The organism is Streptomyces dangxiongensis (genome assembly GCF_003675325.1).
In the GTDB taxonomy this organism is placed as follows: domain Bacteria; phylum Actinomycetota; class Actinomycetes; order Streptomycetales; family Streptomycetaceae; genus Streptomyces; species Streptomyces dangxiongensis.
This window is the reverse complement of the sequence record NZ_CP033073.1, coordinates 1,203,707-1,319,049: the sequence shown is the minus strand read 5'-3', so window position 1 is coordinate 1,319,049 and position 115,343 is coordinate 1,203,707. Positions and strand designations below refer to the sequence as shown.

91 protein-coding genes, 1 tRNA gene and 15 pseudogenes (2 of these 107 running past the window's edge) are annotated in these 115,343 nt (G+C 71.8%); 56 read left to right on the top strand and 51 right to left on the bottom strand.

The genetic code is table 11. The features are described from left to right. The 3 genes from D9753_RS05755 to D9753_RS05745 all read left to right on the top strand — a co-directional run. Positions 1-49, top strand: partial view of a cellulose binding domain-containing protein gene (locus tag D9753_RS05755; RefSeq protein ID WP_121786016.1) — the 3' end only. It extends 1,442 nt beyond the left edge of the window; only the last 49 of its 1,491 coding nucleotides appear in the window; its start codon lies beyond the left edge, outside the window; the stop codon is at positions 47-49. A gap of 34 nt (positions 50-83) precedes the next feature. Then, complete coding sequence (locus D9753_RS05750) at positions 84-1,868, top strand: glycoside hydrolase family 6 protein (protein ID WP_121786015.1); 1,785 nt, start codon at positions 84-86, stop codon at positions 1,866-1,868. A 198-nt stretch (positions 1,869-2,066) separates the two neighbouring features. Beyond that, on the top strand, positions 2,067-2,984 hold the full coding sequence (locus D9753_RS05745) for a class I SAM-dependent methyltransferase (protein WP_121786014.1): 918 nt from the start codon (positions 2,067-2,069) through the stop codon (positions 2,982-2,984). Positions 2,985-3,006: 22 nt separating this feature from the next. On the opposite strand, the gene D9753_RS05740 is transcribed toward D9753_RS05745, so the two are convergent. After that, positions 3,007-3,702 carry a glycoside hydrolase family 75 protein gene (locus D9753_RS05740; RefSeq protein ID WP_121786013.1) on the bottom strand — a complete coding sequence of 232 codons (696 nt, stop codon included), beginning with the start codon at positions 3,700-3,702 and terminating at the stop codon, positions 3,007-3,009. Positions 3,703-3,908: 206 nt separating this feature from the next. Here D9753_RS05740 and D9753_RS05735 point away from each other — a divergent pair, with 206 nt between their 5' ends. After that, the gene (locus D9753_RS05735; RefSeq protein ID WP_121786012.1) at positions 3,909-4,520 is read left to right on the top strand and encodes a hypothetical protein; all 612 of its coding nucleotides are present in this window, start codon (positions 3,909-3,911) and stop codon (positions 4,518-4,520) included. Positions 4,521-4,646: 126 nt separating this feature from the next. On the opposite strand, the gene D9753_RS05730 is transcribed toward D9753_RS05735, so the two are convergent. The 3 genes and pseudogenes from D9753_RS05730 to D9753_RS05720 all read right to left on the bottom strand — a co-directional run bounded on the left by D9753_RS05730 (position 4,647) and on the right by D9753_RS05720 (position 8,762). Then, positions 4,647-5,483 carry an aldo/keto reductase gene (locus D9753_RS05730; protein ID WP_121786011.1) on the bottom strand — a complete coding sequence of 279 codons (837 nt, stop codon included), beginning with the start codon at positions 5,481-5,483 and terminating at the stop codon, positions 4,647-4,649. A gap of 125 nt (positions 5,484-5,608) precedes the next feature. After that, positions 5,609-7,437 (bottom strand): annotated as a pseudogene (locus tag D9753_RS05725) (AMP-dependent synthetase/ligase). A 455-nt stretch (positions 7,438-7,892) separates the two neighbouring features. Then, positions 7,893-8,762 (bottom strand): LysR substrate-binding domain-containing protein, encoded by an 870-nt coding sequence (locus D9753_RS05720; RefSeq protein WP_121786010.1) that lies wholly within the window; start codon positions 8,760-8,762, stop codon positions 7,893-7,895. 147 nt (positions 8,763-8,909) lie between these two features. Here D9753_RS05720 and D9753_RS05715 point away from each other — a divergent pair, with 147 nt between their 5' ends. Continuing rightward, on the top strand, positions 8,910-9,950 hold the full coding sequence (locus D9753_RS05715) for a bile acid:sodium symporter family protein (protein ID WP_121786009.1): 1,041 nt from the start codon (positions 8,910-8,912) through the stop codon (positions 9,948-9,950). On the opposite strand, the gene D9753_RS05710 is transcribed toward D9753_RS05715, so the two are convergent. The 4 genes and pseudogenes from D9753_RS05710 to D9753_RS37655 all read right to left on the bottom strand — a co-directional run. Further along, on the bottom strand, positions 9,900-11,777 hold the full coding sequence (locus tag D9753_RS05710) for a sialidase family protein (RefSeq protein ID WP_121786008.1): 1,878 nt from the start codon (positions 11,775-11,777) through the stop codon (positions 9,900-9,902). The genes D9753_RS05715 and D9753_RS05710 overlap by 51 nt on opposite strands. Before the next feature lie 116 nt (positions 11,778-11,893). Beyond that, a pseudogene (locus tag D9753_RS05705) lies at positions 11,894-12,218 on the bottom strand (zinc-binding dehydrogenase); the annotation flags it as partial. 86 nt (positions 12,219-12,304) lie between these two features. Beyond that, positions 12,305-13,162: a formate dehydrogenase accessory sulfurtransferase FdhD gene (gene fdhD, locus D9753_RS05700; RefSeq protein WP_121786007.1), complete on the bottom strand. Its 858-nt coding sequence runs from the start codon at positions 13,160-13,162 to the stop codon at positions 12,305-12,307. A gap of 17 nt (positions 13,163-13,179) precedes the next feature. Beyond that, positions 13,180-13,281 (bottom strand): annotated as a pseudogene (locus D9753_RS37655) (2Fe-2S iron-sulfur cluster-binding protein); the annotation flags it as partial. A 181-nt stretch (positions 13,282-13,462) separates the two neighbouring features. On the opposite strand from D9753_RS37655, the gene D9753_RS05690 reads away from it, so the two are divergent. Together D9753_RS05690 and D9753_RS05685 are read left to right on the top strand one after the other, a co-directional pair. After that, entirely contained in the window at positions 13,463-14,410 is a 948-nt protein-coding gene (locus D9753_RS05690; protein ID WP_121786006.1) for a beta-ketoacyl-ACP synthase III, read from the top strand. A gap of 190 nt (positions 14,411-14,600) precedes the next feature. Beyond that, positions 14,601-14,688 (top strand) — tRNA-Leu (locus D9753_RS05685). Positions 14,689-15,000: 312 nt separating this feature from the next. Here D9753_RS05685 and D9753_RS05680 read toward each other — a convergent pair. Both D9753_RS05680 and D9753_RS05675 read right to left on the bottom strand, forming a co-directional pair. Next, positions 15,001-16,737: a hypothetical protein gene (locus D9753_RS05680; RefSeq protein WP_121786005.1), complete on the bottom strand. Its 1,737-nt coding sequence runs from the start codon at positions 16,735-16,737 to the stop codon at positions 15,001-15,003. A gap of 95 nt (positions 16,738-16,832) precedes the next feature. Next, positions 16,833-17,204, bottom strand: a complete 372-nt coding sequence (locus tag D9753_RS05675) for a hypothetical protein (protein WP_163010630.1) — start codon at positions 17,202-17,204, stop codon at positions 16,833-16,835. Positions 17,205-17,381: 177 nt separating this feature from the next. Here D9753_RS05675 and D9753_RS37650 point away from each other — a divergent pair. The 6 genes and pseudogenes from D9753_RS37650 to D9753_RS05650 form a co-directional block, all read left to right on the top strand. Beyond that, positions 17,382-17,570: pseudogene (locus D9753_RS37650) on the top strand (ABC transporter ATP-binding protein); the annotation flags it as partial. Between the two features lie 18 nt (positions 17,571-17,588). Beyond that, positions 17,589-17,876: a hypothetical protein gene (locus tag D9753_RS37645; RefSeq protein WP_240468527.1), complete on the top strand. Its 288-nt coding sequence runs from the start codon at positions 17,589-17,591 to the stop codon at positions 17,874-17,876. Positions 17,877-17,886: 10 nt separating this feature from the next. Further along, positions 17,887-18,864 carry an LLM class flavin-dependent oxidoreductase gene (locus D9753_RS05665; RefSeq protein WP_121786002.1) on the top strand — a complete coding sequence of 326 codons (978 nt, stop codon included), beginning with the start codon at positions 17,887-17,889 and terminating at the stop codon, positions 18,862-18,864. Positions 18,865-18,909: 45 nt separating this feature from the next. Next, on the top strand, positions 18,910-20,160 hold the full coding sequence (locus D9753_RS05660) for an erythromycin esterase family protein (RefSeq protein WP_121790920.1): 1,251 nt from the start codon (positions 18,910-18,912) through the stop codon (positions 20,158-20,160). 415 nt (positions 20,161-20,575) lie between these two features. After that, positions 20,576-20,782, top strand: a pseudogene (locus D9753_RS05655) (hypothetical protein); the annotation flags it as partial. Between the two features lie 478 nt (positions 20,783-21,260). Next, positions 21,261-21,551 carry a helix-turn-helix domain-containing protein gene (locus D9753_RS05650; RefSeq protein WP_121786001.1) on the top strand — a complete coding sequence of 97 codons (291 nt, stop codon included), beginning with the start codon at positions 21,261-21,263 and terminating at the stop codon, positions 21,549-21,551. Between the two features lie 31 nt (positions 21,552-21,582). Here D9753_RS05650 and D9753_RS05645 read toward each other — a convergent pair whose 3' ends face one another. The 6 genes and pseudogenes from D9753_RS05645 to D9753_RS05620 form a co-directional block, all read right to left on the bottom strand. Then, positions 21,583-22,437 carry a hypothetical protein gene (locus D9753_RS05645; protein ID WP_121786000.1) on the bottom strand — a complete coding sequence of 285 codons (855 nt, stop codon included), beginning with the start codon at positions 22,435-22,437 and terminating at the stop codon, positions 21,583-21,585. Beyond that, positions 22,418-23,290, bottom strand: a complete 873-nt coding sequence (locus tag D9753_RS05640) for an aldo/keto reductase (protein ID WP_338057962.1) — start codon at positions 23,288-23,290, stop codon at positions 22,418-22,420. Before D9753_RS05640 ends, D9753_RS05645 begins: the two co-directional genes overlap by 20 nt. A gap of 29 nt (positions 23,291-23,319) precedes the next feature. Next, positions 23,320-24,506 (bottom strand): annotated as a pseudogene (locus tag D9753_RS05635) (cupin domain-containing protein). A gap of 14 nt (positions 24,507-24,520) precedes the next feature. After that, positions 24,521-24,655 carry a hypothetical protein gene (locus D9753_RS38640; protein WP_276209419.1) on the bottom strand — a complete coding sequence of 45 codons (135 nt, stop codon included), beginning with the start codon at positions 24,653-24,655 and terminating at the stop codon, positions 24,521-24,523. A 519-nt stretch (positions 24,656-25,174) separates the two neighbouring features. Continuing rightward, positions 25,175-25,983 (bottom strand): IS5 family transposase gene (locus tag D9753_RS05625; protein WP_240468051.1). Its coding sequence is split into 2 segments (ribosomal slippage): positions 25,175-25,663 and positions 25,666-25,983, totalling 807 coding nucleotides; the frame shifts between segments, so codons are not numbered across the junction. A gap of 185 nt (positions 25,984-26,168) precedes the next feature. Continuing rightward, positions 26,169-26,603, bottom strand: coding sequence for an Rrf2 family transcriptional regulator (locus D9753_RS05620; RefSeq protein WP_121785998.1), 435 nt, complete (start codon positions 26,601-26,603; stop codon positions 26,169-26,171). Positions 26,604-26,732: 129 nt separating this feature from the next. Between D9753_RS05620 and D9753_RS05615 the strand changes: the two genes are divergently transcribed. After that, a complete protein-coding gene (locus tag D9753_RS05615; protein WP_121785997.1) occupies positions 26,733-27,482 on the top strand; it encodes an SDR family NAD(P)-dependent oxidoreductase in 750 nt (249 codons plus the stop codon). A 182-nt stretch (positions 27,483-27,664) separates the two neighbouring features. Here the strand turns inward: D9753_RS05615 and D9753_RS05610 are convergent, their stop codons facing one another. Both D9753_RS05610 and D9753_RS05605 read right to left on the bottom strand, forming a co-directional pair. After that, positions 27,665-28,498 (bottom strand): helix-turn-helix domain-containing protein, encoded by an 834-nt coding sequence (locus D9753_RS05610; RefSeq protein ID WP_121785996.1) that lies wholly within the window; start codon positions 28,496-28,498, stop codon positions 27,665-27,667. Beyond that, positions 28,495-28,887 (bottom strand): annotated as a pseudogene (locus D9753_RS05605) (DUF6879 family protein); the annotation flags it as partial. The pseudogene D9753_RS05605 and the gene D9753_RS05610, both read right to left, overlap by 4 nt. Positions 28,888-29,481: 594 nt before the next feature. Here D9753_RS05605 and fusA point away from each other — a divergent pair. Further along, on the top strand, positions 29,482-31,542 hold the full coding sequence (gene fusA / locus D9753_RS05595) for an elongation factor G (protein WP_121785994.1): 2,061 nt from the start codon (positions 29,482-29,484) through the stop codon (positions 31,540-31,542). Between the two features lie 390 nt (positions 31,543-31,932). Here fusA and D9753_RS05590 read toward each other — a convergent pair. Continuing rightward, positions 31,933-33,223, bottom strand: a pseudogene (locus D9753_RS05590) (ROK family protein). Positions 33,224-33,416: 193 nt separating this feature from the next. Here D9753_RS05590 and D9753_RS05585 point away from each other — a divergent pair. The 5 genes from D9753_RS05585 (at position 33,417) to D9753_RS38635 (ending at position 38,441) form a co-directional block, all read left to right on the top strand. Then, a complete protein-coding gene (locus D9753_RS05585) occupies positions 33,417-34,733 on the top strand; it encodes an ABC transporter substrate-binding protein (RefSeq protein WP_121785993.1) in 1,317 nt (438 codons plus the stop codon). A 5-nt stretch (positions 34,734-34,738) separates the two neighbouring features. Further along, the gene (locus D9753_RS05580) at positions 34,739-35,728 is read left to right on the top strand and encodes a carbohydrate ABC transporter permease (protein ID WP_121785992.1); all 990 of its coding nucleotides are present in this window, start codon (positions 34,739-34,741) and stop codon (positions 35,726-35,728) included. 13 nt (positions 35,729-35,741) lie between these two features. Continuing rightward, a complete protein-coding gene (locus tag D9753_RS05575) occupies positions 35,742-36,581 on the top strand; it encodes a carbohydrate ABC transporter permease (RefSeq protein WP_121785991.1) in 840 nt (279 codons plus the stop codon). A 29-nt stretch (positions 36,582-36,610) separates the two neighbouring features. Next, positions 36,611-37,975: a GH1 family beta-glucosidase gene (locus D9753_RS05570; protein ID WP_121785990.1), complete on the top strand. Its 1,365-nt coding sequence runs from the start codon at positions 36,611-36,613 to the stop codon at positions 37,973-37,975. A 343-nt stretch (positions 37,976-38,318) separates the two neighbouring features. Next, positions 38,319-38,441, top strand: a complete 123-nt coding sequence (locus D9753_RS38635) for a hypothetical protein (protein ID WP_276209418.1) — start codon at positions 38,319-38,321, stop codon at positions 38,439-38,441. A 162-nt stretch (positions 38,442-38,603) separates the two neighbouring features. On the opposite strand, the gene D9753_RS05560 is transcribed toward D9753_RS38635, so the two are convergent. Continuing rightward, positions 38,604-39,383 (bottom strand): CDP-alcohol phosphatidyltransferase family protein, encoded by a 780-nt coding sequence (locus D9753_RS05560; RefSeq protein ID WP_121785989.1) that lies wholly within the window; start codon positions 39,381-39,383, stop codon positions 38,604-38,606. Positions 39,384-39,490: 107 nt separating this feature from the next. On the opposite strand from D9753_RS05560, the gene D9753_RS05555 reads away from it, so the two are divergent. The 5 genes and pseudogenes from D9753_RS05555 to D9753_RS05535 all read left to right on the top strand — a co-directional run. Beyond that, positions 39,491-40,480 carry a zinc-dependent alcohol dehydrogenase gene (locus D9753_RS05555; RefSeq protein WP_121785988.1) on the top strand — a complete coding sequence of 330 codons (990 nt, stop codon included), beginning with the start codon at positions 39,491-39,493 and terminating at the stop codon, positions 40,478-40,480. A 109-nt stretch (positions 40,481-40,589) separates the two neighbouring features. Next, positions 40,590-40,988: a 6-pyruvoyl trahydropterin synthase family protein gene (locus D9753_RS05550; protein ID WP_121785987.1), complete on the top strand. Its 399-nt coding sequence runs from the start codon at positions 40,590-40,592 to the stop codon at positions 40,986-40,988. Next, a complete protein-coding gene (locus D9753_RS05545) occupies positions 40,985-42,169 on the top strand; it encodes a glycosyltransferase family 4 protein (RefSeq protein ID WP_121785986.1) in 1,185 nt (394 codons plus the stop codon). The genes D9753_RS05550 and D9753_RS05545 overlap by 4 nt, the downstream gene beginning before the upstream one ends. Next, a complete protein-coding gene (locus tag D9753_RS05540; RefSeq protein ID WP_240468050.1) occupies positions 42,166-43,230 on the top strand; it encodes a class I SAM-dependent methyltransferase in 1,065 nt (354 codons plus the stop codon). The genes D9753_RS05545 and D9753_RS05540 overlap by 4 nt, the downstream gene beginning before the upstream one ends. Next, positions 43,227-44,315 (top strand): annotated as a pseudogene (locus D9753_RS05535) (lysylphosphatidylglycerol synthase transmembrane domain-containing protein); the annotation flags it as partial. The gene D9753_RS05540 and the pseudogene D9753_RS05535, both read left to right, overlap by 4 nt. A 71-nt stretch (positions 44,316-44,386) precedes the next feature. Here D9753_RS05535 and D9753_RS05530 read toward each other — a convergent pair. Next, on the bottom strand, positions 44,387-45,163 hold the full coding sequence (locus D9753_RS05530; protein ID WP_121785985.1) for a creatininase family protein: 777 nt from the start codon (positions 45,161-45,163) through the stop codon (positions 44,387-44,389). A gap of 39 nt (positions 45,164-45,202) precedes the next feature. On the opposite strand from D9753_RS05530, the pseudogene ribA reads away from it, so the two are divergent. After that, positions 45,203-45,881, top strand: a pseudogene (gene ribA / locus D9753_RS05525) (GTP cyclohydrolase II). Positions 45,882-45,940: 59 nt separating this feature from the next. Here ribA and D9753_RS05520 read toward each other — a convergent pair. Further along, positions 45,941-47,164: a serine hydrolase domain-containing protein gene (locus tag D9753_RS05520; protein ID WP_121785984.1), complete on the bottom strand. Its 1,224-nt coding sequence runs from the start codon at positions 47,162-47,164 to the stop codon at positions 45,941-45,943. Between the two features lie 281 nt (positions 47,165-47,445). Between D9753_RS05520 and D9753_RS05515 the strand changes: the two genes are divergently transcribed. Next, complete coding sequence (locus tag D9753_RS05515; protein ID WP_121785983.1) at positions 47,446-47,883, top strand: PPOX class F420-dependent oxidoreductase; 438 nt, start codon at positions 47,446-47,448, stop codon at positions 47,881-47,883. Between the two features lie 22 nt (positions 47,884-47,905). Here the strand turns inward: D9753_RS05515 and D9753_RS05510 are convergent, their stop codons facing one another. Further along, positions 47,906-48,784, bottom strand: coding sequence for an NAD(P)-dependent oxidoreductase (locus D9753_RS05510; protein WP_121785982.1), 879 nt, complete (start codon positions 48,782-48,784; stop codon positions 47,906-47,908). Between the two features lie 99 nt (positions 48,785-48,883). Between D9753_RS05510 and D9753_RS05505 the strand changes: the two genes are divergently transcribed. Next, positions 48,884-49,480 (top strand): TetR/AcrR family transcriptional regulator, encoded by a 597-nt coding sequence (locus D9753_RS05505; RefSeq protein WP_121790917.1) that lies wholly within the window; start codon positions 48,884-48,886, stop codon positions 49,478-49,480. 113 nt (positions 49,481-49,593) lie between these two features. On the opposite strand, the gene D9753_RS05500 is transcribed toward D9753_RS05505, so the two are convergent. The 9 genes and pseudogenes from D9753_RS05500 to tkt form a co-directional block, all read right to left on the bottom strand. Then, positions 49,594-50,259, bottom strand: a complete 666-nt coding sequence (locus tag D9753_RS05500; RefSeq protein ID WP_121785981.1) for a TetR/AcrR family transcriptional regulator — start codon at positions 50,257-50,259, stop codon at positions 49,594-49,596. Between the two features lie 104 nt (positions 50,260-50,363). Then, a pseudogene (locus D9753_RS05495) lies at positions 50,364-51,828 on the bottom strand (membrane-associated oxidoreductase). 118 nt (positions 51,829-51,946) lie between these two features. Further along, positions 51,947-52,540 (bottom strand): histidine phosphatase family protein, encoded by a 594-nt coding sequence (locus D9753_RS05490; protein WP_121785980.1) that lies wholly within the window; start codon positions 52,538-52,540, stop codon positions 51,947-51,949. A 6-nt stretch (positions 52,541-52,546) separates the two neighbouring features. Next, positions 52,547-53,425 carry a phosphogluconate dehydrogenase (NAD(+)-dependent, decarboxylating) gene (gene gnd, locus D9753_RS05485; RefSeq protein WP_121790916.1) on the bottom strand — a complete coding sequence of 293 codons (879 nt, stop codon included), beginning with the start codon at positions 53,423-53,425 and terminating at the stop codon, positions 52,547-52,549. Positions 53,426-53,440: 15 nt separating this feature from the next. Beyond that, positions 53,441-55,077: pseudogene (pgi, locus tag D9753_RS05480) on the bottom strand (glucose-6-phosphate isomerase). Between the two features lies 1 nt (position 55,078). Then, a complete protein-coding gene (opcA, locus tag D9753_RS05475) occupies positions 55,079-56,005 on the bottom strand; it encodes a glucose-6-phosphate dehydrogenase assembly protein OpcA (RefSeq protein WP_121785979.1) in 927 nt (308 codons plus the stop codon). Continuing rightward, the gene (zwf, locus tag D9753_RS05470; RefSeq protein WP_121785978.1) at positions 56,002-57,588 is read right to left on the bottom strand and encodes a glucose-6-phosphate dehydrogenase; all 1,587 of its coding nucleotides are present in this window, start codon (positions 57,586-57,588) and stop codon (positions 56,002-56,004) included. The genes opcA and zwf overlap by 4 nt, the downstream gene beginning before the upstream one ends. Next, entirely contained in the window at positions 57,588-58,730 is a 1,143-nt protein-coding gene (gene tal / locus D9753_RS05465; RefSeq protein ID WP_121785977.1) for a transaldolase, read from the bottom strand. Before tal ends, zwf begins: the two co-directional genes overlap by 1 nt. Positions 58,731-58,748: 18 nt before the next feature. Continuing rightward, positions 58,749-60,824, bottom strand: a complete 2,076-nt coding sequence (tkt, locus tag D9753_RS05460; RefSeq protein ID WP_121785976.1) for a transketolase — start codon at positions 60,822-60,824, stop codon at positions 58,749-58,751. Between the two features lie 145 nt (positions 60,825-60,969). Between tkt and D9753_RS05455 the strand changes: the two genes are divergently transcribed. Further along, positions 60,970-61,905: a helix-turn-helix domain-containing protein gene (locus D9753_RS05455; RefSeq protein WP_121785975.1), complete on the top strand. Its 936-nt coding sequence runs from the start codon at positions 60,970-60,972 to the stop codon at positions 61,903-61,905. 120 nt (positions 61,906-62,025) lie between these two features. On the opposite strand, the gene D9753_RS05450 is transcribed toward D9753_RS05455, so the two are convergent. Beyond that, complete coding sequence (locus D9753_RS05450; protein WP_121785974.1) at positions 62,026-63,471, bottom strand: glycoside hydrolase family 16 protein; 1,446 nt, start codon at positions 63,469-63,471, stop codon at positions 62,026-62,028. Positions 63,472-63,774: 303 nt separating this feature from the next. On the opposite strand from D9753_RS05450, the gene D9753_RS05445 reads away from it, so the two are divergent. Beyond that, positions 63,775-64,113, top strand: a complete 339-nt coding sequence (locus D9753_RS05445; RefSeq protein ID WP_121785973.1) for a nuclear transport factor 2 family protein — start codon at positions 63,775-63,777, stop codon at positions 64,111-64,113. A 144-nt stretch (positions 64,114-64,257) separates the two neighbouring features. Further along, positions 64,258-65,595, top strand: coding sequence for a 6-phospho-beta-glucosidase (locus tag D9753_RS05440; protein ID WP_121785972.1), 1,338 nt, complete (start codon positions 64,258-64,260; stop codon positions 65,593-65,595). A gap of 10 nt (positions 65,596-65,605) precedes the next feature. On the opposite strand, the gene D9753_RS05435 is transcribed toward D9753_RS05440, so the two are convergent. Then, positions 65,606-66,727 carry an ATP-grasp domain-containing protein gene (locus D9753_RS05435; protein WP_121785971.1) on the bottom strand — a complete coding sequence of 374 codons (1,122 nt, stop codon included), beginning with the start codon at positions 66,725-66,727 and terminating at the stop codon, positions 65,606-65,608. 276 nt (positions 66,728-67,003) lie between these two features. Between D9753_RS05435 and D9753_RS05430 the strand changes: the two genes are divergently transcribed. After that, the gene (locus tag D9753_RS05430; RefSeq protein WP_121785970.1) at positions 67,004-67,909 is read left to right on the top strand and encodes a metallophosphoesterase family protein; all 906 of its coding nucleotides are present in this window, start codon (positions 67,004-67,006) and stop codon (positions 67,907-67,909) included. Continuing rightward, positions 67,857-68,537, top strand: coding sequence for a 4'-phosphopantetheinyl transferase family protein (locus D9753_RS05425; RefSeq protein WP_163010629.1), 681 nt, complete (start codon positions 67,857-67,859; stop codon positions 68,535-68,537). Before D9753_RS05430 ends, D9753_RS05425 begins: the two co-directional genes overlap by 53 nt. 275 nt (positions 68,538-68,812) lie before the next feature. Here D9753_RS05425 and D9753_RS05420 read toward each other — a convergent pair whose 3' ends face one another. From D9753_RS05420 to D9753_RS05410, 3 genes are all read right to left on the bottom strand, one after another. Continuing rightward, complete coding sequence (locus tag D9753_RS05420; protein ID WP_121785969.1) at positions 68,813-69,040, bottom strand: hypothetical protein; 228 nt, start codon at positions 69,038-69,040, stop codon at positions 68,813-68,815. Between the two features lie 191 nt (positions 69,041-69,231). Then, a complete protein-coding gene (locus D9753_RS05415; RefSeq protein WP_121785968.1) occupies positions 69,232-69,789 on the bottom strand; it encodes a toxin-antitoxin system, toxin component in 558 nt (185 codons plus the stop codon). A gap of 13 nt (positions 69,790-69,802) precedes the next feature. Beyond that, entirely contained in the window at positions 69,803-70,459 is a 657-nt protein-coding gene (locus tag D9753_RS05410; protein ID WP_121785967.1) for a helix-turn-helix domain-containing protein, read from the bottom strand. Between the two features lie 240 nt (positions 70,460-70,699). On the opposite strand from D9753_RS05410, the gene D9753_RS05405 reads away from it, so the two are divergent. From D9753_RS05405 to D9753_RS05365, 9 genes and pseudogenes are all read left to right on the top strand, one after another. Then, entirely contained in the window at positions 70,700-71,371 is a 672-nt protein-coding gene (locus D9753_RS05405; protein WP_121785966.1) for an MmyB family transcriptional regulator, read from the top strand. Positions 71,372-71,606: 235 nt separating this feature from the next. Continuing rightward, a complete protein-coding gene (locus D9753_RS05400) occupies positions 71,607-72,605 on the top strand; it encodes a LacI family DNA-binding transcriptional regulator (RefSeq protein WP_205614062.1) in 999 nt (332 codons plus the stop codon). 128 nt (positions 72,606-72,733) lie between these two features. Continuing rightward, complete coding sequence (locus D9753_RS05395) at positions 72,734-74,086, top strand: ABC transporter substrate-binding protein (RefSeq protein WP_121785964.1); 1,353 nt, start codon at positions 72,734-72,736, stop codon at positions 74,084-74,086. A 5-nt stretch (positions 74,087-74,091) separates the two neighbouring features. Then, on the top strand, positions 74,092-75,045 hold the full coding sequence (locus D9753_RS05390) for a carbohydrate ABC transporter permease (protein ID WP_121785963.1): 954 nt from the start codon (positions 74,092-74,094) through the stop codon (positions 75,043-75,045). Further along, on the top strand, positions 75,042-75,923 hold the full coding sequence (locus D9753_RS05385; protein WP_121785962.1) for a carbohydrate ABC transporter permease: 882 nt from the start codon (positions 75,042-75,044) through the stop codon (positions 75,921-75,923). The genes D9753_RS05390 and D9753_RS05385 overlap by 4 nt, the downstream gene beginning before the upstream one ends. A gap of 72 nt (positions 75,924-75,995) precedes the next feature. Continuing rightward, positions 75,996-77,605: pseudogene (locus D9753_RS05380) on the top strand (glycoside hydrolase family 13 protein). Positions 77,606-77,695: 90 nt separating this feature from the next. Next, the gene (locus D9753_RS05375) at positions 77,696-79,873 is read left to right on the top strand and encodes a discoidin domain-containing protein (RefSeq protein ID WP_121785961.1); all 2,178 of its coding nucleotides are present in this window, start codon (positions 77,696-77,698) and stop codon (positions 79,871-79,873) included. Positions 79,874-80,211: 338 nt separating this feature from the next. Continuing rightward, a complete protein-coding gene (locus D9753_RS05370) occupies positions 80,212-82,260 on the top strand; it encodes a phosphocholine-specific phospholipase C (protein ID WP_121785960.1) in 2,049 nt (682 codons plus the stop codon). Between the two features lie 66 nt (positions 82,261-82,326). Next, positions 82,327-83,175, top strand: coding sequence for a phospholipid scramblase-related protein (locus D9753_RS05365; RefSeq protein WP_121785959.1), 849 nt, complete (start codon positions 82,327-82,329; stop codon positions 83,173-83,175). Between the two features lie 85 nt (positions 83,176-83,260). Here the strand turns inward: D9753_RS05365 and D9753_RS05360 are convergent, their stop codons facing one another. Together D9753_RS05360 and D9753_RS05355 are read right to left on the bottom strand one after the other, a co-directional pair. After that, the gene (locus tag D9753_RS05360) at positions 83,261-84,262 is read right to left on the bottom strand and encodes a DMT family protein (RefSeq protein WP_121785958.1); all 1,002 of its coding nucleotides are present in this window, start codon (positions 84,260-84,262) and stop codon (positions 83,261-83,263) included. Beyond that, the gene (locus D9753_RS05355; protein ID WP_121785957.1) at positions 84,259-85,059 is read right to left on the bottom strand and encodes a phosphatase PAP2 family protein; all 801 of its coding nucleotides are present in this window, start codon (positions 85,057-85,059) and stop codon (positions 84,259-84,261) included. Before D9753_RS05355 ends, D9753_RS05360 begins: the two co-directional genes overlap by 4 nt. A gap of 246 nt (positions 85,060-85,305) precedes the next feature. On the opposite strand from D9753_RS05355, the gene D9753_RS05350 reads away from it, so the two are divergent. Beyond that, complete coding sequence (locus D9753_RS05350) at positions 85,306-85,920, top strand: TetR/AcrR family transcriptional regulator (protein ID WP_121785956.1); 615 nt, start codon at positions 85,306-85,308, stop codon at positions 85,918-85,920. Positions 85,921-86,055: 135 nt separating this feature from the next. Here D9753_RS05350 and D9753_RS05345 read toward each other — a convergent pair whose 3' ends face one another. Next, positions 86,056-87,189, bottom strand: a complete 1,134-nt coding sequence (locus D9753_RS05345; protein WP_121785955.1) for a DUF2510 domain-containing protein — start codon at positions 87,187-87,189, stop codon at positions 86,056-86,058. 313 nt (positions 87,190-87,502) lie between these two features. Between D9753_RS05345 and D9753_RS05340 the strand changes: the two genes are divergently transcribed. After that, positions 87,503-90,184, top strand: coding sequence for an ATP-binding protein (locus D9753_RS05340; RefSeq protein WP_121785954.1), 2,682 nt, complete (start codon positions 87,503-87,505; stop codon positions 90,182-90,184). Between the two features lie 137 nt (positions 90,185-90,321). On the opposite strand, the pseudogene D9753_RS05335 reads toward D9753_RS05340, so the two are convergent. Then, positions 90,322-90,582: pseudogene (locus D9753_RS05335) on the bottom strand (DUF3048 domain-containing protein); the annotation flags it as partial. Positions 90,583-90,755: 173 nt separating this feature from the next. Here D9753_RS05335 and D9753_RS05330 point away from each other — a divergent pair. After that, positions 90,756-91,946, top strand: a complete 1,191-nt coding sequence (locus D9753_RS05330) for a zinc-dependent alcohol dehydrogenase (protein ID WP_121785953.1) — start codon at positions 90,756-90,758, stop codon at positions 91,944-91,946. 6 nt (positions 91,947-91,952) lie between these two features. Here D9753_RS05330 and D9753_RS05325 read toward each other — a convergent pair whose 3' ends face one another. Next, positions 91,953-93,029 (bottom strand): ATP-dependent DNA ligase, encoded by a 1,077-nt coding sequence (locus D9753_RS05325; RefSeq protein WP_121785952.1) that lies wholly within the window; start codon positions 93,027-93,029, stop codon positions 91,953-91,955. A 73-nt stretch (positions 93,030-93,102) separates the two neighbouring features. On the opposite strand from D9753_RS05325, the gene ligD reads away from it, so the two are divergent. Both ligD and D9753_RS05315 read left to right on the top strand, forming a co-directional pair. Continuing rightward, positions 93,103-94,122 carry a non-homologous end-joining DNA ligase gene (gene ligD, locus D9753_RS05320; protein ID WP_205614061.1) on the top strand — a complete coding sequence of 340 codons (1,020 nt, stop codon included), beginning with the start codon at positions 93,103-93,105 and terminating at the stop codon, positions 94,120-94,122. A gap of 100 nt (positions 94,123-94,222) precedes the next feature. After that, positions 94,223-95,317, top strand: coding sequence for a LacI family DNA-binding transcriptional regulator (locus D9753_RS05315; RefSeq protein WP_121785951.1), 1,095 nt, complete (start codon positions 94,223-94,225; stop codon positions 95,315-95,317). Between the two features lie 60 nt (positions 95,318-95,377). Here the strand turns inward: D9753_RS05315 and D9753_RS05310 are convergent, their stop codons facing one another. Further along, entirely contained in the window at positions 95,378-96,169 is a 792-nt protein-coding gene (locus D9753_RS05310; protein WP_121785950.1) for a VOC family protein, read from the bottom strand. Positions 96,170-96,477: 308 nt separating this feature from the next. On the opposite strand from D9753_RS05310, the gene D9753_RS05305 reads away from it, so the two are divergent. Continuing rightward, positions 96,478-96,723 (top strand): WhiB family transcriptional regulator, encoded by a 246-nt coding sequence (locus tag D9753_RS05305; protein WP_121790913.1) that lies wholly within the window; start codon positions 96,478-96,480, stop codon positions 96,721-96,723. Between the two features lie 44 nt (positions 96,724-96,767). Here the strand turns inward: D9753_RS05305 and D9753_RS05300 are convergent, their stop codons facing one another. The 4 genes from D9753_RS05300 to D9753_RS05285 all read right to left on the bottom strand — a co-directional run bounded on the left by D9753_RS05300 (position 96,768) and on the right by D9753_RS05285 (position 101,245). Then, entirely contained in the window at positions 96,768-97,742 is a 975-nt protein-coding gene (locus D9753_RS05300) for an acyl-ACP desaturase (RefSeq protein WP_121785949.1), read from the bottom strand. Positions 97,743-97,965: 223 nt separating this feature from the next. Next, a complete protein-coding gene (gene ddaH / locus D9753_RS05295) occupies positions 97,966-98,742 on the bottom strand; it encodes a dimethylargininase (protein ID WP_121785948.1) in 777 nt (258 codons plus the stop codon). A gap of 149 nt (positions 98,743-98,891) precedes the next feature. Then, a complete protein-coding gene (locus tag D9753_RS05290; protein ID WP_121785947.1) occupies positions 98,892-100,517 on the bottom strand; it encodes an ABC-F family ATP-binding cassette domain-containing protein in 1,626 nt (541 codons plus the stop codon). Positions 100,518-100,828: 311 nt separating this feature from the next. Further along, on the bottom strand, positions 100,829-101,245 hold the full coding sequence (locus tag D9753_RS05285; RefSeq protein WP_121785946.1) for a spore wall synthesis regulator SsgD: 417 nt from the start codon (positions 101,243-101,245) through the stop codon (positions 100,829-100,831). A gap of 241 nt (positions 101,246-101,486) precedes the next feature. Between D9753_RS05285 and D9753_RS05280 the strand changes: the two genes are divergently transcribed. Both D9753_RS05280 and D9753_RS05275 read left to right on the top strand, forming a co-directional pair. After that, positions 101,487-102,644 carry a WD40/YVTN/BNR-like repeat-containing protein gene (locus tag D9753_RS05280; protein ID WP_205614060.1) on the top strand — a complete coding sequence of 386 codons (1,158 nt, stop codon included), beginning with the start codon at positions 101,487-101,489 and terminating at the stop codon, positions 102,642-102,644. Between the two features lie 55 nt (positions 102,645-102,699). Beyond that, on the top strand, positions 102,700-103,038 hold the full coding sequence (locus D9753_RS05275; protein WP_121785945.1) for a plasmid stabilization protein: 339 nt from the start codon (positions 102,700-102,702) through the stop codon (positions 103,036-103,038). A 10-nt stretch (positions 103,039-103,048) separates the two neighbouring features. Here the strand turns inward: D9753_RS05275 and D9753_RS05270 are convergent, their stop codons facing one another. Further along, positions 103,049-103,345 carry a YciI family protein gene (locus D9753_RS05270; protein WP_121785944.1) on the bottom strand — a complete coding sequence of 99 codons (297 nt, stop codon included), beginning with the start codon at positions 103,343-103,345 and terminating at the stop codon, positions 103,049-103,051. Between the two features lie 60 nt (positions 103,346-103,405). On the opposite strand from D9753_RS05270, the gene D9753_RS05265 reads away from it, so the two are divergent. After that, positions 103,406-104,155, top strand: a complete 750-nt coding sequence (locus tag D9753_RS05265; protein WP_121785943.1) for an endonuclease V — start codon at positions 103,406-103,408, stop codon at positions 104,153-104,155. Here the strand turns inward: D9753_RS05265 and D9753_RS05260 are convergent. Beyond that, positions 104,152-105,330, bottom strand: a complete 1,179-nt coding sequence (locus D9753_RS05260) for a saccharopine dehydrogenase family protein (protein WP_121785942.1) — start codon at positions 105,328-105,330, stop codon at positions 104,152-104,154. The genes D9753_RS05265 and D9753_RS05260 overlap by 4 nt on opposite strands. Before the next feature lie 407 nt (positions 105,331-105,737). Here D9753_RS05260 and D9753_RS05255 point away from each other — a divergent pair, with 407 nt between their 5' ends. From D9753_RS05255 to D9753_RS05245, 3 genes are read left to right on the top strand one after another with little or no spacing between them, the layout of a single operon-like run. Beyond that, positions 105,738-106,895, top strand: a complete 1,158-nt coding sequence (locus tag D9753_RS05255) for a CaiB/BaiF CoA transferase family protein (RefSeq protein WP_121785941.1) — start codon at positions 105,738-105,740, stop codon at positions 106,893-106,895. Positions 106,896-106,938: 43 nt separating this feature from the next. Further along, a complete protein-coding gene (locus D9753_RS05250; protein WP_121785940.1) occupies positions 106,939-108,153 on the top strand; it encodes an acetyl-CoA C-acetyltransferase in 1,215 nt (404 codons plus the stop codon). A gap of 41 nt (positions 108,154-108,194) precedes the next feature. Further along, the gene (locus tag D9753_RS05245; protein WP_121785939.1) at positions 108,195-110,372 is read left to right on the top strand and encodes a 3-hydroxyacyl-CoA dehydrogenase NAD-binding domain-containing protein; all 2,178 of its coding nucleotides are present in this window, start codon (positions 108,195-108,197) and stop codon (positions 110,370-110,372) included. A gap of 150 nt (positions 110,373-110,522) precedes the next feature. Here the strand turns inward: D9753_RS05245 and D9753_RS05240 are convergent, their stop codons facing one another. Beyond that, a complete protein-coding gene (locus D9753_RS05240) occupies positions 110,523-111,305 on the bottom strand; it encodes a MerR family transcriptional regulator (RefSeq protein ID WP_121785938.1) in 783 nt (260 codons plus the stop codon). A 252-nt stretch (positions 111,306-111,557) separates the two neighbouring features. Here D9753_RS05240 and D9753_RS05235 point away from each other — a divergent pair. After that, positions 111,558-113,034 (top strand): annotated as a pseudogene (locus D9753_RS05235) (amino acid permease). Positions 113,035-113,319: 285 nt separating this feature from the next. On the opposite strand, the gene D9753_RS05230 reads toward D9753_RS05235, so the two are convergent. Next, on the bottom strand, positions 113,320-114,807 hold the full coding sequence (locus D9753_RS05230; RefSeq protein ID WP_121785937.1) for a M1 family metallopeptidase: 1,488 nt from the start codon (positions 114,805-114,807) through the stop codon (positions 113,320-113,322). 176 nt (positions 114,808-114,983) lie between these two features. Between D9753_RS05230 and D9753_RS05225 the strand changes: the two genes are divergently transcribed. Continuing rightward, positions 114,984-115,343, top strand: the 5' end (the start) of a protein-coding gene (locus tag D9753_RS05225) for a Xaa-Pro dipeptidyl-peptidase (RefSeq protein WP_121785936.1). 1,590 nt of this gene lie beyond the right edge of the window; 360 of the gene's 1,950 nt are visible here — the first part of the coding sequence; it begins with the start codon at positions 114,984-114,986; the stop codon falls past the right edge of the window.

Genomic DNA, 115,343 nt, shown 5'->3' with positions numbered 1-115,343 from the left:
CGCGTACGGCGCCGGGCTGCGTGACCATCTGCGCGCCCTCAACCCGTAAGCCCCGCACCCACCGAATAAGGAAACCCGCACCCATGAGTCGTACCCGAACAACACTGCTGGTGGCCCTCGGCCTGCTCGCCGGAGCCTCCGGGACGGCGTTCGCGGCCCTGCCGGCCGGTTCCGCCGACGCCGTCGCCGCCGCCATACCCTGCACCGTCGACTACAAGATCCAGAGCCAGTGGGACACCGGCTTCACCGCCGCCGTGACCGTCACCAACAACGCCGCGGCCAAGTCCGGTTGGGCGGTGAAGTGGTCGTACGGCGGCACCCAGAAAGTCACCAGCGGCTGGAACGCCAAGCTCACCCAGAGCGGCACCGCGGTCACCGCCGCCAACGAGAGCTACAACGGCAGCCTCGCGACCGGCGGTTCGGTCAGCTTCGGCTTCAACGGCACCTACAGCGGCACCAACTCCGTCCCCGCCACCTTCACGCTCGACGGCGTCACCTGCAACGTCGACGGTGGCGGCGGCACGGGCGGCGGTACCGGCGGCGGTACCGGTGGCGGTACCGGCGGGGACACCGGCGGCGGCACGGGCGGCGGAGGCGGCGGCGGTGACACCGGCAGCCGCGCCGACAACCCCTACACCGGCGCCAAGGTCTACGTGAACCCGGAGTGGTCCGCCAAGGCCGCCGCGGAACCGGGCGGCAGCCGCGTCGCCAACCAGCCCACCGCGGTCTGGCTCGACCGGATCGCCACCATCAACGGGGCCGGCGGCAGCATGGGCCTGCGCGCCCACCTGGACGAGGCCCTGAAGCAGAAGGGCTCCGGCAACCTCGTCGTCCAGCTCGTCATCTACGACCTCCCCGGCCGCGACTGCGCCGCCCTCGCCTCCAACGGCGAACTCGGCCCGAACGACATCGACAAGTACAAGTCGCAGTACATCGACCCGATCGCGTCCATCCTGGCCGACGCCAAGTACGCGGGCCTGCGCATCGCCACCGTCATCGAACCCGACTCGCTGCCCAACCTCATCACCAACGCCGGTGGCACCGCCGGCAGCACCGACGCCTGCGCGACCATGAAGTCCAACGGCAACTACGAGAAGGGCGTCAGCTACGCCCTGGACAAGCTGGGCGCCATCCCGAACGTCTACAACTACATCGACGCCGGCCACCACGGCTGGCTCGGCTGGGACACCAACCTCGGCCCCGCCGTCCAGGAGTTCTACAAGGTCGCCACGACCAACGGCGCCGGCGTGAACGACGTGACCGGCTTCATCGTCAACACCGCCAACTACAGCCCCACCAAGGAGCCGTACTTCAAGGTCACCGACAGCGTGAACGGGCAGACCGTGCGCCAGTCGAAGTGGGTGGACTGGAACCAGTACGTGGACGAGCAGTCCTTCGCCCAGGCGATGCGGGACAAGCTCGTCTCGGCCGGCTTCAACTCCGGTCTCGGCATGCTGATCGACACCTCCCGCAACGGCTGGGGCGGCGCCGCCCGGCCCACCAAGTCCGGCCCGCTGACCTCCGTCGACGACTACGTCAACGGCAGCCGGACCGACCGGCGCATCCACGTCGGCAACTGGTGCAACCAGAGCGGCGCGGGCCTCGGCGAACGGCCGATCGCGGCCCCCGCGGCCGGGATCGACGCCTACGTGTGGGTGAAGCCCCCGGGGGAGTCGGACGGAGCCAGCTCCGCCATCAACAACGACGAGGGCAAGGGCTTCGACCGGATGTGCGACCCCACCTACGGCGGCAACGGTCGCAACGGCAACAGCCCCACGGGCGCGCTGCCCAACTCGCCGCTGGCCGGGCACTGGTTCTCCGCCCAGTTCCAGCAGCTTATGCAGAACGCGTACCCGGCGCTTCCCTAGCCGGGTGAGGATCCGCCGGGGCCGGACCCCACCGGCCGGGCCCCGGCGGACCACGCCCCGAACCCCGTGTGCCGTCCCGGGGGCCATGGGTCTGGCCCTGCCGGGGCGCGCCCGGATTTTGCCGTACCGGCAACGCGGGTGGCCCTCGTCCGGTGTGCCGTCGCACGCTGACCGCATCCGGAAGAGAGGCTGACCACCATGGCGCACGACCACCACGACCACCACGACCACCCCGGCACCGCACACCAGCACAGCCACGGCCACGGGCACGGCACGGACATCGACTGGAACGAGCTGGGTTCGCTGCTGGAGACGCAGGCGGAACTGTTCACCCCCGTCTACGAGCAGGCCATGGCGTGGCTCGCCCAGGAAGTGACCGGGCCGGGCCTGATCGTGGACGCGGGCAGCGGCCCCGGGGTCGTCTCCTGTCTGTTCGCCGAGGCGTTCCCCGGCGCCCGCGTCGTCGCCGTCGACGGCACCGCGCCGCTGCTGGAGCGCGCCCGGGCCCGGGCCGACCGCCAGGGCGTCGCCGACCGCTTCGGCACCCTCGCCGGTGAACTGCCCGGCGTGCTCGCCGAGCTGGAGGGGCCGGCCGGCCTGCTGTGGGCCAGCCGCACCCTGCATCACCTCGGCGACCAGCGCGCCGGGCTCGCGGCGTTCGCCGGGCGGCTCGCCCCCGGCGGCACGCTGGCACTGCTCGAAGGCGGTCTGCCTTCCCGCTTCCTGCCCCGGGACATCGGCATCGGCCGTCCCGGGCTCGAGGCGCGGCTGGACGCGCTGGAGGCGGAGTGGTTCGCGCGGATGCGGGCCGACCTGCCCGGTTCGACCGCCGAGACCGAGGACTGGCCCGCCCTGCTGAGGGCCGCCGGTCTCGGCCGCACCCGCACCCGCACCTTCCTGCTCGACCTGCCCGCCCCCGCCGCCGGCCGGACCCGCGCCTACGCCGCCGCGCACCTGTCCCGGCTGCGTGAAGGCGTCGGCGACGCCCTCGACGCCGGGGACCGGGCCACCCTCGACCGGCTGCTCGACCCGTCCGACCCGGCGAGCGTGCACCTGCGGCCGGACCTGTTCGTCCTCGGCGCCTACACGGTGCACGTCGCGGTACGGCCGGCCTGACGGCTCGCCACCGGGGACGGTGTCAGTTGTTCGCGAGGAACTGCTGGGCGAGCTGGTTTCCCAGGGTGACCGCGGCGCTGTGGCTTTCGATGGGGGAGACCTTGGAGTTCTTGAACAGGATGTAGGTCACGCCCGATTCGGCGCCGCCGGTGGCCGGGTCGGGGTCGATGCCGAGCGCCTTGGCGGTGGCGTACGACGCCTCACCGATGATCTTCGTGGGGCCGGTGTCGCCGACTACGGCGTACTCGACCTTGTTGTTGTAGATGACGGCGACCACGCCGCCACCCTTGATGCCGGCGTTGGAGTAGTTCCAGATGCTGCTGGTGCTGGGCACGACGACGTACGGCAGCGTCTCCGCCTTCAGCGGCTTGCCGTCGGACTGGTGGAAGGCGGTGTCGTCCTGGTACCAGGGGTCGCGGTCCTCGTTGCAGTTGGCGGTGCGCTGGCCGTCGCAGTCGATGTCCAGGTCGGCCTTCCAGAACACCGCGCCGTTCTTGCCGCACACGGGGACCGTGGCCGACGTCTCCTCGTCGGTGCGATACTTGCCGTTGGAGACCTGCGAACAGGACGTCACCTTCGAGAGCAGGTCGGCGGCGCTGACCGTGCCCTCCTGAGCCGACCTGGGCGTGGGGGTGGCGGAGGCGTGCGCGGGCAGGAGTCCGGCGGCGAGCAGGGCGGTGCCGGAGGCCGCGGCGAGGGACAGGGTGCGTAGGCGCATGGGAGGGACCTTTCTGTTAGGAAAGTTTCCTTACCAGATGTCCTCCACCGTGCCCCGCCGCCATGCTCGCGTCAAGCTGCGGGGTGCGAACGGCTGAATCGTGCGCGTATTGCGGGGCTCTGCCACGCCCGTGAGACTGGAGAGGTCGGATGTGCCGTACCTGTCCGGCGGTGCCGGGCGGTCACAGTGTCCGGGAGGCGAGGCTCATGTTCGTGCGCACGGTGTACGCGACCGGCGATCCGGCACTGCTCGACTCGGCCGTACGGTCCCTGAACAGCCAGGGGCGGGACCTGCTGGAGGAACGCCCCGGGTACCGCGGCGCGAGCGTCTTCACGGACCGGGACCTCGGCAAGATCCTCACGGCGAGCTGGTGGGAGACCGAGGAGGCGCGCCGCAACAGCGACGAGGTGATGCGCGAGCGGCGGGCGGGACTCCTGGAGCCCTTCGCGGGGACGGTGGCGGTCGCCGGCTACGAGGCGGCGGTGGTCCACCACCTCGCACACCCCCTCCAGGGCGGCGGACTGCGTGTCACCCGGCTGGAGTTCGACCCCCCGGACGGGGACCTGGTCATCGACACCTTCCGGGCGACGGTGGTGCCGCGGGCCGAATCCCTGCCGGGGCTGGCCAGGATCACCCTGCTGATCGACCGCCTGAGGGGCCGCGGGATCGCCGGCGCCCTGTTCACCGACCGCGGCTGCCTGGCCGCCTCGCGCGCGGCCATGGCGAGCGCGCGCCACGCCGCGACGGCTAAGGCGCACGCGGACGTGGTCGGCCTGGAGGAGTTCGAGGTGACGTACGCGGACGTGCGCCTCGACTGAGCGCCCGAGCCGCCCGCCGTGCGGAACGGTGCTGCGCAGACGGCCGTGCGCCCCGCTGCTGCGCGGGGCGCACGGCCGCTGTGTGATCCGGTCCGGCGCCGGACCGGTCCGTTCGGATCCGGGGGATCAGGCCACGTCGAAGGCGGCCGGGTCGGGGCCCAGACGCCGGTCCTCGTCGAGGGCGCTGATCGCCGCGAGGTCCTCGTCGTCCAGCTCGAAGTCGAACACCTCGATGTTCTCCTTGATCCGGGACGGCGTCACCGACTTCGGGATGACGACGTTGCCGAGCTGCACGTGCCAGCGCAGCACGACCTGGGCCGGGGTGCGCTCGTGCTTGCGCGCGATGGCGACCACCGCCGGCACCTCCAGCAGGCCCTTGCCCTGGCCGAGCGGCGACCACGCCTCGGTGGCGATGCCGTGCTCCGCGTGGAACCCGCGGGCGGCCTCCTGCTGGAGGTGCGGGTGCAGCTCGATCTGGTTGACCGCCGGGACGACGGAGGTCTCGGAGATCAGCCGGCGCAGGTGCTCGGGCAGGAAGTTGGAGACGCCGATGGCGCGGACACGGCCGTCCGCGTGCAGCTTCTCGAACGCCTTGTACGTGTCGGTGTACTTGTCCCGGGAGGGCAGCGGCCAGTGGATCAGGTACAGGTCGACGTAGTCGAGACCCAGCTTCTCCAGCGACGCGTCGAAGGCGCGCAGCGTGGAGTCGTACCCCTGGTCGCTGTTCCAGAGCTTGGTGGTGACGAAGACGTCCTCACGGGGAAGGCCGGAGGCGGCGATGGCCTTGCCGGTGCCCTCTTCGTTGCCGTAGATCGCCGCGGTGTCGATACTGCGGTACCCGGCTTCGAGCGCCGTGGCGACGGCCCGCTCGGCCTCGTCGTCCGGCACCTGCCAGACGCCGAAGCCGAGCTGGGGCATCTCGACGCCGTTGTTGAGGATGATCGGGGGGACCTTGCTGCTCACGAGCCTCTTGATCCTTCGTTTGTCGACAGGTGGTACCGACATGCTCAACGATCACGGGCCGCCGTGCATTCCTGACCACGCGATCCGATCCGATCCATGTCACGCGTCACACCGCGAACGGCGCCTCACGACTGGTACAGCGCCTCGACCTCGCGTGCGTACGCCTTCTCGATCGCCTTGCGCTTCAACTTCAGCGACGGCGTCAGCAGGCCGTGCTCCTCGGTGAACGGCTGGGCCAGGATGCGGAAGGTGCGGATCGACTCGGCCTGGGAGACGAGCGTGTTCGCGGCGACCACCGCCCGCCGCACCTCGGCCTCCAGGTCCGGGTCGCGCACCAGCTCGGCCGGGACCGGTCTCGGCTTGTTGCGCATCTGGAGCCAGTGGGCGACCGCCTCCTGGTCGAGTGTGACCAGGGCGGCGATGTACGGGCGGTCGTTGCCGACGACGATGCACTGGCTGACCAGCGGATGGTCGCGGACCCGTTCCTCCAGCGCGCCCGGGGAGACGCTCTTGCCGCCGGAGGTCACCAGGATCTCCTTCTTGCGGCCGGTGATGGTCAGATAGCCGTCCCCGTCCAGGGCACCGATGTCCCCGGGTGGCCAGCCAGCCGTCGTGCAGGCTCTCGTCGGTGGCCTTCTGGTTGTTGAGGTAGCCCTGGAAGACGTTGCCGCCGTGCAGCCAGATCTCCCCGTCGTCGGCGATGTGCACGGTGACGCCCGGGACGGCCTGCCCGACGGTGCCGTAGCGGGTGCGCCCGGGCGGGTTGGCGGTCGCCGCGGCCGTCGACTCGGTCAGGCCGTAACCCTCGTAGATCTGCACGCCCGCGCCCGCGAAGAACAGTCCCAGCCGGCGGTCCATCGCCGATCCGCCGGACATCGCGTTGCGCAGCCGGCCGCCCATCGCGGCGCGGATCTTCGCGTACACCAGCTTGTCGTAGAGCTGGTGCTGCATCCGCAGCCCCGCCGACGGGCCGGGCCCGGTGCCCCAGGCCTTGGCCTCGACGGCCTCGGCGTAGTTCACGGCGATGTCGACGGCCTTCTCGAACGCCCCGGCCCGGCCGTCCTTCTCGGCCTTGCGGCGAGCCGCGCCGAACACCTTCTCGAAGATGTAGGGGGACCGCGAGGATGAACGTCGGGCGGAACGCGGCCAGGTCGGGCAGCAGGGCGGCGGCGTTCAACTGCGGCTGGTGCCCGAAGCGGACCCGGCCGCGGATCGCGGCGACCTCCACCATCCGCCCGAAGACGTGCGCCAGCGGCAGGAACAGCAGGGTCGACGCCTCGTCGCCCTTCTTCGAGTGGAACACCGGCTCCCACCGCCGGATGACGGTGTCCGCCTCGAACATGAAGTTGCCGTGCGAGAGGACACAGCCCTTGGGCCGGCCGGTGGTGCCCGAGGTGTAGATGACCGTGGCGACCGAGTCCGGGGTGACGGCCTGCCGGTGCCGGTGCACGACCTCGTCCTCCAGGTGCGCCCCGGCGTCGTACAGCTCCTGCACGCAGCCGGCGTCCAGTTGCCACAGCTCGCGCAGCCGGGGCAGCCGGCCGATGACCGTGGCGATGGTCATGGCGTGGTCCTCGTGCTCGACGACCGCCGCGGAGACCTCGGCGTCGTGCAGCATCCAGAAGCACTGCTCGGCCGAGGACGTCGGATAGACGGGCACGACCTGGGCGCCGATCGTCCACAGCGCGAAGTCGAACAGGGTCCACTCGTAGCGGGTGGGGGACATGATCGCGACGCGGTCGCCGAAGCGGACGCCACGGGCGAGGAGGCCCTTGGCGAGCGCCATGACCTCGTCGCGGAACCCGGCCGCGGTCACGTCCCGCCACTGCCCGGAGGCGTCCTTGCGGCCGAGGGCGATGTGCAGCGGGTCGGTCTCGGCATGCTCGAAGACGACGTCCGCCAGACCACCGGCCGGCACCGGCGACTCCAGCGGCGGGTTGGTGAACTCGCGCAACCTCGCTCCCCTGCGTCTCGCGCCTCAGTGGCGTTGGCCGGCACACCGCCGTCAGGCCGTGAAAGCTACCCCACCCGGCCGGTGTGCGGGAGGGGTACGGAAACGTAGCAAACCTCACGTTCTTCCCGGCCCGGGTTCGTGAAATGCCCGCACATGGGTAAGGGCCGGACACAATACTGACGGGTCAGTAAGTTTCGGTACCGTAATCTCCACCGAATCTGTACCGGCCGATTACGGCCCTGCGCGCGCCCGCGCGGCCCCGGGCCGGAGTCCGGGCATCCGGGAGCCCGGGCCTGGGCGGTCCGGAATCCCGTGCCCCTGTCCGCCGCGTCATGCAGTTGACGTACCCCCGGCCCCGCTGGCACCGACTCCCGCCGTCAGCCCTGTCGGCGCCGTCGGCCACGCCGCCGCGGAAGCCGGCCGCCACTCGGCTCCTCCACCCGCCCCCCGCCCCGTCACCCGCCCCGCCGCCGGAGTCGTTCTCCGCCTGCCAGGACCGCTGCCGCCAGGGCGTCGGCGGCGCCCTCGGTGGCGCCCCGGTGGCGGCCGTGGGCGAGGACGAAGTCGACCTTTCCCAGTTCGGGCAGGCCGGAGCGCTCGGGCAGCCGGAACAGGCCGGGCGGGATCAGCCGGCGGGAGTGGGCCATCACGCCGAGCCCGGCCCGGGCCGCGGCGATGAGCCCGTTGAGGCTGCCGCTGGTGCACACGATCCGCCACTGCCGGCCCTGCCGCTCCAGCACCTCCAGCGCTCGGGCCCGGGTGAGGCCGGGCGGCGGGTACACGATCAGCGGCACCGGCCGGTCGGGGTCCAGGCGCAGCCGCTCGGCGCCGATCCACACCAGGTCGTCGCGCCAGACCAGCGTGCCGCGGGAATCCTCCGGCCGCCGCTTGGCCAGCACCAGGTCCAGCTTCCCGGCGGCCAGCCGCTCGTGCAGGGTGCCGGACAGCTCCACCGTCAGCTCCAGGTCGACCTCCGGGTGGTCGTACCGGAAGGCCTCCAGGATCTCCGGAAGCCGGGTCAGCACGAAGTCCTCCGAGGCACCGAAACGCAGCCGGCCACGCACGCGCGTCCCGGTGAAGAACGCCGTCGCCTGCTCGTGCACCGCCAGGATCCGGCGGGCGAACCCCAGCATCGCCTCGCCGTCCCCGGTCAGCTCCACCGCGTGGGTGTCCCGCGAGAACAGCAGCCGGCCGGCCGCGTCCTCCAGCCGGCGCACATGCTGGCTGACCGTGGACTGGCGCAGCCCGAGCCGCCGGGCCGCCTGCGTGAAGCTCAACGTCTGGGCGACCGCCAGGAAGGTGCGCAACTGCGTCGGTTCGTACACACCCCCAGCCTAGGCCCGGTCATCGCGAATCATGATGACTGTCAGAGTGGTGTGCGGGTTTCCCGATCGTCCGCCGGAGAGGCACGATGGATGAGGGGCCCCGCGGGCCCGGGACCGGACGACACACGCACAGCACATCGGAGCACCGTGAAACGCCTGCGCTGGCCGACCTGGATGCCGATCGACCCGTACATCGTGCTGCTGCTCGGGACGGTGGGCCTCGCCGCGCTGCTCCCGGCCCGCGGCACCGGCGCGGACGTCGCCTCGGGCGCCTCCACGGCCGCGATCGCCTTCCTGTTCTTCCTCTACGGCGCCCGGCTGTCCACCCGGGAGGCGCTGGCCGGACTCACCCACTGGCGGTTCCACCTCACCGTCCTGGCCTGCACCTTCATCGTCTTCCCGGTGTTCGGGCTCGCCGCGCGCGGGCTCGTGCCGGCCGTGCTGACCCAGCCGCTCTACCAGGGCCTGCTGTTCCTGACGCTGGTGCCGTCCACGATCCAGTCGTCGATCGCGTTCACCTCCATGGCCCGCGGCAACGTGCCCGCGGCGATCTGCGCCGGCTCCTTCTCCTCCCTCGCCGGCATCGTCCTGACCCCGCTGCTCGTGGCCGGACTGCTCGGCGGCGAGGCCGGTTTCTCCGCCGACTCCCTGGTGAAGATCGTGGGCCAGTTGCTGGTGCCGTTCCTCGCCGGGCAACTGCTGCGGCGCTGGGTGGGGGACTTCATCGCCCGGCACAGGAGGGTCCTCGGACTCGTCGACCGCGGCTCCATCCTGCTGGTCGTGTACACCGCGTTCAGCGAGGGCGTGAACCAGGGCGTCTGGCACCAGGTCAGCGCCGTACGGCTGGCCGGCCTGCTCGCCGTGGAGGCCGTCCTGCTGGCCGTGATGCTGGCCCTGACCTGGTACGGCGGCCGGGCGCTCGGTTTCGGCCGCGAGGACCGGATCGCCCTCCAGTTCGCCGGGTCGAAGAAGTCCCTCGCCTCCGGGCTGCCCATGGCGAGCGTCCTGTTCGGCGCCCACGCCTCGCTGGCCGTCCTGCCGCTGATGCTGTTCCACCAGATGCAGCTAATGGTGTGCGCCGTCGTCGCCAAGCGCCGGGCCCGCGATCCGGAGGTGGGCGCGGACCCGGCCGGTCAGTCAGCCGTCCACGGCGTCCAGGGGCAGCCACACGACGGTGTCCTGCGCTGACCGGAGCACCCGCGGATCGGACAGTTCCGTGTCGGTGAGTGCCCGGTCCCAGACGCGCACCTCGTCCAGCGCGCCGGTGAAGAAGGCGCGGCCGTCCATGCGCTGACCGACGTGGACGCCGAAGGGCGAGTTGCGGCTGACGGAACCCGGTGGGCCGGTGACGTCCGACCGGGCGCCGTCGACGGACAGCGACAGCCGGCCGGCTCCCCGGCGGAGTACGGCGTGGTGCCACTGGCCGTCGTTGTACGCGGTGTCCGTGCGCACGTACGCGGTCTGCGGCGCACCGGACCCGTCCCGCACGGTGATCAGCCCCTGGAGGCGGTGGTTCGCCGGTTCCCCGCGCAGCCACACCTGCGGCTGGCCGGTGCCGATGCCGCCCATCCACAGCATCGGCTGCTCCCCGGTCGTCGCCGCGTACCGGAACCACAGCGACGCCGTGAAGTCCCTCCCGCCCAGCGGCAGTTCCGGGCGGTACGGCAGGCGTACGGCGTCGTCGGTGCCGTCGAACTCCAGTGCGTCCCCGGACACCCCGTCCGTCTCCTCCGCGTCGCCGAGCACCGCGGCCGGGCGGGCGTGCCGGGCGCGGTCGGCGGTGACCGGATCGGGACCGCGGCGCGGCGTGAGCCAGTCCTCGGTGAAGCGGGCGAAACGGATCTCGTCCCGCGCGTCCACCGCGCCGCCCTCGTACAGCAGACCGACCGTCCCGGGATCGACGCGCACCAGGTCGGAGTAGCCGGACCAGTCCGTGGTGACCACCGTGCCGCGGTCCACGGCGTCCCAGGTCCGGCCGCCGTCGTAGGAGGAGCGGATCATCATCGTGCGGCGCCGGTCGGGATCGGCGGGGCAGGCGAGCAGCAGGCGGTCGCCCAGGCGCAGCAGCGAGCCCTGCACCTGCGGGGTGTACAGGCCGGGCAGGGGGCGGAAGGGCGCGGTGAAGCCGCCGCCGCCGTCGCGGCTGACGGCCTGCGTACGGTGGCCGAGGTCGGTGCCGTCCTGTTCCCGGCCGCTGACCAGGATCGAACCGTCCCCGCGCTCCGCCAGGGTGAGTTCGGAGGGCTTCTGCCGGAAGGTGCCGTCGGCGGCGACGGGCCAGGTGTCGGTGGCGCCGATCCGCCAGTGCCCCCCGTGGTCGTCGCTCACGATCAGTGCCGCGTGGTTGGCGCTCACCCCGCTGCCGTCCCACGTCTCGGTGTTGACCCCGAACACCAGGCGCCCCGCGTACCGGCCGTGGGTGAGCTGGATGCCGTGCACGGGCCCGGTGGCGTACCAGGAGTTCCAGTCGGCGGGCAGGATCTCCGGGCTCAGGTCGCGCGGCGGCGACCAGGTACCGCCGTTGTCGTCGCTGTACCGCAGATGGGGGGTGCGATCGCACGGCACCGAGCAACTGGCGCTGTCCGTACGGCCCGTGTTGTACGTCTCCGCCAGCCAGACACGGCCGGTCGAGCGGTCCACGACCGGCGCGGGGTTGCCGTGGGTGTCGCCGGCGCCTTCGTCGACCACCTGCAACTGGCCCCAGGTGCGCCCGCCGTCGGTGGACCGCTTGAGCACGATGTCGATGTCGGCCGCGTCCCCGCAGTTGAGGACCCGGCCCTCGGCGAACGCCAGCAGTGTGCCGTCGGCCGCCCGCACGACCGCCGGGATACGGAAGCAGGCGTACCCGGGGTCCTGGGAGGCCCGGAACAGCACTTGCTGCTCGAACTGTGGAGCGCCGCCGGCCGGTCGCGCCTGCGCCGGATGGGCCGGGAGGAGTGGGGTCAGCAGCGCGCCCGTGGTGAGGACGGCGGTGGCCAGTGCGGATCTGAGACGGGTGCGAAGACCTGACGGCACGGAGCGACCTGCCCTTCGTCGGCCGGACAACCGGACGTCCGGACATCCTACGTCCGATGTCCGTTCCTCCGACGGTAGTTGGGGGGTGCGGCGCCTCACAAGAAGCGTGCGGGCACTTACGGGCGCAGGACGACCTCGCCGAGGCTGGCCCGGGTGGTGATCACCTCGTGCGCCTTCGCCGCGTCCGCCCGGGCGAGCTCCCCGTGCACGGCGGGCCGCACGGCGCCCTCCGCGTACAGCCGCCACAGCTCCCACCGCCACCGTTCGTACACCTCGGGCCGGCCTCGGGCGATCAGCGCCATCTGGAAGCCGATCACCGACTTGGCCCCGACCAGCAGGTCGTACGCCCGGACGATACCGCCGCCCGAGCTGTACGCGACCAGGCGGCCGTGGGGGGGCAAGTGCGGCGAGGGCGGGGGTGAGCAGGTCACCGCCCACGGAAGGCACCGGTGCACCGGACCGGTACCGGGGCAGCGGCTCAGGCACTGGCATCGGCACCTGGGCACCGGGCCGGGGTCGGCGCGCGATCAGCCTTGGGGGGCGGTCTCGGTCTCCCCTAGCACGATGCGGTCCTCGCCCGCGTACACGTTCATCGAGCTGCCCCGCAGGAAGCCGACCAGCGTCAGGCCGGTCTCCGCCGCCAGGTCCACCGCCAGCGAGGACGGCGCCGACACGGCCGCCAGCACCGGAATGCCCGCCATCACCGCCTTCTGCGCCAGCTCGAACGAGGCCCGGCCCGACACCATGAGGATCGTCCGGGACAGCGGCAGACCACCGTGCTGGAGCGCCCGGCCGACCAGCTTGTCGACCGCGTTGTGCCGGCCCACGTCCTCCCGGGTGTCCAGCAGCTCCCCGTCCTCGCCGAACAGGGCCGCCGCGTGCAGGCCGCCGGTCCGGTCGAACACGCGCTGGGCCGTGCGCAGCCGGTCGGGAAGGCCGGCCAGCAGCTCGGGCGTGACGCGCAGCGGGGGAGTGTCGGCGATCGGCCAGCGCGTGGTCGTACGGACCGCGTCCAGGCCGGCCTTGCCGCACAGTCCGCACGAGGACGAGGTGTAGACGTTCCGCTCCAGACGGAAGTCCGGGAGGGTGACGTCCGGCGCGGTCCTCACGTCGACCACGTTGTAGGTGTTCGCGCCACCGTCTCCGGTGGCCCCCGCGCAGTAGACGATGTTCTGGAGGTCGGCCGCCGTGGCCAGGACGCCCTCGCTCACCAGGAACCCCGCCGCCAGCGCGAAGTCGTCACCCGGGGTGCGCATGGTGATGGCGAGGGGCTTGCCGTTCAGCCGGATCTCCAGGGGCTCCTCGGCGACGAGCGTGTCCGGCCGGGCGGACACCTCCCCGTCCCGGATGCGGAGGACCCTGCGTCGTTCCGTGACTCGTCCCATGTTCTGATCAGCCCCGGGTTCGGTACGTGGTGGCCGGAACGGCCCTTGATGCAGCCGTGGGTCACCGGGCCGTCGTACGGCGAGGCGACCTGCACCGTCTCATTGTCCTGCACGGGGAGGGCGGGCGTGCGGCCCGCTCCCGGGACCGGGAAGTGAGGCGGCGCTCGCCCGCACGTCCGACGGTCTGACCGGAGCCGACAATCCCGGCGCGCGATTCCTGTGACTTCACCTGCCGTCGTACCCGTGAGTCACTGCTCAGACTGGAGGATCCCGCTACCCGGCAACGAGGGGATCCCCTGCATGAACGGCTCGCGCATCGCCGCCATCGGTCACTACCAGCCCGCCAAGGTGCTCACCAACGACGATCTGGCAGGCATGGTCGACACCGGTGACGAGTGGATCCGCAGCCGGGTCGGCATCCGCACCCGGCACATCGCCGGCCCCGACGAACCCGTCGACGAACTCGCCGCGCACGCCGCCGCCAAGGCGCTCGCCGCGGCCGGCCTGGCGCCCCACGACATCGACCTGGTCCTCGTCGCCACCTCCACCGCGATCGACCGCTCCCCGAACACCGCCGCCCGCGTCGCGGCCCGGCTCGGCATCCCGCGGCCCGCCGCGATGGACGTGAACGTGGTGTGCGCCGGGTTCACCCACGCGCTGGCCACCGCCGACCACACCGTGCGGGCCGGCGCGGCCACCCGCGCCCTGGTCGTCGGCGCCGACAAGATGTCCGACGTCACCGACTGGACCGACCGCAGCACCTGCGTCCTCGTCGGCGACGGCGCGGGGGCCGCCGTGGTCGAGGCCTGCCGGCCGGGGGAGGAGCCGGGGATCGGGCCCGTGCTGTGGGGGTCGGTGCCGGAGATGGGCCACGCCGTACGGATCGAGGGCACGCCGCCGCGGTTCGCCCAGGAGGGGCAGAGCGTCTACCGGTGGGCCACCACCCGCCTGCCGGCCATCGCCCGCCAGGCCTGCGAGAAGGCCGGGATGGCACCCGAGGATCTGGCCGGGGTCGTCCTGCACCAGGCCAACCTGCGGATCATCGAGCCGCTGGCCCGGAAGATCGGCGCCGTCAACGCGGTGGTCGCCCGCGATGTCACCGAGTCCGGGAACACGTCGGCCGCCAGCATCCCGCTCGCCTTCTCCAAACTGGCCGAACAGGGAGCGCTCCGCACGGGCGACCCGGTGCTGCTGTTCGGCTTCGGCGGCAATCTGTCGTACGCCGGCCAGGTCGTACGCTGCCCGTAAGCCCCCGGCTCGCGCCGTCACCCTCACGTGCCGTGCACGCGATCTCGCGCGCCGTGCACCGTCGCCGATCCACCGCCACCCGGGCCTCCGCACACCGCCCGGCGTGCGGATACGCAGGTGAAACGCACTCCGAAACCTTGGTATTGTTGTCCATGTCGCCGCGGGGAACACACGTGGCGGCAAACACCTGGTCCGGGTGGCGGAATGGCAGACGCGCTAGCTTGAGGTGCTAGTGCCCTTTATCGGGCGTGGGGGTTCAAGTCCCCCCTCGGACACCAGCACAGGGACGTTCACGAGATCGTCCTGAAGCGTTCACGAATTACCGGTCGAGTCATGTGACTCACCGGTTTTTCGTCGTTCCTGCGGCCTTCGAGCCTCGTGATCGGCTCGGTGAGGGGGTGGGGCGGTGGCGGTCCAGGTACTGCGCCTCTCACCCGCGGAAACAGGACATGCCTGCGCGACGGCTGGTAGCCGTGGCGCAGGCATGTGGGGTTTTCAGGGGGTGGAGCGCAGCGGGGGTGTGTCACTCGCGTGGCGGAAGCTCGACCTGCTCGGTCGAAAGCGGTCGCGCCCGGCGTGGATCGGAGGGCTCACTGAGTGGGGTTGCGGCGCTCTGCGTGCTGGCTCTGCGGGGCTGGATGCCCTGGTCGCGGAGGAACCGTCGGATGGCTCTGAGGTTCGCCACGAAGATGATGACGGCATTGAGCAGGGTCTGCGCGACGCGTCCGTGCGGCAGGCGGAGCTGGGGATTGTCGATGCTGTCGAGGGCGGACTTCTTGAGGTTGCCGTTGCCGCCCTCGTTCTGACTGCGCAGTCCGGACCAGGCTTCCTGCCACAGAGGGGTGAACAGGGGGTATTTCTGCCGCCACTTGGCCAACACGGTGCCCGGGACGGTGATGCTCTTCCCCCCTGCAGATGTCGGGGTAGACGGGGGTGTCCCGCTTGGGCCTGGGGATGGTGGGCAGGGCTGCCGCGGTGCGCACGGTGGGGGCGTCGAGGTCGACGACGGTGGACGGGCGTGGCTGGGGCCGGCGGTAGCAGGTGACCGTGGCGTGGGACCCGAGGGCGGGGCACTGTCGACGCTGGTCCCCTGCGGGCCCGTACTCCTTGATCCTGGCCTGGTAGTCCTTCCGGGACTGGATCAGGTTGAGTGCGTGGGCGCGGTCCTCGTCCGTGCGGCTGTCGATGTATGTGGCCCCCGCGGTGACGAGCGGGGTGGGCATCAGCGGGCAGTAGAACTCGCCGCCGACCAGCTGCATGCCGCGGAACTCTCCCTGCCGGTCGACCTTGTCGTCGTTGTAGTGCTTCACCGCGTTGAGACCGAGTTTCAGCAGCTGCAGATGCAGGTTGTGAGGCTTGGCCTGGGTGATGCCCCGGTCGGCGCAGAACAGGTCTTTGACCAGGCCTCGTTCGAACGCCGGCTGGATGGCGCGCAGGGCGGCCGGGCCGGGTTCGGTGCCCGGGGTGTGAAGGATCATGCCGAGGCAGACCGCCGGGTAGGCGCCAGCGAGGTCGCCATGGCCATGGCCCGGGAACGCGGCCATCATGGCGTAGCGGAACTCTCTCTTCTCCTGCGCCTTGGCCTTCTTCTCCTGTGCCGACTTGGTCTTGCGAGTCGCTGGCTTGTTCGCCGTGCCGCGCCGGGTGCCAGTGTTCGTGGAGGCCGCAGCTTTGCCGCTGGGCCCCGACTTCTTCTGCGTTCCTCCCTTCACGTACATCCCGGCGGTGATCTCAAGCGAGGCCCGGTCCTGGTGGTAGTCCGGCTCTTTGCCCCAGACCGGAACCGGAGTGTCGTCGACCGCGATGTGGCCAGGCCACCGAGCGAAGTCGCCGCGCCGGTAGGAAGCCATCACCGGAGCGAGAATCAGATCCTGGGGGATGGCCTCCAGGTTACGCACGGTGTCCTGGTTGTCGCGGGCATTCCACTTCCGTCGGATCTTCTTGGCCTCGCTGAGAGACAGCCGCTTGCGGCGGTCGTGCGGTGCAGGGTCGAGGCGCCGGGTCATCGAGGACCAGGACCGGTAGACGCGCTTCGACGTCGCGTACTGGTGGTGCGCGACGCGGTCGATTTCTTCTCGGGTTGCGCCCTCGCGGATGTGCAGGTCGACGTTGGGGACGTCAAGGAGGGCTTTGGACCCTGGAGACAAGGCGAAGAAGAGCGTCTCCCATGCGTCGTTGATGTTCGTGCTCTTGCCCATGTACTGCGACAAGATCAGGCCGATCAGCACTGTGCGGAGCGGGAAGCCCTTCGGGCCCGGCCGGTGCTCGTTGGAGGGAAGGCGTTCCAGTACTCCGCTGTGGCGCACGAGGTCGAAGACCTGCCTCACAACTCGGTCGCTGAGGGTACGGCCGGGGGCCTGCGGTGCAGGGCGTAAAGCGAGGCCGGTACGCCGGCAAGGTTTGTCTTCCGGGTTCTTCCTGCTCATGCCGACCCCCGCAACAGCTCGGATGCCTCCGCTTCGGGCACGTCGTGGAGGAAGACGAGGTAGCGCGAGAGGCTGTGCAGGGTCCCGAGTCCCGACGCTTTGAGGATCACCTTCAGCGGAATACCTGCATTCGGCAGTTCGACGAGCCAGGTCGTACGCAGCCGCTGGGTCTGCAGCACTGCACCGTCACAACGGCCGATGATCCGCGGGTACCTGGCCAGCCAGTCCGATGCGATGTGCTTGCTGGTGCGGTCCTGCCAGTCCGGCCGGAAGGCGTACGCGTCTGCCGGGATGTGGGCGGCTTCCGCCAGCAGCAGTTCCTCGTAGGCGTACCGGCATACGACAGTGTGCGGACGGCGCCCGTGCACCTTGACCAGTGCCCGGCCGGTGGGGCCCGCGAGGATATCCCGCCCCTGAACGTACACAAGATCCTCAACGGCGAGCCCGCAGCCGGCGCCGAGACAGAACAGCAGGCAGGCGTTGCGCCGTTGGGCCAGTGTGGGCAGGCTCTGCGCCCAGATCAGCCAGTAGGCGATTTCCCCGAGATGTCCGTCCGCGACAACAGCGGCTTCGGTCGCATCGAGGCGATGGACGACGACGAGCGCATCCGGGCCGCAGCCATGGCCGGAGGGGTCGACACCGTGGTGTCCGACCTTCCGGACCGGTACGACACCATGCTCGGCCGGCACTTCGAGGAGGGCCGGCAACTGTCGGGCGGTCAATGGCAGAAGGTGGCTCTGAGTCGGGCCTTCATGCGTAGGGCTCCGGTGGTGGTGCTCGACGAACCGACGTCGGCCATCGACGCCGAGGCCGAGTCCGAGATCTTCGGCCGACTTCGTGACATCGCGGCGGAGGCCACCTCGCTCATCATCGCGCACCGGTTCGCCACGGTGCGCATCGCCGACCGGATCGTGGTCCTCGATCAGGGCAGGGTGGTCGAGGAAGGGAGTCACGAGGACCTGCTGAGCGCCGACGGAATGTACGCCCATCTGTTCAACCTGCAGGCAGCGGGATATCTCGGCGAACCCGCCTCTCAGTGAAGGCCAGTTCATGGAAACATCGCTCATCGTTCCGGTCATGCCCACGGACCCCTCCGACGCGGTTCCCTTCGCGGAACTCGTTAGGAGCGAGGACATGCCGCGGTTGTGGCAGGGCCAGTCCGTCACCATCGAAACCCATCAGATGTTCGCCTACCTCGCGGGCATGGGATTCCGAATCCTGTTCGGCACGGCCGTCACCTTGATGCCTTTGCGTCACCCCATGGAAGCAGCGGCGCACGCCCGGTCCCTGGCCCGTCTGACCGGCAGGCGGGTGACGCTGGGATTGGGCCCGGGATCCCCCGACTTCGTGGCGAGTCTGTGCGGAAAGCCGTACGACAGCCCGAAAGCCGCGTGTGCCGACTATCTCCGACAGGTGCGCGACTTTCTCACCGAGCAGCGGCACGAAGCGCCCGAGGCCGGTTGGCCGGCATCGGACCTGCCGGATCTCGGTCATGCCGGTGTGGATATCGGCCTCGGAGTCCTCCGCCCTGCACTCGCCCGTCTCGCGGGCGAGACGGCCGATGTGGCGATCACCTGGATGACGCCGCCAGGGTACCTGGCGCGTGATGTGGTGCCGGCTCTCCGGCGCGGCGCCCAGGCGGCGGGCCGCCACGTCCCGCGCCTGGTCACCGTCGTACATGTCGCCGTCGACCGCCACGGGCGCGATCCCCGCCAACTCGCCTACGCAGCCGCCCACACACACCTGGGCGCCCCGCACTACACGGACATGCTCAGGCGCGCGGGGCTGCGGGTGCACCCGTCACAGCCCTATCTCAACGCATGTGCCTTGGTCGACTCGGGAACCTTCGCGTACGGCACCCCGCGGGAAGTGGCCGGCGCACTGGCCGAATACGCCCGAGTGGGCGTGGACGAAGTGGTCCTCAACTGCGCAGGTGTAGGTCTCGCGCATGGCTGGAATGCGGCCCTGGAGGACCTGGCGGAACTCTCGGCCGAAATGCGTGCGGTCCGTTCGGGCGTGATCGCATAGAGGCTAGGCTCACCGTGTCGAGAGGTGACGCGAAAGGAAATGGCGATGACCAAGGAAGTGCAACGCTGGCTGAAAGAGAACGCCTTGCCATTGAAAGGCCTGCACCCCGAGGCCTCGGACCCGGGCTACGGTGACCTAGAGCCACTGCGCAAGGTTCTGCGCGACGTACGTGTTCTGGGGATGGGGGAAGCGACGCACGGGACAGCCGAGTTCTTCCGCCTCAAACACCTGTTACTGCGCTTCCTCGTCGAGGAGATGGGGTTCACCGCTCTGGCCATGGAGGCCAGCGCCTCCGCTGCCCAGGCGGTCGACGACTACGTGCTGCACGGAACCGGTGATGCCGTCGACGCAGTGGCCGGCCTCGGCTTCTGGACGTGGCGGACCCGGGAAATGCTCGACGTCGTCGAGTGGATGCGCGACCACAACCGAACGGTTCCCCAGGACCGGGCCGTGCGTTTCGTTGGCATCGACCCCCAGCGATGCGGCCCCTCCCTGGCGGCGCTGGGCGCCGTGCTGCGCACGCTGGCTCCAGAACGGGCGGACATCACCGGCGGCGTGCTCGGCGCACTGGCGGAGGCCAGGACGGGATCACTGGTGGCCCAGCGCCCACAGCTCCTTGCCGAGGCACGTGACCTGGAGCGATTCCTCCAGGAAGAGCGTCCGCGGCTTGCCTCGCACATCGGGGACACGGCCGTCGATCAGGCACTCAGGCATGCGCGCCTGATCGTGGCCGCGGCCGACGTGGCCTCCCGGCCGCCGCGCGGAGACGGCGAGGAGACGGGCGCGCTGGCCGCCCGGGACCGCCACATGGCCCAGGCAGTGGTCTCCCTGGAGGAGGGGACTGCCGGCAAGGTGGCCGTCTGGGCTCACAACGGCCATGTCTGCACCGACCGTTACGCGCGAGACATCCCCGCCATGGGCCATCACCTCAGGGATCACTACGGTGAGAGGTACTACGCCCTGGGCCTGCTGTTCGGCGAGGGCGCCTTCCGCGCCCGTCCCGGAAACTCCGCGACACGACCGCCCAGGAAGCACACCATCAGCGCGGCGGGTCCGCGCTCCGTCGAGGCCCAGCTGGCCTCGGTCACCTCCGAGGACCACCTGATCGATCTCCGCGCCGGCCGGACCGAGCCCGCCGTTGCCGAGTGGCTGGAGAGCCAGCAGTTCATGAGGTCCTTCGGCGCTGGCGTGCCACGCGTGACGTACCGCTTCTCGATGACTCAGACGGTGCTCATGCGTGAGTACGACGGATTGGCGTACGTGGCCCGCTCGACGCCCTCGGTGCTACTGAGCTGAGACCCAACACAGCTGTCCGGACCGCAGCCCACATTGATAGCCCTGACCGGGCACAGCAACTCCTACGTGACGGTCTTGCCACGAGGCAGGGAACAGCCGTTGATGCCGGGCCGAAGTGTGCTGGTACGTCGGTGTCGCAGTGGGTCGACGGTGGATCGCGTTGTTCGGCTGGACCTCGCGCTTGTAGTCCGGAATCGCGGTAGGAGTGCCAGACGTACTCGTGGACGGTCATCGGCGTGGCCGCGGCGGGGCACCGCCCTCATGGGCCTATCTACGCAGAAGGACAGTTTGCACCCTGCATGTAACCATCCTGTCTGGCGTGGCAACTCGCTTGCCGCCGAAGCAGTCACATGAATAGCATCCCGTTCACTATCGCGAACTTAATGTTGCTTCGGCACATCGGGGGCCTGGCGTGGTCCTGGAACGCTTGTCGGCGCTGGAACTGGCAGGTCCGCAAGGTCTGCGGCCCGTCTTTGAAGTCGATTGCCTGATGCGCGCGGCAAACCGGATTCGCAAGCTGGGCGACGGCGTCATGGTCAACAGCCGCACGATAGCCGTGGCGATTGAGATTGCCTGCAACAAGGACGACTCCGTGGTCGTGGTCCCTGCGCTGTCCCCGTAAGCGTAGGCGCGCTCGCACTCACGTGGTGCCTGGTGCGGGTTGCCCGAAACCTCGAACGCGATGATGGCCTACGGCCACGCGGTCGACGTAACTGAGGGTGATGCCGGCCTTTGCGATCGGCCTAGCTTGGTCCACAGTGCAATCGCGCATGGGACTCTCCAGCTCATGCTGCCTGTGCGAGCTGTGAGACGCAGAGAGTGCCTGCATGGCATATGCTCGGGGGATGATCTTGGGACTCGCGGGAACCTCAACATCAATTAGCCCTATCGGGGCTGGTCAAGGATCTCGTGAACGTCCCACCAGCAGAGACCCCAGTTCACCTGGGGTCTTTCTGTTTCTCCGGCTGTGGCGTGACCAACCACGTGACCAACAGCCAAGCGAACTTCCTGGTCAGACCAGGGATGACAGGCCGAGTCGGCTGGCGCTCGAAGCGGCCAGCTTCTTCGCTCCCTCAGCGCGGCGCCTGCCGTACCGCGCCATGGCCATCTCCGGCCCCTTGCAGGGGGTGTACGACCCGAACGGGGCGGGCGCCATCGTGTTCGCCGTCCTGGCCGTGGCCGCCGAGGTGGAGCGGGAAGGCGTCCGGGAGAAGACGTTGGAAGGGCTGGACACTGCGGCCCGCAAGGGCAACCAGGGTGGACGCCCCTCCGTTGTGGACGACGACAAGCTAGCCGTAGCCCGTGCCAGGCACGCCAAGGGAGAGAGCGTAACAGCCATCGCTAAGGCCCTTGGAATCTCCCGAGCCACCCTTGTACCGGCACATCGGTGAGAGCGCCTGAGGCGGGCGCACAGGGACGAAGTCAGGCACTCACCTCGGAGTGTACCGGGGCGGGTGGGCGAACACCGGTGAGGGCTTCCGCGCGGGCGACAAGCCGTGGTGCAAGGTCGGGGTACCAGCCACGGGCTACGGCTTGCAGCATCTCGGCCAGGGCCGAGAGTTCCCCGATTCGGCCGGCCGGGGTGTCGAGGGTCGGCGCGAACTCCTTGCGGATGCGGGCGGCTACGTCGGGAACAAGCAGGCTGTTGGTGTGGAGGAGTCCCGCGTCATAGCCGAAGGGCACCCGTCCCCACCGCTCCCAGTCCAGCAGGCACAGGGGCGCGGCGGTGAGGTTGCCCCAGTGCAAGTCACCGTGACCGGTCACCCGCTCCACCCTGGCGGGGGCCGGGATGCCGAGGAACTGGGGGAAGGCCCGTTCGACCCACCCGTCCCGCACGGTTGCCTTCACTCCCTCCGCTTCAGCGAGGAGGGCAAGGGCTTGGCGAAGGTCCGCCCACCACTCGTCGGGCAACCCCGGGTCGTGGTCGATGTCGGCCCGGTCGGGGGACACGATGGGTTGCGTGAGGTAGTCCAGGACTTCCGACTCGAAGGCCCACTCGCCGTCAGCCCAGTCATGCACCGCGTACAGGTGGGGGCGGGGCACGCCGTCGGGCACCAGCTCCGAGGCGCCGACGATGCCTTCCTTCGCCTTCCTGCCCGCGTTCCTCTTCGCCGTCCGGCTGACCCGTAGCCACCGGTCCCCCGCTCGGCGTCCGAGAGTGACACCAAGGAAGCCCCACGCCAGCGGCCCCGTGCAGGTGAGGCCCAGTGCCTTGGCCGCCCGGTCGTGGGCGGCCTCCATCAGGGCCTGCACCTCCTCATCCATCGGCGAGTTCATCCGTCACCCTCCTGAGTTCCTGGGCCGTCAGCGGCGCAGCCAGAGCCTTGGCCGCATCGTCCCAGTGCTCGCGGATGCTCGCGGAGGTGAGGACGACATCGAGGCCAGGGCACGAGCCAGCGGCCAGCAGGGCAGCGGCTGCGGCCGACAGGCCGGGGCGGATGAGGTTCACCAGTTCGGGTGTCATGGCGTCAATGAGTCCGCCCCCGTGCAGGGGAGCAGAGCCGAACGTGATCACCCCCGCGTCCTTCGCCTGCACCAGTGGTCCGCCGCCGTTCAGGGCCTGTGTGATCGGGGCATCCATGATCAAGCTGACGGGCATCTGCAAGGCCGTGAAGTGATGCTCAGCGGAACCGACCGCCTGCCGGGCGAGCGTGAGCAACTCGGGCACGCTGAGCGCTCCGGAGGTCAGGCCCGACCAGGTGGCGACGCCGTACCCGCCGATCCGACCCGCATGGGCGAACTCCTCCAGCGCTGTGAAGGCTTCCCGTACACGCCCGTGCAGAACGGCACGGTCAAGGCCGTGCCCGTGGTGCTCGGGGTTGTGCACGAACACAAGGTCCACGCGCCCGAGCGCGGCCAAGGATCGCTTCGTCTGCCAGCGGACGAAGCCCCGTTCAAGGCTGTGCCTACCGGCCGCCTCCTCCCGGGTGAGCACGCCCTCAGTCAGGGCGGTGCGGCCTTGCTCCGCCGTGAAGAACCCCGTCTTCGTGGCTACCCGCACGGTGGGGTACTCCCCGATAACCGGGCGCAGTTCCTCATGCGCCAGACCACGGGCGTAGTTCGGGGCCGTGTCCACCCAGGGACTACCGGCGGCCAGGGCGGTGCGTGCTGCTTGACTGACGGCACGCACGCGGTATGTCCCCAGGCAGAGAGCGGCGGTCACAGCGCCGTCCCCACGACTGCGACGGCGTGGCCGTCGATGAGGACGGAGACCAGTTCGGCCACCTCCTTGACCTCCAGTCCGGCGGAGTCGGCGAGTTCGCCGAGCGTGGTCGGCTGGTTGGTCAGCAGCGTGCCCAGCGCGGGCGCGACGGACTCGGCGAAGTCCCAAGCGGTACCGGCCGCCGCGAAGGTGACCGTGCCCTGTTCGCGGTTCGCCGTCAGGCGGCCCCTCGGAGTGGTGAGCTTGACCGTGATCTCCCCCCGTGCGGGGAGGCCGTCCACGTATGGCAGGGACGGAATCGCGTGGCCCAGGTCCGTCGTGTCGATCGACTCTGCCCACCGCTCCACGAGGCGGGGGTCCGCCATCATGTCGGCCACTTCACGGCGTACGCCGTCGGTGAAGCCCGACTGTTCCGCCAGCGAGCCGAAGCGCGGGATGTCCCTGCGGAGCGCGAGGGACGCCCGGAGTTGGTCGACGACCCAGAGCATCAGGTCAGCGCCCGTGTGCGGGACCATCCCGAACGTGAGGTGAAGGGATTCTGTCCCCTGGTCAGCGGTGACCGAGTGCCACCAGCCGCGCGGCAGGTAGAGCACGTCACCCGAGACAGAACGAGGTCCGCCACCGGGTCGCCCTCCGGCTCCTCCGGCGACTCCACGTCCCGGAAGGTGGGCGCTTCACGGGTCATCCCCCACAGGCGCCACCGCTTCGAGCCGTGCAGTTGGACCACGACCACATCGTGGTCGTCCCAGTGCCGGCCGAAGCCCTCCCGCTCGGTCCACGAGGCGTACACGTTGGCCTGCACCGAAGTCCCGAGGAAGCGTTCCAGTCCCTCCGCAGCCGCCCCCACGGCGGGGTGGATCTTCTCCACCGCGTCCAGGAATAGCGACGCCCCGTCCCTAAGCTGGGCGTGGAAGTCGGACGGCTGGATGAGGGACCAGGTGACCGCGCGGCGGTTCGTGGTCGGGATTGCGTAGCGGTGGAGCGGGACCATCTCGCCGTCGACCGACAGGCGCAGCCGGGGCGGCTCCAGTCGCTGCGTGGCGATGATCCGGTTCAGGTCATCCCAGGAGAACAGCTTTGCCGTGTCGGCGACTCCGGGGAAGTGTGCGTAGGAGCGGTGGTACGTCTGGGCGAGGAACCTGTCCCCGCCCAGACGTACCACCCACGAGGCTGCATCAAGCAACGTGGGCGCTCCCGTCAGTCGTTGCCGTCGGAACGGCCACTGCTGACGTCAGACTCCTGCTCGGCACGGGTGCGCGCGGCTACGATCTTCCGCTTCGCGACGAGCAGGCCACCCCCCTCGGGGACCACCGAGCTGGTGTTCTCTTCCACTGTCGGACTACCTCTCTTCTCGGGGAACTCCCGCCGGGAATCCGGCAGGAAGCAAAGGGGGACAGCGACGAGTGCTGCGGTTACCGGAATGCCAGGGTTCCAGCGAGAACCAGGGCACAGCCGCCGAGGATCGCAGCCAGGTAGAGCGGCCCCGCGTACCGGCCAAAGTGGCGCAGCACCCAATGGCCAAGCCACGCATCACGTCGCCTTCGGCTCCACCGCCACGGGGCGGAGAGATCTGGCAGACAACGAACTGCGGCCCGTGCACCGAGGGCACCCGCACGGCGGGTACTTGGTCGGCGAACCCAGGATCACCGCCTTGCCCGGGTCCACCTGCACCTCACGAACCGGGCCGTACGTCAGGCCGCCGTCGTAGAACACCCGCAGAGTCATGCGCCCCGTCACGAGCGCACACCACCATCAGGGCCGAACGTCCGCCGGTACTCCAGCCCCCGACCTACGCCGTAACGCACCCGCTCTTCGTTTCGCTCGGTCGCTGTCATAGAGCTCGTAACACGATCATGGGCGGACCTTCTTGAGGCGTCTCCAGCAGATGAGGCTACAGGCCAACGAGACGAAAGCATCGTGGAGTTCGGTTCGGCGTTCCCAACGGACGGCAAGGCGTTTGAACTGGTGGAGCAGGGCGAAGGTCTGCTCGACGACGTAGCGGAGCTTGCCCAAGCCCTTGACGTTCGGGGCGCCCTTGCGGGAGATGACCGGCAAGATCCGCCGCTTGCGCAGCTCTCGGCGGTTGGGGTTGGAGTCGTAGCCCTTGTCACCGAGGAGCGAGTCGGGGCGGCGGCGCGGGCGCCCGCGCCGTCCGGCCACGGGCGGGATGCCGTCGACCAGGGCGAGGGTCTGGGTGACGTCGTTGACGTTGGCCGCGGTGGTGATGACCTTGAGCGGGGTGCCGCGTCCGTCGCAGATCAGGTGGTGCTTGCTACCCGTCTTCCGTCGGTCGACCGGTGACGGACCAGTGTCGGCGCCCCCTTTTTCGCGCGGATGTGGGAGCCGTCCACGCACGCGCGGGACCAGTCGAGTTCGCCGGCCGCGTTCAGCTCGGCGAGCAGGATGCGGTGCAGTTGGTCGAAGACCCCGGCCTGCTGCCACCGCTCCAGGCGCCGCCAACAGGTCTGCCCGGAACCGAATCCCAGCTCCAGCGGCAGGAGTTGCCAGGCTATGTCGTTGTGCAGGACGTACAGGATGCCCTGCAGACACAGCCGGTCCGCCACCGGCCGTGGGCCCGGCGACTTCTCCGGCCAGGGCGGCAGCAGCGGCTCGATCAGCGCCCACAAGTCGTCGTCCACGATCCATGGCCGGGTGCTCACATCCTCCCGAACGGCGGAATCGTCACATCGGTCACGCCGGACCAGGGCACTGCAACAAGATCAAGTTACGAGCTCGTAGGACACGGTCTGATACCGCAACTGTCTTCGGCGTGACTGGTTGCCAGGCTGTTCGCCGGCCTGGGCTTAGATAGGGATCTTGGTGATGTCAGGGCGTAACGGAGAGGCTAGCGAGGTGCCGCGAGTACGTCCCGGAGTACGTTCGCGAGCGTGACGCGGGCCAGCTCGTGTCTCACAGTCTCCTCGATGCCCTCGTAGATGCTCTGCATTGCCGGCTGGATGCCGTGACCCACCACGCATCCCTGGTCCGGGGTGGTGCGGTGCATTGCGAACAGCGGGCCGGGTTCCACTGCCTCGTACACGTCGAGCAGGGTCATCGACTCCAGCTCGCGTGCCAGCGACCAGCCCGCGCCCACGCCCCGCCGGGACTCTACGAGCCCGGCCCTGCGCAGCTCGCCGAGCAGCCGTCTGATCACCACGGGGTTGGTGTTCGCGCTGGTCGCGATCTGCTCGGAGGTGGCGACCTCATGGCCCTGGCGCTGATAGAGGCCGATCCAGGCCAGCGCGTGGGCCGCGATGGTCAGCCTGCTGTTGGCGCTCATGGACTCCTCCTCTCGGCCGCAACGCTTCATGTTACGACAGCTCAGTTGTAACAGGGAAGGTTGCAACTGACGTGTCGTAACAACTAAGGTTTCGACTGCCAGGAAGGGTCAATCAACGAGGTGAGAAGAATGAGCAAGCCACTCACGGGCAAGGTCGCCCTGGTCACCGGGGGGTCGCGCGGACTGGGAGCCGCGACCGTACGACTGCTGGCCGAGCAGGGCGCTGACGTCGCCTTCACCTACGTCAGCTCCGAGAAACAGGCGCAGGCCGTCGTCGACGAGGTGCACGGCAAGGGAGCCAAGGCCGTCGCCTTCCAGTCCGACCAGGCGGACACGAGCCGGGCGCCGGCGCTGATCGACGACGTAGTCGCGCACTTCGGCGGCCTGGACATCCTCGTCAACAACGCGGCGATCTCCGTGGCCGGCACGGTGGACGACCCGGACGCCGACACCGCCGCACTGGACCGGATGCACGCCACCAACTACCTCGGCGTGATCTCCGTCATCCGGGCCGCCTCCCGAGTGCTGCGCACGGGCGGCCGCGTCATCACGGTGAGTTCCGGACTGGGCTCCCGGGTCGGCGCCCCCGGCCTTGCCGACTATGCGGCGACCAAGTCCGGGATCGAGAGGTACACCATGGGCGTCGCACGCGACCTCGGGCCCCGGAACATCACGGCCAACGTCGTAGAGGCCGGACTGATGGAGGGCGGCATGCAACCGCCGGACCCCGAGACCCTCAATGCCCTGGTCAGCTCGCTGTCCCTGCAACGCATGGGGCACCCCGACGAAATCGCCGCGGCGATCGCCTTCCTGGCGAGCCCCGCCGCGTCGTACGTCACGGGCGCGGTGCTGGACGCCCACGGCGGCTACAACGCCTGAACCCGAACCCCTGCAGCACGCCCTGAAGGACATCGTGCCTTCGGGGCGCGCATGCCAACGACCCGCGTGTGCGTGGACACGCCTCAAGAAGCCCGGATCGTGATCGTGTTACGAGCTCATAGGGGGAATTATTGGCCCAGAAAGCGGCGGCTGTGTAGTTCTTTCCCGTCATGGACTAAAGATCATGAACGGCAGGCGGCAGCCCACTCCGTCAACAAGGCTCGCGCTTCGGCCCCGAACAGCGCGTACCCCTCCAGTGTCGAGAACAGTTCTAAATGCATTTCGATGTCGCGTGGATCTCTCAGGATCACGACTCCGGTGGTGTTCTCCACAGTGGCCAGGGTGTTGTCGTAGACAGTGAAGGTGTCCATCGGAGCCATGGGCTTGTCTCCCGCGATTGGAATGACGCCGAGCTTCACATTCGGCAGGTGGGTCAATGAGGCCAGCCGGTCAATCTGCATCGCCATCGCGGCCGGGGGCAGGAGTGGCCACCTCACGGCCTGTTCGGTAAGGATGAAGGTGAATCGCTTCTTCGTGTTGTAAAGAACCTCCTGCCGCTCCAGCTTCTTCGCGATCGTCTTAGTGGCATCAGCCGGTGAATTGGCAAGGCTTGCCCGGATGTACTCAGGGGTGGACAGCAGTCCCGTAATCATCGAGAGCAGGAAGAAACGGAACTCGGTAGAGGAGGATTCGAGCGCGGCAAGTTCGGTCTGCTTCTTCTCCAGCCCCCTTCGCCGCAGCGAGCGCAGGTCTTGCCACTCGGTATTGGCCAGCCTCGCGAGGGCAATGACCTCCTCGATGACCTCGGGCGGAGCAACGACAGCCCGGAGGATTCTCTCCAGGTCGAGCAGGCTCGGTTGCGCTTTCCCGTTCTCGATCCGACTGATCTTCGATTGGGACACGTTGCAACGCCGAGCGAGCCGGTCTCCAGTGAGGCCGGCTCGCTTGCGTAGTTCTTTCAGCAGGGCGGCCAATTCTTGCTTCGGCTGCCCCAACTGTTCAGGGTCGAACGTCACCCGCTCACGTACTCCAGGAATGGAACCGACTCGGCAACGGCAATCCGCTTCCACTGCCGATACGGCTCAGGATCACCCTCGTACAGTTCCCGGTTTATCTGCGTCCCGTCCGCCTGGTAGTTCATCAGGACCACCTTGGACTCATCGAACATCCAGAAATCTTGATCCGGAAGCCCCGGGTTCTCCCGCTCGGTGAGGTCGAGAATTCTGATATCCTCGCCCGCCTTCACGTGGTGCCGGTAGTAATACTCGAACTCGAACCGGAGGTAGTCCGAGAACGGGCGGGTCACGACGTGCACCCTGCCGACGCTCTTCCCTTCCGAGGCCCATTGCCGAACCTCGTCCATCCAGGCCGACGTGTAATCGTCCGGGGATTTCTCCCCGGCGAGGAGGGCGTTTCACCAGGTCAGAGCGGTTGTGGGCTGGTGCCCGAGAGGAGAGTTCAAGTCCCACCTCGGACACCAGCGAAGACCCCACTTCACGTGGGGTTTTTCTGTTTCCCCCGGCTCGGTTCGGCGCACGGGAGCGGCGGCCCTCGTCAGCGGTGGCCTGCTCTGCCTCGGCGCCGTGGTCGCGGTGGGCGTCACCACGGCAGACCTGCGCGGGCGCCGCGCCGTACGCACCGCCATGCCGCTCCCCGGCCCGGAAAACCGCGTGCCCCGGCCGGACCGGCCTGCCTAGACTCGCCACCGATCCGGCGTCGCCCCCGCAGTGGGCCGCCGAGCCGGTCGCAGTGTCGGACGAGGGGAGCCGGGCCGTGTGTGAGCGCACCGCTGTCGTCGCTTCCCGTTCCCGGTACGAGGTGATCCTCGTATCCCCGTCCGGCCGGTGCCCGCTGCGCGGCCGGCACCGGATCCCGTGACGCCCCGCTGACCTTTCCCCGCCGCTCCGGCCGTACGCCGGACGCGGCCCGCAGGCCGGCGCACTCCTGGGCGCACGGGTGATCGCGCTGCCCCACTTCACCTTCCGAAAGGCATCGGGCCGTGCGTACGACCCCCAACCCTCTCTCCGCTGTCCGCAACCTCGGCATCCTCGCCCACGTCGACGCGGGCAAGACCACCGTCACCGAGCGCATCCTGTACGCGACGGGCACCACCCGCAAGCGGGGCGAGGTGCACGACGGCACTACCGTCACCGACTTCGATCCGCAGGAACGCGACCGCGGCATCACCATCTTCGCCGCCGCGGTGAGCTGTGCCTGGGACGGCCACCGCATCAACCTGATCGACACCCCCGGACACGTCGACTTCGCCGACGAGGTCGAGCGGTCGCTGCGCGTCCTGGACGGCGCGGTCGCCGTGTTCGACGCCGTCGCCGGGGTCGAGCCGCAGAGCGAGTCGGTGTGGCGGCAGGCCGACCGGCACGGCGTGCCGAGGATCGCGTTCGTCAACAAACTGGACCGCGCGGGCGCCGACCTCGACCGGGCCGTCGGCTCCATCCGGGAACGGCTGCACCCCGCCCCGCTGGTGGTGCAGTTGCCCGTCGGCGCCGAGGGCGGCTTCACCGGCGTGGTGGACCTGGTACGGATGCGGTCGCTGATCTGGGGCGACGACGAGGGTACGGCCGTGGATGGCGCGGTGCCCGAGGAGCTGCGCGAGGAGGCGGTACGGCGGCGGCGCGCGTTGGAGGAGGCGGTCGCGGAACGGCACCCGGCCGCCCTGGAGGAGTTCTGCGACCGCGAGACCCTCTCCGCCGCGACCCTCACCACCGCCCTGCGCGACCTGACCCGCAGCGGGGACGGCGTGGTCGTGCTCTGCGGTTCCGCCTACCGCAACCGCGGCATCGAACCGCTGCTGGACGCGGTGGTGGCCTACCTGCCCTCGCCGCTGGACGTACCCGCCGTACGCGGGGTCCACGACGGCGCCGGACAGCAGCAGCGGAACGCCGATCCCCGACTGCCGTTCGCGGGGCTGGTGTTCAAGGTGAACGCGGGCGCCACCGGGCGCCTGGCCTACGTGCGGATCTACTCGGGGACGCTGGAGAAGGGGGACATCGTGTGCGACGCGGGCGCCGGACGCACCGAGCGGGTGGCGCGCATCCTGCGGGTCATGGCGGACCGGCACGTCCAGCTCGACCGGGCGGTCGCCGGTGACATCGTCGCGGTCGCGGGCGTGAAGTCCGCCCGGCCCGGCGCCACGCTGTGCGACCCCGGAGCACCGCTGCTGCTGGAACCGCCCGTGGCCGCCGATCCCGTGGTGTCCGTGGCGGTCGAGGCACGGCGGAGCACGGACACCGGCCGGCTCGCCACGGCGCTGGCCCGGCTCGCGGAGGAGGACCCCTCGCTGGTGGTGCGCATCGATGCCGAGACCGGGCAGACCGTGCTCTCCGGAAGGGGTGAACTCCATCTGGAGGTCGCGGTGGAGCGGATCCGCCGTGACGGCGGGCCGGAGGTCACCGTGGGCCGGCCGCGGGTCGCCTACCGGGAGACGGTGGCCGGCGGGGTACGCGGATTCGTGTACCGGCACGTCAAACAGGACGGCGGAGCCGGGCAGTTCGCGCATGTCGTTCTGGACGTGGAGCCGCTCGGTCCGGACGCGGGCGTCACCGGTTTCGTGTTCCGGTCGGCCGTGACCGGTGGCCGGGTGCCGCAGGAGTACGTGCGCGCGGTCGAGGCCGGCTGCCGGGACGCCCTTGCCGAGGGGCCGCTCGGCGGGCATCCGGTGACCGGGCTGCGCGTCACGCTCACCGACGGCTCCACGCATGTGAAGGACTCGTCCGACACGGCCTTCCGCACCGCCGGCCGGCTCGGTCTGCGCGCTGCCCTGCGGGCCTGTACGGCGGTCCTGCTGGAGCCGGTCGCCGAGGTCACGGTGACCGTGCCGGCGGACGCGGTCGGCGGGGTCCTCGGGGACCTGGCCGCACGGCGCGGCCGGGTCGGCGGCTCGCAGGCCCGCGGTGGCGCGGCCGTCCTGACGGCGATCGTGCCGCTGGCCGAACTGTTCGGCTACGCCACCCGGTTGCGCAGCCGCACCCAGGGCCGGGGCACGTTCACCACCCGGCCCGCCGGCTACGCACCGGCACCGGCGACGACGCCCGCACGGTGACCCCGACACGGGTGGTGACCCTACCGGTGGGGTGACCGTCGCATCGGCGGGGTCACCGCGGCGCCGGTGGGGTCGTAGCAGGGCCGGTGGGGTGACCGCCGCACCGGTGGGGTGACCAGCGAGGGGATTGCCGCACCCGGGCGGTGACCATCGCCTCGGTGGGGTGATCAGGTGATCACCGTACCCGCGGCGGGATCGCCGTACCTGCGGGGTGGCCGCCCCACCTGCGGGGTGGCCACCGCGCCCGCGGGGTGGCCGCCGTCCCCGTCGCCGGTCCGCGCTCGGCACCGCTCACGGTGTGCCGGGCGCGGACCGCACAGGTCGGGCGGGCCGGGTGGCGACCCCGCCCCCGGCCCCCTACCGCAGCACCGGCTCCGACCCCACCGCCTCCTACACCAACCGGCTCTCCAGACTCGTCCGCCAAGTCGGTGGGGCCGGCCGGTGCGGCGCCGGGTGGGGGCGGTGGCCGCCGCGGGTGAGGAACGCGGCCAGGGGGAGGACCGCCGCGCCGACGGTGACCGCTTCCGGGCCGAGCTGGCCCAGTTCGATGCGGCTGCGGCTCGCGGGGAAGCGCAGGGCCTGTGCGAGGGCGTGGGCGCGGACCTGTTCCAGGAAGGCGGTGCCGAGCTGGAGGCCCGCCCAGCCGCCGACGAGGACCCGCTCGGGCTGGAAGAGGTTGATGAGGTCGGACAGGCCCGCACCGAGGTACCGGGCGGTCTCGTCGAGCACCGCCGCCGCCACCGGGTCGGGTTCCGCCCCGCCGTCCGGGCGGGCCGCGGCCAGCAGCTCGGTCAGCGCCCGCTCCTCGCCGATCCCGGCCGACGGCCGCCCGCCCGCCTCACGCCAGCGCGCCACCAGTGCCTCCGCGCCCGCGTACGCCTCCAGACAGCCCCGTGCCCCGCACCGGCACCGGCGCCCGCCGACCCGCAGTGTCAGGTGTCCCCATTCCACCGCCCGGCCCTGGTCCGCGTCCTCGGTGACCACGCAGGCGCCGACCCCGGAACCGAACAGCACCACCACGGCGTTGCCGGCGCCGCGCCCCGCGCCGAACCACATCTCGGCCTGCCCCAGGGTCTTTGCGCCGTTGTCGATGAAGTAGGGCGTCTGCGCGGGGAGTCGACCGGTCCGCCGGAGCAGTCGCTCCAGCGGGACCGCGTCCCAGCCGATGGTCTGTCCGTGGACGACGGCGCCGTCCTCACCGGCGTCCTCGATGATGCCGGGGACACCGACGCCGACGCCGAGCAGCTCGCCGGGGGAGTCCTCGGCCGCCCGCAACACCTCGGTGATCCCCTGATGGACGTGGCCGACGACGGCGTCGACGTCGTACCCACGGGAACCCAAGGGGCGTTCGGCGCGCGCCAGTTCGGTAAGGCCCAGGTCGAACAGCTCGACGCGGACCCGGGGTCTCGCCGACGTCGACCCCGATCAGCCGTCCGCTGTCCCGCCGTACGCGCAGCAGCCGGCGTGGCCGGCCGGCGTCCGCGCCGACCACTCCCGCCTCCTCCAGCAGGCCGTCGGCGAGCAGCTCGGCCGCGATGTTGCTGACGGAGCCCGAACTCAGCCCGGTCGCCGGCCCCAGCGCGTACCGGCTCATGGGTCCGTCGAAATACAACCGTTGCAGAACGGCGCTCCGGCTCTCCCGCCGCAGGTCACGCACCGTACGGCCACCCCGTCCCGCCACCTGGCCTCCCTGTTTCGCGTGCTCTTCGGGCCCGGGGGGGCCCGCCTTCGCTGCCGCATCCCTTGACGAGCGTTTCTCCTGAGGTTTAACTCACGTCCTAAATTAAGCCATGAGGGGCTCGGGGTGCCGGACGGGGTGCCGACCGCCGCGAGCGACCTCTGGGTTCGACTCCCGGAAAGGGACACCAGGAGCCATGCGCAGCATCCGAGCCGCGGCCGTAGGCGCCGTCACCATGTCTCTCGCCCTCGCGGCCACGGCCTGCGGAGGCGGTTCGTCCGACCAGGGGGGCTCCGGCGACTCGCCGAAGACGCTCACCTACTGGGCCAGCAACCAGGGCGCCAGCATCGCCGTGGACAAGAAGGTCCTCCAGCCCGAACTCGACAAGTTCCAGCAGCGGACCGGCATCAAGGTGAAGCTGGAGGTGGTGCCCTGGTCCGACCTGCTCAACCGGATCCTGACCGCCACCACTTCGGGCCAGGGCCCGGACGTGCTGAACATCGGCAACACCTGGAGCGCCTCCCTCCAGGCCACGGGGGCGCTGCTGGCGTGGGACGACGAGAACTACTCGAAGATCGGCGGCAGGGACCGGTTCGTGGACTCCGCGCTCGGCTCCACGGGCGCCCAGGGCAAGGACCCGGCCGCCGTACCGCTGTACTCGATGGCGTACGCGCTCTACTACAACAAGCAGATCCTCGCCGACGCCGGCATCACCAAGCCCCCGGCCACCTGGGACGAGCTGGTCGCCGACGGCAAGAAGATCGAGGCCGAGGGCAAGTCGGTGATCGGCGTCGAGGGCGCCAACGTGTCGGAGAACATCCACCATGTCTTCGTCTTCGCCAAGCAGCACGGCGCCGACTTCTTCACCCCCGAGGGGAAGCCGGACTTCACGAACCCGAAGGTGGTCGACGCGGTCAAGCAGTACGTCGACCTGATGGCCAAGGACAAGATCGTCCCCACCGGGGACGCGGAGTACGGGCAGAACCAGTCCGTCAGCGACTTCGCCAAGGGCAAGCAGGCCATGCTGCTGTGGCAGTCCGCCGCCGCCAACCTCAAGAGCCAGGGCATGAGCGAGGACGCCTACGGCGTCGCCCCCGTGCCCGTGCGGTCCGGCGTCCCCGGCACCGGCGCCCAGACCAACTCGATGGTCGCCGGCATCAACATCGCCGTCTTCAAGAACAGCCACAACGTCGACGGCGCCACGAAGTTCGTGAAGTTCATGACCGGCGACGCCGAGCAGAAGATCCTCAACAAGGCCTACAGCTCCATCCCGCCGGTCAAGGGCGCCCAGGGCGACCCGGCGTTCAACGCCCCGGCCACCGCCGTGCTCAAGCAGACCCTCGCCACCAGCGCCGCCGCGCTGCCGCAGGTCCCGTCCGAGTCGCAGTTCGAGACGGCGGTCGGTACGGCCGTGAAGGACCTGTTCGCCGACGCCGCCGCCGGACGCACGGTCACCACCGACTCCGTCCGGGCCAAGCTGGAGAAGGCCCAGCAGCAGATGCCGGCGGCCTGAGCGCGATGACCACGACCACCACCGCCCGCAAGGAACCGGTGCGGCCGATCTCCCCCGGTGCGGCGCGCGTCCCGCGCCGCACCGGGCGGATCCGCCGCGCCTCACTGCCGTACCTGCTCCTCCTGCCTGCCCTGGTCCTCGAACTCCTCGTCCACCTGGTGCCGATGGTCATCGGCATCGTGATGAGCTTCAAGGAACTCACCCAGTTCTACATCCGGGACTGGGGCAGCGCCCCCTGGTCCGGCCTGGGCAACTACCGCCTGTCGGTGGACTTCGACGCCCCCGTCGGTGAGGCCCTGCTGCACTCGTTCCTCGTCACCGTCGGCTTCACCCTGCTGTCGGTCGTGCTGTGCTGGCTGATCGGCACCGCCGCCGCGGTGTTCATGCAGGACACCTTCCGGGGCCGCGGCCTGCTGCGTGCCCTGTTCCTGGTGCCGTACGCGCTGCCCGTCTACGCGGCCGTCATCACCTGGGTGTTCATGTTCCAGCACGACAACGGCCTGGTGAACCACGTCCTGCACGACCAGCTCCACCTCACCGACAAGCCGTCCTTCTGGCTCATCGGCGACAACAGCTTCTACGCCCTGCTGACCGTGTCGGTGTGGAAGGGGTGGCCGTTCGCCTTCCTCATCGTGACGGCCGGCCTCCAGAACATCCCCGGCGAGCTGTACGAGGCCGCCGCCCTCGACGGTGCGGGCGTCTGGCAGCAGCTCCGCCGCATCACCCTGCCGTCACTGCGCCCGGTCAACCAGGTGCTGGTGCTGGTGCTGTTCCTGTGGACGTTCAACGACTTCAACACGCCGTACGTGCTGTTCGGCAAGTCCGCCCCGGAGCCCGCCGACCTGGTCTCGGTCCACATCTACCAGGCGTCCTTCGTCACCTGGAACTTCGGCACCGGCTCCGCCATGTCCGTCCTGCTGCTGCTGTTCCTGCTCGTCGTGACGGGCGGATACCTGCTGCTCACCTCGCGCGGACGGAGGACCACCGATGTCTGACCCCGACTCGCCGATGGCGGCGCCGCGTTCGTTCGTCTGGTCCCGGCGGATCTTCCTCACCGTGCTCGCCGGTTTCGTACTGGTCCCGGTGTACGTGATGGTCTCCAGCTCGCTGAAGCCCCTCGCGGACGTCACCGGCAAGTTCCGCTGGCTGCCCAGCGGGCTGACCGTCCGCCCCTACATCGACATCTGGTCGACGGTCCCGCTCGCCCGGTACTTCGTGAACTCGCTGATCGTGGCGGGCGCCGCGACCCTGTGCTCGGTGGTCATCGCGGTGTTCGCGGCCTACGCCGTCAGCCGCTACGACTTCCGCGGCAGGCGGGTCTTCACCCTCACCGTGCTGTCGACGCAGATGTTCCCGGGCATCCTCTTCCTCCTGCCGCTGTTCCTGCTCTACGTCAACATCGGCAACGCCACCGGCGTCGCCCTGTTCGGCTCCCGCGGCGGGCTGATCCTGACGTACCTCACCTTCTCCCTGCCGTTCTCCGTCTGGATGCTGATCGGCTACCTCGACTCGGTGCCGCGCGACCTGGACGAGGCGGCGCTCGTGGACGGCTGCGGCCCGCTCGGCGCCCTGCTCAGGATCGTCGTACCGGCCGCGATCCCGGGCATCGTCGCGGTCGCCGTCTATGCCTTCATGACCGCGTGGGGAGAGGTTCTCTTCGCGTCCGTCATGACCAACGACACCACCCGCACCCTCGCCGTCGGCCTCCAGGGCTACTCCACCCTCAACGACGTCTACTGGAACCAGATCATGGCGGCCTCGCTGGTCGTCAGCGTGCCCGTGGTCGCCGGGTTCCTGCTGTTGCAGCGCTATCTCGTCGCAGGGCTGACGGCGGGCGCCGTCAAGTGACCAACTTCCCGCTTCCAGAGAGGACTTCCGTGTCCGAACGCATCGACCTCGCCGCCCTCCCGCACGACTTCCTGTGGGGTACCGCCACAGCGGCGTACCAGATCGAGGGGGCCGTCGCCGAGGACGGCAGATCCCCGTCGATCTGGGACACCTTCTCGCACACCCCCGGGAAGATCGACAACGGCGACAACGGCGACATCGCCTGCGACCACTACCACCGCTGGCGCGAGGACATCGGCCTGATGCGCCGGCTCGGCGTCAACGCCTACCGGATGTCCGTCGCCTGGCCGCGGGTGATGCCCGGCGGCACGGGCGAGGTGAACCCCAGGGGTCTCGCCTTCTACGACCAACTGGTGGACGCCCTGCTGGAGGCGGGCATCACCCCGTCGGTCACGCTCTACCACTGGGACCTGCCGCAGGCGCTCCAGGACCGCGGCGGCTGGCCGCAGCGCGACACCGCCCTCGCGTTCGCCGACTACGCCTCCGCCGTCGCCACCCGCCTCGGCGACCGCGTCACGCTCTGGGCGACCCTCAACGAGCCGTCCTGTTCCGCCTGGATCGGCCATCTGGAAGGCACGATGGCCCCCGGCTGGACCGATCTCACCGCCGCCGTGCGGTCCTCCTGCCACCTGCTCCTCGGTCACGGCCTCGCCACCCGGGCGATCCGCGCCGCCGCCCCCGAGGCGCAGGTCGGCATCGTCAACAACCTCTCCACCGTGCACGCGGCCACCGGCCGGCCCGAGGACCGGGAGGCGGCGCGCCGCCACGACGGCCACGTCAACCGCTGGTGGCTGGACCCGGTGCACGGCCGCGGCTTCCCGTCCGACATGGTCGAGACCTACGGCGTGGAACTCCCGCTGCGGCAAGGAGACCTGGAGACCATCGCAACCCCGCTGGACTGGCTCGGCCTGAACTACTACTTCCCCGCGTACGTCGCCGACGACCCCGACGGCCCCGCCCCCCACGCCCGTTCCGTGCGCCGCCCGGACGTGCCGCGCACCGGCATGGACTGGGAGGTCGACGCCGGCGGCATCGAGACGCTGCTGCTGCGGCTCACCGAGGAGTACGGCGCCCGGAAGATCTACGTCACCGAGAACGGCTCGGCCTACCCGGACGTCGTCCGCCCCGACGGCACCGTGGACGACCCCGAGCGCCAGGAGTACCTGGAGCGACACCTCGCCGCCTGCGCCTCGGCGGCCCGCAAGGGGGCCCCGCTGGCCGGCTACTTCGCCTGGTCGCTGCTGGACAACTTCGAGTGGGCGTACGGCTACGCCAAGCGGTTCGGCCTGGTCCACGTCGACTACCGCACCCAGGTGCGCACGATCAAGGGCAGCGGACACCGGTACGCGGACATCGTCCGCGTCCACCGCGGCCAGACACGCCGGGCCGCCTGAGCCCGGCCCGCACCTCACAGGACCGCTGAACGACCCCTGGGCGACTTCTGCACGATGTCTGAACGAACACCCACATCAAGGACATGGTCGACAGCCTGAAGAACAAATGACGAGCCGGGACGGACTGAGGGGTCGGCGATGGATCTGGTACTCGACCCGCCGCGCGGGGTCGCGCCGATCCTGCTGGGCATGACGCTCGACGAGGCACTCGCCGCGGTACCCGACTGGGGCGAGCCCCGTGTGCTGCGCCGCCCGAGCCGGAACTCGGCGAAGGCGTCCTGGACCCTCGACCACGTCGGCGTACAGGCCCTGGACGGTCGACACGTCGCAGCCGGAGTACCCGGTGATCCCGGGGGTGTCGCTCGGTTTCACCCGGCAGACCTCGCAGGAGGTCGAACGGGACGCCGACGGCGTGCCGAGGTACGTCACCTCGGTTCTGGTCTGCGGCAATGACTACTACAACTAGGCAAGGACTACTACAACTACCGTTATGAGCAGCGGGGCTGACGCGCCGGTGAATTCAAACGAAGACGCCGGTGAAGCCGGCCGTGTCCGGGCGATGGCCCACGGGTCGAGCCGGGAAGGTCCAGGCGGTGCCGAGGGCGTTCCGGGAGCCTCCGTGCACCCCTCAGCGCGTCGCCAGTTCCAGCACCATCGGCTCGGCCACCGCCTGCCCCGTCACCGCCCGCCCGGCGACCGTACGCGAGCTCCGCCACAGCCACAGCACGTCCCGGCCGAAGGACCACACCAGGGAGCCCACCGCCAGGAGCACGATCGCGAGGTTCATCGGGGACGGCAGGAGCCGCGCGCCCGCCACGAGCAGGCACACGCCCTGGATCGCCGCCACCGTCTTGCGGGCGAAGGACGGGGGCAGGGGCGCGTTCAGCCAGGGGGCCACCCGCGCCGCGGCCACGAACGCGTACCGCATGCCGCCGATCAGCAGGACCCAGGCGCCCAACTGCGTGGACACGTACACGCTCAGCACCAGGATCAGGAACGCGTCGACCTCCATGTCGAAGCGCGCTCCCAGCGCGGAGGAGGTGCCGGTGCGGCGGGCCACCTTGCCGTCCACGCCGTCCAGCAGCAGCGCCACGGCGGTCAGGGCGGCCAGCAGCGTCACCGGCGGCGCGCCCTCGAAGGAGTCCGCGACCAGCGCCGTCACCCCGCCGACCAGGGTCGTCCGGCCGAGCGTGACCCGGTTGGCGGGTCCGAAGGAGCTGAGCCGGGAGCGGTGCAGAGCGCGGGAGAGGACCGCCCAGGTGGCGAACACGAAGGCCAGCCCCGTCAGCCAGCCGGCCGGCCCCAGGCCGATCGCCGAGCCGAGCAGGGCCAGCAGCAGGATCTGCACGCCCGCTCCCACAGCGGTCTCCTGCTGGAGCCTCGCGTCATACGTGTTGTTCAGGGCCACCGCACATCCTCCGGCCGAGTGACAGAGTCGATCAACGCCGCGTACTCTGCGCGGCCTGTGCACATCTCGGTACGTGAACAACTTCCCGATCGTTCAGGAGGATGCCGATGAACCGGTCGGCCCGCGCTTTCTGGCTCCGCTCGCCCGGCCACGGAGAACTGCGCGATGTCACCCTCGCCCGGCCGGCCGCCGACGAGGTCCTGGTGCGCACGCTGTACTCCGGGGTCAGCCGGGGCACGGAGACGCTCGTCTTCCGCGGCGGGGTGCCGTCGAGCCAGCACGCCGCGATGCGGGCGCCGTTCCAGGACGGCGACTTCCCGGGGCCGGTGAAGTACGGCTACCTGAACGTCGGCGTCGTGGAGGAGGGACCGGACGAGCTGGCCGGGCGCACCGTGTTCTGCCTCTATCCGCACCAGACCCGTTACGTCGTTCCGGTGAGCGCCGTCACCGTGGTGCCCGAGCGGGTGCCCGCCGAACGGGCCGTACTCGCCGGCACCGTCGAGACCGCCGTGAACGCCCTGTGGGACGCGACCCCGCTCATCGGGGACCGGATCGCGGTGATCGGCGGCGGCATGGTCGGCTGCGCGGTGACCGCGCTGCTCGCCCGCTTCCCGGGCATCCGCCTCCAGCTCGTCGACGCCGACCCCGGCCGCGCGAGGACCGCCCGGGCACTCGGCGTGGACTTCGCCGCGCCCGCCGACGCCCTCGGCGACTGCGACCTCGTCGTGCACGCCAGCGCCACCGAGGCGGGCCTCGCCCGGGCCCTGGAACTCCTCGCCCCGGAGGGCACCGTCGTGGAGCTGAGCTGGTACGGCGACCGGAGCGTGGCCCTGCCGCTCGGCGAGACCTTCCACTCCCGCCGCCTCACCGTGCGCAGCAGCCAGGTCGGCACCGTCTCCCCGGCCGCCCGGGCCGGCCGCACCTACGCCGACCGGATGGCGCTCGCCCTGGACCTGCTCGCCGACCCGGCGCTGGACGCGCTCGTCACCGGGGAGAGCGCCTTCGAGGAACTGCCGTCGGTGCTGCCGGGACTGGCCTCCGGCGAGATCCCCGCCCTGTGCCACCGCATCCGGTACACCGACACCGGCCTGACCTGAGAAAAGAGTGAGCCACGGCTGAACACGGGGAAGCGGGCAGCCGTACTACACCACATCCCCCGGCGGGCAAGGCGGGGGACCAGACGCGCCGCACCTGGAGGGTCGTCCGTTGTTCAGCATCACCGTCCGCGATCACATCATGATCGCCCACAGCTTCCACGGCGAGGTGTTCGGGCCCGCGCAGCGACTGCACGGCGCCACGTTCCTCGTCGACGCGACGTTCCGCCGCGAAGAGCTGGACGAGGACAACATCGTCGTCGACATCGGCCTGGCCACGCAGGAACTGGGCGCCGTCGTCGCCGAACTGAACTACCGCAACCTCGACGACGAACCCGACTTCGCCGGCGTCAACACCTCCACCGAGTTCCTCGCCAAGGTCATCGCCGACCGGCTCGCCGAACGCGTCCACAAGGGTGCCCTCGGCGAGGGCGCCCGGGGCCTGCGCGGCATCACCGTCACCCTGCACGAGTCGCACGTCGCCTGGGCGAGTTACGAGCGTGACCTGTGACCGACCTGACCGTGCGGCCGGCGGCCCGCCTGACGTACGTCCCCGCGCAGCACACCCCCGCCGAGAACGCCGGAATCATTCCCATGTCCCTGCGCACCGTGCACTTCGTGATGCCGGGCGGCGTAGACGACCCGACCGCGCCCAGCGGCGGCAACGCCTACGACCGCCGGGTCTGCCTGGACCTGCCGGGCTTCGGCTGGCAGGTCATCCGGCACCCCGTCCCCGGCGCCTGGCCGCACCCGGACGCCGCCGCCCGCGACCGGCTCGCCCGCACCCTGCGGGACCTGCCGGACGACACCGTCGTCCTGCTCGACGGCCTCGTCGCCTGCGGTGTCCCGGAGACCGTCCTGCCGGAGGCCGGACGCCTGCGGCTCGCCGTCCTCGTCCATCTGCCGCTCGGCGACGAGACCGGCCTGGACCCGGCCGTCGCCGCCGGTCTGGACATCCGCGAGCGGACGGTGCTGCGGGCGGTGCCCGCGGTGATCGCCACCAGCGACTGGGCGGTCCGCCGGCTCGTCTCCCACCACGGACTCGCCCCCGACCGGGTGCATGTCGCCGCGCCCGGCGCCGACATCGCCCCCCTCGCCCCCGGCACCGACGGCGTCTCCCGGCTGCTGTGCGTGGCCGCCGTGACCCCGCGCAAGGGCCAGCACCGGCTGGTGGAGGCGCTCGCGACGGTACGGGACCTGCCGTGGACCTGCGAGTGCGTCGGCGGCCTCGGCAACGACCCCGCGTACGTCACCCACCTGCGCGAGCTGATCGCCCGGCACGGCCTCGGCGACCGCCTGCACCTGACCGGTCCGCGCTCCGGCGCCGACCTCGACGCCTCCTACGCCGCCGCCGACCTGATGGTCCTCACCTCCTACGCCGAGACGTACGGCATGGCGGTCACCGAGGCCCTCGCCCGCGGCATCCCGGTCCTCGCCACGGACGTCGGCGGCCTGCCCGAGGCCGTCGGCCGCGCCCCCGACGGCGGAGTGCCCGGCATCCTCGTCCCGCCGGAGAACCCGGCGGCGCTCGCCGCCGAACTCCGCGGCTGGTTCGGCGAACCGGACGTACGCCGCCGCCTCAAGGCCGCCGCGCGAAGCCGTCGCGCCGCGCTCGGCGGCTGGGCCACCACCGCCCGCAGCCTGGCCGGAGTCCTCCAACGACTCCCCGAACCACCGAGGACGACGCCATGACCCGCCCGGACACCGACACCGGCCGCACAGCCCCGGCCCACCCGCACACGCGGCGGCCGGCTCCGGCCGAACCTGCTCCGGCCGATCCGGCTCCGGCCGGGGCGGGGGAGGGCGGCGCCGGCGGGAGTGGGAGCCAGGCGGCTCGGGGTGCGGTCATCGCCGGGGCCGGGCCCGTCGTCCCGGCCGGTGAGCGGGCCACCGTACGGCTGCGCGACGATGACCCGCAGGACGCCCCGCGGTACGCACCCGAGTGGCTCCAGCTACGGGAGCCCGCCGACGCGGCGGCCCGCGCGGCGGACCTGCTCGACCCGCTGCGGATCCGGCTCGCCGAGGGGCCGGCCCGGGCCGGCGGACTCGCCGTGCACGACCTGGGTTGCGGCACCGGCTCGATGGGCCGCTGGCTCGCCCCCCGCCTGGACGGCGCCCAGCACTGGATCCTGCACGACCGCGACCCCTACCTGCTGCACTTCGCCGCCGTCGCCTCCCCGCGCGCCGCCGCCGACGGCAGCGGTGTCACGGTCGAGACCCGGCGCGGCGACGTGGCCCGGCTCACCCCGGACGCGCTGACCGGAGCCTCACTGGTGACCGCCTCCGCGCTGCTCGACGTCCTCACCCGGGAGGAGATCGAGAACCTGGCCGACGCCTGCGCCGACGCCGGCTGCCCGGCCCTGCTCACCCTCTCCGTCGCCGGCCGCGTCGAACTCGCTCCGGCGGACCCGCTCGACGCCGAGATCACCGACGCGTTCAACGCCCACCAGCGGCGCGCCGGGCTGCTCGGCCCGGACGCGGTCACCGTGGCCGGCGAGGCGTTCGCCGCGCGCGGGGCGACGGTCCGGGTGCGGCCGAGCCCGTGGCGGCTCGGCCCCGGAGAGGCCGCGCTGACCGGGCAGTGGCTGCGCGGCTGGGTGGGCGCGGCCGTCGAGCAGCGGCCGGAGCTGCGGGACCGCGCCGAGCGCTACCTGGACGCCCTGCTCGCCGCCTGCGAGGCCGGCGAGCTGCGGGTCACCGTCCACCACACCGACCTGCTGGCACTGCCCCGTCCGACGGGCGGCCCGGTATGAGGGCGCGGCCGGCCTTCGCGGCGAGCGCCGGCACCCACACCCGTACGACACCGACGGCCCCGGCCCGCCCCCACCTGACCGGCGCGGACCCCGCAGGCACACCCCCACCGCTCCCACGACCGGCGACGCCTGCCCCTACGCGCTCCACCGGGGCGCCTCCTGCGAGCACGCCCGACGCGGCCCCGGCCCCCGCCGCCCAACCCCCCGCCCCCCGGCGTCCCGGTGCGCGTCTTCTGCGGAGTCAGGCCGGTACCTGTGTCGGTGTGGTCATCCTCGGTGTCCTTCTGTGGCGGCTCGGTACCGGTGTGCTGGTGGACGGGCTGCGGCGGATCGACGCCGGGACGGTGCTGGTCGCGCTGGGTGTCGGCCTGGTCACCACGGTGTTCAGCGCGTGGCGCTGGCAACTGGTCGCAAGAGGGCTGCGGTTGCGGCTGCCGCTCGGTGCCGCCGTCGCCGACTACTACCGCGCGCTGTTCCTGAACGCCGCGCTGCCCGGCGGCATCCTGGGCGATGTGCACCGGGCGGTCCGGCACGGGCAGAGCGCGGGGGACGTGCGGCGCGGAGTGAAGGCGGTCGTCCTGGAGCGGATCGCGGGGCAGGTCGCGCTGGCCGTGACCGCCGTGGTGGTGCTGCTGACCCTGCCGTCCCCGGTGCGTGCCGAAGCCCGCGCCTTCGCCCCGCTGGCGGCGCCGGCCGCGGCGGGCGCGCTCGCCGTGGTCGTCGCCGTGCGGATGAACCGCGCGCCGAACGGCCGGGGCGGCGCGCTGCGCCGGGCGCTCGGCGAGGCCCGCCGGGGCCTGGTGTCCCGGCAGAGCGGGCCGGGGGTCGCGCTGTCCTCCGCGGCCGTCCTCGCCGGGCATCTGCTGATGTTCGTCGTGGCGGCCCGGGTCGGCGGCTCGGCCGCCCCGGTGGCGGTGCTGGTGCCGCTCGCGGTGCTCGCCCTGCTGGCCATGGGCCTGCCGCTGAACGTCGGCGGTTTCGGCCCCCGCGAGGGTGTCACCGCGTGGGCGTTCGGCGCGGCGGGCCTCGGCGCGGACACCGGGGTAGCGGTCGCCGTCGTCTACGGCGTACTGAGCTTCGTCGCGAGCCTGCCGGGCGTCGCCGTACTCGTCCTGCGCTGGTACGAGGGTCTGCGCGGCCCAGCCACCGCGCCGGACTACTCCCGCCCCCCGGCCGCGGTGAGCAGCGCGAAATACGGCTCGAAGGATTCCGTGAGGCTCGCCAGGAGTTCCTTTCCCTTTTCCGCCGAACCGAGGGAGGGGCGGCCGATGACGCCCGATTCGGTATAGGCGGACATTCCCACGGTAAGCAGATGACGACGGTCGTCGGCGGTGAAATCGGCCGACTCGACACCAGGGCGGACGAATTCGGGGTGAGCGTGCAGAAGAATCGAGGTCTCGATTTCTCCCGCGTGCATGTCGGTGAGCAGCGAGGTGACCACCCCGGCCTGCTCCCGTGCCGCCTCCCAGTCCTCGCCGGCCGGGAACAACGCCATCCGCTCGCCCCGCGCGGACGCTTCCTGGACGACATTGCCGAGCACGTAGTTGCCGCCGTGCCCGTTGACCACGACGAGCGCGTCGACGCCGGAGCGGCGCAGCGACGCCGCGATGTCCGTGATCACCGCGTGAAGGGTCACGGCGGAGATGCTGACGGTCCCCGGCCAGGCCGCGTGCTCGTGCGAGCAGGAGATCGTCACCGGCGGCAGGAGATGCACCGGGTACGAGGCGGCGATCTCCCGGGCCACGGCGCAGGCGACCAGCGTGTCGGTCGCCAGTGGCAGGAACGGACCGTGCTGTTCGAAACTCCCGACCGGAAGGACGGCGACCTGTGCTGACGCGCCCGCCCCCCGCGCCCGTACGTCCTGCGTGGTGTCCGTCGGCATCACGCCGCTCGCCACTTCGTACACCGCCGCGCGCGCGCCCGAACCACTCATCTCTCTCACGGCCTTTCGTCTCTGTTGAGGAATCAGATCATGACAGAAAACACCGGCGTCAACATCGGCGTACTCGGCAAGAAGTCCCCGCCGCGTTCGGGTGCGGAGCGTGTCGTGAATGCGCCGCTGCCCACGGTGTACGGGCAATTCCAGGCGATCGGCTACCTGGACCACGACCGCGGTGACGAGCAGGTGGCACTGGTGCACGGCGAGATCGGCACCGACAGCGTGCTGGTGCGGCTGCACTCGGAGTGCCTGACCGGGGACGCGTTCGGCTCCCGGCACTGCGAGTGCGGCGACCAGTTGGAGGCGGCGCTGCGCGCGGTGGTCGCCGAAGGCAGCGGCATCGTCGTCTACTTGAGGGGGGCACGAGGGACGGGGCATCGGCATCGGCCTGCTCGCCAAGTTGCGCGCGATGGCCCTCCAGGCGGAGGGCCTGGACACGGTGGAGGCGAACCTCGCGCTGGGCCTGCCCGTCGACGCCCGGGACTACGGCGTCGCCGCGGAGATCCTGCGCGACCTCGGGGTGCGCTCGGTGCGGCTGATGTCCAACAACCCGCTCAAGCGGGAGGCGTTGGTGAGGCACGGTATCCAGGTCGCCGAGCAGGTGCCGCTGCTGATCGAGCCGTGCGAGAGCAACATCACCTATCTGCGGACCAAGCGGGAGCGGATGGACCACCACCTGCCGCATCTGGACGCCGTCGCCCACGGCTCGTGACATCCCCCGGGCAGGGCGCCGCCGCCCGGTGGCGGGACACCGTCGCCGCCGGCCGCGCCTCAGTCCGCCGATGCGGCGTGCGCCAGCCGCCGCAGCTCGGGGAAGACCTTGAGTGTCTTCGGGCGTACCTGGCTCATGAACTGCACGGTCAGGTCGTGGGCCGGGTCGACCCAGAACGCGGTGGTGGCCGCGCCGGTCCAGCCGTAGGTGCCCAGGTGTGACGGGGCCGGGGTGCGGGCGGGATCGACGACGACGGAGACGTTGAAGCCGAACCCGAGACCGTCGTTGCCCGGCTCCCGGTGGACCAGGGCGCCGCAGGAGCGGATGGTGGCTCCGCCCGGCAGGTGGTTGCGGGTCATCAGGGCCACCCACTCGGGGGACAGCAGTTGTACGCCGTCCAGTTCGCCGCCCCGGCGCAGCATCTCCATGAACCGGTGGAAGTCGTGGGCGCAGGAGACCAGGCCGCCGCTGCCGGACAGGAACCGGGGCCGGCCGCGCACCGGCAGCCCCGGCACGGGTGCGATGCCGCCGTCGTCCGTCTCGCCGTACAACTCGGCCAGCCGCCCGGCCTGTTCGGGTGTGATGTGGAAGCCGGTGTCGGTCATGCCGAGCGGGCCGAGGATCCGGTCGCGGAAGAACGCGTCCAGCGGCTGCCCGGAGACGACCTCGATGACCCGGCCCAGCACGTTGGAGGCGACCGAGTAGTTCCACTCGGTGCCCGGGTCGGACTGGAGCGGCATCCGCGCGTACAGCTCGACGGTCTCGGCGAGCCCGGCGCCGGGCGGCACCGCGTACTCGAGGCCCGCCTCCCGGTAGAGGGCGTCCACGGGGTGGCGGTGGTAGAAGCCGGAGGTCAGGCCCGCGGTGTGGGTGAGGAGATGCCGGATCAGCAGGGGGCCGGCGGCCGGCCGGGTGCGCACGCCGGCACCCGAACCGCCGTCGTACACCCGGGGGGCGGCGAAGGCGGGCAGATACCGGTCCAGGGGGTCGTCCAGGGACAGCAGACCGTCCTGTACCAGCAGCAGCACCGCGACCGCGGTGACGGGCTTGGTCATCGAGTAGATCCGCCACAGCGTGTCCGGCTCGACCGGCAGTCCGGCCGCCACGTCCCGCAGCCCGTACGTGGTCAGGTGGGCGACACGGCCGCCGCGGGCCACGGCCACCAGGTAACCGGGCAGGCGTCCCTCGTCGACGTGGCGGGCGAAGTGCCGGTCGAGCCGGTCCAGGGCCGCGGGGTCCAGGCCCGCCTCCTCCGGTCCGACGTCCTGTCGAAGCTGTGCCATCGCTCTCCTCCGCTCGCGTCGCCGTCCACGACGCGGACCGGCAGGGTTGTGCCGGTCCGTGCCCGCGTCTCATCGTCCCGCAGGACGACCCGCCGGGACCGGCTCTCCGGTAGCGTGGGGGACCGGCGTGGCACCCGGCGTCCAGCAAGGTCGAACCCGCACGCGAGGGCGGGCGCCGCGGCGGCCCCGGACAGCACCGGGACACCGGGCGCGAGCGCCGCCGTCACCCCGGTTGCCGCCGGCGGGGAATGCGCGCACCACCGACGCGAGTTGATCCGGATATGACTCAGGACACCCCGCAGGACGCACTGCTCGCCCTCCTCTCCGAAGGTCACGGCGGCGTACTGGTCACCCTCCGTCGCGACGGCCGCCCCCAGCTCTCCAACGTCAGCCACGCCTACGATCCGGACGAGCGGGTCATCCGGATCTCGGTCACCGACGACCGCGCCAAGACCCGCAACCTGCGCCGCGACCCGCGTACCTCGTACCACGTCACCAGCGCCGACCGCTGGGCGTACACCGTCGCCGAGGGCACCGCCGAACTGACTCCGGTCGCCGCCGGTCCGCACGACGCGACCGTCGAGGAACTGGTCCGGCTCTACCGGGACGTCTCCGGCGAACACCCGGACTGGGACGACTTCCGGGCCGCCATGGTCCGCGACCGCCGTCTGGTCGTACGGCTTCGTGTGGAGCGGGCGTACGGCGTCCCCCGGAGCTGACCGCGCGCCGTACGCCCGCGGCTCACGGCGCCCCGGTGGTCCGCGCCTCGATCGCCCGCAGCACGGCGACCATGTCCGCGCCGCCGTGCCCCTGGGCCACCGTCTCCTCGAACAGGGAGTGACAGACGTCGAGGAGCGGTGAGGCCAGGCCGGCCGTGCGCGCGGCCTCGGCGATCAGCCGGTTGTTCTTGAGCACGTCCAGGGCCGCCGCCTGGACGGCGAAGTCCCGCTCGCGCAGCTTGGGCGCCTTCATCCGGGAGACCGCGCTGGCCATCGGTCCCGCGTCCAGGACCTCCAGGAACAGTCCGCGGTCCAGGCCCTGCCGCTCGGCGAAGTGGAACGCCTCGGCCAGCCCGGTCACCTGGGTGATCAGGAACAGGTTCACGGACAGCTTCATCAGCAGCGCGCCCGGCGCCGGCCCGCACACGAACGTCTCCCGGCACATCGGGTCCAGCAGTGGCCGTACGGCGGTGACGGCGTCCCGCTCCCCGGCGAGCATGCCCACCAGTTGCCCCCGCTCCGCCGGCACCCGGGACCCGGAGACGGGCGCCTCGACGTACCGGCCGCCCGCGGTGCGGATCTCGGCCTCCAGGGCGTGCGAGTACTCCGGGGAGGTCGTGCCCATGTGGACGACGGTCCGGCCCGCGACCCGCCGCGCCAGCGCGGGCGTGCCTCGGCCGAGCACCGCGTCCACCGCGGCCCCGTCGGCGAGCATCAGCAGCACCGTCTCCGCCCGCGCGAACACCTCACCGGGGTCCGCGGCGACCTCGGCGCCGGCCGCGCGCAGCGCTTCGGCGCGCTCCGCGGTGCGGTTCCACACCACCAGGGGCGTGCCGGCGGACGCCAGACGCAGGGCCATGGGCTGGCCCATCACTCCGAGACCGATGAAACCGACCGGCATGGGACCGTCCTCCGTCGCCGCGAGCCGACTATGACAGTGGTCATAGTAGCGGGCGTTATGACGCTGGTCATAGGGTGGGGACGAGGACCGGAGGTGGAGATGGCACAGGCACGGCGCGGTCCGCGGGAACGGATGGTCTTCAGCGCGGCCCAGCTCATCCGGCGCGACGGGGTCGCCGCGACCGGCATGCGCGAGGTCGCCGCCCACGCCGGCGCCCCGCGCGGCTCCCTCCAGCACTACTTCCCGGGCGGCAAGGAACAGCTCGTCAACGAGGCGGTCGAATGGGCCGGCCGGTACGCGGGCACGCGCGTCGCCCGGTTCCTCGCGACCCTGGAACAGCCGGCGCCCAGCGGGCTGTTCGCGGCGATGGCCGCGCAGTGGACCGACGAGTACGGCCGGGACGGCTTCGCGGCGGGCTGCCCGGTCGCCGCCGCCACCGTCGACCGCGCCTCCTCGGACGACTCCACCCGCCAGGCCGTGGCCGCCGCGTTCACGGCCTGGAGCGGCCCGGTGGCCGAGGCGCTGACGGGCATGGGCGTGCCCGCCGCACGGGCCGGGTCCCTGGCCACCCTCATGATCAGCACCCTGGAGGGCGCCATTCTGATGGCGCGCGCCGAGCGTGACGTACGGCCCCTGACCACCGTCGTACGGGAACTCGGGCCGCTGCTCGACGCGGCGGTGGACCCCGCCGGGTGAGGGCACGCCGAGCGGAACCGTCCCGCCCGGGTCCCCGCGGCCGGGTGTCCCCGCGGCCGGGTGCGACGCGCCCCCGGCCTGCCCGGCGGAGGACGGCCGTTGCGCGGCGGTGGTCAGCCGGGCGTCCGCTCCGCCGTGAGGTAGGCGATCACCATGTCGGAGAGCATGGCCCGGTAGTGCGCGCGCTGCGCCGGGTCCATCAGATCCCGGCCGAACAGAGTGCCGAAGGTGTGCCGGTTGGCGACCCGGAAGAAGCAGAACGAGGTGATCACCCCGTACAGGTCGACCGCGTCCACGCCGGCCCTGAACACCCCGGACTCCTGCCCTGCGGCCAGGATGCGGCGGATCACGTCGAGGACCGGGGAACCGGTCGGGCCGAGCCGGCCGGAGGCCGCGGTGTGCCCGGCGCCCTGGACGTTCTCGATGCCGACCAGGCGGACGAAGTCCGGGTGCCGCTCGCAGTGGTCGAACGTCAGCTCGGCCAACCGCCGGATCGCCCCGACCGGGTCCAGGTGCTCGACGTCGAGCTGCTGCTCGGCGTCCCGGATCAGCCCGTAGGCCCGCTCCAGCACGGCCGTGAACAGTTGCCCCTTGCCGCCGAAGTAGTAGTAGATCATCCGCTTCGTGGTCCGGGTGCGGGCCGCTATCTCGTCGACCCGGGCACCGTCGTAGCCGGCCCTGGCGAACTCGCGCGTGGCCACGTCGAGGATCTCGGCCCGGGTCCGGGCGGGATCGCGCACCCGCCCGCCGGGTCCTACCGGTTCTTCGACGCTGGTCATCGGGTTCCTTCGGGCCGGGGGGCAGCCTGGGCGGGGCGCGCGTTCGCGTGCCGGTGATTGTAGAAGCAGAGCCCGGCCGGCGGCCCGGCACCCGGCACGCGGTGTCACTGACGGCTCACCGTGCGGGTGACACCGGCGACCACGGTCGTCGCCAGGATCCAGCCGGTGAGGACCAGGACATAGGCGAGAACCTGGTATCCACCGCGCGGCGCGAACGCCGAGTCCTGTCCGAAGGAGATCACCGGCAGCAGCAGGTCGAGCGTGTAGAACACCGGGTGGAACGGTGGTGCCTCGTCCGTCTTCAGCGGTTGCGGGTGGTGCAGCGCGAAGGCGGCGGGAGCCGAGGGCGAGCAGCGACAGCAGCCAGCCGGCGGCGCGCAGCGGACGGAAGCCGTAGCCGACGGCGACGTCCTGCACCACGCCCCACAGCCGGCCGTACCAGGGCAGGGTGTGGCGGTGCCGGCGCTGCTTGGCGAGCTGTACCGACCGGGCCGCGTGGTCGTCCCCGGTCCGGCGGTAGGAGGCCGTCAACTGCTCGTAGACGTGCGGGACATAACCGTCCCGTTCCCGCTCCAGCATGGGCAGGCGGCGCTCGGCGGGCGCGTGCGGGGTGAGCGAGGTGTACGTCAGGCCGCCGAGCCGTACCTCCTCGGGCACCGCCTCCGGTTCCAGCAGCAGGACTTCGAGCTGGGCACGGCGCAGGTCGAGGGAGCCGTCCATGGGCGGGCTCTTGCGCAGCCACAGCTCGCCGATCGTCGTGCTGCCGGCCCGCAGCGCCGGACTACCCGGGTTGGACAGGAGGGTGTACGACAGGTCGAGCCGGCCCGCGACACGGGCGCCCCGCAGGCCCGTCCAGCCGTGCACCTCGGCGTGCCGGACCAGCATGTCGCTCCCCACGGAGAGTGTCTGCGCGTCGAGCGCGCCCTGCCCGGGATGGTTCAGGCACGCCTCGCAGAGGTTGACCGACCCGGCGATCACGGCGCCGTTGAGCCGTATCTGCCCGTGGGTGCGCAGGCCCGGCGCCCGTAAGTCACCGCCGATGAAGGCCTGGTTGAGCTGGAGCACCGGGTGCTCCTCCTCGGGCGCCGCCACCTCGGCGCTCTCCAGGTACAGGCTGCCGGTGACGCGGGCGCCGCCGAGCCGTACGGTGCCGTGGCACCGGGTGCGGGTCATCCGCAGGACACCGTCCACGTGGAGGGCGTGGGCGGTGAGCCCGGGCAGGACGGACTCGCTGAGGTTCAGCTCGCGCAGCCGGGCGCCGTCGCACCGCGGGGCCTCGTCGAAGTGGCAGTGCCGCAGCCGCACCGGGTGGTCGATCGTCGCGTACTGGAGGTCGAGCAGGCCGGTGATCCGGGCGCCCGCCAGATTCAATGAGGCTATCTCCCCGCCGTGCCGAGGCCCGTCCAGCAGCAGGGCCCGCAACACCTGGGTGCGCACCGTCCGTTCGGGCCCCCAGCCGCCGCCGTCTCCGGCGTCCTCGTCAGGGCGCTCCCGCAGGTCCACCGAATCCCCCCGCGGGAAGGCCCGCCACACCCGCTCCTCGGCCGCCGTCAGCTCACTGATCTCCACCCGGGGGACTCTGACCCGGGGCGGGATCGGCTGTCAACGCGGCCTCACGGGCCCCGGTCAGCGGTGTGCCCCCGGGCCGCCGACGGTGCGGCGGACCGGGGGGCACACGGGGCGTCCGCTACGGCTGGACGTTCCACTCCGCGATCACCGGGCGGCCGTGCTCCGTCGACAGACGGCTGACCGTGCCGGTGGCCAGCTTGAACAGGCGGCCCTCGGCGGGCGGCAGGCCAAGGCGGCGCGCGGTGAGGACGCGCAGGAAGTGGGCGTGGGCGACGAGGACCACGTCACCGGCGTCCTCGGTGAGGGCAGCGTCGACGCGGGCCAGGACCCGGTCGGCGCGGGCGCCGATCTGTGCCGGCGACTCGCCCGGGTGTCCGTCCGGGCCGGGCGGCACGCCGTCGGTCCACAGGTCCCAGCCGGGGCGGTCGCGGTGGATGTCGACCGTGGTGATGCCCTCGTAGCCGCCGTAGTCCCACTCGTGCAGCCCCGGTTCGGTCTCGACCCCGGGCACGCCGGCCAGCTCGGCGGTGCGTATCGCGCGGCTCAGCGGGCTGGCCAGGGCGAGGGCGTAGGTCCGGCCGGTGAGGAGCGGGGCGAGGGACTTGGCCTGTTCCTCGCCGTGCCCGGTCAGCGGCAGGTCGGTCCAACTGGTGTGCCGTCCCGACCTGCTCCACTCCGTCTCACCGTGGCGGACCAGCAGGAGGTCCCCCACGGCGGGTCAGTCCTTCTTCTCGACCGCGTGGCCGCCGAACTGGTTGCGCAGTGCGGCGATCATCTTCATCTGCGGCGAGTCGTCCTGCCGGGAGGCGAACCGCGCGAACAGCGAGGCGGTGATCGCGGGCAGCGGCACGGCGTTGTCGATGGCCGCCTCGACGGTCCAGCGTCCCTCGCCGGAGTCCTCCGCGTAGCCGCGCAGCTTCTCCAGGTGCTCGTCGTCGTCCAGGGCGTTGACCGCGAGGTCCAGCAGCCAGGACCGGATGACGGTGCCCTCCTGCCAGGAGCGGAACACCTCGCGGACGTTGTCCACCGAGCGGACCTTCTCCAGCAGCTCCCAGCCCTCGGCGTAGGCCTGCATCATGGCGTACTCGATGCCGTTGTGGACCATCTTCGAGAAGTGCCCGGCGCCGACCCGGCCCGCGTGGACGTATCCGTACGGGCCCTCCGGCTTGAGCGCGTCGAAGATCGGCTGGATCCGCTGCACGTGCTCCTTGTCACCGCCGACCATGAGCGCGTAGCCGTTCTCCAGGCCCCACACACCGCCGGAGACACCGGCGTCGACGAAGCCGATGCCCTTGACGCCGAGTTCGGCGGCGTGCTTCTCGTCGTCCGTCCAGCGGGAGTTGCCGCCGTCGATGACGGTGTCGCCCTCGGACAGCAGGTCCTTCAGCTCGTCGATGACGCCCTGCGTGGCGGTCCCGGCCGGGACCATCACCCACACATGGCGGGGCGCGTCCAGCTTCTCGACCAGTTCGGCGAGGCTCTTGACGTCGGAGACCTCGGGGTTGCGGTCGTAGCCGACGACCTCGTGGCCGGCGCGGCGGATCCGCTCGCGCATGTTGCCGCCCATCTTGCCCAGACCGATGAGGCCCAACTGCATGGCTGTCATGTCACTTCACTTCCTGAGAGAACGGTAGGCGGCGACGAGGGCCCTGGTGGAGGGGTCGAGGCCGGGTACGTCGGTGCCTTCGGTGAGGGCGGGTTCGACGCGTTTGGCGAGGACCTTGCCCAGTTCCACGCCCCACTGGTCGAAGGAGTCGATGTTCCACACCGCGCCCTGGACGAACACCTTGTGCTCGTACAGGGCGATCAACTGGCCGAGCACGGACGGGGTCAGCTCCCGCGCCAGGACCGTCGTGGTGGGATGGTCACCGTGGAAGGTACGGTGCGCGACCTGCTCCTCGGCCACCCCCTCCGCACGGACCTCCTCGGCCGTCTTGCCGAACGCCAGCGCCTGCGTCTGCGCGAAGAAGTTCGCCATCAGCAGATCGTGCTGCGCGGCCAGTTCACCGCTCATCCCCCACCGGACGGGCGAAACCGATGAAGTCCGCCGGGATCAGCTCGGTGCCCTGATGGATCAACTGGTAGTAGGCGTGCTGCCCGTTCGTGCCCGGCGTGCCCCACACCACCGGCCCCGTCCGCCACTGCACCGGCGTGCCGTCACGCTGCACCGACTTGCCGTTGGACTCCATGTCCAACTGCTGAAGATAGGCCGTGAATTTGGACAGGTAGTGGCTGTAGGGCAGCACCGCGTGCGACTGCGCGCCATGGAAATTGCCGTACCAGATACCCAGCAGACCCAGCAGCAGCGGGGCGTTGGCCTCCGGCGGCGCGGTACGGAAATGGTCGTCGACCAGCCGGAAACCCTCCAGCATCTCGGTGAACCGCTGCGGACCGATCGCGATCATCAACGACAGACCGATCGCGGAGTCGAAGGAGTACCGGCCGCCGACCCAGTCCCAGAACCCGAACATGTTCTCCGGGTCGATACCGAAGTCGCTGACCTTCTCCCCGTTCGTGGACAACGCCACGAAATGCCTCGCCACCGCCTTCTCGTCCCCGCCGAACGCCCGCAGCAGCCAGGTCCGCGCGGAGGTGGCGTTCGTGATCGTCTCGATCGTGGTGAACGTCTTGGACGCCACGACGAACAGCGTCTCGGCCGCATCCAGGTCCCGGGTCGCCTCGTGCAGGTCCGCGCCGTCCACGTTCGACACGAACCGGAACGTCAACTCCCGCGCCGCGTACGGACGCAGCGCCTCATAGGCCATCGCCGGACCCAGATCCGAGCCCGATACCGATGTTGACGACGTTACGGATCCGCCGGCCGCTGTGACCGGTCCACTCACCCGAACGGACCCGCTCGGCGAACCCGGCCATCTTCTCCAGCACGGCGTGCACCTGGGGCACCACGTTCTCACCGTCGACCTCGACCACCGCGTCCCGCGGCGCACGCAACGCGGTGTGCAGCACCGCCCGGTCCTCGGTGACGTTGATCCTCTCACCGGCGAACATGGCATCGCGCAGACCGAACACGTCCGTCGCCGCCGCCAGCTCCCGCAACAACCGCAGCGTCTCGTCGGTCACCAGCTGCTTGCTGTAGTCGATGTGCAGATCACCGACCTGAAGCGTGTACCGCTCCGCACGGCCGGGATCGGCCTCGAACAACTCCCGCAAACGCGGCTGGTTCCCGGCGCGATGATCGGCCAGAGCCGTCCACTCGGGCCGGTGGGTGAGGTTGGGGTAGTCGGCCATGTCAGGCGTTCTCCTTGGTGGCCTCGCCCTGGAGGGCGATGGCGTACATCTCGTCGGCGTCGAGGCGGCGCAGCTCCTCGGCGATGAGTTCGGAGGTGGGGCGGACCTTGAGGGCGAGGGTGCGCGGCGGCTGGCCCGGCAGGGTCAGCGTGGCGAGGGGCCCTTCGGGACGGTCGATGACGATCTCGCCGTTCGAGGTGCCGAGCCGTACGGCCGTGACGACCGGGCCCGCGCTGACCACGCGGTCCACGGGCACCTTCAGACGGGCCTCCAGCCAGCGGGCCAGCAGCTCGGCGCTGGGGTTGTCGGCCTCGGCCTCGACGGCCGCCGACGTCACCTTCACCCGGGCCTGGTCCAGCGCCGCGGCCAGCATCGAACGCCACGGGGTGAGCCGGGTCCAGGCGAGGTCGGTGTCGCCGGGCGCGTAGGCGCGCAGGCGGGCCTCCAGGACCTCCAGGGGCCGCTCGACGGCGTACAGGTCGGTGATCCGGCGCTGGGCGAGCGCGCCCAGCGGGTCCTTGGCGGGGGCGTCGGGGGCGTCCACCGGCCACCACACGACCACCGGCGCGTCCGGCAGCAGCAGCGGCAGGACGACGGAGTCGGCGTGGTCGGACACCTCGCCGTAGGTCCGCAGGACGACCGTCTCGCCGGTGCCCGCCTCGGAGCCGACCCGCACCTCGGCGTCCAGCCGGGAGTGGGTGCGGTCGCGCAGCGTGCGGGCGTGCCGCTTGATGACGACCAGGGTGCGCGAGGGGTGCTCGCGCGAGGCCTCCTCCGCGGCCCGGATCGAGTCGTAGGCGTTCTCCTCGTCCGTGACGATGACCAGCGTCAGGACCATGCCCACGGCCGGTGTGCCGATGGCGCGGCGGCCCTGCACCAACGCCTTGTTGATCTTGCTTGCCGTGGTGTCGGTCAGGTCGATCTTCATGGCCTGCGCCAGCTCCGTCCGTCTCGTGCGAGCATCTCGTCGGCTTCCCTCGGCCCCCAGGTGCCCGAGGAGTACTGCGCCGGCTTGCCGTGCGCCGCCCAGTACTCCTCGATCGGGTCGAGGATCTTCCAGGACTCTTCCACTTCCTGGTGACGGGGGAACAGGTTGGCGTCGCCGAGCAGCACGTCCAGGATGAGCCGCTCGTAGGCCTCCGGGCTCGACTCGGTGAACGACTCGCCGTAGGCGAAGTCCATGGACACGTCCCGGATCTCCATCGAGGTGCCCGGCACCTTCGACCCGAAGCGGACGGTCATGCCCTCGTCGGGCTGGACGCGGATGACGATCGCGTTCGAGCCCAGTTCCTCGGTGGCGGTGGAGTCGAACGGGGAGTGCGGGGCCCGCTTGAAGACCACCGCGATCTCGGTGACCCGGCGGCCGAGCCGCTTGCCGGTGCGCAGGTAGAAGGGGACCCCGGCCCAGCGGCGGTTGTCGATGCCCAGCTTGACCGCGGCGAAGGTGTCGGTCTTCGACTTGGGGTCGATGCCGTCCTCCTCCAGGTAGCCGACGACCTTCTCGCCGCCCTGCCAGCCGGTCGCGTACTGTCCGCGCACGGTGTGCCGGCCGAGGTCCTCCGGCAGGCGCACCGACTTCAGCACCTTCAGCTTCTCGGTGAGCAGCGCCTCCGCGTCGAAGGCGATCGGCTCCTCCATGGCGGTCAGCGCCATGAGCTGGAGGAGGTGGTTCTGGATGACGTCCCGGGCGGCACCGATGCCGTCGTAGTAGCCGGCCCGGCCGCCGATGCCGATGTCCTCGGCCATGGTGATCTGCACGTGGTCGACGTACGAGCGGTTCCAGACCGGCTCGTACATCTGGTTGGCGAAGCGCAGCGCCAGGATGTTCTGGACCGTCTCCTTGCCGAGGTAGTGGTCGATGCGGAACACCTGCTCCGGGTCGAACACGTCGTGCACGAGCGCGTTCAGCTCGCGGGCGCTGGCCAGGTCGTGACCGAACGGCTTCTCGATGACCGCGCGCCGCCAGGAACCCTCCGGCGCGCTGGCCAGGCCGTGCTTCTTGAGCTGCTGCACGACCTTGGGGAAGAACTTCGGCGGCACCGAGAGGTAGAAGGCGAAGTTGCCGCCGGTGCCACGGGAGGCGTCCAGCTCCTCGACGGCGTCCTTGAGCTGCTTGAACGCGGTGTCGTCGTCGAAGTCGCCGGGGATGAACCGCATGCCCTCGGCGAGCTGCTGCCACACCTCCTCACGGAAGGGGGTGCGGGAGTGCTCGCGTACGGCGTCGTGCACCACCTGCGCGAAGTCCTGGTTCTCCCAGTCCCGGCGGGCGAACCCGACGAGGGAGAAGCCCGGCGGCAGCAGACCGCGGCTGGCCAGGTCGTACACGGCCGGCATGAGCTTCTTGCGGGACAGGTCACCGGTCACGCCGAAGATGACCAGGCCGGACGACCCGGCGATCCGGGGGAGCCGGCGGTCATCGGCGTCCCGCAGCGGGTTCACCCAGTCGGCGGCCGGGTCGACCGGCACGCGCACCTCCTCGGGTGCCTGGGCGGCGGGTGCGTTCTCGGTCATCAGGCGTCAACTCCCTTGCTCTTCAGGGACGCGGCGACGGCGTCCAGCAGGTCCTGCCAGGCCGCCTCGAACTTGGCGACGCCCTCGTCCTCCAGTTGCCGGACGACCTCGTCGTAGGGGATGCCGAGCCGCTCCAGGGCGGCAAGGTCGGCGCGCGCCCGCGCGTAGCCGCCGGTCACCGTGTCACCGGTGATCACGCCGTGGTCGGCGACGGCGCGCAGCGTGGCCTCCGGCATGGTGTTGACGGTGCCCGGCGCGACCAGCTCGTCCACGTACAGGGTGTCCTTGTACGCGGGGTCCTTCACCCCGGTGGACGCCCACAGCGGGCGCTGCCTGTTCGCCCCGTCACCGGCGAGCGCGAGCCAGCGTTCGGAGGCGAGGACCTCCTCGTAGGCCTCGTAGGCCAGCCGGGCGTTGGCGAGGGCCGCGCGGCCCTTGAGCGCGAGCGCCTCGTCGGTGCCGAGGGCGGTCAGGCGCTTGTCGGTCTCGCTGTCCACGCGGGAGACGAAGAACGACGCCACCGAGTGGATCGTCGACAGGTCGATGCCGCGCTCGCGGGCCTTCTCCAGGCCGGCCAGGTAGGCGGCCATGACCTCGCGGTACCGCTCCAGGGAGAAGATCAGGGTCACGTTGACGCTGATGCCCAGGCCTATGACCTCGGTGATCGCCGGGAGACCCGCCCTGGTCGCCGGGATCTTGATCATCGCGTTGGGCCGGTCGACCAGCCAGGCAAGCTGCCTGGCCTCGGCGACGGTCGCCTCGGTGCGGTGGGCCAGACGCGGGTCGACCTCGATGGAGACCCGGCCGTCCAGCCCGCCGGACGCGGTGTACACGGGCTCCAGGATGTCGGCGGCGTCCCGCACGTCGGCGGTCGTCATCATCCGCACCGCCTCCTCCACCGTCACCCCCCGCACGGCGAGGTCGGCGAGCTGCTCCTCGTAGCCCTTCCCGGAGCCGATGGCCGCCTGGAAGATCGACGGGTTGGTGGTGACACCGACGGCGCTTCCGCTCGCCACCAGCTCGGCGAGACTGCCCGAGGTGATCCGCTCGCGGGACAGGTCGTCCAGCCAGATCGACACCCCCTCGTCGGCGAGGAGCTTGAGGGCGCCCGGGGTCGCGATTGCTTCGGTCACAGTGATCATCTTTCTTTCGCGTCGGTATCAGGCGCGCGCGGCGGCGAGCGACTCGCGGGCCGCCGCGGCGACGTTCTCGGGGGTGAAGCCGAACTCGGCGAACAGGGTCTTCGCGTCCGCGGAGGCACCGAAGTGCTCGAGGGAGACGATGCGGCCCGCGTCGCCCACGAACCGGTACCAGGTCAGACCGATGCCGGCCTCGACGGCGACCCGGGCCTTCACGGCCGGCGGCAGCACCCGCTCGCGGTAGGCGCGCGGCTGCTCCTCGAACCACTCGACGGACGGCATCGACACCACGCGGGTGCCGATCCCCTCGGCCTCCAGCCGCTCCCGCGCGGCCACGGCCGTCTGCACCTCCGAACCCGTCGCGATGACGATCACCTCGGGAACCTCCGTCGAGGACTCGCGCAGCACGTAGCCGCCCTTGGCCGCGTCCTCGTTCGGCGCGTACACCGGCACGCCCTGGCGGGTGAGCGCGAGCCCGTGGGGGGCGGGGTTCGTGGCGTGCCTCCTCAGGATCTCGGCCCAGGCGATCGCGGTCTCGTTGGCGTCCGCCGGGCGGACGACGTTCAGGCCCGGGATCGCGCGCAGCGAGGCCAGGTGTTCGACCGGCTGGTGGGTGGGTCCGTCCTCGCCGAGACCGACGGAGTCGTGCGTCCACACGTACGTCACCGGAAGCTGCATCAGCGCCGACATACGGACGGCGTTGCGCATGTAGTCGGAGAACACCAGGAAGGTGCCGCCGTAGACGCGGGTGTTGCCGTGCAGGGCGATGCCGTTCATCGCGGCGGCCATGGAGAACTCGCGGATCCCGAAGTGGACGGTACGGCCGTACGGGTCTGCCTCGGGCAGCGGGTTGCCCGACGGCAGGAAGGAGCTGGTCCTGTCGATGGTGGTGTTGTTGGAGCCGGCGAGGTCGGCGGAGCCGCCCCACAGCTCGGGCAGGACCGGGCCGAGCGCCTGGAGCACCTTGCCGGAGGCGGCCCGGGTGGCGACCGGCTTGCCCTCCTCGAACACGGGCAGCGCGTCCTCCCAGCCCGTGGGCAGCTCGCCCTTGCTGACCCGGTCGAACAGCTCGGCCCGCTCGGGGGCGGCCGTACGCCATTCGGCGATTCGCTTGTCCCAGGCCGCGTGCGCCTCGGCACCCCGGTCCTGGGCGCGGCGGGTGTGGGCGAGGACCTCGTCGGCGACCTCGAACGTCCGCTCCGGGTCGAAGCCGAGGAGGCGCTTGGTGGCGGCGATCTCCTCCTCGCCGAGCGCGGAGCCGTGCGCGGCCTCGGTGTTCCGGGCGTTCGGGGCGGGCCAGGCGATGACCGTGCGCATCGCGATGATCGACGGCCGCCCGGTCTCCGCCCGGGCGGTCTTCAGGGCGTCGTACAGGGCGGGTACGTCGATGTCGCCGTCGGCGGCGGGCTCGACGCGCTGGGTGTGCCAGCCGTAGGCCTCGTACCGCTTCAGCACGTCCTCGGAGAACGCGGTCGCGGTGTCGCCCTCGATGGAGATGTGGTTGTCGTCGTAGAGGAAGACCAGGTTGCCGAGCCGCTGGTGGCCGGCCAGGGACGAGGCCTCGCCGGAGACGCCCTCCTCCAGGTCGCCGTCGGAGACGATCGCCCAGACGGTGTGATCGAAGGGGGAGGTGCCCTCGGGGGCGTCCGGGTCGAACAGGCCGCGCTCGTAGCGGGCGGCCATCGCCATGCCGACGGCGTTCGCGGCGCCCTGGCCCAGCGGTCCGGTGGTGGTCTCCACGCCCGCGGTGTGCCCGTACTCGGGGTGGCCCGGGGTCTTCGAGCCGTGCGTGCGGAACGCCTTCAGGTCGTCGAGCTCCAGCTCGTACCCGGCGAGGAAGAGCTGCGTGTACAGGGTCAGCGAGGTGTGGCCGGGGGAGAGGACGAACCGGTCACGGCCGGTCCACTCGGGATCGGCCGGGTCGTGACGCATCACCTTCTGAAAGATCGTGTACGCGGCGGGCGCCAGGGCCATCGCCGTGCCCGGATGCCCGTTGCCGACCTTCTGTACCGCGTCGGCCGCCAGAAGACGGGCGGTGTCCACGGCGCGCCGGTCGAGGCCGGTCCACTCGAAGCCGTCGGAAGTCTGCGTCGTCATCTTCAAGAAATCCTCGTTCAGTGCGTTTGGCTGGCCGGACGCGTTCAAGCTTAAAAGTCTGACTTTTTCGCGGAAAGGTCGTGGTGTGTCAGCCTGTGGTGAATCTGGGACAGTGATCACGCGACAGGGACGGCACGAAAAGGGCATGACCGACAAGACCGGCAAGACCGGCAGGACACAGCAAGGCGCCGACACCGGCGCCGGCGGAACGACCGACCGCGACGGGATCAGAACCCTCCCCTTCCCGGCCGACCTGGCAGTCGGCGGCGTCGGCCTCCAGATCGGCCCGATGGGCACGGACCGCACCTGGCACACCGACGCCCCCCTGCACCGCGTCCACCGCATCGACTTCCACGTGGTCATGCTCTTCACCGACGGCCCCGTACGACACATGGTCGACTTCGCCGAGTACGAGGCGACGGCCGGCGACCTGCTGTGGATACGCCCCGGACAGGTCCACCGCTTCTCCCGGGAATGCGTGTACCGCGGAACCGTCCTGACCATGCAACCCGGGTTTCTGCCGCCCGACACCGTCGAGGCCACCGGCCTGTACCGCTACGACCTGCCGCCCCTGCTGCACCCCGGCCCGGCCCAGCTCGACGCGCTCCAGGCGGCCCTGGACCAGCTCCGCCGCGAGTACGAGGACACCGCGACGCTCCCGCCCGGCCTCCACACGGCCGTCCTGCGGCACACCCTGACCGCGTTCCTGCTGCGCCTGGCCCACCTCGCGGCCAGCTCGGCGCGGACCGGCCGGCAGCAGGCCGACAGCGCGTTCACCCGCTTCCGGGACGCCGTCGAAGAGGGCTTCGGTGTCCAGCACAGCGTCAGCGCCTACGCCGACGCCCTCGGTTACTCCCGCCGCACCCTGGTCCGCGCCGTCCGCGCCGCCACGGGCGGGACCCCGAAGGGATTCATCGACAAACGCGTCATTCTGGAGGCCCGGCGCCTCCTCGCCCACACCGACCTGCCGATCGGCCGCGTCGGCGCGGCCGTGGGCTTCCCCGACGCGGCGAACTTCTCCAAGTTCTTCCACCTGCACACCGGCCAGACCCCGGTCGCCTTCCGGGCCGAGCTGCGCTGAAGGGGGACGGCCTCTGGCCGGACACCGAGGCTCTCGGGAAGAGGCCGGGCGCGTGAAACCCGAAGGGGCCCGCAGGAGGACCTGCGGGCCCCTTCGGCCTGCCGACCGCCCGGCGGGCGCTCAGTGTCCGAAGTCGAACCAGTTCAGGTTCACGAAGTCCGCCGGCTGGCCGCTGGTGAAGGTCAGGTAGACGTCGTGGGTGCCCGTCACCGCGCTGATGTTGGCCGGCACCGTCCGCCAGGACTGCCAGCCGCCGGTGCCGCCGACGGCGAAGCTCCCGACGGGCGCGTTGCCGCGGTTGTCCAGCCGCACCTCGACCAGGCCGCTGACCCCGCCCGCCGCGCCGCTCGCGACCCGGGCGAAGAACTGCCTGGCCGGTGTGGAACCGAAGTCGACGCCCTTGTACAGCGCCCAGTCACCGTTGGCCAGGTAGCCGATGTCCTGCCCGCCACCGGTGTCCGTGGTGGTCTCCGTGGCGACCCCGGACTGGCTGTCGTAGGACTCGGCCTGGATGGCGCTGTAGGCGTTCCGGTTGCCGGACGGCGGGGGAGTGGGGCCGCCTCCGCCGCCCGTGGACTGAAGGACCTGCACGTAGTCGACGGCCATCGGGTGGCCCGGCTCGGTCCCGCCGTCCGGGCCGCCGCCGAACGCCCCCGGGAAGCCGCCGCCCATCGCCACGTTCAGGATGAGGAAGTAGCCATGGTCGGTCGCGTTCGCCCACGTCGCGGCGTCCACCTGGTTCGCCCTGACGGTGTGGAAGCCGACGCCGTCCAGGTAGAAACGGATCTCCTCGGGGCTGGTCGAACGGTCCCACTCCATCGCGTACGTGTGGAACCCCGCCTGGCAGGTGGTGCCGGTGCAGGAGGTGGTGCCGCCGATGCCGGTGGTCTCGTTGCACGGACCGCCCGAACCGGTCCCGCAGTGCATCGTGGCCCAGTCGGTGTTCAGCCCCTGGACGTTCTCCATGACGTCCAGCTCGCCGATGCCCGGCCAGTTCCAGTAGTTGCCGCGGAACGGCGCGCCCAGCATCCAGAAGGCCGGCCAGTAGCCCTTGGCGGCGGCGCCGGTGGCGTTCGGTAGCTGGATCCGGGCCTGCACCCGGAGCTTTCCGCCGGCCGGGGGCCGGAAGTCGGTGCGGGTCGTCTCGATCCGGCCGGACGTCCAGTGGCCCGAGGCGTCCCGGCGCGGGGTGATGAGCAGGTTGCCGTTCCCGTCCAGCGCGACGTTGCTCGTGCTCGACGTCATCGTCTCGACCTCGCCGGTGCCCCAGTTCGCGGCGCCGCCGGGATACGACGTACCGGTGTCGTACTGCCAGTCGGCGCCGTTGACGCCGGAGCCCGCCGCGCCGTTGAAGTCGTCCAGGAAGACCTGGGTCCAGCCCGAGGGGGGTGCGGGCGCGGACGCGCCGGCGGGCAGGGTGCCGGCGGTCAGTGCGGCGACGGTGAGGCCGAGCGTGCCGAGCGCGGCGACGAGCGCCTTGCGGACGGAACGCCGCCGGCCGGCGGGCACCGGTTCGCCATGCGGTCCTCCCTGGTGTGCGGGCGGTGTTCCGGGGATCTCACTCATGGGCTGCCTCTCTGCGTACGGCGCGACGCGCGGGTGTCTTGAGAGCGCTCTCAAGGATGCGGCCAATGTGCTCCCCGCCCCTTCGACCGTCAAGGGTTGAAACACACAAACGCCCCTCGCGGCGGGGGAGTTCACCGGATGAAGCCGCCCCTGCCGGCCCGTGGCACGCCGCCCGCCACCCGGGCGGCCCCGCGGACGCCCCCGAGAGTTTCCGTGAGGACACCCGGCGGCACTGCCCGCCCGCGACCCGTGCCCGGCCTTATCGTGGCGGAGATCGGTCACCCTCCCCACCGAGGACAACGCATGAACGGGTCTCCGGCCGGCGTCGTCGAGGCGGCCTTCCGGCACTACCGGGCACAGGACCGCGCGGCGGCGCTCCCCCTCTACGCCGACGACTTCACCTTCACCAGCCCCCAGGACGACCACATCGACAGGGCGGCGTTCTTCGCGCGCTGCTTCCCGACCGCCGACCGGTTCGCCGACCAGCGCATCCTGCACATCGTCGGCGTGGACGAGGAGCTGGTCCTCGTCCACTACGAGTACGAGCTGACCTCCGGCGGCCGGTACCGCAACGTCGAGGCCGTCACCGTGCGGGACGGTCACATCCGGGAGGTGCAGGTCTTCTTCGGCGGCGCGGTGTGAGCCGGTGGCGGACGGCAGGTGCCGGGCGCGGCGCCGGGGGACGGCGGACGACGAGTAGTGTCCCCGGCAGGACGGCCGCAACCGCACGCTGGACCTGAGGCGGGCGTGGTGCGAGGTCCCGGGAAGCGGGCGAAGGGGACAGGTGTGAGGCTGACGATTCTGGGCGGCGGCGGCTTCCGGGTGCCGCTCGTGTACGGAGCACTGCTGACCGACCACGCCGAGGGGCGGGTCACCGAGGTGGTGCTGCACGACCTGGACGACCGCCGACTGTACGCGGTGACCCGTGTGCTCGCGGAACAGGCCGCCGCCGTCCCCGACGCGCCCCGCGTGACCGCCACCACCGACCTGGACGAGGCCCTGCGCGGCGCCGACTTCGTCTTCTCCGCGATCCGCGTCGGCGGCCTGGCGGGACGGGCGGACGACGAACGGGTCGCGCTGGCGCAGGGCGTGCTCGGACAGGAGACGGTCGGCGCGGGCGGCATCGCCTACGGCCTGCGCACCGTTCCCGTCGCCGTCGACATCGCCCGGCGCGTGGCCCGCCTCGCCCCGGACGCCTGGGTGATCAACTTCACCAACCCGGCCGGACTGGTCACCGAGGCCATGTCCCGCCACCTCGGCGACCGCGTCATCGGCATCTGCGACTCGCCGGTCGGCCTCGGCCGCCGCATCGCCCGCGTCCTCGGCGCCGACCCGGGGGAGGCCTTCATCGACTACGTCGGCCTCAACCACCTCGGCTGGGTGCGCGGGCTGCGCGTCGCCGGACGCGACGAACTCCCGCGGCTGCTCGCCGACCCCGCGCTGCTCGGCTCCTTCGAGGAGGGCCGGCTGTTCGGCGCCGACTGGCTGCGGTCGCTCGGCGCGGTCCCCAACGAGTACCTGCACTACTACTACTTCAACCGGGAGACCGTCCGCGCCTACCAGGACGCCGAGCAGACCCGCGGCGCCTTCCTGCGCGACCAGCAGGCCCGGTTCTACGCGGAAGCGGGCGACCCCGGGGTCTCCGCCCTGCTCGCCTGGGACCGCACCCGCGCCGAACGCGAGGCCACCTACATGGCCGAGAACCGGGAGAGCGCGGGCGCCGGCGACCGCGAGGCCGACGACCTCTCCGGCGGATACGAGAAGGTCGCCCTCGCCCTGATGCGGGCCGTCACCCGCGACGAGCGCACCACCCTGATCCTCAACGTCCGCAACCGCTCCACCCTGTCCGTGCTCGACGCCGACGCCGTCATCGAGGTCCCCTGCCTGGTCGACGCGAACGGTGCCCACCCGCTGTCCGCGGCGCCGCTCCCCGGCCACGCCACCGGTCTGGTCTGCTCGGTCAAGGCGGTCGAACGCGAGGTGCTGGCCGCCGCCGAGTCCGGTTCCCGGACGACCGCCGTGAAGGCCTTCGCGCTCCACCCGCTGGTCGACTCGGTCACCGTGGCCCGCAGTCTGGTCGAGGGCTACACCGCGGTCCATCCGGGCCTGGCGTACCTCACGTGAGCAGCCGCGCCTACAGCGGCAGTGCTTGAGCCGTCTCCGCCGCCCGCACGGGCGCCGGCACCGCGGGCAGCACCGTCTCGCCGGCCCCCGCCCGCTGCCGCGGCAGCGCCACGGGCGCCAGCGGACGCAGACCCGACACCACCGTGTAGTCCTGCCCGAGGAACGGCGGCTCGATCACCCCGGGGTCCTCGCCCAGCGCCAACCGCACCGCGGCCCACGGCGCGTTGACGCCGCACAGCGAAAGCTGGTGCAGCCCGCCGGCGGGACGCGTGTTGACGTCGAGCAGCACCGGACGGTCACCGAGCATGCGGAACTGGATGTTGGACAGGTGGTGCAGCCCGAAGCCCTCGGCGACCAGCCGGGCCGGCTCCAGCCATCGCTCATCCAGGGTGAAGCCCCGGCGGCGGCCGTTCTTGGTGCGGCCCACCGCGAGCCGCAGCCGGTTGTCCGGCCCGGTCAGGCAGTCGACGGACACCTCCGGCTGCTCCAGGCGCGGCATCACCAGCCAGTTCACGGGCTCCTCGGCCCGCCGCAGCGCCTCGACCACCGGACCGAGTTGCACCTGCGGGCCGGGGAAACCGGCGAGAGCGGCCAGCGAGAGGGGCGCCCGGGTGATCACCCGGAAGCCGACACCGCCCGCGCCGGCGGCCGGCTTGAAGCACGCCTGATGTCCCGCCGCCTCCAACTCCGCCACGGCGCTGATGAGTTCGTCCGCGGTACGGACCCGCCGCCACGGCGGCACCGGGACACCCACCGAGCGGACCGCCTCGTACGCGGTCGCCTTGTCCTCGAACACCGCCACCGCCTCGGGCGTCGGTGCCAGCAGTGCCGTACCGGCCGCCGAGAACTCGGCCCGGTGCGCGACGACCGCCGCCTGGTGCAGCCGGGGCACGAACACGTCGATGCCGCGCCGGGCGCACTGGTCCAGGGCGTACTCGACGTACGCGGCCGGGGACAGGCCCTCGGGCTCCAGCTCGGCGGTGTCGGCCGCGGCCAGCACGGGGGAGTCCGGGTCGCCGTGCGTGGCATGGATCTCGACCGCCCGGTCGCTGGGATTCCTCCGTAGCTGATCCATGAAGAACACGTTCTCCGCATACGTGCGGTTGAGCCAGACGCGTACCCGAGAGGGCATGCAGGCCGCCTTTCGGGGTGTGCGGGCAGGGCGGAGCGGCCCGTGCCCGGGCAGGAGGGAGGAGAGGTCACCGAACGGCCCCGCGAAGGGAAGAAGAGGGAGGGCGCTGGTGTCGGGGCGATCATACGGCTTTCAAATGCCCGCTTCGACAACGCGCGTGTTACGGAACCGGGCCGTCCGCCGACTCGGCACGACACGCGGCCGGGGAGCCTCTTGTCCGTTGCCCCACGTATGTGTTGTTGTGGTCCCATCGGATGATCGGAAGGGGCGTGCGGGGTGGAGTCGACGGCCGGGGCCGGACAGCTTCTGGCCATCAGCGACCTGCACATCAGTTATCCCGACAACCGCGCCCTGGTCGACGGCATGCGCCCCCAGAGCGACGACGACTGGCTGATCGTCGCCGGGGACGTCGCGGAGACCGTCGCCGACATCCGCTGGGCCCTCGGCACACTCGCCAAACGCTTCCGCAAGGTGCTGTGGGCGCCCGGCAACCACGAACTGTGGACCCACCCGAGCGACCCGGTCACCCTGCGCGGCGCCGCCCGCTACGACCACCTCGTCGAGGTGTGCCGGGAACTGGGCGTGCTGACCCCCGAGGACCCGTACCCGGTCTGGCGCGGCCCCGGCGGCCCGGTCGTCGTCGCCCCCCTGTTCCTGCTGTACGACTACTCCTTCCTGCCGGCCGGCTGCGCCACCAAGGCCGAGGGCATGGCCTACGCGGAGAGCACGGGCATCGTCTGCAACGACGAGTACCTGCTGCACCCCGACCCCTACCCGACCCGGGAGGCCTGGTGCCGGGCGCGGGTCGCCGAGACCGAACGCCGGCTCGCCGAACTGCCCGAGGACCTCCCGACCGTGCTGGCCGGCCACTATCCGCTGGACCGGCACCCCACGGAGGTGCTGTGGCACCCCGAGTTCGCCATGTGGTGCGGCACCCGGCTGACCGCGGACTGGCACCGCCGGTTCCGGGTCGCCACGATGGTCTACGGCCATCTGCACATCCCCCGCACCACCTGGCACGACGGAGTCCGCTTCATGGAGGTCTCCGTGGGATACCCCCGCGAATGGCGCAAGCGCCCGGATCCCCCGGGAAGGCTGCGCCGCGTCCTGCCGATGGAGGTCCACGCAGGTGATCGAGGAGCTGCTCCCGGAGTCGGTCGTGGCCGTGGAGGCGCACGCTGACGACCCCCTGTGGGACGCCCCGCTCTACCCGGCCGAGGAAGCGCTCGTCGCGCGCGCGGTGACCAAGCGGCGCCGCGAGTTCGCCGCCGTCCGGGGCTGCGCCCGGCGCGCCATGGAGAAACTCGGCGTGCCGCCGCAGCCCGTGATCAGCGGTGAGCGGGGTGCCCCGCGCTGGCCGGACGGCCTGGTCGGCAGCATGACCCACTGCGACGGCTACTGCGCCGCCGCCCTGGTCCGCGCCACCGACCTCGCCTCCATCGGCATCGACGCCGAGCCGCACGGCCCGCTCCCGGACGGGGTCGGACCGTCCGTCTTCCTGCCCGTGGAGGCGGCGCGGCTCGACCGGCTCGCCGGACAACGGCCCGACGTGCACTGGGACCGGATCCTGTTCAGCGCCAAGGAGTCCGTCTACAAGGCGTGGTTCCCCCTCACCCGCAAGTGGCTGGACTTCTCCGAGGCCGACATCACCCTGCACCCGGAACCCGGCGGTGAGGCGCGGGGCACGCTGAGCGCCTCCCTCCTGGTGCCCGGGCCGGTGGTCGGCGGCCGGCGGCTGCGGATCTTCGAGGGCCGGTGGACCGTGGGCGACGGGGTGGTCACGACGTCCGTGGTCGTCCCCCACACCTGAGCCGCCCCGGCGCCGCGCCCTGACGCCCGGTCACGGCCGACCCACGGCGCCACCGTGACCGCACCCGTGCGTCCCGCCGCCGTAACCGGCCCGCTACGGTCACCCGCAGCGGCCGTACCCGTGCCCCCGGCCGCCCTGAGGCCGTACTCGTGCCCCCGGCCGCCGTAGCCGGACCCGTACGGTCGTCCGCCGTGGCCCTGCCCGTGTGTCCGGCCGCCGCCGTGGCCCTCCCGGCCCGCCCGGGGGCAGCGGTGGCGGCGGAGTCGACCGGCCGCTCAGGCGTGCGGCCCCCAGTCGCGCAGCAGCCGGAAGAACTGTTCCTCGTTGCCCGCGAGACCCGCACGGGCCAGCGCTCGCTCCGCCTCGGCGAGCACGGTGGGCGGGACGACGGCGGGCCGGCCGCCCTGCGACGGCCCGTCGAAGGCGGCGCGCACCGTGTGGAGCAGCCGCAGATAGGCCTGCACGGCGGTGCGCTCGCGGTCGGTCAGTACGGCGGTGGGCATCGGTCGGCTCTCCCCGAGTAGGCGTCACGGTCACGCGCCCTGCGGCGCGCACGGATCCAGCTTGCCGCCCACCACTGACAACGCCGTCCGGCTCGACCCGGGTTCGCCCGCTCAGCGGACGCGGAACCGCACCACAGTGCCGGGGAGGGGGGCGGTGTGCGCGCCCGGCGCCGGCCGTCGGCGGGGCCGGCTCAGGTGTGCGGGCGCGGGTATCCCAGGGAGGCCTCGATACGGCCGGCCACACCGTCCCGCCGCGCCGGGCCGCGCGACGCCGAACCGGTCAACAGCGTGCGGCACTTGCTGGCCAGCAGAAGGCCGAAGGACTCGGCGTCCCGCTCCTCGGCGAGGTCGAAGCGCGTGCGGGCGGCGGCCCGTCGCACGGTCGCCCGGAGCGCCGAGTGGCCGGCGTCCTCGCGCAGCGGCCGGACAGCCGTACCGACGCCGTCCCCGGGATGCCCGCAGCGGCCGGCCTGCACGTGCCACAGCTCGTGACCCAGGATCACCAACTGGTGCTCCGGGACGGTGCGTTCCTCCACGACCACGACGTCCCGGTCGGTCAGGTACAGCGACAGTCCGCTGGCCGTGCCGGGCGGGAAGACGGCCGTGCGGAACTTCACCGGCCGGCCCCGCCGACGGCTCATCCCCTCGCACAGCGCCCGGTACAACTCGTCCGGCGGTGCGGGCACGGGCAGGGTCAGCCCGCCCACCAGCTCGTCGCACAGCCGACGTGTGTCCCTGCCGATGCCCACGGTCCTCCCCTGCTCACGACTCGGGCCGCTTGACACTCTCCAGCAGCATGTCGAGCCACTCCGCGACCTTGTCCCGGTGCTGGTCCGTGGGCAACTGCGCGGCCCGCCAGGCGATCCCGCGCACCCCGTGGTCCTGGAGCAGCCGCTCCAGCGGGTCCTCGGGGTCCTGGGCGGCGGCCCGCTCCCGGTCGGCGAGCTTTTGGAGCAGGTCCTGCTCGGAGCGCTGCAACGCGCCGGCCAGCGCCTCGGGGTCCTCCGCGGTGAGGAAACCCGCGTGCACCCGGAAGAAGCGCTGGAGGGCGTCGCAGTGCTCCATGGTGGGCCGCCGGTCACCGTTGATGAGGGCCCCGGCCTGCTGCCGGGACATGCCCGCGCCGTCGGCTATCTCCTGCTGGGTGTACCTGCGCCCGCCCGGTTTCAGCCGGGTGCGGCGCAGCAGGTCCAGGCGTTGCAGAAAGCGGGCCTGGACGTCCGGTTCACCCGCGGGCCGGCCGCTGAGCAGCGCCCTGACCACCGCCTCCGGCACACCGCAGGCGACGGAGAGCCGCCCGACGTCGAAGACCTCGGTGTGCGGTACACCGAGTCGGTCGGCGAGCGCGGTGACGCGGGCGACGACGGCCGGCAGCTGGGCGGTCGCCGAGGCGCCCGGATCCTCGTAGCCATCCGTCACCGACAGAACTCCTACGTCTCTCGTGGGCTTCAGATGCGTCCGTGATTCTCACGAGCGGTCGCCGTGAACTTCCCGGAGAGTAGCGGGTGCCTCGAACTCACATCCAGGTGTCGCCACAACTGTGGCGAATTTCAGCCGTCAACCGGCATGAAATGCCACGATAGTTGACACGACTCCTGCTGGGCAGCAGGATCGCATCGCCGCGTGAAAGGCCGCAGAGGCAAGAGGGGTGACCTCCCGATGGCACATCAGGCAGGAGGGCAGCGGCCGGCACCGCGGCCCGTCCCCGACACCTGCGAGACCCAGGCGTACCTCCAGGACTACGCAGCACTGCTGGACTTCCTGTCCTGCCCGTCCCTGGTCGTGGACCGCCACTGGAACGTGGTCATGGCCAACAGCGCGTTCGAGACACTCTTCCGCGGTGTACGCCCCCATCCGACGGCCATGCCCGGTGACAACTTCCTCCGGTTCGTGCTGTTCCACCCGGACGCGGGCGAGGTCCTCGGCGAGCACGAGCCGGGCTGGTGCCTGCCGATGCTGGCCCAGTTCCGCTCCGCCCTGGAGACATGCGGGCACGACCACGAACTCCAGGCGGTCCGGCGGGACATCGCCCAGGACCCGATCATGGAGGCCGCCTACCGGCAGGGCCTGCCGCACTGGATCCGGGCCGTCGGCGAGGCCGGGAGCCGCCTCGACGGCGCGGTGCGCCTCCTGCTCCACCCCGACCCCCGCCGCGGGCGCACCGAGTGCCGCATCGTGGAGGAGGCGCCGCAGCCGCTGCGGGAGCTGGGCTACCGGCGCCTGTCGATGGTCCTGCGCGACCCCCGTCGGCCCGCCGCCCCGGTCCGCCGCCCGCGCCGCCCGCGGGGCGCGGCCACGCACCTGACGGTCGTCACGTCCCCCGACGGCTGACCCGGCACCGCCGGCGTTCAGGTCGCCGGCGGCGCCGGGCCGGCGCGGAGGGACCCGCTTCCCTGTACGGCGGCCCGGCCCGCTCACCTCCCGTACGGCGGCCAGGTCCGCCCCCTCTCCGTACGCACCCCCGCGAGAGACCGGGCCGCCCCCTGCACCCGCACGTCGGGCCGTCCTCCTTCCCCCCGCGGAACTTACGCAAGCCGCTTGCATTGCTTGCGCTACGCTTGCGGCCATGACGCGACGACTTGCGGAAGTGGCGAAGAAGGTCGGGGTCAGCGAGGCCACGGTCAGCCGGGTGCTCAACGGAAAACCCGGGGTCTCCGACGCCACACGGCAGGCGGTGCTGACGGCTCTCGACGTCCTCGGCTACGAGCGCCCCACCCAGCTCCGCGGCGAACGCGCCCGGCTCGTCGGCCTGGTCCTGCCCGAGCTGCAGAACCCCATCTTCCCGGCGTTCGCCGAGGTCATCGGCGGTGCGCTGGCCCAGCTCGGGCTCACCCCGGTGTTGTGCACGCAGACCAAGGGCGGCGTCTCGGAGGCGGACTACGTCGAACTGCTGCTCCAGCAACAGGTCTCCGGCGTCATCTTCGCCGGCGGGCTGTACGCCCAGGCCGACGCGCCGCACGACCACTACCGGCTGCTCGCGGAGCGCAACATCCCCGTCGTCCTGGTCAACGCGGCCATCGAACACCTCGGTTTCCCGGCCGTGTCCTGCGACGACACCGTGGCCGTCGAGCAGGCCTGGCGCCATCTGGCCTCTCTCGGCCACGAGCGCATCGGGCTGGTCCTCGGTCCCGGTGACCACGTGCCCTCGGCGCGCAAACTGGCCGCCGCCCGGGCGATCGCCGGTGACCTGCCGGAGGAGTTCGTCGCCCGGGCCATCTTCTCCCTCGAGGGCGGACACGCGGCCGCCTCCCGGCTGATCGACCGCGGTGTCACCGGCATCATCTGCGCCAGCGACCCCCTGGCGCTCGGTGCCGTACGCGCCGCCCGCCGCAAGGGTCACGACGTCCCCGGCCGCGTCTCCGTCGTCGGCTACGACGACTCGGCGTTCATGAACTGCACCGAACCCCCGCTCACCACCGTCCGTCAGCCCATCGAGGCCATGGGCCGGGCGGCCGTCGAGCTGCTGAACGCGCGGATCGCCGGCACCGCCGTACCCGCCGAGGAGCTGCTCTTCGAGCCCGAGCTGGTGGTGCGCGGCTCCACCGGGCAGGCCCCCCGCGGCTGAGTCCGGGAAGAGGCGGCGGACTGTCGAATAATTACAGATGATGCGCGACATCTTGCGGCCCGTTGGCGGCGATGCTTGAGTGTGCGGCGCCCACCGCTCCTGCCACGCGTGCCATGAGGGGTCCACCGATGACAAGCACCGGGTTCCGCCGTACCGTCGTCGCGATCGGCGTCTGTTCCTCCCTCGCCCTCGCCGCCACCGCCTGCGGGTCGGGCGACGACAGCTCGGCGAGCGGCAAGACCCGTATCACCGTCAACTGCGAGCCGCCCAGGAGTGCCAAGCTCGACCGCGCCTTCTTCGAGGACGACGTCGCCGCCTTCGAGAAGCGCAACCCGGACATCGACGTGGTCGCGCACGACGCCTTCCCCTGCCAGGACCCGAAGACCTTCGACGCCAAGCTCGCCGGCGGCCAGATGGAGGACGTGTTCTACACGTACTTCACCGACGCGCGGCACGTCGTGGACGTCCGCCAGGCCGCCGACCTCACCCCGTACCTCGGCCGACTGAAGAGCTACGGCAGTATCCAGAAGCAACTGCGCGACATCTACACCGTGGACGGCAAGGTCTACGGCGTTCCGCGCACCGGATACTCCATGGGGCTGATCTACAACCGCGCACTGTTCCGCAAGGCCGGCCTGGATCCCGACCGGCCCCCCGCGACCTGGGACGAGGTCCGCGCCGCCGCCAGGAAGATCGCCGCCCTCGGCGGCGGCACGGTCGGGTACGCCGACTACAGCGCGCAGAACCAGGGCGGCTGGCACTTCACCGCCGAGCTGTACTCCCGGGGCGGGGACGTCGTCGGCGCGGACGGCAGGAAGGCCGCCGTCGACAGCCCCGAGGGCCGGGCCGTCCTGCGCAACCTGCACGACATGCGGTGGACCGACGACTCGATGGGCAGCAGACAGCTCCTCGTCATCAACGACGCACAGCAGCTCATGGGCGCGGGCCGGCTCGGCATGTACCTCGCCGCCCCCGACAACATCCCGATCCTGGTCAAGGAGAAGGGCGGCGACTACAAGGACCTCGCTCTCGCACCCATGCCCGGCGGCAGGGGCACCCTCATCGGCGGTGACGGCTACATGTTCAACAAGCACGACACACCCGCCCAGATCCGCGCCGGCCTCAAGTGGCTCGACCACATGTTCCTCACCCCGGCCAAGGGCTTCCTCGGCGACTACGCCCGCGCCAGGAAGAACGACGCCCCCGTCGGCCTGCCCGAGCCCCGCCTGTTCACCGGTGCCGCCGACGCCACCGACCAGCAGGCCAAGAAGGCCGCCGCCAACGTCCCGGTGGAGAACTACCGGTCCTTCCTCGAGGGCAACACCCGGCTCCGGATGCGGATCGAGCCCCCGCACGCCCAGCAGATCTACTCCGTCCTCGACGCCGCCGTCTCCGCGGTCCTCACCAAGAAGGACGCCGACATCGACCAGCTCCTCGAAGAGGCCTCCGGCAAGATCGACTCCATCCTGGCCCGGAGCTGACCGCCATGACGAAGACGGCCGAGCGGCGGTCCCCGGCACCGGCCGCCGTCCCCCCGGTCCCGGCGCCGCCCATGGCGGGGGACCGCGGGCGGCGCCGCCTCGCCGACCAGGCCCGCGCCTACGGCTTCCTCCTCGGCGGCCTGATCTGCTTCGCCCTGTTCTCCTGGTACCCGGCGATCCGCGCGGTCGTGATCGCCTTCCAGAAGTACACCCCGGGCTCGCCGCCCCAGTGGGCCGGCACCGCCAACTTCACCCGCGTCCTGCACGACCCCGAGTTCGCCGCCGCCTGGCGCAACACCCTCACCTTCACGCTGCTCGCCCTGCTCATCGGCTTCGCGATCCCCTTCGTACTCGCCCTCGTCCTCAACGAGCTGCGGCACGCCAAGGCCTTCTTCCGCGTCGTCGTCTACCTGCCGGTGATGATCCCGCCCGTGGTCAGCGCCCTGCTGTGGAAGTGGTTCTACGACCCCGGAACCGGCCTCGCCGACGAGACCCTCCGCTTCCTGCACCTGCCCACCTCGAACTGGTCCAACGGCAGCGACACCGCCCTCGTCTCCCTGGTCATCGTCGCCACCTGGGCCAACCTGGGCGGCACCGTCCTCATCTACCTCGCCGCCCTCCAGTCCGTCCCCGGCGAGCTGTACGAGGCGGCCGAACTGGACGGCGCGAACCTCCTCCAGCGCATCCGGCACGTCACCGTCCCGCAGACCCGGTTCGTCATCCTCATGCTGATGCTCCTTCAGATCATCGCCACCATGCAGGTGTTCACCGAGCCGTTCGTCATCACGGGCGGCGGCCCGGAGAACGCGACCGTCACCGTGCTCTACCTCATCTACAAGTACGCCTTCCTCTACAACGACTTCGGCGGCGCCTGCGCCCTCAGCGTCCTGCTGCTGCTCGTGCTCGGCGCCTTCTCCGCGCTCTACCTCCGGCTCACCCGCACCGAGGGGGACGCATGAACACCACCACCCGCACCCTGATCTCCCCGGCCGCCCTCGCCCGCCCGCGCGGGAAGGCCGTCTACTGGACGGTGTTCACAGCCGTCGTCGTCCTCTTCGCGCTCGCCTTCCTCTTCCCGGTGTACTGGATGGTGACCGGCGCGATGAAGTCCCCGGACGAGGTGGCGCGCACCCCGCCGGCGCTCCTGCCGGAGCACTGGCGCCTCGGCGGCTACACCGACGCCTGGGACCTGATGCAGCTCCCGCAGCACCTGGGCAACACCGTCGTCCAGGCCGCCGGCGCCTGGGCCTTCCAGCTCGTGTTCTGCACGGCCGCCGCCTACTCCCTGTCCAGGCTGAGGCCCGCCTTCGGCAAGGTGGTCCTCGGCGGCATCCTCGCCACCCTCATGGTCCCGGCGCAGGCGCTGGTCGTCCCCAAGTACCTGACCGTCGCCGACCTGCCCCTGATCCACACCAGCCTGCTCAACGACCCCCTCGCCATCTGGCTGCCGGCCGTCGCCAACGCCTTCAACCTGTACCTGCTCAAACGGTTCTTCGACCAACTGCCGCGCGATGTGCTGGAAGCCGCCGAGATCGACGGCGCCGGCAGACTGCGGATCCTGTGGTCGGTCGTCCTGCCCATGTCCCGGCCCGTCCTCGGCGTGGTGTCCATCTTCGCGCTGGTCGCCGTCTGGCAGGACTTCCTGTGGCCGCTGATGGTCTTCTCCGACACCGGCAAGCAGCCGGTCAGCGTGGCGCTCGTCCAGCTCTCGCAGAACATCCAGCTCACCGTGCTCATCGCCGCGATGGTGATCGCCAGCATCCCGATGGTGGCGCTGCTCCTCGTCTTCCAGCGGCACATCATCGCCGGGATCGGCGCGGGCAGCACCAAGGGCTGACACCGACTCCCCGACACCCCGACACCCCCGACACCCCCGTCCTGGAACCCCGCCCACCGAAAGGCACGCTCCGTGGGACAGCCCCGCCATGCCCCCGAGAACCCCGACTGGTGGCGCACGGCCGTCATCTACCAGGGTGTACGTCCGCAGCTTCGCGGACGGCGACGGCGACGGCACCGGCGACCTCGCGGGCGTCCGCTCCCGGGCTGCCGTACCTCGTCGAACTCGGCGTGGACGCCCTGTGGTTCAGTCCCTGGTACCCCTCGCCCATGAAGGACGGCGGCTACGACGTCGCCGACTACCGCGCCATCGACCCGGCCTTCGGCACCCTCGCCGAGGCGGAGAAGCTCATCGCCGAGGCCCGCGGGTCGGGCATCCGGACGATCGTCGACATCGTGCCCAACCACGTCTCCGACCAGCACCCCTGGTTCCGGGCGGCGCTCGCCGCCGGACCGGGCAGCCCCGAGCGGGAACTGTTCCACTTCCGGCGGGGTCGCGGCACGCACGGCGAACTCCCGCCCAACGACTGGCCGTCACAGTTCGCCGGCTCCACCGAACCGGTGTGGACGCGGCTGCCCGACGGCGACTGGTACCTGCACCTGTTCACCCCCGAGCAGCCGGACCTCAACTGGGCCCACCCGGCCGTCCGCCGGGAACACGAGGACATCCTGCGCTTCTGGTTCGAGCGGGGCGTCGCCGGAGTCCGCATCGACTCGGCCGCCCTCCTCGCCAAGGACCCGGACCTGCCCGACCTCGCCACCCGGCCACGGCCGCACCCCTTCGTCGACCGGGACGAACTCCACGCCGTCTACCGCTCCTGGCGGCGCGTGGCGGACGAGTACGGCGGCGTGTTCGTCGGCGAGGTCTGGCTCCCCGACCCCGAACGCTTCGCCCGCTACCTACGCCCCGACGAACTCCACACCGCCTTCAACTTCTCCTTCCTGTCCTGCCCCTGGGACCCCGCACGGCTACGCGCCTCCATCGACACGACCCTCGCCGAGCACGCCCCCGTCGGAGCCCCGGCCACCTGGGTGCTGTGCAACCACGACGTCACCCGCACGGTGACCCGGTACGGCCGTGAGGACACCGCCTTCGACTTCGCCACCAAGGCCTTCGGCACGCCGACGGACCCGGCGCTCGGCACCCGCAGGGCGCGGGCCGCGGCCCTGCTGTCGCTGGCGCTGCCCGGCGCGGTGTACCTCTACCAGGGGGAGGAGCTGGGCCTGCCCGAGGCCGACGTCCCGGCCGACCGCGTCCAGGACCCGATGTACTTCCGGTCCGGCGGCGCCGCCCCCGGCCGCGACGGCTGCCGGGTCCCGCTGCCGTGGGCCGAGGACACGCCGTACGCGGGCTTCGGCGCCCGCGAGGAGCCGTGGCTGCCGCAGCCGGCCGACTGGCCGTCGTACGCGGTCGACCGCCAGCGACGCGACCCGGACTCCGTGCTCGCCCTCTACCGCCGGGCCATCGCCCTGCGCCCGGTGTTCGGCGACGGCCCCCTGACCTGGCTGCCCGCCCCCGACGGTGTCCTCGCCTTCTCCCGCGCCGGGGGAGCGCTGTGCGTGGTGAACCTCGCGCCCACGCCCGCCGCCCTCCCCCCGCACTCCCGGCTCCTGCTGAGCAGCGGCCCGCTGGACGGAGCGGGCCGGCTGCCACCGGACACGGCGGCCTGGCTGCGCGCCTGAGCCACCCCCGTACGCGCCCCGCTGTCCCCGCACCCCCACAGCCCTCGTACGCACCCCGCTATCCCACCCCCACCACGAAGGGATCAGCACATGTACACCAGTACCGCCGGACACGTCAGGCGCATGCCCGCCATCGGGGCGGTCGTCGCCCTCGCCGCAGGCATGCTCGTCACCCTCGCCCCGGCCGCCCATGCGGCGGCGGGCGCCACGCTCCCCTTCACCTCCGTGGAAGCCGAGTCGGCGACCACCACCGGCTCGCGGATCGGCCCCGACCACACGCAGGGCACCCTCGCCTCGGAGGCCTCCGGCCGGCAGGCCGTGCGGCTGGCGGCCGGGCAGCGGGTGGAGTTCACCGTGCCCCGCGCGTCCAACGCGCTGAACATCGCCTACAACGTCCCCGACGGCCGGTCCGGCGCGCTCAACGTGTACGTCAACGGCACCCGACTCGCCCGGACCGTCCCGGTCACCTCCAAGTACTCCTACATCGACACCGGCTGGATCACCGGCGCGCGGACCCACCACTTCTTCGACAACGCCCGGCTGCTGCTCGGGCAGAACGTACAGGCCGGCGACAAGATCGCCGTCGAGCCGGCCGGCACCGAGGTGACCGTCGACGTCGCCGACTTCGAGCAGGTCGCCCCGACCGCCGCCCAGCCCGCCGGGTCGGTGTCCGTCGTCTCCAAGGGCGCCGACCCCAGCGGCAACGGCGACTCCACTCAGGCGTTCCGTGACGCCATCGCCGCAGCCCAGGGCGGCACGGTGTGGATACCGCCGGGCGACTACCGCCTCACGTCCTCCCTCAACGGCGTGCAGAACGTGACGCTCCAGGGCGCCGGGAGCTGGTACTCCGTCGTGCACACCTCCCACTTCGTCGACCAGACCGGCTCCCTCGGGAAGGTGCACATCAAGGACTTCGCGGTCATCGGCGAGGTCACGGAACGCGTCGACTCCAGCCCTGACAACTTCGTCAACGGCTCCCTCGGCCCGAACTCCTCCGTGTCCGGCATGTGGATCCAGCACCTGAAGGTCGGCCTGTGGCTGACCGGCAACAACGACAACCTGGTGGTGGAGAACAACCGCATCCTCGACACCACCGCCGACGGCCTCAACCTCAACGGCACCGCCAAGGGCGTCCGGGTCCGCAACAACTTCCTGCGCGACCAGGGCGACGACGCCCTCGCCATGTGGTCCCTGTACTCCCCGGACACCGACTCCAGCTTCGAGAACAACACCATCACGCAGCCCAACCTCGCCAACGGCATCGCCATCTACGGCGGCACCGACATCGCCGTGCGGAACAACCTCGTCTCCGACACCAACGCCCTCGGCAGCGGCATCGCGATCTCCAACCAGAAGTTCATGGACCCGTTCAGCCCGCTCGCCGGGACGATCACCGTGGACGGCAACACGCTCGTGCGCACCGGCGCCATGAACCCCAACTGGAACCACCCCATGGGCGCCCTGCGCGTCGACTCCTACGACAGCGCGATCAACGCGACCGTCAACATCACCGATACGACGATCACCGACAGCCCGTACTCCGCCTTCGAGTTCGTCTCCGGCGGCGGCCAGGGGTATCCGGTCCGCAACGTCAACGTGACCGGCGCGACCGTACGGAACACCGGTACGGTCGTGGTCCAGGCCGAGGCGCAGGGCGCGGCCACCTTCAGGAACGTCACCGCCACCCAGGTCGGGGCGGCCGGCGTCTACAACTGCGCCTACCCGGCGAACTCCGGCTCCTTCGCCCTCACCGACGGCGGTGGCAACTCCGGCTGGGCCGCCACCTGGTCGGACTGCTCCACCTGGCCCCAGCCCGGCCAGGGCAGCCCCGACCCCGACCCGAACCGCAACCTCGCCAAGGGCCGCCCGGCCACCGCGACCGGCTCCCAGGACGTCTACACGCCCGGCAAGGCGGTCGACGGCGACGCGAACACGTACTGGGAGTCCGCCAACAACGCCTTCCCGCAGTCCTGGACGGTCGACCTCGGCTCACCGAACGCCGTACGCCGCCTGGTTTTGAAACTGCCGCCGTCCGCGGCCTGGGGCGCCCGCACCCAGACGATCACCGTGCTCGGCAGCACGGACGGCTCCGGCTACACGACCGTGGCCGCCGCCCACACCTACCGCTTCGACCCGGCCACCGGCAACAGCGCGACCGTCCCCCTGCCCAACGGCACGAACCTGCGCTACCTGCGCCTGACGGTCACCGCCAACACGGCCTGGCCGGCGGGACAGTTCAGCGAGGTGGAGGCGTACCTGACGCCGTGATCCCGGCCGGAGCGAGGTGACGGACGGCGACTGCGAGGCGCCGGACGGCCACCGTGGCCGGGTGGGACGAAGCAGCGGGGCGGACAGATGACGGTCCGTCCCGCTGCCGCACCCGGCGGAACACACTGTTCAGTGGCAGTGGAGGTCCAAGTCGGCGGAATCGGACGAACATCGGCAGTTGTACGCGCTCCGCTCCGGCTCCGCCCGTACCGCCGACTTTCACACGGGCGCCACCGGACCCTTCCCTGACGTTTGCTGCTCTTGGAACACTCGCTCCGCGCACATTCCGTCAGCCGACGGGTTCGCGGACGTACGTCAGGACGAGAGGACCCTCACCCATGCCCGAAGTCAACCGGCGGCGCTTCCTCCAAGTGGCCGGTGCCGGCACGGCGTTCACGGCGCTGGCCGGCAGCATCCAGCGGGCGGCGGCCCTGCCCGCCCACTACCGCACCGGATCGGTGGACGACGTGGAGCACATCGTCGTCCTGATGCAGGAGAACCGTTCCTTCGACCACTACTTCGGCTCGCTGCGCGGAGTCCGGGGCTTCGGCGACCCCCGTCCGGTCACCCAGAACGGCAGGTCCGTCTGGAAGCAGTCCGACGGCACCAAGGACATCCTGCCCTTCCACCCCGACGCCGACGACCTGGGCCTGGCCTTCATCCAGGACCTCCCGCACGGCTGGAACGACGGGCACGCCGCGTTCAACGGCGGCAAGTACGACAAGTGGGTGCCCGCCAAGTCCGCCACGACGATGGCGTACCTGACCCGCGACGACATCCCCTTCCACTACGCCCTCGCGGACGCCTTCACCGTCTGCGACGCCTACCACTGCTCGCTCATCGGCTCCACCGACCCCAACCGCTACTACCTGTGGTCCGGTTACACCGGCAACGACGGCAAGGGCGGCGGCCCGGTCCTCGGCAACGAGGAGGCGGGCTACGGCTGGACGACGTACCCCGAGCGTCTGGAGCAGGCCGGGGTCTCCTGGAAGATCTACCAGGACGTGGGTGACGGCCTGGACGCGGCCGGCTCCTGGGGATGGATCAACGACGCCTACCGCGGCAACTACGGCGACAACTCGCTCCTCTACTTCAACCAGTACCGCACCGCCCGGCCCGGCGACCCGCTGTACGACAAGGCCCGCACCGGCACCGACGCCCGCAAGGGCGAGGGCTTCTTCGACCGGCTGAAGGCGGACGTCCGGGCGGACCTGCTGCCCCAGGTCTCCTGGATCGTCGCCCCCGAGGCCTTCACCGAACACCCCAACTGGCCCGCCAACTACGGCGCCTGGTACGTCTCCCAGGTCCTGGACGCGCTCACCTCCAACCCCGAGGTGTGGGGCAGGACCGCGCTCTTCATCACCTACGACGAGAACGACGGCTTCTTCGACCACGTGATCCCGCCCTACCCGCCGGCCTCCGCCGCCCAGGGCCGGTCGACGGTGGATCCGGCGCCCGACCTGTTCAAGGGCGACGGCAGCCATGTCGCCGGTCCCTACGGACTGGGTCAGCGGGTCCCGATGCTCGTCGTCTCCCCCTGGAGCAAGGGCGGTTACGTCTGCTCCGAGACCTTCGACCACACCTCGGTCATCCGGTTCATCGAGCGCCGCTTCGGTGTGCGCGAACCGAACATCTCGCCCTGGCGACGCGCCGTCTGCGGCGACCTGACCAGCGCCTTCGACTTCTCCCGCAAGGACACCGCGCCGGTCGCGCTGCCCTCCACGGCCGGCTACCAGCCGCCGGACCGCACCCGCCACGCGGACTACGTCCCCAAGCCGCCCGCCCACCCCGCCCTGCCCGGGCAGGAGCCCGGCAGCCGGCCCACCCGCCCGCTGAAGTACGCGGCCAGGACGGACGGTTCCGCGGACACCGCGGCCGGCAAGTTCACGCTCACCTTCGCCTCGGGGGCGCAGGCGGGCGCCGCCTTCCTCGTCACGTCCGGCAACCGCACCGACGGCCCCTGGACGTACACCACGGAGGCCGGCAAGAGCCTCTCGGACACCTGGAACTCCGTCTACTCCGGCGGCACCTACGACCTCGCCGTGCACGGCCCCAACGGGTTCCTGCGCGTCTTCAGGGGCCGCAACAAGGTGGCCGGCCCCGAGGTCACCGCCCGGCACGCGGGCGACGACATCCAGCTCACCTTCACCAACAAGGGCTCCGGCACCGTGAAGCTGACGCTGACCGACGGCTACGGCGGCAGCCCCGTCGCGGTGAGCGTGCGGCCCGGCGCGACCGTGCGGCAGACCGTCGGCCTGGCGGCGAGCAAGCGCTGGTACGACCTGACCGTCACCTCCGACGCCGACCCGGTCTTCCTGCGCGGCTTCGCCGGCCACGTCGAGAACGGCCTGCCCGGCGTCAGCGACCCGGCCATCGTCACGGGGTGAACGGGCGATGAACACCGCTCCGTGCGGACTGGTCAGGTACCGGTCAGAGCAAGGTACTGTGCCCCGGTGACCACGCAATCAAACACCCCGGCAGGCTGGTACCCGGATCCGCACGGGGCGGTCCAGACGCTCCGTTACTGGGACGGCGCGCAGTGGACCGAGCACACCAACCCGGCTCAGCAGCCCGCCGGACAGGCCGCGCCGCAGCAGGCCCCCGCCCAGCAGGCGGCGTTCCCGCAGCAGCAGACCGCCGACGGCAAGGTGCAGCGGCAGGTGCAGCGGCAGGCCGGTGTCACGGCCGGTGGTCCCGGCGGCGGCACGCTGTTCACCGAGCCCGTCCTGGTCGTGAACCAGAAGGCCAAGCTGATCGAGCTGACCAACGAGTACACGGTCATGGATCAGAACGGCCGTCAGCTCGGATCGGTCACCCAGGTCGGACAGGGCGTACTGAAGAAGATCCTGCGCTTCGTCTCCAGCCTCGACCAGTTCATGACCCACCGGCTGGAGATCCGCGACGCCTACGGCCAGCCGCAGCTATTGCTGACCCGCCCCGCCAAGATCTTCAAGTCACGGGTGATCGTGACCCGCCCGGACGGCTCGCCGGTCGGTGAGATCGTCCAGAAGAACATGTTCGGGAAGATCAACTTCGCGATGAACGCGAACGGCCAGCAGGTCGGTGCGATCAAGGCGGAGAACTGGCGGGCCTGGAACTTCGCGATCGTCGACCACGCGGACAACGAGGTCGCCCGGATCACCAAGACCTGGGAAGGCCTCGCCAAGACGCTGTTCACGACCGCGGACAACTACGTCCTCCAGATCCACTACCAGCTCCCCGAGCCGCTGCTGAGCCTCGTGGTGGCCACGGCGCTGACGGTGGACACCGCGCTGAAACAGGACGCGCGCGGCTGGGGCTGACCGGCCGGGCCGGAACAGGTACGGCGACGGCGGCCGGTGCGCGCGGATCTCCTCCGCCCGCACCGGCCGCCGTCGCCGTACCCGGTCACAGTGCCGTGAGATGCCCCGGCTGCTCCGTCTGCCGTGGCAGCAGCACCGGCTCGGCCGTCGCCGTCGCGGCCTCCAGGGCCAGCACCGCCGCCACCGGATGCTCGTCGTGTCCGTCGTGGCCTTCTTCGCGTCCGTCGTGTCCGGCGCGCGGTCCGGGTTCCTCCGTGCGGGCGGGCGCGGGGGCCGCCCGCGTCAGCAGCACCACGCCCGACGCGGCCAGCGCCGCTCCGGCGAGGGCCAGCAGCACGCCGCCGGCGCCGCCCTTGAGGCCCTGCCCCAGCAGGGTGAGGCCGATCACCGCGGCGGCCACCGGGTTGGCGAGGGTGACGACGGCCAGCGGGGCGCCGAGGCCACCGCGGTAGGCCGTCTGCGACAGCAGCAGCCCGCCGACGGCGAACGCGGCGACGAGCACGGCCACGACGGTCACCTCGGTGCCGAGCGCCGGTCCGGACCGGTCCGTGGCCGCGACGGTCACCGTCTGGGTGAGCACGGAGGCGACACCGGAGGCGAAGCCGGACGCGGTCGCGTGCCGCAGGCCCGGCCGGGCGCCGGGCCGGGACAGCAGTCCGATGGCCGCGGCCGTCGTACCGGCGACCGCCAGGGCCTCGGTCAGCGACAGCACCCGGGCGGGTGCGGGTCCGGAGGCGGCGACGAGCAGGGCCCCGAGGCCGAGCAGGGTCAGTGCCGTACCACGCCACTCCACCGCGCTGACCCGCCGGCCGGCCGCCCGCGCGCCCAGGGGCACCGCCGCGACCAGGGTGAGTGCGCCCAGCGGCTGGACGACGGTGAGCGGGCCGTACTTCAGGGCGACGACGTGCAGCAGCGCGGCGACGGCGTTCAGGCCGACCGCCGACCACCAGGCGCCGGTGCCCAGCAGTCGCAGCAGGCCGGTGCCGGCGCTGCGCGCGGCGAGGCGTTCCTGGGCGACGGCGGCCAGCGCGTAGGCGACGGCCGACACCAGGGACAGGGCCAGGGCGGTCACCGCGGCGGCGCTCACCGGGCCGCTCCCGCCAGGACGGGCTCCGGCGTGGTGAGCCGGCCGGTGCCGCGCCGGGCCGTGGTGGCCGTGTGCCGCGGCGGATGGATGACCGCGAGGGCCAGGCCGAGCATGCCCGTGGCGACGAGGGCGTCGAGCCAGTAGTGGTTCGCCGTGCCGGTGATCACCAGCAGGGTGAGCGCCGGGTGCAGCAGCCAGAGCGGGCGCCACCGGGAGCGGGTGGCGGCGATCAGTCCGACCGCCACCATCAGCGCCCAGCCGAAGTGCAGCGAGGGCATGGCCGCGAACTGGTTGGACAGGTGGTCGCTGGACGGCGGGCCGTACACGGACGGTCCGTAGACCCGCGCGGTGTCCACCAGGCCGGTGCCGGTCAGCATCCGGGGCGGGGCCAGCGGGAAGGTGAACGGCAGCACCAGGGCGGCCGTGGTGACGACGGCGAGGACCCGGCGGGCCCAGACGTAGTGCGCGGGCCGCCGCACGTAGAGCCAGACCAGGAAGACGACCGTGGCCGGGAAGTGCACGGTCGCGTAGTAGGTGTTCGCCAGGTGGACGAGGGTCTCGCCGTGCAGCAGCGCGGACTGCACGGCGTTCTCGTGGGGGAGGTGCGCGGCCCGCTCCAGGTGCCACACGCGGCGGGCGTTGTGGAAGGCCTCGGTGGTGTGGCCGATGGCCAGCCGCCGGCCCAGTTTGTAGACCAGGAAGAGCCCGGCGACCAGCAGGAACTCACGTATCAGGGGCGGGCGTGCCGTGGTGTCCGGCTCCGCTTTCGCCCCCGCAGGCTCGGTTCGGGCATTCATCCCCCGGCCCCTTCGCTGACGGTGGTGCGTGTGGTGGTGCGTGCGCGTCCCGGTGTCAGGCCCTGCCGGACCCGGAACTGATCGATACGTTTCCGTACCGATACGCCAGTGTACCGATACGGTTGGGTACCGGTACACTGACGTATCGATTGAGGTGCGACACACTGGAGACAGGCCGGACGCCCGGCCGGGCCGCAGTGGGCCGCACAGCCGGACGGGCCGTACACGAGTGAGGGGAAGCAGCGCATGACGTCGCAGGCCGCGGACGAACCGGAGACGGTCGTCGCCTCGCGCCGCTCCAAGATCACGCCCGAGCGTGAGCGGGAGTTCTTCGACGCCGTGCTGGAACAGATCCGCGAGTGCGGCTACGACTCCGTCACCATGGAGGGCGTCGCCGCCAGCACCCGCTGCAGCAAGTCCACGCTCTACCGGCAGTGGAAGACCAAACCGCAGTTCGTCGCGGCGGCGCTGCGCGCCAACCGCCGGGTGCGTTTCGCCGGCATCGACACGGGATCGCTCGCCGAGGACCTGCGCCAGGCCGCGCGGGCCGCGGGCGACTGGTCCGGCAAGGACACCCGGCTGCTCCAGGCCCTGGGGCACGCGGTGACGGCGGACAAGGAACTGGCCCAGGCGCTGCGCGAGGCGCTGGTCCTGCCGGAGATCGCCGCGCTGGAGGAGATGCTGGCCCGGGGCGTGGCCCGGGGTGAGGTCCCCGCGGGGAACCCGGCGCTGGCCTATGTGCCCGCCATGATGTTCGGCGTGCTGCGGGTGCGGCCGGTGCTCTGCGGCCAGTACGCCGACTCCGACTACCTCGCCGGTTTCGTGGAGGCCGCCGTGCTGCCCGCGCTGGGACTGACCTGAGACCCAGGCCGCCGTTCACGGATGACTGAACGGTGACCTGACCGCGCCGCACCGTGGGGACGGGGGCGGCGCGCACCCCCGGCCGGGTGGGGTTCCTCTTGAGCGGAGAGGAATCCCACCCGGCCGGTCCGGGGCTCAGACGTCCTGGCCGTTCCCGGTGCCGGACGAGACCTTGATCCCCCTGACGATCTCGTCGATCACGGACACCCGCTGGCCGACGTCCACGCCGAAACGCACCAGGATGAGCTGCCGGGGGTCGTTGGGCGAGGGGAAGGCGACCGACTCGACACAGCCGTCGGCGCCCTTGCTGGTGACCGCCTTCCAGCGGACCAGGTAGCCCTTCTGCCCGGCGACCGTCACCGCCTCGGAGGCCAGCACCTTGTGCGAGGTGATGCTGCCGTAGGTGGTGCCGCCGTACGAAGCCTCGGCGTTGGCGGCGATGTCCGCCTTGGCGGCCTTCTCGGCCGCGTCGGCCCCGATGCCCGGCCCCATCGCCGGGGCCGTGGAGGCGCCGCCCGCGGTGCACGTCTTGGTGGTGTCGCCCGGGCACTTGTAGGAGTCGTCGGAGTTCACCACCACGCCGGCGCGGGTCGTCTCCCCCGTCCAGCCCTTCGGCACCGGCAGGCTGATGCCGGTGACCGGGTCGGACACCGTACCGCCACCCTGGACCTTCGGCGCCCCGGACTGCCCCGGCGACGGCGAGACCCCGCCGGAACCGCCCGAGCCACCGGACCCGCCCGGACCGCCCGAGCCACCGGAACCGCCCGGACCGCCCGAGCCACCGGAACCGCCCGGACCGCCCGAGGCGCCGGGCCCGCCGAACGGCCCGCCCCGGCCGCCGTCCTGCCCGCCGACCGGGCCCCGCTGCGAGCCCGCGCGGTCGCTGGCGCCGGGGTGCCCGGCGAGGGCGTACACGCCGACCCCGATGCTCGCCAGCACCGCGGCCGTGACCGCGACGGCCGCGCCCGTGCGCAGACCGCGCCGGGATCCGGCCGGCGGCTGCGCGGGATACCCCGGATGCCCTGGATGCCCCGGGAAGGCGCCGTACCCCGCCGGGGCCGCGGGCGCCGGACCGGCCGGCTGTCCGGAGTGGGCCGGCGGCGGGCCGCCGTCCGCCGCCGGCTGCGGCGGGGGACCCCACGAGGCGGCCGTGTCGGCGGGGCGGGTCCGGTCCGTCCAGGCCTTGCCGTCCCACCAGCGCTCGGTGGGCGGACCGTCATGCGTCTGCCCGGGATCGGGATACCACCCGGGAGGAGTCACCTGCGTCATGCCCCCACCGTATGAGGCAACGGTGAAAGTGGGATGAGAGTCTTCTCCGTCGATCCCATGAATCCCATGAAAAGGCACATCCCGCCCGGGATTTCTCCATGGTCCGTCCGCTCCGCCGCTCCCGCGCCGCCCCGGACCGTCCGGAGCACCGGCGTTGACGCCCCGTCCGCTGGTCGGGCGGGGGTTCGCGTCGCCGGACCGCGCCCCCGTTCACCCGGCGGGGCAGCACCTGCCGGGACCGGCCACCACACACCCCGCCGGACGACTACGCTCGTGCTCCGTACGTCGTTCGGGCGAGCCGGGGAGGTAACGGATGACGGAGGGACGGCCGTCGGCGGCCGGCTCGGCGCCCCTGTGGGAGCGGGATACCGAGATCGCCACCGTCGTACAGGCGCTCGACGCGCTCTGTGCCGACCGGTCGTCCGCGGGCAGCCTGCTGGTGTTCCGGGGCGAGGCGGGGCTCGGCAAGACCGCGCTGCTGGCCGAGACCCGTCGCATCGCCGAACGCCGCGGCTGCACGGTCTGGTCCGCGCGCGGCGCCGAGACCCTGAAGTCCGTGCCGTTCAACGTGGTACGGCAGCTCCTCCAGCCCGCACTGCTGTCCCTGCTGCCCGAGGAGGCCCGTGAGTACCTCGGCGACTGGTACGACATCGCCGGCCCCGCCCTCGGCATAGCCGACCCGCAGGAGGGCAACGCCGACCCGCAGTACGTCTGCGACGGACTCGTCGCGGCGGTACGCCGGCTGGCCCGCCGCGAATGGCCGCTCGTACTGCTCCTCGACGACGCCCACTGGGCCGACCAGGAGACCCTGCGCTGGCTCGCCGCGTTCGCCGAACGCCTGGACGACCTGCCCGTCCTCGTCGTGGTCGCCCGCCGCCCGGACACCACCGGCGGGGACAGCGCCCGCCATCTCGACGCGGTGGCCGCCGCGGGCCGCACCGTCGGCAACCTCAGGACCCTCACCCCGGACGCCACCGCCGGCCTCACCCGTGCCACCCTCGGCCGGCACGCCGACGACGCGTTCTGCCGCGAGGTCTGGGCCGTCACCGACGGCAACCCCTACGACACCGTCGAACTCCTCGCCAAGGTGCGGGGCAGCGAACTCCAGCCGGTGGAGGCACAGGCCGGGGAACTGCGTGCCCTCAACCGCGGCGCCCGCGGCGGCGGACTCGTCGACCGGCTCAAAGCCCTCGGCCTGGAGGCCACCCGGTTCGCCTGGGCCGCCGCCATCCTCGGCACCGGCATCACCGTCGACATGGTCGCCCGCCTCGCCACCATGAACGACGACATCGCCCGGCACAGCGCCGCACTGCTCTGCAACGCCCGCATCCTCACCCCGCCCGACCCGGCCGCCGGCACCGAACGCGAGGACGGAGAACTGGAGTTCGTCCACCCGCTCATCGCCTCCGCCGTCTACCACTCCATCCCGCCCGGCGTGTGCACCGCCATGCACGGCGTCGCCGCCCAGATCATCACCGAACTGGGCCGCGGCGCCGCCGAGGCCGCCCGGCACCTGCTGAAGGTGCACCCGGACGACGACGAGGAACTCGTCCAGCAACTGCGCGACGCCGCCCGCGAACACCTCGCCGTCGGCGCGCCCGACGCGGCCCGCCGCTGCCTCGAACGCGCCCTGCGCGAGCCGCCCCTGCCCGAGGTGCACGCGCACGTCCTGTACGAACTGGGCTGCGCCACCCTGCTGACCAGCCCCGCCGTCACCATCGGCCATCTCCGCAGCGCGCTCGGCATGCGCGGCCTCGACGCGACCGAGCGGGTCGACGCCGTCGTCCGCCTCTCCCAGGCGCTGCTCCACAACGACCAGTTGGAGGAGGCCGTCCGCACGGTCGAGGCCGAGGCCGCCCGGCACGACGCGGGGCCCGTCCGGATGCGCCTCCAGGCCTTCCAGTTCATGTGGGAGGGCATCCACGGCGAGACCGCCTCCCCGGCCCGCTCCCGGCGCCTGGCCGAGCTGGCCGGCACCTGCACCGGCCGCGACAACGCCGAACGCGCCCTGCTGATCCTGCGCGGCTTCGACGCGATGACCCACGGCGAGAGCGCCGACGAGGTCGTGGCCCTGTGCGACCGCGCACTCGTCAACGGCCGCCTCGCGCCCGGCCTCGGCTGGACCGACCCGGCGTGGGGCATGGAGCTGCTGATGATGCTCGGCAGCGCGTATGCCTACGCCGACCGGCTGGACCGCGCCGAGAGCCTGTTCACCGAGGCCCGGCGCGTCTACACCACGGCCGGCTGGCGCGGCGGCCACCTCTCCCTGGCCAACGCCTTCCTCGGGCTCCTCTACCGCAGGCAGGGCAGGCTGCGCGACGCCGAGTCCGCCCTGCGCGAGGCCCTGGTCCTGGCCGAACGCGTCGGCCGTCGCCTGCCGTTGTACTGGTCGGCAGTCTGCGGACTGGTCGACACCCTGCTGGCCCGGGGCCGCGTCGCGGAGGCCTGGTCGGTAGCCGAACAGTACGGCTTCGCGCCGCCGTACCCGTCCACGATCGTGCTCCCCGACATCCGCTCCGTGCGCGGCCGGCTGCTGCTCGCCGTCGGCCGCACCGAGGACGGCGTCGACGAACTGGAGGCCGCCGAGAAGACCGCCGCCTCACGCGGCGGCCACAACCCCGTCCTCGCGCCCTGGGCCATCGACCTCGCCAAGGCCCTCGCCGGCCAGGACCCGGCCCGGGCCGCCCGGCTCGCGGCCGACGCCCGCCGGCAGGCCGAGCGGTTCGGCACCGACACCGCGATAGGCGAGGCCCTGCGCTGTGCCGCCGCCCTGACGACGGGCCGGGAGGCGGTACGGCTCGCCGCGCGGGCCGTCACCTGCCTGGAGGCCTCGCCCTGCCAGTACGAGCACGCGGCGGCCCGGATCGAGTACGGCATCGCGGCCCGCTCCGCCACGGAGCTCGACCGGGGCCTGGACCTCGCCCGAGCCTGTGGCGCGGAGGGCCTGATGACCCAGGCCCGCGAGGCCCTGGAAGCGGCCCCCGGACTCCGCTGACCCGCCACGCGAGGCACAGGCCACGGCGGCCGGCCCGAGGTGGCGGCGGCGGGCGAGACGTCGGCGACCGTGGGCCGGGCGCTCATGCCCACCGGGTCGGTAGTGGTCGGCGGCGTATCGGTGACGTCCACGTAGACCACGTCCGCCGCCTCCAGGCCGGTCTGGGGGCGGGCCGCGGGCACGTTGTCGATCTTCACGGCGAGGGGGGAACCGGCCGCGGTGGGCGCGGTCGGCGCCGGGATGCGGTGCGGGGCGCGGTGGTCGTCGTCCCGGCCGTGGCCGGTGCAGCCCGCCGCGAGCGAGGCCGACAGCGCGACGGCCAGCAGGGCCGGCGTCGGTGCCGCGCGCCCCCGAGGCGGTGCCGCGCGCCACCGGCGGGCCCTGCGTCTCGTGTCCACCGTGGGCCACCCCCGTCCGTCTTGTCCGATTGTGCGCTCATCGGTTCACGGCTGGCCCTACCCGGCCGCCCACGGGAACGGACCGGGATTCGCCATCAGCGGCGTGGGTACCCGGCCGGCACCGCACACGGGACGCAGGACGCAGCCACACGCGACCAAGGGAGTGCGACCGCATGAAGGCAGTCACCTGGCAGGGCAAGCGCGACGTACGGGTCGAGGACGTGCCCGACCCGAGGATCGAGGAACCCACGGACGCCGTCATCCGGGTCACGTCGACCGGACTGTCCGGCTCTGACCTGCACCTGTACGAGGTGCTCACCCCGTTCATGACCCCGGGGGACATCCTCGGCCACGAACCCATGGGTATCGTCGAGGAGGTCGGCCCGGAGGTGACCAACCTGCGGCCCGGCGACCGTGTCGTGGTGCCCTTCCAGATCGCCTGCGGGCACTGCTTCATGTGCGACACCGGGCTGCCCACCCAGTGCGAGACCACCCAGGTCACCGGCGAGGGCATGGGCGCCCCCCTGTTCGGCTACACCCGACTGTACGGCGCCGTTCCTGGTGGCCAGGCCGAGTATCTGCGGGTGCCGCAGGCGCAGTTCGGGCCCATCAAGGTGCCCGAGGGGCCCGCCGACGACCGGTTCGTCTACCTCTCCGACGTGCTGCCCACCGCCTGGCAGGCCGTCGAGTACGCCGCCGTCCCGCCCGGCGGCACCCTGGCGGTCCTCGGCCTCGGCCCGATCGGCGACATGGCCTGCCGCATCGCCAAGGCGCGCGGCGCCGAGCGGGTGTTCGGCGTCGACCTCGTGCCCGAGCGCCTCGCGCGGGCGAACCGGCGCGGCGTGGAGACGTACGACATCCGGGCCTTCGACAACGAGAAGGCGCTCGTCCACGCCATCAAGGACGAGACCGGCGGCCGCGGCCCCGACGCCGTGATCGACGCCGTCGGCACCGAGGCGCACGGCAGCGCCGTCGCCAAGCTCGCCCAGCAGGCTGTCGCGCTCATGCCGCGCAAGATCAGCGCCCCGTTCGCCGAGCGCTTCAGCATCGACCGGCTCGGCGCCCTCTACATGGCCATCGACCTGGTCCGCCGCGGCGGCACCATCTCGCTCAGCGGCGTCTACGGCGGCATGGCCGACCCGATGCCGATGCTCACCCTCTTCGACAAGCAGATCCAGCTACGCATGGGCCAGGCCAACGTGCGCCGCTGGAGCGACCAGATCATGCCCTACCTGACGGACGCGGACCCGCTCGGCGTGGACGACTTCGCCACGCACCGGGTGCCGCTGTCTCAGGCTCCGCACGCGTACGAGATGTTCCAGCGCAAGCAGGACGGCGCCGTCAAGATCCTCATGCAGCCGTAGCCCGGCTCAACCAGGGTCCTTCTCACCGAGGATCTCCGCCAGGTCGTAGCGCACCGGCTCCTCCAGTTGGGCGTAGGTGCAGCTCTCCGGCACACGGTCCGGCCGCCAGCGGCGGAACCGGGCCGTGTGCCGGAACCGCTGCCCGTTCTCCATGTGGTCGTACGCCACCTCGGCGACCCGGTCCGGCCGCAGCGGCACCCATGACAGGTCCTTCTTGCCGGACCAGCGGCTCGGTGCCCCCGGGAGCCGGGCCGTCTCGTGCGCGGTCTCGTCCGCCCAGGCGGCCCAGGGGTGCGCGGACACGTCGTCCATGCGCGACGGCTCCAGCTCCTCGACCAGTTCGGCGCGGGTGCGCATGGGGAACGCGGCCGACACGCCGACGTGCTGGAGCCGGCCCCGGTCGTCGTACAGCCCGAGCAGCAGCGAGCCGACCACCGGGCCGCTCTTGTGGAAGCGGTACCCGGCCACCACCACATCCGCCGTCCGCTCGTGCTTGATCTTGAACATGGCCCGCTCGTCCTGGCGGTAGCGCAGGGTGAGCGGCTTGGCGACGACCCCGTCCAGACCGGCGCCCTCGAACTGCTCGAACCACTGCCGGGCCACCTCGATGTCGGTCGTCGCCGGCGCCAGGTGCACCGGCGGGGTCGCCCCGGCCAGCGCCCGGTCCAGCAGGGCGCGGCGGCCGGTCAGCTCCACGTCCAGCAGGGCGTGGTCGTCCAGGGCCAGCAGGTCGAAGGCGACGAAGGACGCCGGCGTCCGCTCCGCGAGCGTCCGCACCCGGGACGCCGCCGGATGGATCCGCTCGGACAGCGCGTCGAAGTCCAGCCGGCCGTCCCGGGCGATCACGATCTCCCCGTCGACCACGCACCGCTCGGGCAGCCGTTCCCGCAGCGCCTCGACCAGCTCGGGAAAGTACCTGGTCAGCAGCTTTCCGGTACGGCTGCCCAGCTCCACCTCGGCGCCGTCCCGGAACACGATCGAGCGGAACCCGTCCCACTTCGCCTCGTAGTGCATCCCCGGCGGGATCTTCGCCACCGACTTGGCGAGCATGGGCTTCACGGGCGGCATGACGGGCAGATCCATGGATCGATTCTGCGCGCATACATCCGGCTCCGCCCGGTATGCGCGCCGTGCGGGGTGCGCCTACCGTGGCCGCATGGGCGATGCGGTGGAACTCGAGGTGGGCGGCCGGACGGTACGGCTGTCCAGCCCGGACAAGGTGTTCTTCCCGGAGCGGGGCTTCACGAAGCTGGACCTCGCCCGCTACTACGCGGCCGTCGCCCCCGGCATCCTGCGCGCCCTGCGCAACCGTCCCACCACCCTGGAGCGCTATCCGGACGGCGTCGGCGGCGAGTGGTTCTATCAGAAACGGGCCCCCAAGGGGATGCCCGACTGGATCCCGACCGCCCACATCACCTTCCCCAGCGGGCGCAGCGCCGACGAGATGTGCCCCACCGAGGAGGCCGCCGTGGTGTGGGCGGCCCAGTACGGCACGCTCACCTTCCACCCCTGGCCGGTGCGCGCCACCGACGTCGACCACCCCGACGAACTCCGCATCGACCTCGACCCGCAGCCCGGCACCGACTACGACGACGCGGTCCGCGCCGCCCACGAACTGCGCGCCGTGCTGGAGGAGTTCGGCGGGCTGCGCGGCTGGCCGAAGACCTCCGGCGGCCGGGGCCTGCACGTCTTCGTGCCCATCGAACCCCGCTGGACCTTCACCCAGGTGCGCCGCGCGGCGATCGCCGTCGGCCGGGAGATGGAGCGCCGGATGCCCGACCAGGTGACCATCAGGTGGTGGAAGGAGGAGCGCGGACGCCGGATCTTCCTGGACTACAACCAGACGGCCCGCGACCGCACCATCGCCTCCGCCTACTCCGTACGCCCCCGCCCGCACGCCCCCGTCTCCGCGCCCCTGCGCTGGGAGGAGGTCGGCGTCGCCCACCCCCGCGACTTCGACCTGGCCACCATGCCGGCCCGGTTCGCCGAGGTCGGCGACGTGCACGCCGCCATGGACGACCACGCCTACTCCCTGGACGCGCTGCTCGACCTGGCCCGCAGGGACGAACACGACCACGGCCTGGGCGATCTGCCGTACCCGCCGGAGTACCCGAAGATGCCCGGCGAACCCAAACGCGTCCAGCCGAGCCGGGCCCGACACGAGCCGACGTCCTGACCGGCCGGCCCGCACCCTGCCGGCCGAGCCGCTGCCGGCCCCGGCCGGTCCGGCGCCCCGCGGCTATCCTGATCGGCAACCGCCGATGAGGAGTCCCGAAGTGACCGAGGCAGTGTCGCGCCCCACGCTGGAGGCCGTGGCCGCGCGGGCCGGCGTCTCCCGGGCCACCGTGTCCCGGGTGGTCAACGGCGGGGACGGGGTCCGCAAGCCGCTGGCCGAGCGGGTGAGGCGGGCCGTGGAGGAACTGGGGTACGTACCCAACCAGGCCGCGCGCAGCCTCGTCACCCGGCGGCACGACGCCGTCGCCGTCGTCATCGCCGAACCCGAGGCCCGGGTCTTCGCCGACCCCTTCTTCGCCCTCCAACTGCGCGGCATCAGCAAGGAACTGACCGCCCACGACAACCAGCTCGTGCTGCTGCTCACCGAGGGCCGCGCCGACCACGCGCGCGTGGCCCGCTACCTCGCCGGCGGCCATGTCGACGGCGCGCTCGTCTTCTCCCTCCACCTGGACGACCCGTTGCCCGGCCTCATCCACGAGGCCGGCGTGCCCACCGTGTTCGGCGGCCGGCCCGACTGGGGCGACCACACCCGGGCGCAGGAGCCGGGCGTCGCGTACGTCGACTGCGACAACCGCGGCGGGGCCCGCACGGCCGTACGGCACCTCGTCGGCCTCGGCCGCCGGCGCATCGCGCACATCACCGGCGCACTGGACCAGACCTCTGCGGTGGACCGCTTCGACGGCTACCGGGACGTCATGGCCGACGCCCTGGGCGGCAACGATCCCTCGCTCGTCGTGGAGAGCGACTTCACCCCGGCCGGCGGGGAACGCGCGATGCGTGACCTGCTCGACCGACGCCCGGACGTGGACGCCGTGTTCGCCGCCAACGACCTCTCCGCGCTCGGCGCGCTGCGGGTGCTGCGGGAGAGCGGCCGGCGCGTGCCCGAGGACGTGGCGGTGGTCGGTTTCGACGACGTGATGCCCGTGGCCGAGCAGGCCGACCCACCGCTGACGACCGTCCGCCAGGACATCGAGGAGATGGGCCGCCTGATGGCCCGTCTGCTGCTCCAGGGACTGACCGGCGACCGCGACGACCCGGTGGCGGAGGACCACACGCAGCCTCCTGCCGACGCCCGGGACACCACACCGGCGGGAGTCATCCTCCCGACGACCCTGATACGCCGCGCTTCGGCCTGACCCCGGCCCGGCGACCCCGTGGCCCGGAAGAGCGCGGTCCGGCCCTGTCGTGGCAGGGCGTCAGCTCTCCGGGGAAGCGCTTCTGATCACGGCGAAGCGGGCGCCGTACGGGTCGGCGAGTTTGGTCATGCGGCCCACGCCGTCCACCGTCGTGGGTGGCATCCGCACCTTCCCGCCGAGCCGCTCCGCCCGGCCGGCCACGGCGTCCGGGTCCTCCACCTCGAAGTACGGCAGCCAGTACGGGCCGTCCTCCGCCTCGGCGGGGGCGTCGGCCAGCGGCACCACCCCGCCGAACATCGCGTCCTCCCCGGCCCCGGCCGGATTGACACAGGTGTACGTCCCGCCCGGGAACGGCACCGCGTAGGTCTCCAGGCCGAGCACCTGGTGGTAGAAGGCCGCCGCTGCCGCGATGTCCCGGGTGTACAGCTCGACCCAGCACAGCGCGCCCGGCTCGTTCGCCGCGTCCACGCCCACGGTCCGCCCGGGCTGCCAGATCCCGAACGGCACGCCCGCCTGGTCGGCGAGGACCGCCATGTGGCCCTGGCCCATCACGTCGGTCGGCGGGAACAGTACGCCGCCGTGGGCCCGTACGGCCGCATCGGCGGTGGCCTGCGCGTCCTCGCTGCGGAAGTACACCGTCCAGGCCGGCGGGCCCTGCTCCGGACCGGTCCGCATGCCGCCCGCGACGGTCTTCCCGTCCCGCTGGAAGAAGCCGTATCCGCCGGCTTCCGGTCCAGCCGACCGGAAGCGCCAGCCGAGGAGGGCGCCGTAGAAGGAGGTGGCACCTTCGATGTCGGGGGTGCCCACGTCGATCCAGTTGGGGGCGCCGGTGACGAAACGGGTGGTGAGCATGCGTGCCCTCCTCGAAAGGGGTCCCGTCCTGTGCACTGCCGAGTCTGGCACCGCCCACTGACGATCGCCGCCGGAACACCGGGCCGCACGGAGCCCCGGCCCGCCCCCACGCCGGTTTTCCCACCGGTTCCGCGCGCCGCCGTGCGCACGCCGGGCCGAAGGGAGCAGCATCGGGGCGACGGGGCGGCGCCAGGGGGACGGGAGCGGCATCGCGGGGACGGGAGCTGCGTCGGGCGCATCGTGCGGCCGGGGACGCCGTTGAGCCGGCGTTGATCGAACGTTTTTCGGCGTGCGGCACGCTCCTGACCATGCACTCCGAAACCATCACCCCGGCCGACGACACCTGGCAGGCGCAGGCCCTGTGCGCACAGACCGGGCCGGACTTCTTCTTCCCCGAGCCCGGCAGCTCGGTGCGCGACGCGAAGCGCATCTGCGCCATGTGCGAGCTGCGCCCGGCCTGTCTGGACTACGCGCTGACCAACGACGAGCGGTTCGGCGTCTGGGGCGGCCTGTCGGAGAAGGAGCGTCTCGCCCTGCGGCGCACCGCCCGCTGACACCGCCCCCCGCGCTACCGGCCGACCGCCTCGCGCGCGGGCCGTCAGGCGCCGGCGCGTGCCGCCATCCGGGCCTTGCGCGCGGCGAGCTTCTCGTCGAACTTCGAGGCCTCCGTGTCCAGCCCGCCCAGGAACAGGCCCAGTTCCTCCTGCGCCTTGAGTCCCTCGGGGCCGAGACCGTCGATCTCCAGGACCTTGAGGAAGCGCAGCACCGGCTGGAGCACGTCGTCGTGGTGGATGCGCAGGTTGTAGACCTCGCCGATCGCCATCTGCGCGGCGGCCCGCTCGAAGCCGGGGATGCTGTGGCCGGGCATGCGGAAGTTCACGACGACGTCCCGGACCGCCTGCATGGTCAGGTCGGGCGCCAGCTCGAACGCGGCCTTCAGCAGGTTGCGGTAGAAGACCATGTGCAGGTTCTCGTCGGTCGCGATGCGGGCCAGCATGCGGTCGCAGACCGGGTCGCCGGACTGGTGGCCGGTGTTGCGGTGCGAGATCCGGGTGGCCAGCTCCTGGAAGGCGACATAGGCGATCGAGTGCAGCATCGAGTGCCGGTTGTCGGACTCGAAGCCCTCGCTCATGTGGGACATGCGGAACTGTTCCAGCTTGTCCGGGTCGACGGCGCGCGAGGCGAGCAGGTAGTCGCGCATCACGATGCCGTGGCGGCCCTCCTCGGCCGTCCAGCGGTGCACCCAGGTGCCCCAGGCGCCGTCGCGGCCGAAGAGCGACGCGATCTCGTGGTGGTAGCTGGGCAGGTTGTCCTCGGTCAGCAGGTTGACGACGAGGGCGATGCGGCCGATCTCCGTGACCTTGGACTGTTCTTTCTGCCAGGCCTCGCCGTCCTCGAACAGGCCCGGGAAGTTACGTCCGTCGGTCCACGGCACGTACTCGTGCGGCATCCAGTCCTTGGCGACTTTCAGATGCCGGTTCAGCTCTGTCTCGACCACTTCCTCCAGCGCGTGGAGCAGCCGCGCGTCGGTCCAGGCGGACGGACTGCCGAGTTGGGGGGAGGTGATCGTCACGGGAACTCCAGGGGGACGCCGAACAGGGGGAGGGGAGGCCCGGCGAGCGGTGCCGGGATCCTACGAAATCGTAGGCTACGAACCCGTAGGTTACGAAGCCGTAGGTTAAGAGTGTCGTAAAGGACCGCTGATCAGCCGCCGGGAGGGGGTGCCTCGCGCGGGGTGCGCGGCAGCCCCGGGACCCACAGGTCCCGCGGTTGCCGGAGGGCACGGGATCGCCCGGTCAGGCGTACAGCTCCCGCATGCGCACCGAGAGGCAGGTCACACAGCCCTCCAGTTTCTCGAACTCGCCGATGTCCACCGTGACCACGTCGTGGCCGAGGTCGGTCAGCAGCTCCGCCGTCCTCGGGGCGCTCGCCGCCATGAGCAGTTTTCCGCCGCCGAGCAGCACCACGTGCGCGCCGGCCTCCTCGGGCACCGACAGGAAGCCCGGGAACAGCGACGGCCGGTCCACCTTCGGGATGTGGCCGATCACCGTGCCGTCGGGCAGCGCGGTCACGGCCGACTTCAGGTGCAGCACCTTGCTCACGGGTACGGCCACCACCCGGGCCCCCAGCGGTTCGAAGGCCGCGCGCAACTGCTGCACGCCGGCCGGGTTGGTCCGTCCGCCCCGGCCCACGTACACCGTGTCGCCCACCTTCAGGACGTCACCGCCGTCCAGCGTGCCCGGGTCCCAGATCCAGTTCACCGAGCAGCCGAGGCGGGCCACCGCCTCCTCGACACCGGCGGTCTCCGGCCGCCGGGACGCGGCTCCGGGACGGGTGATCAACGCCACGTTCCGGTACATGACCACGGTGTCCTCGACGAACACCGAGTCGGGGCAGTCGTCGGCCGGTTCGACCTCGATGGTCTCCCAGCCGTTCGCGCGCAGTGCCTCGACGTAGGCCTCCCATTGCTCGGTGGCGAGCCCGACGTCGACCTTCTCCCGCTCGACGTGCGTCACCAGGCCGTCGGCGAGGCGGGGGCTGGGGCGGCGGACGAGGGCCTTCTTGCTGGGCACGACGGGCCTTTCGGGTCTGGCGGTCGACGGTGCGGTTCTCCGGTGCCGGCTGCGCCGGCACCGGTCCGCCATGATGCAGGGCGCCGCGCGGGACGCACAAAACCGTCGCTGCCGCCCCGCGGCCGTCCAGGGTTCGCCGTCCGGACCGGTCAGGCCGGGTCGCCGAGCGCCTCGGGTGTCGTCTCCCGCAGCTCTCCTCCCTCCATCAGCAGCCAACGCGTGATCCCGATCGACTCCAGGAACGACAGATCGTGGCCGGCCACGATCAGCGCGCCCTCGTACGACTCCAGGGCCGAGATCAGTTGCCGGACGCTGGCCAGGTCGAGGTTGTTGGTCGGCTCGTCGAGCAGCAGTAGCTGGGGCGCGGGCTCGGCGAGCATCAGCGCGGCCAGGGCCGCCCGGAACCGCTCACCGCCCGACAGGGTGCCCGCCGTCCGGTCGGCCCGCGCGCCCCGGAACAGGAAGCGGGCCAGACGCGCCCGGATCCGGTTGCCGGTGGCGTCCGGCGCGAACCGGGCCACGTTCTCGGCCACCGTCAAGCCGTCGTCCAGCACGTCCAGCCGCTGGGGCAGGAACCGCAGCGGCACGTGCGCCGTCGCCGCGCCGGACACCGGGGCCAGTTCCCCGGCGACGGTCCGCAGGAGCGTCGTCTTGCCGGCGCCGTTGCGGCCGACGAGCGCGATCCGCTCCGGGCCGCGCAGGTCGAGCACGCCCTCCACGCGCGCGTGGTGGACCATGTGCAGGTCCTCCAGGGTGAGCACCTGCCGTCCGGGCGGTACGGCCGTGCCGGGCAGGTCGACGCGGATCTCGTCGTCGTCCCGTACGGCCTGAGCCGCCTCGTCCAGGCGTTCCCGGGCCTCGGCGAGCCGGTCCTCGTGCAGCAGGCGGTGCTTGCCCGCGGACTCCTGGGCGGCACGTCTGCGGGCGCCCATGACGATCTTCGGTGCGCGCTTGGAGTCCCACATCTTCTGCCCGTAGCGCTTGCGCCGGGCCAGCTTGACCTGCGCGTCGGACAGTTCCCGCCGCTGCTTGCGCACATCGGCCTCGGCGACGCGCATCATCCGCTCGGCCGCCTCCTGCTCGACGGCCAGCGCCTCCTCGTAGGCCGAGAAGTTGCCGCCGTACCAGGTGACCTCGCCCGAGCGCAGCTCCGCGATCCGGTCGACCAGGTCGAGCAGTTCCCGGTCGTGGCTGACCACGACCAGTACCCCCGGCCAGGAGGTGACGGCCTGGTACAGCCGACGGCGCGCGTACAGGTCGAGGTTGTTGGTGGGCTCGTCCAGCAGCAGGACGTCCGGGCGGCGCAGCAGCAGCGCGGCGAGCCGCAGCAGCACCGACTCGCCGCCGGAGACCTCGCCGACGGTCCGGTCCAGACCGATGTGGCCGAGACCGAGTTCGCCGAGGGCGGCCAGGGCACGCTCCTCGACGTCCCAGTCGTCGCCGAGCGTCTCGAAGTGCTCCTCGGCGACGTCGCCCGCCTCGATGGCGTGCAGCGCGGCGCGCCGGTCGGCGATGCCGAGGGCCTGGTCGACGCGGAGCGCGGTGTCCAGGGTGACGTTCTGCGGCAGGTAGCCGATCTCGCCGGCCGCATTGACGGTGCCCGCGGCCGGGACCAGTTCGCCGGCCAGCAGTTTCAGCAGGGTGGACTTCCCTGATCCGTTGACGCCGACGAGCCCGGTCCGGCCGGGGCCGAAGGCGAGGTCGAGGCCGTCGAGGACGGCGGTGCCGTCGGGCCAGGCGAAGGACAGGGACGTACAGGTGAGGGAAGCGGACATGGGTGCCTCGTTACGGTGCGAAACGGTCGGGGGACACGTGTCGAGACACCGCGAGGCGGAAACCGAGGGACCTGGGAACGCAGGAGGCCGCGAGAGAAGGCCTCTGCCAGGGACGGACGGCTCGGACGCCGAGGTCGTACGCCGCGCACACCTCACCGGTGCGACGCGGTGTCTCAGGACCTCAGACGAGCAACGTCCTTCTCCAATCGGCGGCAACAGAACCGCTGTACACCGTAGGAGGGGGCCGGAGGGCTGTCAACGCGATTACCGTCCCGCCCCGCACGCGCGCGCGTGGCGCCCGGGATCCCGCGCTAGCAGGCGTCCCGCATCAGCTCGGCCAGATCGTGGTCCAGGTCGAACTGGAGGTGTTCCCGGCCGACGGGCACCATCGCGTCGGCCGCCTCCAGGAACCGCCGGATCTCACCGGAGCGCACGTGGACGATCGCGGTGCCCTCGGGGGCGTGGAACTCCAGCACCGTGCGGTCGTACCCGTACGGCCGCACCCGGACGTCGCCGTGGCCCTCCGGTCCCGCCAGCCCGCCCGTCAGCAGCTCCCGGGAGAACGTCCAGCACACCTCGACACCCTCCAGGGTCGCCGGGGCGGGGAACGTCATGCGGACGGCGAACGGGTCACGCCGGTCGTAGCGCAGCGTGGCGGGGATGCTCGGCATGCGCGGTGCGGCGGCGACGAGGCGGGCCTCCACGGGCTGCTCGATGACGGTGGACAACGCGTTGCTCCCTCGTGACGGCTGGACTGCTCCCGGACGTGTGACACCCGGCACCGGAAGAGACGAAGGAAACGGCCGTTGCGTGCACACGGGGAACGAGTGACCTCGGTCACCGGCTTTCATGCACGTGGACCGGTGAGGTGTCCGCGATCACTCCTGCTGCCTTCCGCTGCCGACCGGCGCGGCAAGGACCAGGTGGTCCTCTGGACGGCGCCGGTGCGGTGGGCTAGCTTCGCCCGCCATGAGGCGCTTGGGGAACACGCGACGCAGGGGACGGGCGAACAGACTGGTGGCGTCGGGGCTGGCGTGCGGGGCGGCGCTGGCCGCGCTGACGGCCCCGGCGGCCGGGGCCCGGCCGCTGGAGGACGCGGGCCCCGCGCCGGCGGGTGCAGAGCGGCCGGGGCGGGGCGGCGCGGGCCTGGCGGGCGCGCACTGGGCGCTGAAGGACCCCGGCACCCCGCAGGTCCGCTTCAGGGGGCTCGCGGCCGTCAGCCGGCGCACCGCCTGGCTGGCCGGCACCGGCGGCACGGTGCTGCGTACCACGGACGGCGGCGCCGGCTGGCGGAACGTCTCTCCACCGGGCGCGGCCGGACTCCAGTTCCGGGACGTCGAGGCGTTCGACGCGCGGCGCGCGGTGGTGCTGGCCATCGGGGAGGGCGAGGCGTCCCGCGTCTACCGCACCGCCGACGGCGGAACCACCTGGACGGAGTCCTTCCGCAACACCGACCCGAAAGCCTTCTACGACTGCCTCGCCTTCTCCGACCCCCGCCACGGCCTCGCCCTGAGCGACCCGGTCGACGGCAGGTTCAGGCTCCTGTCCACCGCCGACGGCGGCCGCTCCTGGCGCGTACTGCCCTCGGACGGCATGCCGCCCGCCCTGGACGGTGAGGCGGGCTTCGCCGCGAGCGGGCAGTGCCTGGTCACCTCCGGACCGAGGGACGTCTGGCTGGCCACCGGCGGTGGAGCCCACGCGCGCGTGCTCCACTCCGCCGACCGCGGACTCACCTGGACGGCCGCCGACACGCCGATCCCGGCGGGCGATCCGGCCAAGGGCGCCTTCGCGCTCGCCTTCCGCGACCGTACCCACGGCATCGCGGTCGGCGGCGACTACCGCCCCGACCAGCCCTCACCGCACGACGCGGCGGTCACCGCCGACGGCGGCCGGACCTGGCGGCCCGCCGCCGTCCAGCCGCCCGCCTACCGCTCCGGTGCCGCCTGGATCCCGCACAGCCGCGGCGCCGCACTGGCCGTCGGCCCGGCCGGCACCGACCTGACCACCGACGGCGGGCGCGGCTGGCGCACGATCGACACCGGGTCGTACGACACCGTGGCCTGCGCGCCCGACCTGGGCTGCTGGGCGGCCGGCGAGCAGGGCAGGGTGGCCCGGCTGGACCGCTGACGTAGGTGGGCGGAACCCGGGTACCCGTTCCCCGCCGCAAAGGAAAGGAGCGATCATGCCAGCCGGTTCCAGCCCCAAGCGCGAGCGCCAGTACGAGCACATCAAGGACAGCGCCCAGGAGCGGGGCGAGAGCGAGGGACGCGCCAAGGAGATCGCCGCGCGGACGGTGAACAAGGAACGCGCGCGTTCGGGCGAGTCGAAGACCGCCAGCCGCAGCTCCACGAAGGACATGTCGTCCGGCGAGCGGGGCGGTCAGCGATCGGGCAACCGGTCCGGCTCGCACGGACCCACCCGCGACCAGCTCTACAACGAGGCGAAGCAGCGCGGCATCGAAGGCCGCTCGAACATGAACAAGGACGAGCTCCAGCGCGCGCTCGACTCGAAGAAGGGCTGAGCCGCCGGGCTCAGCCGAGCGTCTGCCGGTGGCGCGCCAGCTCCGGAGCCGTCTTCGTCGCGATGAACTCCGTGACGCGGTAGGCGCACACACCGGCGACGGTGAACGGGTCGCCCGCGACGACCTCCTCGATGCGGGCGCGATCCTCGGCGACGGCCAGGATCACACCTCCGTCGCGGGGGTTCTTGCGTCCGGAGGCCAGGAAGAAGCCCTTCTCGTACTGCTCCTCCAGCCAGGCCACGTGGTCCGGCAGAACGGCGTCCACGGCATCGAGCGGCGCGGTGTAGGTCAGCTCCAGAACGAACATGATCGCGAGCCTACCCCCGCCGGACCGGCACCCCGTGGCCGGCCCGTACAGTCGCCCACCATGACGACCGTCGGCGTACCCGCGGGCTGGCCCGCGACCGAGGAAGAGGCCCGTGCCGTACAGGACGGGCTGCGCGGGCGGGTCGTCCTCGACGAGCCCGGACCACCGCCGGGGACCGGCCGGGTCACGGGCGTCGACGTCGCCTACGACGACGGCCTGGACCTGGTCGCGGCGGCGGCCGTCGTGCTGGACGCCGCGACCCTGGAGGTCGTCGCGGAGGCGACGGCCGTGGGCCGGGTCTCCTTCCCGTACGTGCCCGGGCTCCTCGCCTTCCGCGAGATCCCGACCGTGCGGGCCGCCCTGGACCGGCTGCCGTGCCCGCCCGGCCTGGTGGTCTGCGACGGCTACGGGGTGGCCCACCCGCGCCGCTTCGGCCTGGCGAGCCACCTCGGCGTGCTCACGGACCTGCCGACCATCGGCGTCGCCAAGAACCCGTTCACCTTCACGTACGACGACCCGGCGCCGGCGCGGGGCGGTTCCGCGCCGCTGCTCGACGGGGCCGAGGAGGTCGGCCGCGCCCTGCGCACCCGGGACGGCGTCAAGCCGGTGTTCGTCTCGGCCGGCCACCGGGTGAGCCTCGGCACCGCCCTGGCGCACACCCTGGCGCTCACCCCGCGCTACCGGCTCCCGGAGACCACGCGCCGGGCGGACGCCCTGTGCCGGCAGGCCCTGCGGGAGGCCGTCAGGGCCTTTCCCGCGGATGAGGCCGCTTCCGGCCGGCCGCGGCGCGATCCGGGCGACAGGCCCTAGCGTTCCGCCGCCACCCGGAAGGTGATGCCGGCGGCGCGCAGCCGCTCGGTCAGGGCGTCACCCATCGCCTCGGCCGTGGTGACCTGTCCGGCCGTCGGCGGCAGGTCGTCGAAGGCCAGGCTCAGGGCCGCCTCGGCGAACATCTTCGCCGTCTCGTCGTAACCGGGGTCGCCGCCCGCGACTTCTGTGAACACGCGGCGCCCGCCGCCCTCGCCGACGAACCGCACCCTGAACCAGCTCTTCGCCCGCTTCTGCGCGCTCGGTCCGTCGCCCGGCCGGAGCCGGTCCGACAGCCGGCGCCGGACTGGCGGGAGCTGGGCCGCCGCGGTCAGCGCGCCGACGGCGGCGACCGAACCGAGGGCGACCGGCAGGCGCCGGACGGCGGCGTAATGCCGGTAGCGGAAGTCCGGGCCGTACCGCTCCAGCGCCCGTGCCGAACGGCGCACGATCTGCGGGTCGATGGTCGGCAGCGGCAGTGCCCACGCGCCGACCTCGCCGGCGAACCTCGGCACGCCCGTCGGCGCCGTCACCCGGCGGCCCGGCAGTCGCGGCTCGTACCGGACCCGCTCGCGCGCGGCGCCCAGCATCTGCCGTCCGCGCGCCATCTGGTTCAGCGCCGAGGCGAGGGTGCCACCGGAGAAGGCCGCGTCGGCGGTCACATAGCCGTCCACGGTCAGCGGAACACCTTCCGGCAGTTGCCGGACCGTGAAGTACGCGCCGAGATCGTGCGGTACGGAGTCGAACCCGCAGGCGTGCACGAGACGTGCGCCCGTCTCGCGCGCGCGTGCGTCGTGCCGGACGTACATCAGGTCGACGAACTCCGGCTCACCCGTGAGGTCCAGGTAGTCCGCCCCCGTGTCGGCGCAGGCGGCGACGAGTTCCGCACCGTGCAGCACGTACGGCCCCACGGTCGTGGCGACCACGCGCGCGTGCTCGGCGAGGGCGCGCAGGGTGGCCGGTTCGTTCACGTCGGCCCGCAGCATGCCGGCGTCCGCGCCGCCGGGCAGCCGATCGCGCAGCTCCTCCAGCCGGCGTTCGTCGCGGCCGGCGATCGCCCAGCGCAGGTCCTTCGGCGCGTGCGCGGCGAGATACCGCGCCGTGAGCGTGCCGACGAAGCCCGTGGCTCCGAAGAGCACGAGGTCGTAGGGACGGTCCGTCCTGTTCAGCCTGCTCATGACACCCCTCGGTTCGTGCAGCCCGTCGTGCAGCCCGCGCCACTGTCGGTGGCTGAGGCTAGCGTGAGGAGTGCGGTGTCCGACACGTCACCCGGAGGAAGCGATGACGGTGGCCGGGAATGCCCCGAAGAAGCGGGAGGAAGCACCCGCCCGCGCCTCCGCAGGAGAGCCGCGGGCCGGTCGCCCGGGGCGCCGCGCGGTACGGGCCGGCACGCGCCACCCGTAACCCGGGAGGTGCGGGCGCGCGGGGGGCACCGGGGGGTACCCGTCACTCTCCCGGGTGATGCGCGGTGGGACGGGCACTCCGCTAAGCGCTTGCTCGTTCAGGTCTTGTGCCCGGTGGAACGCGTTCTTAGCATCATCGGTGTTACATCAGTTCTGTCACACACGCACGGGGAGCTGGTCGCATGACAACGGCAGGGACGCCGATGCCGGACGCCGGCCCGCTCCGCGGCGTGCGCGTGGTCGAGCTGGCCGGCATCGGACCGGGCCCGTTCGCCGCCATGCTGCTGGCCGACCTGGGTGCCGACGTGGTCCGGGTGGACCGCCCGGGCGGCCCCGGCCTCGCCATCGACCCCGCATACGACGTCACCAACCGCAACAAGCGCTCGGTCGTGATCGACCTGAAGGCACCGGACGGCCCCGCGCGCGTCCTGGACCTCGTCGAGCGGGCCGACGTCCTCGTCGAGGGCTACCGCCCGGGCGTCGCCGAGCGGCTCGGCATCGGCCCCGTGGACTGCCACGCCCGCAACCCCCGCCTCGTCTACGGCCGCATGACCGGCTGGGGCCAGGACGGGCCCCTCGCCCGGCGCGCGGGCCACGACATCGCCTACATCGCGCTCACCGGCACCCTCGGCATGATCGGCCGCCCCGGCGAACCCCCGGCCGTCCCCGCCAACCTTCTCGGGGACTACGCGGGCGGCTCCCTCTACCTGGTCGTCGGCGTCCTCGCCGCCCTGCACCACGCCCGCGCGACCGGCACCGGCCAGGTGGTCGACGCCGCCATCGTCGACGGCACGGCCCACCTGTCCGCGATGATCCACGGCATGCTCGCCGCCGGCGGCTGGCAGGACCGGCGCGCCGCCAACCTGCTCGACGGCGGCTGCCCCTACTACGGCACCTACGAGACCGCCGACGGCGGCCACATGGCGGTCGGCGCCCTGGAGGAGAAGTTCTACGACGAGTTCCTGCACCTGCTCGGCCTGGACGACCCGGCGTCCGCCCGCACGGACCCGGCCCGCTGGGAGGAGCTGCGCGAACGGATCGCCGCCCGTTTCAGGTCCCGTACCCGGGCCGAGTGGACCGCCGTCTTCGAGGGCTCCGACGCCTGTGTGGCGCCCGTACTGACCCTGCGCGAGGCCCCGCACCACCCGCATCTGGCCGCCCGCGGCACCTTCACCGACAACGACGGCGTCACCCAGCCCGCCCCCGCGCCCCGTTTCTCCGCGACGCCCACCACCGTCCGCCGCGGCCCCGCCCGGCCCGGCGCGGACACGGAGACGGTCGCCCGGGACTGGGGCATACCCGCACGCCCGACCGACGACCTGGTCACCGACGGCGGCTGACCCCGCCCACCCGCTCGGCCCCACCCTCCCGAAAGGCACACCAGTGAGCACCGAAGCGTACGTGTACGACGCGATCCGCACCCCGCGCGGGCGCGGCAAGGCGAACGGCGCCCTGCACGGCACGAAGCCCATCGACCTGGTCGTCGGCCTCATCCACGAGATCCGCGACCGCTTCCCGGGCCTGGACCCCGCCGCGATCGACGACATCGTGCTCGGTGTCGTCGGACCCGTCGGCGACCAGGGCGCCGACATCGCCCGGATCGCCGCCATCGCCGCCGGACTGCCGGACACGGTCGCGGGCGTCCAGGAGAACCGCTTCTGTGCCTCCGGCCTGGAGTCCGTCAACCTGGCCGCCGCCAAGATCCGCTCGGGCTGGGAGGACCTGGTCCTCGCGGGCGGTGTCGAGTCCATGTCCCGCGTCCCGATGGCCTCCGACGGCGGCGCCTGGTTCAACGACCCGATGACCAACCTCGCCGTCAACTTCGTGCCGCAGGGCATCAGCGCCGACCTGATCGCCACCATCGAGGGCTTCTCCCGCCGCGACGTCGACGAGTACGCGGCCCTGTCCCAGGAGCGCGCCGCCACCGCCTGGAAGGAAGGGCGCTTCGACCGCTCGGTGGTGCCCGTCCGGGACCGCAACGGACTGGTCGTCCTGGACCACGACGAGCACATGCGCCCCGGCACCACCGCCGACTCCCTCGCCAAGTTGAAGCCGTCCTTCGCGGACATCGGCGAGCTGGGCGGCTTCGACGCCGTCGCGCTGCAGAAGTACCACCGGGTGGAGAAGATCGACCACGTCCACCACGCAGGCAACTCCTCCGGCATCGTGGACGGAGCCTCGCTCGTCGCGGTCGGCTCCAGGGAGGTCGGCGAGCGCCACGGCCTCACCCCCCGCGCCCGGATCGTCGCCGCGGCCGTCTCCGGCTCCGAGCCCACCATCATGCTCACCGGCCCCGCCCCCGCCACCCGCAAGGCCCTGGCCAAGGCCGGCCTCACCATCGACGACATCGACCTGGTCGAGATCAACGAGGCGTTCGCCGCGGTCGTGCTGCGCTTCGTGCGGGACATGGGCCTGTCCCTGGACAAGGTCAACGTCAACGGCGGCGCCATCGCCCTCGGCCACCCGCTCGGCGCCACCGGCGCGATGATCCTCGGCTCGCTCATCGACGAACTGGAGCGCCAGGACAAGCGCTACGGCCTCGCCACGCTCTGCGTGGGCGGCGGCATGGGCGTCGCCACCATCGTCGAGCGCGTCTGAACTCCCTGCGGAACCAAGCGACTTCAACGGAGACGACTGTCATGACCGAGAGCACCACCATCCGCTGGGAGCAGGACGACACCGGTGTCGTCACCCTCGTCCTGGACGACCCGGACCAGTCCGCGAACACCATGAACCAGGCCTTCCGGGCCTCCGTCACGGCGATCGCCGCGCGCGCGGAGGCCGAGCAGGACTCCATCCGCGGCATCATCTACACCTCCGCCAAGAAGACCTTCTTCGCGGGCGGCGACCTCAAGGACATGATCAAGGCCCGCCCCGAGGACGCCCAGCAGGTCTTCGACACCGCGACCGAGATCAAGAACGCGCTGCGCCGCATCGAGACCCTCGGCAAGCCGGTCGTCGCCGCCATCAACGGCGCGGCCCTCGGCGGCGGCTACGAGATCGCGCTCGCCTCCCACCACCGCATCGCCCTGGACGCCCCCGGCTCCCGGATCGGCCTGCCCGAGGTCACCCTCGGCCTGCTGCCCGCGGGCGGCGGCGTCACCCGCACGGTACGGCTGATGGGCATCACGGACGCCCTGCTGAAGGTGCTGCTCCAGGGCACCCAGTACACCCCGCGGCGCGCCCTGGAGAACGGCCTCGTCCACGAGGTGGCCGCGACCGAGGAGGAGATGCTCGCCAAGGCCCGCGCCTTCATCGACGCCCACCCCGAGTCGCACCAGCCCTGGGACGTCCCCGGACACAAGATCCCCGGCGGCACCCCGGCCCACCCGAAGTTCGCCGCCAACCTGCCCGCGTTCCCGGCCAGTCTGCGCAAGCAGACGGCCGGCGCCCCCTATCCGGCCCCGCGCAACATCATGGCCGCCGCCGTCGAGGGCTCCCAGGTCGACTTCGAGACCGCGATCACCATCGAGACCCGCTACTTCACCGAGCTGGTCACCGGCCAGACCGCGAAGAACATGATCCAGGCGTTCTTCTTCGACCTCCAGGCGGTCAACTCCGGCGTCAGCCGCCCCCAGGGCATCGAGCCCCGCCCGGTCCGCAAGGTCGCCGTCCTCGGCGCCGGCATGATGGGCGCCGGCATCGCCTACTCGTGCGCCCGCGCCGGCATCGACGTCCTCCTGAAAGACGTCTCCCTGGAGGCGGCCGTCAAGGGCAAGGGGTACTCCGAGAAGCTGTGCGCCAAGGCCGTCGCCAAGGGCCGTACCAGCCAGGAGAAGGCGGACGCGCTGCTCGCCCGGATCACGCCCACCGCCGACGTGGCCGACCTCGCGGGCTGCGACGCGGTCATCGAGGCCGTCTTCGAGGACACCGCCCTCAAGCACAAGGTGTTCCAGGAGACCGAGTCCGTCGTCGCCCCCGACGCGCTGCTGTGCTCCAACACCTCCACGCTGCCCATCACCACCCTCGCCGAGGGTGTGCAGCGCCAGGCCGACTTCATCGGGCTGCACTTCTTCTCACCGGTCGACAAGATGCCCCTCGTGGAGATCATCAAGGGCGAGCGCAGCGGCGAGGAGGCCATCGCGCGCGCCTTCGACCTGGTCCGGCAGCTCAACAAGACGCCGATCGTCGTCAACGACTCGCGGGGCTTCTTCACCTCCCGGGTGATCGGCCACTTCATCAACGAGGGCGTCGCCATGGTCGGCGAGGGCATCGAGCCCGCCTCCGTGGAGCAGGCCGCCGCCCAGGCCGGCTACCCGGCCAAGGTGCTCTCGCTCATGGACGAGCTGACCCTCACCCTCCCGCGCAAGATCCGCCACGAGACCCGGCGGGCCGTGGAGGAGGCGGGCGGCACCTGGACGGCGCACCCGGCGGAGGCGGTCGTCGACCGCATGGTCGACGAGTTCGGCCGCCCCGGCCGCAGCGGCGGCGCCGGGTTCTACGACTACACCGAGGACGGCGGGCGGGCCGGACTGTGGCCGGGCCTGCGCGAGCACTTCACCACGGCCGGGTACGAGATCCCGTTCCGTGACATGCAGGAACGCATGCTCTTCGCCGAGGCCCTCGACACCGTACGCCTCCTGGAGGAGGGCGTCCTCACCTCGGTCGCCGACGCGAACATCGGCTCCGTCCTCGGCATCGGCTTCCCCGGCTGGACCGGTGGTGTCCTCCAGTACATCAACGGCTACGAAGGGGGCCTGCCCGGATTCGTCGCCCGCGCGCGCGAGCTGGCCGAGCGCTACGGCGAGCGGTTCACCCCGCCCGCGCTGCTCGTGGCGAAGGCCGAGAAGGGGGAGACCTTCACGGACGCCCGCTGACCCAGTGGCCTGCGGGCCTGCCGACCGCAGGCCCGCAGGGCGTCCGCCGGCGAACCCCTCCGCCCCCCGCCGGGGCGCGCCCGCGCCGCCTCAACCCCACCCGCTGTCGCCGTCCCGCCCGCCCTGCCGGCCCCGGCCGCTGTCGCCGTCTCAGCCGTCCAGCCCGCCCCGGCTGCTTTCGCCGCCTGCGGCCTCGTCGGCCTCGCCGCCCGCGGGCTCGCGGGGATCGCTCAGCCAGCCGCGCAGCTCCTGCCGCAGGGAGCGCTGGAACGTCGTGAGCAGTGCCTGTACCACCAGCGGGTGCATGTGGGCCGTCAGCGACTTCACGTCCTCCGCGGCCAGCTCGGACACCGCCGCGCGCAGCAGCCGGGACAGCTCCTGCGCCGCCGCGCGTGAGTGTTCCAGCAGCACCTCCCGTGCCGCGAGAACCACCTCCTGCGACAGCGGTACGTCGAGCAGCTCGACACCCAGCCGCAGCAGCCCCGCGTCGACCCGGTAGCCGCCGTCCTCGCACGCGACCACGTCCAGGGCGGCCAGCCGGGCCACGTCCGTGTCGCTCAGTTCCCGTCCCGCGAGCCGGCGCAGTTCCTCGCGCGTCACCGCCTCCACCGTGTCCGGCGCCCAGGAGGCCACCACCGCCCGGTGGATGGCGAGGTCCTGTGCGCTCAGGTCCGGCGGCAGCCGGCGCAGATGCCGTTCGATCGCCGACAGCGTCATGCCCTGCCGTTGCAACTCGTCGATCAGGGCCAGACGCGCAAGGTGCTCCGGTCCGTAGTGCCCGACCCGGCGCGGACCGAGCGCCGGAGGGGGCAGCAGCCCCTTGGTGCCGTAGAAACGGACGGTACGGACGGTGACGCCCGCCCGCGCGGCCAGCTCGTCGATCGTCAGCGTGGGCCCGCCCGGATCCGTCTGCTCCGTGGTGTCGGTCGTCATGTGCAGCAGTATCGCTGTCCCAGCAACGCTGTGACACCTCACGCGTCGCCGTGAAACGCCCCGTGACGTCTGCTTTTCCTCCCTCCGGGCCTGTGAGAAAGGACGCTCTGTGACGTGGGCCACCGCGTGCCGGCCGGACCCTCTGGGAAGCTGCTGTCTTGGTCTGTGCCGCGACACACCAGGGTGGTGCGGGCCAGGACCTGCACGAACCCCGGCCCACGAGGCCGGGCGCACCAGGAAGTGAAACCACCCGTGAGCAGCAAGGACGCCGTGGACACGACACAGGCCGCCGACCGTCCCGAGGTGGCCCGGACGCCCGCGGACGCGGGCGACGCCGGTTACAGCAAGGACCTCAAGGCCCGCCACGTCAACATGATCGCGATCGGTGGCGCCATCGGCACCGGTCTGTTCCTGGGCGCCGGCGGACGCCTGCACAACGCGGGCCCGGCGCTCGCCCTGGCCTATCTGATCTGCGGCATCTTCGCCTTCTTCGTGGTCCGGGCCCTCGGCGAGCTGGTCCTGTACCGCCCGTCCTCCGGGTCCTTCGTGTCGTACGCGCGAGAGTTCCTCGGTGAGAAGGGCGCCTACGTCGCCGGCTGGATGTACTTCCTGAACTGGTCGACCACCGGCATCGCCGACATCACCGCGATCGCGCTCTACGCGCACTACTGGAGCATGTTCACCTCCATCCCCCAGTGGGTGCTGGCGCTGATCGCCCTCGCGGTGGTCCTCGCCGTGAACCTGATCTCCGTGAAGATCTTCGGTGAGCTGGAGTTCTGGTTCGCGATCATCAAGGTCGCCACCCTCGTGAGCTTCATGCTGATCGGCATCTTCCTGCTGGCCACCCAGCACGACGTCGACGGCACCCGGCCCGGCCTCAGTGTGATCGCCGACCACGGCGGCTTCTTCCCGCACGGCGCGATGCCGGTGGTCCTCGTCATGCAGGGCGTGATCTTCGCCTACGCCGCCCTCGAACTGGTCGGCGTCGCCGCCGGCGAGACCGCCGAGCCGGAGAAGATCGTCCCGCGCGCGGTGAACTCGATCATGTGGCGCGTGGGCCTGTTCTACGTCGGCTCGGTCGTCCTGCTCGCGCTGCTGCTGCCCGGCTCGGTGTACTCCGCCGACCAGAGCCCGTTCGTGACCGTGCTGTCCAAGATCGGCATCCCGGCAGCCGGTGACGTGATGAACCTGGTGGTGCTGACCGCCGCCATGTCCTCGCTCAACTCCGGGCTGTACTCCACCGGCCGCATCCTGCGCTCCATGGCCACGGCCGGCTCCGCCCCGAAGTTCACCGCCCGCATGAACCGCAGCCAGGTCCCCTACGGCGGCATCCTGCTGACCTGCGCGGTCTGCGTCCTCGGCGTCGTCCTGAACTACCGTCTGCCCAGCCAGGCCTTCGAGATCGTGCTGAACGTCGCCTCCCTCGGCATCATCAGGCACCTGGGTGATCATCATGGTCTGTCACCTGGTCTTCGTCCGCCGCGCCCGCGAGGGGCAGGTGACCCGGCCGCACTTCCGGCTGAAGTTCAGCCCGGTCACCGAGATCGCCACGATCGCCTTCCTCATGGTCTGCCTCGGCCTGATGTGGAACGACGCCGAGGTCGGCCGCAAGACCCTGCTCCTCCTCCCGGTGATCTGCGTCATGCTGGTCGCCGGCTGGTTCGGCGTCCGCCGCCGGGTGGCCCGGAACACCGGCCGGGACACGGTGGACGCACCGGCCTCGAAGTAGCTCTTCAGCGGCCACTGTCAGTGGCATCGCCTACGGTGGCGTCATGCCGGGGATTTACACCCCGGGGTGACCCACCGCGCTTTCGGCTGCCCGGGGCGCCGGGGTGACCCCCAGAATCGTCTTCACCGCTCGGCCGGACGGGTGCGGGGTCGCATGGACATGCTCTGCGCCGGCCTCTGCACCCCCAGGAACTCCAAGAACGCGAACTGGTCAAACGCTCCGGGCTCGCAGACACGATCGCCGCCGCGCTCCGCCGGGGTCCGTGCCCGGTGCGGGCTGCGCCGGTCAGTGCCCGTGCACGCCGTTCGTCGCCTCGATCTTCTTCCACGACTTCGGCTGCGCCACCGTCGTACCCGCCCGCGTCAGCGCGCGGGCCGCGGGCGCGGCCGGCTTCGACGGCTGGAACAGCCAGGTGTCGAACAGCGCGGACAGGGGCCTGCCGGACACCTGCTCGGCGTACTTCTGGAAATCGGCCACCGAGGCGTTCCCGTACGCGTGCGTCTTCGGCCAGCCCTTGAGGACCGCGAAGAACGCGTCGTCACCGATGGCGTTGCGCAGCGTCTGGATGGCCAGGGCGCCCCGGTCGTAGACGGCGGCGGAGAACTGCTCGTCCGGGCCCGGGTCGCCGGGCCTGACCGTCCAGAACGGGTCGTCGGCCGGGTGCGAGGCGTACACGTAGTCGGCGAGTTCCTGCGTGGTGCCCTCGCCCTCCGCGTCGGACCACAGCCACTGCGCGTACCGGGCGAAGCCCTCGTTGATCCAGATGTCCTTCCAGCCCTTCAGCGACACGTCGTCGCCGTACCACTGGTGGGCCAGCTCGTGCACGACCACGGAGGTGTTGGAGCCGTTCGCGAACTGCTTCTGGCTGTAGTAGACCCGGCTCTGGGTCTCCAGTGCGTACCCGGTGGTGGTGTTCGGCACGTAGCCGCCCGCCGAGCTGAACGGATACGGCCCGAAGTAGCCGCTCAGCCAGTCGACGATCTCCCCGGTGCGCTCCACACTGGCCCGCGCGGCCCCGTCGTTGTCACCGAGGTCCTTGCTGTAGGCGTTGACGACGGGCACCCCGCCGTCGGAGGTGCCGGTGGTGATGTCGAATCTGCCGAACGCCAGTGTGGCCAGATAGGTCGCCTGCGGTTTGTTCTGCCGCCAGTTGTAGCGGGTCCAGCCCAGCTTGGAAACGGTCGACTGGAGCGTGCCGTTGGAGATGGCCTGGGTGCCGTCCGGCACGGCCACCGACACGTCGTAGGTGGCCTTGTCGCTCGGGTGGTCGTTGCTCGGGAACCACCACCAGGCGGCCTCGGGCTCGTCGGCGGCCACCGCGCCGTCCGGGGTGCGGTGCCACGTCGTGAACCCGTAGGCGCTCTTCGCCGACGGCACCCCGCTGTAGCGGACCACGACCGTCACCGGCGTGCCCTTCGCCAGCGGCGTCTTCGGGGTGACGACCAGTTCGTGCTGGCCGGAGGCCGTGAAGGCCGCCTTGGTGCCGTTGACCCGCACCTCGCTGACATCCAGCAGGAAGTCCAGGTCGAAGCTGGACAGGTCCTGGGTCGTCCTCGCCAGAATCGTCGCCGTGCCCTCCAGTTCGTCCGTCGACGGCTGGTACTGGAGCCTCAGGTCGTAGTGGGAGACGTCGTAGCCGCCGTTGCCGTAGTCCGGGTAGTAGGGGTCGCCGATGCCCGGTGCGCCGGGGGACCAGTTCGCGGCCGATGCCGGGATCGCCAGCAGGAGGGAGGCCGCCGCCAGGGTGCCCGGCGCGATGATTCTGCGGTGCACGTCAGCTCCAAGTCGTCGGGAGTGCCAGTACGTTCGGAGAACTCTGTCCGCAGCCTATTCAGTCCCTGTGGCCGCTGACCTGTCCATGCCCCTGCTGTCACACGATCGCCATTCAGCCGTCACGGGCCCCGGAGAGCCCTCTTCTGCGCGGCAGTTGGCGGCGGTACCGTCCGCGCATGCCGAAACGCAAGCGCTCCACATTCCGGAGAACGCTCGTCATCGCCGCCGTCGCCGCCCTGACGGCCGTCTTCCCCACCCCGGCCGGCGCCCAGGCCGCACCCCGGGAGAGCAGACCCGTCTACTCCTACGCCGACGCCGTCCGCGAATCCGTGTGGGTGGACACCGGCCTCGACGAGGACCGCGACGGACGGACCGACCGCGTCGCCGCCGACATCGTCCGCCCCGCCGAACCCGCCCGGCAGGGCCGCAAGGTGCCGGTCATCATGGACGCCAGCCCCTACTACTCCTGCTGCGGACGCGGCAACGAGAGCCAGCGCAAGACGTACGACGCCCAGGGCCATGTGGTACAGATGCCG

Coding starts and splice junctions, on each gene's coding strand:
- D9753_RS05325 (WP_121785952.1), bottom strand. CDS start 93,029: ATGGATCTGCCCGTCATGCCGCCCGTGAAGCCCATGCTCGCCAAGTCG.
- D9753_RS05280 (WP_205614060.1), top strand. CDS start 101,487: ATGAGGCGCTTGGGGAACACGCGACGCAGGGGACGGGCGAACAGACTG.
- D9753_RS05745 (WP_121786014.1), top strand. CDS start 2,067: ATGGCGCACGACCACCACGACCACCACGACCACCCCGGCACCGCACAC.
- ligD (WP_205614061.1), top strand. CDS start 93,103: ATGGGCGATGCGGTGGAACTCGAGGTGGGCGGCCGGACGGTACGGCTG.
- D9753_RS05275 (WP_121785945.1), top strand. CDS start 102,700: ATGCCAGCCGGTTCCAGCCCCAAGCGCGAGCGCCAGTACGAGCACATC.
- D9753_RS05245 (WP_121785939.1), top strand. CDS start 108,195: ATGACCGAGAGCACCACCATCCGCTGGGAGCAGGACGACACCGGTGTC.
- D9753_RS05515 (WP_121785983.1), top strand. CDS start 47,446: ATGACTCAGGACACCCCGCAGGACGCACTGCTCGCCCTCCTCTCCGAA.
- tkt (WP_121785976.1), bottom strand. CDS start 60,824: ATGACGACGCAGACTTCCGACGGCTTCGAGTGGACCGGCCTCGACCGG.
- D9753_RS05265 (WP_121785943.1), top strand. CDS start 103,406: ATGACGACCGTCGGCGTACCCGCGGGCTGGCCCGCGACCGAGGAAGAG.
- D9753_RS05260 (WP_121785942.1), bottom strand. CDS start 105,330: ATGAGCAGGCTGAACAGGACGGACCGTCCCTACGACCTCGTGCTCTTC.
- D9753_RS05270 (WP_121785944.1), bottom strand. CDS start 103,345: ATGTTCGTTCTGGAGCTGACCTACACCGCGCCGCTCGATGCCGTGGAC.
- zwf (WP_121785978.1), bottom strand. CDS start 57,588: ATGACCGAGAACGCACCCGCCGCCCAGGCACCCGAGGAGGTGCGCGTG.
- D9753_RS05650 (WP_121786001.1), top strand. CDS start 21,261: ATGGCCATCTCCGGCCCCTTGCAGGGGGTGTACGACCCGAACGGGGCG.
- D9753_RS05615 (WP_121785997.1), top strand. CDS start 26,733: ATGAGCAAGCCACTCACGGGCAAGGTCGCCCTGGTCACCGGGGGGTCG.
- D9753_RS05455 (WP_121785975.1), top strand. CDS start 60,970: ATGACCGACAAGACCGGCAAGACCGGCAGGACACAGCAAGGCGCCGAC.
- D9753_RS05530 (WP_121785985.1), bottom strand. CDS start 45,163: ATGAGTGGTTCGGGCGCGCGCGCGGCGGTGTACGAAGTGGCGAGCGGC.
- D9753_RS05350 (WP_121785956.1), top strand. CDS start 85,306: ATGACGTCGCAGGCCGCGGACGAACCGGAGACGGTCGTCGCCTCGCGC.
- D9753_RS05290 (WP_121785947.1), bottom strand. CDS start 100,517: ATGTCCGCTTCCCTCACCTGTACGTCCCTGTCCTTCGCCTGGCCCGAC.
- D9753_RS05575 (WP_121785991.1), top strand. CDS start 35,742: ATGGCGGCGCCGCGTTCGTTCGTCTGGTCCCGGCGGATCTTCCTCACC.
- D9753_RS05345 (WP_121785955.1), bottom strand. CDS start 87,189: ATGACGCAGGTGACTCCTCCCGGGTGGTATCCCGATCCCGGGCAGACG.
- D9753_RS05355 (WP_121785957.1), bottom strand. CDS start 85,059: ATGAATGCCCGAACCGAGCCTGCGGGGGCGAAAGCGGAGCCGGACACC.
- D9753_RS05370 (WP_121785960.1), top strand. CDS start 80,212: ATGCCCGAAGTCAACCGGCGGCGCTTCCTCCAAGTGGCCGGTGCCGGC.
- D9753_RS05375 (WP_121785961.1), top strand. CDS start 77,696: ATGTACACCAGTACCGCCGGACACGTCAGGCGCATGCCCGCCATCGGG.
- D9753_RS05420 (WP_121785969.1), bottom strand. CDS start 69,040: ATGCCCACCGCCGTACTGACCGACCGCGAGCGCACCGCCGTGCAGGCC.
- D9753_RS05740 (WP_121786013.1), bottom strand. CDS start 3,702: ATGCGCCTACGCACCCTGTCCCTCGCCGCGGCCTCCGGCACCGCCCTG.
- gnd (WP_121790916.1), bottom strand. CDS start 53,425: ATGCAGTTGGGCCTCATCGGTCTGGGCAAGATGGGCGGCAACATGCGC.
- D9753_RS05620 (WP_121785998.1), bottom strand. CDS start 26,603: ATGAGCGCCAACAGCAGGCTGACCATCGCGGCCCACGCGCTGGCCTGG.
- D9753_RS05665 (WP_121786002.1), top strand. CDS start 17,887: ATGGAAACATCGCTCATCGTTCCGGTCATGCCCACGGACCCCTCCGAC.
- D9753_RS05645 (WP_121786000.1), bottom strand. CDS start 22,437: ATGAACTCGCCGATGGATGAGGAGGTGCAGGCCCTGATGGAGGCCGCC.
- D9753_RS05540 (WP_240468050.1), top strand. CDS start 42,166: ATGACCCGCCCGGACACCGACACCGGCCGCACAGCCCCGGCCCACCCG.
- D9753_RS05735 (WP_121786012.1), top strand. CDS start 3,909: ATGTTCGTGCGCACGGTGTACGCGACCGGCGATCCGGCACTGCTCGAC.
- D9753_RS05435 (WP_121785971.1), bottom strand. CDS start 66,727: ATGCCCTCTCGGGTACGCGTCTGGCTCAACCGCACGTATGCGGAGAAC.
- D9753_RS05305 (WP_121790913.1), top strand. CDS start 96,478: ATGCACTCCGAAACCATCACCCCGGCCGACGACACCTGGCAGGCGCAG.
- opcA (WP_121785979.1), bottom strand. CDS start 56,005: ATGAAGATCGACCTGACCGACACCACGGCAAGCAAGATCAACAAGGCG.
- D9753_RS05395 (WP_121785964.1), top strand. CDS start 72,734: ATGACAAGCACCGGGTTCCGCCGTACCGTCGTCGCGATCGGCGTCTGT.
- D9753_RS05690 (WP_121786006.1), top strand. CDS start 13,463: ATGAACGGCTCGCGCATCGCCGCCATCGGTCACTACCAGCCCGCCAAG.
- D9753_RS05310 (WP_121785950.1), bottom strand. CDS start 96,169: ATGCTCACCACCCGTTTCGTCACCGGCGCCCCCAACTGGATCGACGTG.
- D9753_RS05510 (WP_121785982.1), bottom strand. CDS start 48,784: ATGCCGGTCGGTTTCATCGGTCTCGGAGTGATGGGCCAGCCCATGGCC.
- D9753_RS05580 (WP_121785992.1), top strand. CDS start 34,739: ATGACCACGACCACCACCGCCCGCAAGGAACCGGTGCGGCCGATCTCC.
- D9753_RS05445 (WP_121785973.1), top strand. CDS start 63,775: ATGAACGGGTCTCCGGCCGGCGTCGTCGAGGCGGCCTTCCGGCACTAC.
- D9753_RS05400 (WP_205614062.1), top strand. CDS start 71,607: ATGACGCGACGACTTGCGGAAGTGGCGAAGAAGGTCGGGGTCAGCGAG.
- D9753_RS05505 (WP_121790917.1), top strand. CDS start 48,884: ATGGCACAGGCACGGCGCGGTCCGCGGGAACGGATGGTCTTCAGCGCG.
- D9753_RS05330 (WP_121785953.1), top strand. CDS start 90,756: ATGAAGGCAGTCACCTGGCAGGGCAAGCGCGACGTACGGGTCGAGGAC.
- D9753_RS05385 (WP_121785962.1), top strand. CDS start 75,042: ATGAACACCACCACCCGCACCCTGATCTCCCCGGCCGCCCTCGCCCGC.
- D9753_RS05255 (WP_121785941.1), top strand. CDS start 105,738: ATGACAACGGCAGGGACGCCGATGCCGGACGCCGGCCCGCTCCGCGGC.
- D9753_RS05340 (WP_121785954.1), top strand. CDS start 87,503: ATGACGGAGGGACGGCCGTCGGCGGCCGGCTCGGCGCCCCTGTGGGAG.
- D9753_RS05520 (WP_121785984.1), bottom strand. CDS start 47,164: ATGGCACAGCTTCGACAGGACGTCGGACCGGAGGAGGCGGGCCTGGAC.
- D9753_RS37645 (WP_240468527.1), top strand. CDS start 17,589: ATGCGTAGGGCTCCGGTGGTGGTGCTCGACGAACCGACGTCGGCCATC.
- D9753_RS05450 (WP_121785974.1), bottom strand. CDS start 63,471: ATGAGTGAGATCCCCGGAACACCGCCCGCACACCAGGGAGGACCGCAT.
- D9753_RS05585 (WP_121785993.1), top strand. CDS start 33,417: ATGCGCAGCATCCGAGCCGCGGCCGTAGGCGCCGTCACCATGTCTCTC.
- D9753_RS05500 (WP_121785981.1), bottom strand. CDS start 50,259: ATGACCAGCGTCGAAGAACCGGTAGGACCCGGCGGGCGGGTGCGCGAT.
- D9753_RS05390 (WP_121785963.1), top strand. CDS start 74,092: ATGACGAAGACGGCCGAGCGGCGGTCCCCGGCACCGGCCGCCGTCCCC.
- D9753_RS05240 (WP_121785938.1), bottom strand. CDS start 111,305: ATGACGACCGACACCACGGAGCAGACGGATCCGGGCGGGCCCACGCTG.
- D9753_RS05660 (WP_121790920.1), top strand. CDS start 18,910: ATGACCAAGGAAGTGCAACGCTGGCTGAAAGAGAACGCCTTGCCATTG.
- D9753_RS05555 (WP_121785988.1), top strand. CDS start 39,491: ATGAACCGGTCGGCCCGCGCTTTCTGGCTCCGCTCGCCCGGCCACGGA.
- D9753_RS05750 (WP_121786015.1), top strand. CDS start 84: ATGAGTCGTACCCGAACAACACTGCTGGTGGCCCTCGGCCTGCTCGCC.
- tal (WP_121785977.1), bottom strand. CDS start 58,730: ATGATCACTGTGACCGAAGCAATCGCGACCCCGGGCGCCCTCAAGCTC.
- D9753_RS05405 (WP_121785966.1), top strand. CDS start 70,700: ATGGCACATCAGGCAGGAGGGCAGCGGCCGGCACCGCGGCCCGTCCCC.
- fdhD (WP_121786007.1), bottom strand. CDS start 13,162: ATGGGACGAGTCACGGAACGACGCAGGGTCCTCCGCATCCGGGACGGG.